The sequence below is a fragment of the Streptomyces sp. NPDC096132 genome, from assembly GCF_044763345.1.
In the GTDB taxonomy this organism is placed as follows: domain Bacteria; phylum Actinomycetota; class Actinomycetes; order Streptomycetales; family Streptomycetaceae; genus Streptomyces.
The window spans coordinates 565,268-676,643 of the sequence record NZ_JBIWGA010000002.1 but is presented as its reverse complement, the minus strand read 5'-3'; the positions used below and the strand labels follow the sequence as shown (position 1 = coordinate 676,643).

Genomic DNA, 111,376 nt, shown 5'->3' with positions numbered 1-111,376 from the left:
TCGCGGCGCGTCAGGCGTTTGATGCGGGCGCCCACCACCAGTGCCGTCACCACGCCCGTCGCCGCGAGGGCCGTGGGGACCATCCAGCCGCGGTCGAAGACATGGCCGAGGGCGTGGTCGAGGGAGAGGCGGCCGGGGCCGGCGATGGCGAGGCCGGTGGCGGCCAGGCCCAGGGTGGCCGCGTACTCGTAGCCGCCCTCCGCGTTGAAGAAGCCGTTCGGGGCGTGGACGGCCGCCGCGCCCGCCATGCCGCCGGCCGCCGCCGCGCCCGCCGCCGGGGTGGCCAGGCCCAGCGCCAGCAGGGCGCCGCCGCCCGCCTCGGCCAGGCCCGCCGCCGTCGCGCTGGCCTTGCCCGGCTGGTAGCCGACGGACTCCATGAACTGGCCGGTCCCTTCCAGACCGTGGCCGCCGAACCAGCCGAAGAGTTTTTGGGTGCCGTGCGCGGCCAGTACACCGCCGGCACCCAGCCGGAGCAGCAGCAGGCCCAGATCACGTCGGTCGAAAGCAGTCACGGTGACTCCCGTAGCAGACAGGCAGACAGCATCGGCAACCCCCTCGTGTTTCCACCGTCGCATCCCTCACACCTCACCGGCCCCTCCTGCGCGCCGTTCGGGTGGCGGGGGCCGCGGGGCGGTGTGACGCTGGCCCGTATGACGATCCAGACCGGAAAACTCACCGACCCGGCCGTCCGGGCGTTCGTCACCGCCGTGAACGCCCATGACCGGGAGGCGTTCCTCAGTGTGCTGACGCCGGACGCGACCATGGCGGACGACGGCTCCGACCGCGACCTCGCCGAGTGGATCGACCGGGAGATCTTCTCCTCCAACGGCCACTTGGACGTCGTGAAGGAGACCGACGAGGGGCACGCCCTCGTCGCCAACTACCGCAATGACGCGTGGGGCGAGATGCGCACCAGGTGGCAGTTCAGCGTCACCGACGACGGGCACATTTCGCGGTTCGAGACCGGTCAGGCATAAGCATAAAAAGCGGAAGAAAGCGGAAAGGGGCCGCTCGCCGTTCGGCGAGCGGCCCCCGTACTGCTCCGGGGTACGGAACGCTCAGTAGCCCTGAGTGCCGTAGTCCGCGTACGGCTGCTGCTGCTGCGCGTACGCACGTGCGTCGGCCTGTTCCGTCAGCGTGATCTGGCCCGCCTTGATGGTGGCCAGGCGCGGGGCGCGGCGGGCGATGGAGGAGTCGTGGGTGACCATGATGAAGGTCAGCCCGTACTCGTGCCACAGGCCCTCCAGCAGGCCCATGATGTCGTCACGGGTGCCCTCGTCGAGGTTGCCGGTGGGCTCGTCGGCGAGCAGGACCTTCGGCTTCTTCACCAGCGCGCGGGCGATCGCGACGCGCTGCTGCTGGCCGCCGGACAGCTCGGAGGGGGCGTGGCCGAGGCGCTCGCCCAGGCCGACCGAGCGCAGGGCCTCCGCCGCCCGCTCGCGGCGCTCGGCCGGCTTCACGCCGAGCGGGACGAGGGCCGTCTCGACGTTCTCCTGCGCGGTCAGCGTCGGGATGAGGTTGAAGGACTGGAAGATGATGCCGATCTTTTCGGCGCGCAGCCGGGTCAGCTTGGCCTCGCTGATGCGGGCGAGGTCGACGCCGTCCAGTTCGACGCTGCCCTCGGTCGGGCGGTCCAGGCCGCCGATCATCTGCAGGAGGGTGGACTTGCCGCCGCCCGTCGGGCCCTGGATGACGAGCTGGTCGCCGTCCTCGATGGTGAGGTCGATGCCGCGCAGCGCCTCGACGGTCTCCTTGCCGCGCGAGTAGCGCTTGGTGACGCCGGTCAGTCTGTACATGGGTGTGCTCCAGCTCCGTAGCCGCGTAGAGAGAAGAAGAGAAGAGGGGTGGGGCGCCGTGTGCCGGGGGGAAGGGTCACGCGGCGCCCCTGCTCAGGGGAGACCTCAGCGGGTTACGACACGCTCCGCAGCGCGTCCGCCGGCCGCATCCGCGAGGCTCGCCAGCCGCCCATCGCGCCGGCGATCAGACCGCCGGCCACCGCCAGGCCCACCGCGAGGGCGATGGTGGTGAGGGAGACGGGGGCGGACAGGGCGATCTCCATCGTGTTGGAGGCCGACTGCTGGCCCGGGCCGCCGCCACCGCCGGGGCCGCCGCCCATGCCGCCACCGCCGCCGGCGTTGCCGAGCTCGGCCGTCAGCTTCGGGCTGATCGCGGTCACCGCGTAGGCGGCCGCCAGGCCCAGGCCGATGCCGAGGGCGCCGCCGAGCAGACCGTTGACCATGGACTCGCCGACCACCTGCCGGGTCACCCGGCGGCTCGGCCAGCCGAGCGCCTTCAGGGTGCCGAACTCACGCACGCGGCGGGACACGGCCGAGGAGGTGAGCAGCGCGGCCACCAGGAACGCGGCGGCGAGGACGGCGATCGACAGCCACTTGCCGACGCTGGTCGCCAGGTTGGAGGCGGTGGACAGGGAGCCGGAGACCGTCTCGGCCAGGTCGGCGGAGGTGGTGACCGTCGTGCCGGAGATGTTCTTCTGGATCGTCGCCTTGACGGTGTCGATCTGCTTGGAGTCGGTCGCCTTGACGTAGATCGTGGTGACCTGGTTCTTGGCGTCCGCGAGGGTCTGCGCCTGCTTCAGCGGCAGGTAGACGTCGGTGGTGGAGTCGCTGCTGTCGGGCGTCGCGATACCGATGATCTTGTACTTGGTACCGGAGATCTTCAGGGTCTTGCCGACCTTGTACGAGTTCTCCTTGGCGTACGACTTGCTGACGACCGCGACCTTCGCGTTGGTCTGCGAGGAGGTGAAGGTCGTACCCGAGGTGATCTTCGAGCCGGCCAGCGGGCCGAGGTCCTGGTTCGTGACGTCCACGCCGGCCACGGAGTAGGAGTTGACGTCGAAGGAGGCGCCGCCGCCCTGGACCTGCGGGGCCGCGGTGGAGTTGCCGCCCTGGCCGCCGCCGGGACCGCCCTGGTTGCTGCTGCTGCCGCTGGAGCTCTGCGCCTTGCCCTGGGTGAAGGAGCCGTCGACCTTGGTCACGTTCAGGGTGAGCGCGCCGACCGCGGCCGCCACACCCTTCTGGTCGGCGACCTTCGTCACCAGCGAGGACTTCAGGGCCTGACCGCCCTGAGTCATCACCCGGTCCGAGCTCTGCTCGGTGTCGTCGTCGTTCGCCTTGGCGTCGAACTCGAATCTCGGCTGGCCGGAGCTGTCGCTGGAGGGCGCCGTGCGCGCCTTGGTGACCGTCATGTCGGTGCCGAGGCCGTACAGCGACTGCAGGACCTTGTCCTGCGCCTGCGTCATACCGGCCGACACCGAGTTGACGGTGATGACCAGCGCGATACCGAGCGCCAGACCCAGTGCGATGACCAGGGCCGCCTTCTTGCGCCGGCCCAGCTCGCGCTTGAGATAGATGCCAAACATCCCGTTCCTCGAAGGTTCTTGGCGCCCGCTGTGGACGCGACCCAAAAACTAGGGAGGAACCTTTGAGCCGGACTGAGTAAAAGATGTGTAAGGACTGAGAATGAGGGCCGATTCCGGCCCGCCGGATCAGAATTCCATCAGACAGCTCATTCCTAAGCTGTGGAGGGGGTTTTCCCAGGTGGACGGGGTTGGCTGACAGCGGATCGCAGTGTTTGGCCGTGCACAGGATCCCCTTGTACGGTCCCGCCGTGCACGCATTCTCCCGACGCTCGTTGCTGTCCTTCACCGCGCTCGCCCCCCTCACCGCGGCCCTCCCCGCCGCAGCCGCGACCGGCACGGTGATCGGCGGCGCCCGGCTCGCCCGCGACGGCGTCCAGGCGACCCTCACCACCGGTCTGCCGAACAAGCTCACCGCCCGCGCCTGGCTGCTCGCCGACCACGACACCGGCGAGGTGCTCGCCTCCTATCGCGCGCACCAGCGCCTCGCGCCCGCCTCCACGCTGAAGATGCTGTTCGCGGACACCCTGCTGGGGAAGCTCGAGCGCACCGAGCGCTACACCGTGACCGACGCGGACCTGGCGGACATCCCCTCCGGTTCCAGCCTCGTCGGCCTCAAGCCCGGGGCCACCTACACCGTCGAGCAACTGTGGCAGGGCGTGTTCCTGCGCTCCGGCAACGACGCCGTGCACGTGCTCGCCCTGATGAACGGCGGCGTCGCGAAGTCCGTCGCCGAGATGCAGGCCAAGGCCGCCGACCTGCAGGCCCTCGACACCCATGTCGTCAGCTGCGACGGCTACGACCACACCGGTCAGCTCTCCTCCGCCTACGACCTCACCCTCTTCGCCCGTCACGGCCTCAAGGACGCCGACTTCCGCGCCTACTGCTCCACCAAGGCCGTCGACTTCCCGGCCGGGGGCCGCAAGACGTTCCGCATAGAGAACACCGACCGGCTGCTGTCGGGGACGTACGGGGTGACACCGTACGAGGGCATGATCGGCGTCAAGAACGGCTACACCAGCCACGCCGGCAACACCTTCACCGGCGCCGCCACCCGCGACGGCCGCACCCTCCTGGTCACCGTCCTCCACCCCAAGAGCGGCAACAACGCCGTCTACGAGGAGACGGCCGCCCTCCTCGACTGGGGCTTCGGCAAGGGAAGTTCGGCGGCGCCGGTGGGCAAGCTGGTCGAGCCCTTGAGCGAGGGAGGGGCGAGTGCGTCTCCGTCGGCCAAGCCCAGAGAGGCGGCTGTGGCGGGTGAGGGTGACGGCTCGGGCGGCTGGGGAGTGACCGCAGGCGCTGGGGGAGCGCTGGCGTTGCTGGCAAGTGGGGCATACGTGCTACGCAAACGCCGTGCAGCTGACCCACCCGAAGGGGCGCGGGGCCCTGTCCATATGCGGCTCCGCCGCGGGGCGCGACCAGCCACAACGGACCCGCAGCCCGCAACGAACGGAACCCCCCACCCCGAACCCGACACACCGCAATAGAACTGCGGCAGCCGCTCCACGACCCCGGTGCGCATCCCGCGGTCCCATGCGAGATCCACCCCCATCCGGTGCCGTGGAGCGGCTGCCCCTCCCCCCTCGGTATGGCTCAAGACACGGAGCACTCGTGCTCCAAATGTGAAGCTCTTGTGTAGGAGAGTTGAGCATAGGTCCGCGACCGGCCGCAATGGGCCGGATGGCCAAATTCCACTTGTGCAAGTTGAGGAGTTGACGACCCGTGGGGCCCGCTCAGCCACGCCCCACGTACGGCATCGCCGTCGCCAGTACCGTCGCGAACTGCACGTTCGCCTCCAGCGGCAGCTCCGCCATGTGCCGCACCGTGCGCGCCACGTCCGCCACGTCCATCACCGGTTCCGGCGCGATCTCACCGTTGGCCTGCAGCGCGCCCGTCCGCATCCGGGCCGTCATGTCGGTCGCCGCGTTGCCGATGTCGATCTGTCCGACGGCGATGCCGTACGCCCGTCCGTCCAGCGACAGCGACTTGGTCAGGCCGGTCAGCGCGTGCTTGGTCGCGGTGTACGGCGCCGACAGCGGCCGGGGTGTGTGCGCGGAGATCGAGCCGTTGTTGATGATCCGTCCGCCCCGCGGGTCCTGCTCCTTCATCTGCCGGAACGCCGCCTGCGCGCACAGGAACGCCCCGTTGAGGTTGGTGTCCACCACGTGCCGCCAGGCGTCGTAGGGGAGTTCCTCGAACGGCACGCCGCCCGGCCCGAACGTCCCCGCGTTGTTGAACAGCAGGTCCAGCCGCCCGAACCGCTCGCGTACGGCGGCGAAGAGAGAGGTCACGTCATCGGGGTGTGAGACGTCGGTCCGCACGGCGAGGCTCGCGCCCTCGGGTGCCAGCGCGGCCGTCCCCTCCAGGGTCTCGGCGCGCCGGCCTGCCAGCACCACGGACCAGCCCGCGCGCAGCAGTTCCACGGCGACGGCCCGCCCGATCCCGGAACCGGCGCCCGTGACGACCGCGACCTTGCCCTGTCCAGCGTTGTCAGCACTCTGCTCGGCGTTCATGAGGCCGCAGCGTACGGCAGGCCGGAATGTGCCGTCCGGCATGCGGAACTCGCCGGTCCGCCATTCGACTGTTGTGTACGTGTCAATCTCGCGATGCTTCCGGGTCGTCCCCGGCCACTCCAATGCCAGGGACACCACCGTCAGGGGAGGACCGGATGACACCCGCACATACCTGATGGTCCTCACCGGTGACGTGCACGTCGGGTACGCCTTCGACATCAAGGACGACTTCGACGACCCGGCGTCCCGCACCCTCGGCACGGAGATCGTGGCCACCTCGATCGCGAGCGGCCGCAACGGCTCCGACAAGCCGTCGAACTGGAACACCTACATGACGGCCAACCCGCACCTGAGGTTCTACAACGGGCGGCGCGGCTACGTCACCGTCTCCCTCGGCCGCGACCTGGCCCGCGCCGACTTCAGGACCGTCCCCTACGTCACCACGCAGGGCGCCCCGGTCGGCACCGCCGCGTCCTTCGTCACGGAGATCGGCGACCAGGGCCTCAAGCCGGCCTAGCTCCTAGTCGACCGGCGGCCAGGCGTCGCCCCAGTCCGCGTCGCGGGCCGCCTTGTACAGGTCGCCGTGCTTCTTCGTCACCGTCGTCCGGCGCAGCCGCTCCTCGGTCTCGCACAGGTCGAGGAGCACCTGCCCCTTGCGGATCTGCGGCCGCCGGACCACCCGGGCGGCGACGGGGGAGACGGGGAAGCGGGCGGCGGCGACGTACGAGAACTTCTCGTCCTCGTACGGCAGGGAGCCGCCCTTGACCTGACGGTGCAGGGAGGAGCGGCTGACCCGCGCCGAGAAGTGGCACCAGTCCTCGCCGGGCACGATCGGGCAGGCGGCACTGTGCGGGCAGGGCGCGGCGACCCGGAAACCGGCGGCGATCAGCCGGTCGCGGGCCTCGATCACGCGGGCGTAGCCGTCGGGGGTGCCCGGCTCGACGATCACCACCGCCTGAGCGGCGGTCGCGGCGGCGTCGACCAGGGCGGCGCGGTCGGGGGCCGCCAGTTCGTTGAGGACGTAGGAGACGGTGACGAGGTCGCACGCCTCCAGGGCCAGGGAGGAGCCGATGCGGGCGCGCTGCCAGCGGGCGTCCCGCAGCGCCGGGTTCGCCGCGGCGACCTCGCGGCCCAGGGCCAGCGCGGGCTCCGCCCAGTCGAGCACGGTCACCGGGCGCGTGCCCTCCCAGGTGGCGCTCACCGCCCAGGTCGCCGCGCCCGTCCCGCCGCCCACGTCCGTGTGGCTGCCCGGCGTCCACTGAGGTACGGCGTCCGCGAACGCCTCCAGCGCCGAGCGCACCGCCTCGAAGGTCGCCGGCATCCGGTACGCGGCGTACGCGGCGACGTCCGCGCGGTCGCGGAGGATGGGCGCGTCGGTCGGGGTGGCACCCCGGTAGTTGGCGATGAGCCGCTCGACGGCCTGCGCGGCCTGCCGGGGCGGCAGACCGTCGAGGAGTTCCCCGAGAGCGGCACGGAGGGTCTCGGCGGCGGATACGGAGACGTTCACCCGCCGATTTTCTCAGGTCCCGGACACCACTCGAACAAAGAGGGTCTCACCGGACGCCCATGGCGAGACGCGTCCCCACCAGCGCCCGCGGCGAACTGTCCGGCACCCTCCGTACCGGATGCACCGTGTTCGCCAGCAGCACCGCGAAGGTGTCCGTCGCCGGGTCCAGGACCAGTGAGGTCCCGGTGAAGCCCGTGTGGCCGGCCGCGCCCTCGCCGGCCAGCTCGCCCATGAACCACGGCTGGTCCACGGCGAACCCCAGCCCCGGCGGGGTCAGCAGCAGCTCCACGAAGTCCGGGCCGAGGACGCGCGCGGGGCCGTAGGAGCCGCCCGCGAGCAGGGTGCGGCAGAAGACGGCCAGGTCACGGCCCGTGGAGAACAGGCCCGCGTGACCGGCCACCCCGCCCAGCGCCCACGCGTTCTCGTCGTGCACCACGCCCCGCAGCATCCCCCGGTCCGCCTTGGCCCACGGCCGCCGCTGGTCCTCGGTGGCCGCCGCGCCCGGGCAGGGCCCGAACCGGGTGGACGTCATCCCCAGCGGCCGGGTGATCCCCTCGTGCACCAGGACGTCGAGGGTGCGCCCGGTGAGGCGCTCCAGGAGCTGCTGGAGCAGCAGCATGTTCAGGTCGGAGTACACGTACGTCCCCGGCTCGCCGATCGGCGTCTCCGCGCGCAGCAGCTCCAGCCGCTCGGTGTCGTCCGCGCAGGCGTACAGCGGAAGCTCGGGGCGCAGCCCGGAGGTGTGGGTGAGGAGCTGGCGGACGGTGACGTCGTGGGCGGCGGCCCCGCGGAAGTCCGGCAGATAGGCGCCGACACGGGCGTTGATGCCCAGCGTGCCCCGCTCGATCTGCTGGACGGCCGCCACCGAGGTGAACAGCTTGGTGAGGGACGCCAGGTCGAAGGGGGTGCCGACGGTCATCGGGACGCGTGCGGCCGGCGGCAGCTCCACACCGGCGTCGGCCCGCGCGTCGTAGGCCTCGTACCGCACCGCCCAGCCCGCCGCCTCCTGTACGGCGATCACCGGGCCGCGTCCCGCGACGACCACCGCCCCCGCGGCCCACGGCCGGTCGCCGACGGTCAGGTCCATGACGTCGAGGACGAGGAGGCGCATCTCCTCGGGGTCGAGCCCCGCCCGCTCCGGGGTGTCGACACGCAGTCTCGGCGCGCTCAGTTCTCGGCTCCCTCCGCCCCCGTGTCCTTCCAGGGACGGCACATTCCCACGAAGCAGGCCAGCGCCACCAGTGCGGCCACCAGTTGGACGACGGCCATCGGGACGGCGGTGTGCTCACCGGCGATCCCGACGAGCGGGGAGGCGACCGCGCCGATGAGGAAGGAGGACGTGCCCAGGAGCGCGGAGGCGGACCCGGCGGAGTGACGGACCCGCATCAGGGCGAGGGTCTGCGCGTTGGGCAGCGTCACACCCATCGCGGACATCAGCACGAACAGCGCCGCCGCCACCGGGGTCAGGCCCACCTCGCCGAACGCTCCGGCCGCCATCAGCAGCAGCGCCGTCGCGGCCAGCGCCACCACCGAAAGACCGACGGCCAGCACCCGGTCCAGCCGGACCCGGCCCACCAGCACCTTGCCGTTGATCTGCCCGACCAGCACCAGCCCGACCGAGTTCGCGCCGAACAGCAGACCGAACGTCTGCGGGGAGGCGCCGTAGATCTCCTGCACCACGAACGGTGAGGCGCTGATGTACGCGAACAGCGCGGCGAAGGCGAAGCCGCCGGTCAGCATGTAGCCGGTGAAGGGCAGGTCGGCCAGCAGCCGGCGCATCGACCGCAGCGCCTCGCCGACCCCGCCCGCGTGCCGCTCGGCGGGCTCCAGCGTCTCCGGTAGCCTCGCCCACACCAGCGTGACCAGCGCCAGCCCCACCACGGTGAGCACCGCGAACACGCCCCGCCAGTCCGTCACCCGCAGGATCTGCGCGCCGATCAGCGGCGCCACCACCGGCGCCACCCCGGAGATCAGCATCAGGGTGGAGAAGAACCGGGCCATCGCCACACCGTCGTACAGATCACGGACCACGGCCCGCGCGATCACGATCCCGGCCGCGCCCGCGAGCCCCTGGGCCAGCCGGAACGCGATCAGCAGCTCCACGGTGGGCGCGAGGGCGCACAGCACCGTCGCCACGACGTACACCGCGAGACCGGCGAGCAGCGGGCGCCGGCGCCCCCACCGGTCGCTCATCGGCCCGACCACCAGCTGCCCCAGCGCCATGCCGGCCAGACAGGCGGTCAGCGTCAGCTGGACGGTCGCGGCGGGCGCGTGCAGCTGGCGGGTGACCTCCGGCAGGGCCGGGAGGTACATGTCCATCGACAACGGGGGAGTGGCGGTCAGACCGCCCAGCACCAGGGTGACCAGCAGACCGGTCCGGCGCCGCGCACGCGGGGGCGCGGCCGCGGCCGCCGTCTCCGACACCTTCGGTATCGCCCCGCCCTCCGGCATACGGCCGCCCCTCCCTCTGCCCTGTCTCCGCCACCTATGCTCTCAGCTCGAACGGACTGCTGGTACGGCCACGAGGGCGGGCGGGGTATGACGACGGACACGGTGCGGTGGGGAATCCTGGCGACCGGCGGGATCGCCGCCGCCTTCACGGCGGACCTGATCGACCTGCCCGACGCGGAGGTCGTCGCGGTCGCCTCGCGCACGGAGACCTCGGCGCGGGCCTTCGCCGAGCGCTTCGGGATCCCCCGGGCCCACGGCGACTGGGGCGCGCTCGCCGAGGACGAGGACATCGATGTCGTCTATGTCGCCACCCCGCACTCCGCGCACCGCACCGCCGCCGGGATGTGTCTGAAGGCAGGCCGGGGCGTGCTGTGCGAGAAGCCGTTCACGCTCAACGTGCGCGAGGCGGAGGAACTCGTCGCGCTGGCCCGGGACAACGGCCGCTTCCTGATGGAAGCCATGTGGATGTACTGCAACCCGGTCATCCGCCGCCTCAAGGCGCTCGTCGACGACGGCGCGATCGGTGACGTCCGCACGGTCCAGGCCGACTTCGGCCTCGAAGGCCCGTTCCCGCCCTCGCACCGGCTGCGCGACCCCGCCCAGGGCGGCGGCGCCCTCCTCGACCTCGGCGTCTACCCGGTCTCCTTCGCCCACCTCCTGCTCGGCGAACCCTCGGGCATCTCCGCCCAGGCCGTCCTCTCCGCCGAGGGCGTCGACCTCCAGACCGCCCTCGCGCTGTCCTGGGACTCCGGCGCGCTGGCCGCCCTGCACTGCTCGGTCACCGGCGGCACCGGCACCACCGCCTCCGTCACCGGCTCGCGCGGCCGCATCGACATCCCGTCCGGCTTCTTCCACCCCGACCGTCTGGTCCTGCACCGCGCCGGCCGCGACCCCGAGGAGTTCACCGCCGACCCGGCCGACGGGCCCCGCACCACGTTCCGGCACGAGGCCCGCGAGGTCATGCGCGCCCTGCGGGCCGGCGAGACCGAGTCCCCGCTGGTCCCGCTCGACGGCACCCTCGCGGTGATGCGCACGCTGGACGCGGTGCGGGACCGGATCGGGGTGCGCTACCCCCACGAGTAGGCCGTACCGTCGACCCATGGTCACCAAGCCCGTCAGACAGATCCCCGACACCAGCCGTCGCAGCGAGAGGTCCCGCCGCGCCATCTACGACGCGGCCCTCGCGCTGGTCGGCGAGGTCGGCTACCCGAAGACGACCATCGAGGGCATCGCCGCACGGGCCGGCGTGGGCAAGCAGACGATCTACCGGTGGTGGGGGTCCAAGGCGGACGTCCTGCTGGAGGCGTTCCTCGACCTCAGCGCACAGGCGGCGCGGGAGGCGGGCCAGGAGCCCTACGCCATCCCGGACACCGGCGACCTCGCCGCCGACATCAAGGCCGTACTGCGGGCCACCGTCGACCAGCTGAAGGACCCCAGGTTCGAGGCACCCTCCCGGGCCCTGGCCGCCGAGGGCGTGGTCAACGAGCAGGTCGGCCGGGAGTTCATGACCCAGCTGATGGAACCGGCCCTTCAGCTGTACGTCGACCGGCTGCGCGCGGCGCAGGAGGCCGGCCAGGTCCGCCCCGAGATCGACCCGCGCATCGCCCTCGAGTTCTTCGTCTCCCCCCTCGCCCAGCGCTGGCTCCAGTACACGGGACCGATCTCGTACGACTACACGGACACCCTCGTCGACTACGCCCTGTACGGACTCGCACCCCGCTGACGGGCTTTGCCCCGATTGGGGGTACGGGACCCCCGATGCGCAGGATGATGGGACCATAAGGCATGCTGTCCGCACCACAGCGAGGCGAGGGGACAGATGAGCGCGGAGTTCGGCGGCCCGAGCGGTCTGCGGGGCAGACTCACCCAGTGGCTGCGCGGAAGCGGCTCGACGGAAGCCGCCGGCGACGGCGGCCGTGAGGCCCTGCTGCTCGCCGCCGCCGGGGCTGGGCTGCCCCTCGCGCCCGCCGCCCACCCGGCCGCCGGCTACGGCTGTTCCTGCGACCGCGTCGGCTGTCCGACCCCGGCCCGCCACCCGATCTCCTTCGCCTGGCAGACCCAGTCCACCACCGACCGCGCCCAGATCGAGCGCTGGGCCCGCCACCAGCCGCAGGCCAACTTCATCACCGCGACCGGCATGACCCACGACGTCCTCGACGTACCGCTGGAGGCCGGCCGCGAGGCACTGGAGCGGCTGCTCGGCGCCGGCATCGAGGTCGGCCCGGTCGCCGAGAGCGACGACGGCCGCCTGCTGTTCTTCACCCTCACCCGCGGCACCCCCGAGGACGAGGACGAGTGGTGGCCCTGCGAACTGGACTGCCACCCCGAGACCATGGACGAACACCCCGGCCTACGCTGGCACTGCCGCGGCTCCTACGTCCTCGTACCCCCGGCCCGCCTGCCCGGCGACGACGGTCATTCCGTGCACTGGGTACGGGGCCCGGAGCACCCGCTACCGGACCCGCTGACCCTGTTGGAGACCCTTACGGACGCCTGCGCAAGGCACGCAGGCCAGGACCAGGCATCGACGGCATGGCCTCTACGCCGGTGACTGCAACTCCCTAAGGGGCGCGGGGAACTGCGCGACCAGCCACATCCGGCCCGCAGACAAACGACTACCTCACTCCCCTTTCGCGCCGGTCAACCCCTCCAACCGGCTCAGCATCGACACCGCCCCCTTCGCCGGATCCACGACGATCTGATTCGCCACGAACTCCATCGTCAGGGTCTGCTTGACCTCCCCGGTGGTCAACGCCCGCACACTCGCGTTGAGCGCCGGCACCGACGCCCCCGCCGCGGCCGTCTGCTTGACGTAGTGGTGCGTGCAGAAGAACACCAGCGCCCCGCCGTCCGCCGTCCGCAGCGCCAGCGGAGCGAACGCGCCGCTCGTCAGTGGCTCGTCGATGTACTGCTGCACCAGCCCCGGCTGCTCGGCGTTCTTCGCACGGGTCGTGCGCAGGTCAGTGGTGTACGCCCCGTCCGCGAACGTGCCCCCGCCGTCCTGCAGATAGCCGGCGTAGTCCTCGCTCAAGTCCTCGGGGGACACGGCCAGTCCGGCGGAGTCCGCCGGTACGGCCTCGGCCCAGCCGTCCTTGTCCTTGGTGAACTCCGGCATCGCCCCCGGCGTGACCAGCGTCAGATACGCCGCCTGCCACGGCTCGGAGAGGTCGCCGCGGGTGAACACCAGCACCCAGCGGGCGTCACCGCCCTTGTTGGCCTTGGCGTCGGCGACGAACCAGCGCGGCCAGCCCGCCTTCTTGGGGATCGTGTACGTCACGTCCGACAGCGCCAGCGGGGTGTGCCGCGGGTTGCCGTCCGGGTTGTTGGCCTTCCCGGCCTTCAACCGCGCCGCGTCGATGGCCCCGAGGGCGCCGGTGGTGTACTCGGCGTCCAGGGAACCGTCGTACGCCTTGTCGGCCTTGTTGTACGCGGTCGTGAACTGCTGCAACGCCTTCGCGGCTTCCGCCCGGGTGGCCGAGGGGAGCACCTCGCGCTCCCCGTGCACCACCACACAACCGCTCGCCGTCAACGACAAAGCGGTCGCGGAGGCCGCTATCAGTGCCCTCCGCTCAAGCCTGCGAAGCCTTCGAGGGCCGTGATCCCTGGTCGTCAGACGCGTCATCAGGTGCCTTCACCTTCCCCTTCCCGGAGGCGAACCCTACCGGGGAGAGGAACAGCGCGAGCGTCGGGACCAGGTACAGCAGCCACACCGTGACCTGGACGACCGTCGGATCGGGCTGGAAGTTGAACACGCCCTTCAGCAGCGTGCCGTACCAGCTGTCCGGCGGGATCGTGCCGCTGATGTCGAAGGCGAGGCTGTTCAGACCCGGGATCCAGTCGGCCTCCTGAAGGTCGTGGAAGCCGTACGCCAGCACGCCCGCGGCCACCACCACGAGCATGCCGCCCGTCCAGGTGAAGAACTTCGCGAGGTTGATTTTCAGCGCCCCGCGGTAGAACAGCCAGCCGAGGAACACCGCCGTCGCCAGGCCCAGGGCCACGCCGATCAGCGGGCGCGGGGTGCCGTCGCCGGCCGCGTGCACCGACGCCCACACGAACAGGGCGGTCTCCAGGCCCTCCCGGCCGACCGCGAGGAACGCGGTGGCGACCAGGGCGCCCGTGCCCAGGCGCAGGGCCGCGTCCAGTTTGCCGTGCAGCTCCGACTTCAGGTGCCGGGCGGTGCGCCGCATCCAGAACACCATCCAGGTCACCAGTCCCACCGCGAGGATGGACAGCGACCCGCCGAGCGCCTCCTGGGCCTGGAACGTCAGCTCCTGGGAGCCGAATTCGAGGACACTGCCGAAGCCCATCGCGATGAGGACGGCGATGGCGATACCGGTCCACACCGGCTTCAGCGCGTCCCGGCGGTCCGTCTTCACCAGGTAGGCGATGAGGATGCAGACGACGAGCGAGGCCTCCAGGCCCTCCCGCAGTCCGATCAGATAGTTGGAGAACACGGCTCAGGCCTCCTCGGAGAACAGCGTCCGGCCCCACCAGTCGTCCTTGTCCCGGACGCCCGGCGGCACGGCGAAGACCGCCGAACCCACGTGCTGGATGTACTCGTTGAGCGCGTCGGTCGCGAGATTGCGCTGGATGCGGATGAATCCGTTGCTCACGTCCCGCATGTAGGCCAGGAAGAACAGGCCCGCCTCCAGCCGCCCCAGACCGTCGGTGCCGTCGGTGAAGGAGTAGCCGCGGCGCAGGATCGTCGCCCCGTGGTTGGAGTCGGGGTGCGCGAGCCGTACGTGCGCGTCGGGCTTCATCGCCTTCAGGAACGGCTCGTCGCGTTCCTTCGCCTTGCCGACCGGCGCGCCCTCGCCCTTGTCCCGCCCGAAGATGTCCTCCTGCTCCTGCAGGGGGGTGCGGTCCCAGGTCTCGATGTGCATGCGGATGCGCCGGGCGACGAGATAGGACCCGCCCACCATCCAGTCGGGCCCGTCCTTCTCGGTCACCCACACGAACTTCTTCAGCCGGTCGGTCTCGGTCCCGGCGATGTTGCGGGTGCCGTCCTTGAAGCCCATCAGGTTGCGCGGGGTCTGCGCCTCCGGGGTGGTGGAGGAGGTCTTGCCGAACCCGAGCTGCGACCAGCGGATGGAGACCTTGCCCATGCCTATCCGGGCCAGGTTGCGGATGGCGTGCACGGCGACCTGCGGGTCGTCGGCACAGGCCTGGACGCACAGATCGCCGTTGGAGCGGTTCGCGTCCAGGGCGTCCCCGGCGAACTTGGGCAGGTCGACGAGCGCGTCGGGACGCCGGTCGGCCAGCCCGAACTTCGCGAAGAGGGACGGGCCGAAGCCGATGGTGAGCGTCAGCCGCGACGGCTTGAGCCCCAGGGCCTCACCGGTGTCGTCCGGCGGGGACTCGGCGAGTCCGCCGTACGCCCCGTCACCGACCGTCTTCCCGGCGGTCATCCGGTGCGCGGCCGCCGTCCACTCCTTGAGCATCCGCACGAACTCGGCGCGGTCGGTGGTGTCCACGTCGAACGCGGCGAAGTGCAGCCGGTCCTGCACGGGGGTGGCGATGCCGGCCTGGTTGACGCCGTGGAAGGCGACGGCGGCGCCCGTCTCGGCGGCCGTCGGCTCGACGTCGTCGCCGGTGCGGGTCATCGCCACCGCGCCGGCGGCCGCGACGGCGCCGAGCGCGAGCCCGGCACCGCCCCAGCCGATCAGCGAACGACGGGTCGGACTGCTGCCCTGGGTCTCGGTCATGATGTGTCGCCCCCTACTTCACCACGGCCGCGGCGAGCTTCGAGAGGGGCTCCGCGAGCGCGTTCACCGCGTCCGAGAGCTCCTTGCGCTGGGCCTCGGTGACCTTGTCGTAGGAGACGAAGTCGTACGAGGTCTTGTCCGCGCGGTACTTGTCCAGCAGCGTGTTCAGCGCCGCGAACCGCTTGTCGAGCTCGGTGGTCAGCGCCGCGTCGTTCGTCTGCGCGACCGGCTTGAGCAGCTCGTACGCCTTCTGCGCGCCCTCGACGTTGGCCTTGAAGTCGGAGAGGTCGGTGTGCGAGTAGCGGTCCTCCTCGCCGGTGACCTTGCCGGTGGCGACCTCGTCGAGCAGTTCCTTGGCGCCGTTGGCCATGGAGGTCGGGGTGATCTCCGCCTTGCCGACCCGCTTCTGCCAGTCCTCCAGGTCGGTGACGAGCTGACCGGCGACGGTCTTCTCCTCGTCACCGATCTTCTTGTCCTGCCAGAGGGCCTTCTCCAGGCGGTGCCAGCCGGTCCACTTCTGACCGTCCTCGAGGCCGTCCTCGCGGGTGTCGGTCAACGGGTCGATGTCACCGAAGGACTCGGCGATCGGCTCGGTGCGCTCCCAGCCGAGGCGCGAGGGCGCGTAGGCCTTCTTGGCGGCTTCGAGGTCGCCCGCCTTGATGGCCTCGGTGAAGGTCTTGACGAGCGGGATGGTGGCGTCGGCCTGCTCCTGGGCGTACTCGCGGTAGTCGGCGACGGCCTTGTCCAGCTTCGGGTTGCGCTTGGCGGCCGTGCCGCCGGTGACCTTGAGGTCCTGGCGGATGCCGGTGCCCTTCATGCCGGGCTTGCAGGCGATCTGGTAGTCGCCGGCCTTCACCTCGGCGGTGACGCGCTGCTTGGTCCCGGGCCCGATGTTCTCCCGCTCGGTCACCACCCGGTCGTCCGGGAACAGCACGTACACCTCGGTGACCTTGGAGCCCTTGTTCTCGATGGCCAGCTCGACGTGCCCGGCGGATATCTCCTTCTTGGAGGTCTCGCACTTGGAGTCGGTGGCGGTCACGTTGATGACCCGGTCGCCGTCCTTGGCGTCGCTCTTCGAGGTGCAGCCCGTGACGGCGGTGACTGCGGTCACGGCGGCTACGGCGGTGAGGACGGACAGTCTGGCGGCTCGCATTCGGGCTCCCAGCGATGGCTGAATATTCACGTGACAGGACTCACGAGGATTGGTGAGCCTCGCCTAACTTATCCAAGGCTTACCTGCGTAATACCCGCCCGTGCCGTGATTCAGCTCTCATAGACGCTGTAAGAGCACGAGCCGATCACGGTGGCTCAAAACGGACCCCAACAGAAGGTCAAAGGTGATTCAAAGATTCCGCTTGGGGGTGACGAGCAGGGCCCCCGTCCGTGGATGCGGAAGCACTTCGACCGCCTGGTCGTAGACGTCACTGAGCAGCCGCTCCCCGAACACCTCACCCGGAGCCCCGTCCGCGGCGACGGCACCGCCGTGGAGAATCGCGACCCGGTGCGCGTAGGCGGCGGCGAGCCCCAGATCGTGCAGCACCACGACCACCGCGTCCCCCTCCCGCGCCCGCTCGCGGCACACCCGCAACACCAGCTCCTGATGCTTCAGATCCAGCGCGGCGGTCGGCTCGTCGAGCAGCAGCAGCGGCGCCCGCTGCGCGAGCACCCGCGCCAGCGCGACCCGGGCCCGCTCGCCCCCGCTCAACGCGGAGAACGGCCGCCCCGCGAACGCGCTCACCTCCGTCGCCTCCATCGCCGCGGCGACCGCGAGGTCGTCCTCGGCCGGCGAGGAGGCGTGCGGCGCCCGCCCCATCCGTACGACGTCCTCCACCAAGAAGGGGAACGACAGCGCCGCCGCCTGCGGCAACACGGCCCGCCGCAACGCCAGTTCGGGCGCCGTCCACTCCACGGCCGACCGCCCGTGAACCCGTACGACCCCTTCGGCGGGCGCCAGATCCGCGGCGAGAGCCGCCAGCAACGTCGACTTCCCGGCCCCGTTGGGCCCCACGAGCGCGAGCACCTCCCCGGCCCGCACGACGACATCCACCCCCCGCAGCACCTCCCGTCCCCCAAGCCGCACCCGAAGCCGGACGGCCTCGGCGAGCACCTCCCCCGGGGCGGGGCGCGCGGGAGGGGCCGGCCGGTGACGAAGAAGTCTCATGCGGGGCTCCTTGAGGAGAGGGGCGCCGACAGGCTGGGCGCCGCCGGGCTGCGCCGCGCGCTGGGCGCCGGTGCGGCGGGAGGGAGGGGGTGGGACGGTGCTGTGGAGGGAGGGGGCTGGGGGCGGCTGGTGGCGAGGGAGCCGGGGTTGGAGCGGTGGGGAGGGTGGGGGCGTCGGGGTCCTGGGGCGGAGCCCCGGACCCCGAGGGGCGCGGGGCTGTGTCGATATGCGGCTCCGCCGCGCGGGCGCGACCGGCTACGGACGGCCCGCGGACGCACCACGACGGCCCCCCGAACGGCGCTCCGCGTCACGCGGAGGCTCATGCCCAGCCGCCCTGGCGGCGCCGGGTCCGGCGGAGCAGCCAGAAGAAGAACGGGCTGCCCAGGAGTGCGGTCAGGACACCCAGTGGCAGCTCCGCAGGCGCGGCGAGGGTCCGCGACGCGAGGTCCGCGGTGAGGAGGACGAGGGCGCCCAGCAAGGCGCTGCCCGGCACCAGGAACCGGTGACCCGGCCCCGCCGCCATCCGCAGCAGATGCGGCACCACGAGCCCGACGAACCCGATGATCCCGGACACGCTCACCGCCGCCGCCGTCAGCAACGCGATCACCAGGATCAGCACCATCCGCAACCGCTCCACCTCCACCCCCAGATGCCGGGCCGGCCGCTCCCCGAGCGCCAGCAGGTCCAGCCGCCGTGAGTGGAAGGGCGCCACGGCCAGCCCGACCACCGCACACGGCAGCACCGCCAGCACCTTCGGCCAGGTCGCCTGCGACAGCGAACCCAGCTGCCAGAAGGTGATCTGCTGGATCGCCGCCGCGTCCGCGAAGAACAGGAACAGCCCGATCAGCGCCCCCGCGAACGCGTTCACGGCGATCCCGGTGAGGATCAGCGTCACCACCTCGGTCCGCCCGCCGGAGCGCGACATGGCGTACACCAGCAGCACGGTCCCGAGCCCGGCGAGGAACGCGAACGCCGACACCGTCCAGGTCCCGAGGACGTTCACCCCGAACGCGATCGCCGCGACCGCCCCCACCGCCGCGCCCGAGGAGATCCCGATGACGCCCGGCTCGGCGAGCGGATTGCCGAACACGCCCTGCATCAGGGCCCCCGCGCACCCCAGCGAGGCCCCGACGAGCAGCGCCAGCACGATCCGCGGGAACCGCACGTTCCACAGCACCGACTCCGCGACCCGGTCCAACTCCCCGCCCCCGAGCCCGATCCGGTGCTGCACGGAGGCCAGTACGTCCCCGACCGGGATCGGATACGCCCCCAGGGCCCCGGCCGACGGCACGACCAGGAGCAGCGCCAGGACCAGCCCCGCGGTGATCAGCCAGGCGGCGCCACGTCTCTTGACAGTCATGGGGGTCATATTAGGTTAGCCTTACCTACATAAGAGGCCCGGCCGGTGCGGTGCTTCAATTTCCGGGTGACTGATTACGACGTGCTCCGCGTCTTCTGCGCGCCGAACGGCGGCTACGGCAACGAACTGGGCGTGGTCCGCGAAGGCTCGGTGCTGCCGGACCGCGAGGACCGCCAGGCCCTCGCGGCGAAACTCGGCTTCAGTGAGACGGTGTTCGTCGACGACCCCGAGCGCGGGGTCATCGACATCTACACGCCCAGCCTGCGCCTGCCGTTCGCGGGCTACCCCTGCGTCGGCGCGGCCTGGTTGCTCGACGTGCCCGAACTGGTCACCCCGGCCGGGGTGGTGGGCGCACGTCTGGACGGGGAGTTCAGCTGGATCGAGGCGCGGGCGGAGTGGGTCCCGCCGCGCACGTTCCGTCAGTACGGCAGCGCCGCCGAGATCGACGACCTGAGCGTGCCGCCGCCCGGCGAGTGGATCTACGCCTGGGCCTGGGAGGACGAGCCGGCCGGCCGGATCCGCGCCCGCGGTTTCCCGGGCCGTGGCGACGGCGTCGAGGAGGACGAGGCGACCGGCGCGGCGGCACTCCTGCTCACCGAGCGGCTCGGCCGCGCCCTGAACATCACCCAGGGCGCAGGCTCCCAGATCCTGACGGCCCCGCAGCCGTACGGGTGGGTGGAGATCGGCGGCCGGGTGTACCTGGAGGGCGCAGAGCGCTGAGCGCCGGACGATACGGCCGACTGCGGGCGTCCATGGTGAATCGGACGTCCGTACGGGTGGTCCCGCGTGTGCGCCCGGAGGCGAACGGTTACCTCTGGGCGTGACCACTCCGCCTCCTTGAGAGGAGCATCATGCGTATCCGATCGGTCCTGGCCGCAACCGTCCTGGGGCTCGCCCTGGCCGCCACCGGCGCGACGAGCGCCGTCGCCGACGACGGGCCCCACTACGGCAAGGAGCACCACGACAAGGGCCATTACGGCAAGGACCACGGCCACAAGGACTACGGCCACAAGGATCACGGCGACAAGGACTACGGCGACAAGGACTACGGCCACAAGGACTACGGCCACAAGGACCACGGTTACAGCGACTACGGCGACAAGGACTACGGCCACAAGGACCACGGCTACAAGGACTACGGCCACAAGGGCTACGGCAAGGACCACTACGGCCACAAGTACTACGGCCACAAGTGCAGCCCGTACTTCGGCAAGGTCAAGAACGGCTACAGCGAGATCTTCTGGGGTGGCGCGCACTGCGGCTGGTGACCGGCGTGACCCACGGCACCGGGCCCCTTCCCATCACGGGGAAGGGGCCCGGCCCGTGCTCGGCGGCCGTCGGCGGGCTCAGGCCGACAGCGGGAACTCCTCGCCCAGCGCCCGGAACACGGCCGTGTTGAGCGCGAAGGCCCGCTTGCACTCGGCGACGATCCGCTGCTTCTCCAGGTCGTCCGCCCGCACCCCGTCCAGCAGTTCGCGGTAGTCCCGCTTGAACGCCGCCGGGTTGCCGATCCCCTCGAAGACGTAGAAGCGGACGCCGTCGCCCTTCTTCTCGAAGCCCCAGGTCCGCTCCGCCCTGTCGCGGATGATCTGGCCGCCGGAGAGGTCGCCGAGGTAGCGCGTGTAGTGGTGGGCGACATACCCGGCGGGCCACCGCTCGGCGCACTCCCGCACCCGGTCCGCGTACGCCCGCGTCGCCGGCAGGGCCGACAGTCCGGCCCGCCAGTCGGCACCCCGCAGATGGGCCAGGTCCCGCTCCAGCGCGGCCAGCCGGAACAGCTCGGGCCGCACGAAGGGCCCGGCCACCGGGTCCGACGCCAGCCGCTCGGTGCCGGTCTCCAGCGCCTCGTACACGAACCACAGCTGTTCGGTGTAGCGCGCGTAGGCGTCGACCCCCAGCCTGCCGCCGAGGAGGTCGCCCATGAACGTCGAGGTCTCGGCCTCCATGTGCTGCTCGTGGGAGGCGGTGCGGATGACGGTCGAGAAGGAGTCCATACGACCTATCCTCTAAGGTAAGGCTTACCTAAGTCAATGCTTTTGCCGACGACCTGTCGGTAAAACCGTACAAGAAAAAGCCCGCTCCCGACGGGGAGCGGGCCTTCGATTCCTACGGCAGGGTGAGGATCTCCGCCCCGGTGTCCGTCACCACCAGCGTGTGCTCGAACTGGGCGGTCCGCCTGCGGTCCTTGGTCACCACGGTCCAGCCGTCGTCCCACATGTCGTAGTCGTGCGTCCCGAGCGTCAGCATCGGCTCGATCGTGAAGGTCATCCCCGGCTGGATCACGGTCGTCGCGTGCGGGCTGTCGTAGTGCGGGATGATCAGTCCCGAGTGGAACGACGAGTTGATCCCGTGCCCGGTGAAGTCCCGGACCACGCCGTACCCGAAGCGCTTCGCGTACGACTCGATCACCCGGCCGATGATGTTGATCTGGCGTCCCGGCCTGACCGCCTTGATCGCGCGGTTCAGCGACTCACGGGTCCGCTCCACCAGCAGCCGGCTCTCCTCGTCGACGTCCCCCACCAGGTACGTCGCGTTGTTGTCGCCGTGCACCCCGCCGATGTACGCCGTCACGTCGAGGTTGACGATGTCGCCGTCGCGCAGCACCGTCGAGTCCGGGATGCCGTGGCAGATGACCTCGTTGACGCTGGTGCACAGGGACTTGGGGAAGCCGCGGTAGCCGAGCGTGGACGGGTAGGCGCCGTGGTCGCACATGTAGTCGTGCGCCACCTTGTCCAGTTCGTCGGTGGTGACCCCCGGCGCGATCAGCTTCGCGGCCTCCGCCATCGCCCGCGCGGCGATCCGCCCGGCGACACGCATCGCCTCGATCGTCTCCGGAGTCTGCACCTCCGGACCCTTGTACGGCGTCGGCGCCGGCTTGCCGACGTACTCGGGGCGACGGATGTTTCCGGGCACGGAACGGGTGGGGGACAGCTCCCCGGGCACGAGCAGCGACTGGCCAGACATGCCAGCGAGTCTAACCAGCGGTCGCGGGGGAACATGTGGGTGGCGAGAGGAGCCGGTCATGCCCCTGTTCAAAAGGCGCGTCACGGGAAAGCCGGGCGAGTGGTACTACTGCCTGGAACACAAGAAGGTCGAGGAAGGGCCGGAGTGCCCGGGCAAGGACCGCTTCGGCCCCTACGCCTCCAGGCAGGAGGCCGAGCACGCGATGGAGAGCGCCCGCGAGCGCAACCTCCAGTGGGAGAACGACCCCAGGTGGCACGACGCCCCCGCGGGCAACCCGTCCGACGACGACTGATCAGGCCGATCGGGTCGATCAGGTGCCGGTCACGGGCGCGGCCGCGCGCTGCTCGCGCAGCCGCGCCGCGTGCTCGTCGGTCCGCACGTCGTAACGCATCAGCCCCGGCAGGCACAGCGCCAGCAGCCCCACGGCACCGACGCACAGCACCCCGCCCGACCAGACGGACGTCCGTACCCCGAGCCAGGCCGCGAACCCACCGGAGCGGACCTGGCCGACCGTCGGCCCCACCGAGTACGACAGCAGCTCGATCCCGGCGAGCCGTCCGCGCAGCTCGTCCGGGATCGTCTGGTTCCACATCGCGCCCCGGAAGATCCCGCTGACCATGTCGCAGCCGCCCGCGAAGGTGAGACACAGCAGCGCAAGCCAGACGTTGCCGACCAGCCCGGCACCCGCGATCGCCACACCCCACAGCGCGGCCGAGACGACGACGGCCCGCCCGTGCCGGTGCACCCGCGCGGTCCAGCCGCTCGTCAGGCTCACCAGCATCGACCCGGCCGGCACCGACGCGTACATCAGCCCCAGCGACCACTCGGCATCCAGCTCGTCGGCGAGGAACGGCAGCACGGCGAGCGGCATGGCGAGGAACATCGCGGCCAGGTCGACGGCGTACGTCCCGAGCAGCTCCTTGCGGCCCCAGGCGTACCGGGCGCCCTCCGCTATCGCCCTCAGGGACGGCTTCGCCGCCTCGTGCGCGGCGGGGGAGGAGGCGATCCGCACGACGAGGGCGAGCGAGACGAAGAAGGTGAGGGCGTCGGCGCCGTACGCCCAGCCGAGCCCCGCGTAGGCGACGACGATCCCGGCCACCGCCGGTCCGGCCACCCCGCCGACGGTCCAGCGCAGCGAGTTGAGCGAGGCGGCGGCCGGCAGGTGCTCGTGGGCGACGATCCGCGGCCACAGCGAGTCCATCGCGGGCCGCTGCACGGAGTACAGGACGGCGGAGAGACCGGCGACGACATAGAGCGGCCATACGGCGGGCTCCGGGAGCAGCGCGTTGACCAGCAGCGCGGCACTGAGCAGCCCCTGCCCGGCCTCCGTCCACACGATCAGCGTCCGCTTGTCGAGCGCGTCCGCGAGGGCCCCTCCGTACAGCCCGAACACCACCAGCGGTACGACCTCCACCGCGCCGATCGCCCCCACCGCCGCGGCCGACCCCGTCAGCTCCTTCAACTGCACCGGCAGCGCGACGAACGTCAGGAAACTCCCGAAGTTGGAGATCAGCCCCGAGAACCAGAGCCGCCGGAAGTCGACGGAGGCCCGCCAGGGGGCGAGGTCGGGGAGCAGTGCGCGCAGGGAGTCGGAAGCCACGAGGGGTCATGGTTGGGGGAGCGGGGGAGGAGGGCAACGGGTTTTTCGGGTGCGAAGGTCACCATGGGGGAGGGGGCGGGGCCGTCAGGGACTCCGCCAGCCTCGAGAGCCGGTCACGGAAACTCCGCCGCGTCCGCGCGGAGCGCCCCGCGTTCTCGCCCGCCGCCGCGCTGACCAGGTGCTGCACGGTGTCCAGGTCCAGCTCCGAGCCGTCCGGCACGGTCAGCGCCTCATGGGCCAGGCCCGTCAGCTCGCCCTCGCCGGGGCCGAGGGCCAGCACGGTGAGCCCGGCCCGCCGCGCGTCGGACACCCGCTCCAACAGCGCCGTGTCCTCGTCCGGCGAGGCCACCAGCAGCGTCTCGCCCCGCCGGGCCGCCTCGATCCGGCCGAGGCCCACCGCGAGGTGCGCGGGGTCGGAAGGGCGCGCGTGATGCCGTACGAGAGTCGGCGCCAGCTCCGGCGTACCGGACCACGCGGCCTCGTCCACCAGATGCGCCGCGAGATGCCAGGGCTCGTACCGCGCCGTCCCCACCAGCAGCAGTCCGCCCCCGTGCGCGACCACCGACCCCCGCAGCACCGCGCCGAACCTCCGCGTGGCCCCCAGCCACTGTGTCCCGGCGAGCACCTCGCGCAGCAGCGCGACCCGTACGGCGTCCATGCGGCCGCATACTGCCCCAGTCGGCCACCGCCGGCGCGGGGTTCGCCCCTCATTCACCCAGCACGGCGAAGGGGCGTCCGGCGCGCCCACGTAAAGTCGGCCCATGACCTCTACCGACAGTGCACACAACGCCCCCGCGAAGGCCCCCGCCAAGGACCCGTGGGACCTTCCCGACGTCTCCGGCCTCGTCGTCGGTGTGCTCGGCGGAACCGGCCCGCAGGGCAAGGGCCTCGCCTACCGCCTCGCCAAGGCCGGCCAGAAGGTGATCATCGGCTCGCGCGCCGCCGACCGCGCGCAGGCCGCCGCCGCGGAGCTCGGCCACGGCGTCGAGGGCGCCGACAACGCCGAGACCGCCCGCCGCAGCGACATCGTGATCGTCGCCGTGCCGTGGGACGGCCACGGCAAGACCCTGGAGTCCCTGCGCGAGGACCTGGCGGGCAAGCTCGTCGTCGACTGCGTCAACCCGCTCGGCTTCGACAAGAAGGGCGCCTACGCGCTCAAGCCCGAGGAGGGCAGCGCCGCCGAGCAGGCCGCCGCCCTGCTGCCGGACTCCCGGGTCACCGCCGCCTTCCACCACCTCTCGGCGGTCCTGCTCCAGGACCCGGAGATCGAGGAGATCGACACCGATGTGATGGTCCTCGGCGAGGAGCGCGCCGACGTGGAGATCGTGCAGGCGCTGGCCGGCCGGATCCCCGGGATGCGCGGCGTCTTCTCGGGGCGCCTGCGCAACGCCCACCAGGTGGAGTCCCTGGTCGCCAACCTGATCTCGGTCAACCGCCGCTACAAGGCGCACGCGGGACTGCGGGTCACGGACGTCTGAGCACATGGGGGACACTGGACGACGCACACCCCGTGTCCCCCGACAGGAGCCCTCCCCTATGCCCCGCCTCGCGATCTACACCCTTATCGTGTGTCTGCTGGCCGTCGCCGCCGCGGTCGTCTCCTTCGCGCAGGGCAGCTTCCTCGGGATCGTCTGGGTGCTGCTGGCGGGCCTGTCGTCCAACATGACCTGGTATTACGTCAAGCGGGACAAGGCCCGCAAGTCCGTCACGGGCTGACCGCGCAGATCTCGTTCGTACCCTGCCAGAAACGGTAGAGGTCCTGGCCGCAGTACGTGTCGAAGTCGCTGATGCCGAGCCCGCGCAGCACCGCGTCGACCGCGTCGAAGAACACGGCGTTGACCGACGGCACCCACAGCAGCGCGAACACGAACAGCAGCCCGAACGGGGCGAACGGCTCCACCTGCCGCTTCACGTTGTACGACAGCCACGGCTCGATCACCCCGTAGCCGTCCAGGCCGGGCACCGGCAGGAAGTTCAGGATCGCCGCCGTGACCTGGAGCAGGGCGAGGAAGGCGAGCGCGTACCGGAAGTCGGCGGGCACGCCGTCCAGGGCGTCGAGCCAGAACGGCGCGGTGCAGACGGCGGCGAACAGGACGTTCGTCAGCGGGCCGGCCGCCGAGACCAGGCTGTGCCGCCAGCGACCCTTGATCCGCCCCCGCTCGATGAAGACGGCACCACCCGGCAGACCGATCCCGCCCATGATCACGAAGATCACCGGCAGCACGATGCTGAGCAGGGCGTGCGTGTACTTGAGCGGGTTGAGGGTGAGGTACCCCTTCTCGCCGACCGTGATGTCGCCGCTGTGCAGGGCGGTGCGCGCGTGCGCGTACTCGTGCAGACACAGCGAGATGATCCACGCCGCCGTCACGAACAGGAACACGGCCACGCCCGGCTGCTCGGCGAACCCGGTCCAGGTCGCCCAGCCGGTGACCGCGGTGACGGCCAGGATCCCGACGAAGACGGGGCTGATCCTCCGGTCGCCGCGGCGAGTGGTGACGCTGGTCATGAGGCTCCCTGAGCTCGTCGGCACGCTTGGAACGGCCCGACCGTACCGGGCGCACCGGGAAAACGTCTCGCGGTGGGCCCCGGGTTCCATGGAAAGGTGGGGACCTGGGGCTGTGGCCTGTGCTCGACGCCGTCCGCGCCATCCCGTCGGAACCCCGTGACCGCCCACCGGCCCGCCAGAGAGAATGAACCCCGTGCGCTACCGCATCCTCGGCACCACCCAGGCACTCCGTCCCGACGGCACCCCCGTCGCCGTCGGCGGGGCGCGGCTGCGTGCCCTGCTGACGGTGCTGGCCCTGCGGGCCGGGCGGAGCGTGCCCGCGGGGCTACTGGTGGAGGAGGTGTGGGCCGGGGACCCGCCCGCCGACGCACCGGGCGCGCTGCAGGCGCTGGTCGGACGGCTGCGCAGGGCCCTCGGCGCGGAGCAGATCGCCTCCGCCGAGGGCGGCTACCGGCTCACCGCCGCCCCCGACGCCGTGGACCTGCACCGCTTCGAACGGCTCACCGCCGACGGCATCCGCGCCCTCGCCGACGGCGACCCCGGCAAGGCGGCCGCCCTCCTCGACGACGCCCTCGCCCTGTGGCAGGACCCGCCCCTCGCCGACCTGCCCGACCGCACCTCGGAGGCGGCCCGCAGGGAGGCCCGCCGACTGGACGCCGTGCGCGCCCGCCACACCGCCGCGCTCGCCCTCGGCCACGCCGAGGAGTCGCTCCCCGAACTCACCGCCCTGTGCGACGCCCACCCCCTGGACGAGCCCCTCCAGTCCCTGCGCCTGCGCGCCCTGCGCGACGCGGGCCGCCCGGCCCAGGCCCTGGCCGCCTACGAGGACGTACGCCACCTCCTCGCCGACCGCCTCGGCTCCGACCCCGGCCCCGACCTCCGCGCCCTGCACGCCGAACTCCTCGCCCCACCGCCACCCCACGGCCCGTCCCCGCACACCGAGCTCCGCAACTCGCCGTCACCCCACGGCCCGTCCCCGCGCGCCGAGCTCGGCACCTCGTCGGCATCCCATGGCCCGTCCCCGCGCGCCGAGCTCGGCACCTCGTCGGCATCCCATGGCCCGTCCCCGCGCGCCGAGCTCGGCAGCCCGTCGGCATCCCACGGCCCGTCCCCGCGCGCCGAGCTCGGCACCTCGCCGTCACCCCATGGCCCGTCCCCGCGCGCCGAGCTCGGCACCTCGTCGGCATCCCACGGCCCGGCCCCGCATGCCGAGCTCGGCACCTCGTCGGCATCCCACGGCCCGTCCCCGCGCGCCGAGCTCGGCACCTCGTCGGCATCCCATGGCCCGGCCCCGCATGCCGAGCTCGGCACCTCGTCGGCATCCCATGGCCCGTCCCCGCGCGCCGAGCTCGGCACCTCGTCGGCATCCCATGGCCCGTCCCCGCGCGCCGAATTCCGCACCCCGTCGACGCCTCACCGCCCGGCCCCGCGCAGCGAGTTCCTCGGCCCGTCGGCCCCGCACCCCGGGCCGACGGCCCCCGCCTCTCCCCACACCTTCACTCCTTCCGCCCCCGGCGCGCCGGACGGCGCCGGTCCCGGCTCGTCCACGGGTGTCCCGCCCCAGCCGCCGGCCGGCCCTGGAGCGCCGGACGGTGTCGGCTCGGCCCCGGTGCCCGACGCCGCCGTAGCGCGGAACGCTCATGTCGTCGCCCCGGCCACCTCGCCCGTGCCCCCCGCCCTCGCCGCCCCGTCCCCTCCCGGCAACCTCCGCGCCCGGCTTACCTCCTTCGTCGGCCGGGAGGCCGAGATAGCCGCCATCCGGGGGGACCTCGCGGACGCGCGGCTCGTCACCCTGCTCGGGCCCGGCGGGGCGGGGAAGACACGGCTGTCGCAGGAGGCCGCCGAGGGCGTACGCGAGGCCGCACGCGACGGGGTGTGGCTGGCCGAGCTCGCGCCCGTCTCCGACCCGGACGCCGTACCGCAGGCCGTGCTGACCGCCGTCGGGGCACGGGAGACCGTGATGTACGGCGCCGGCGCCGAGGAGATGCGGGCGGTCGCCGCCGAGCGGCACGACGACCCCGTGGAGCGGCTGGTCGAGCACTGCGCACGGCGGCGCATGCTCATCGTCCTCGACAACTGCGAGCACGTCGTCGCGGCCGCCGCCCGTCTCGTCGAGGAACTCCTCCGGCGCTGCCCCGGGCTGACCGTTCTCGCCACGAGCCGTGAACCCCTCGGTGTGCCGGGGGAGTTGCTGCGTCCCGTCGAGCCGCTGCCGGAGCCCGTCGCAATGCGGCTGTTCGCCGACCGGGGCGCGGCCGCCCGGCCCGGGTTCCGCGTCGAGGACGATCCCGAGGCCTGCGCCGAGATCTGCCGGCGGCTCGACGGCCTGCCCCTCGCGATCGAGCTCGCCGCCGCCCGGCTGCGCATGCTGGCCCCACGTCAGATCGCCGACCGGCTCGACGACCGGTTCCGGCTGCTGACCTCCGGCAGCCGTACCGTCCTGCCCCGCCAGCAGACCCTGCGCGCGGTCGTGGACTGGTCCTGGGACCTGCTCGACGAGGAGGAGCGCCAGGTCCTGGCCCGGATGTCCGTCTTCGCCCGCGGCTGCGACCTCGCCGCCGTCGAGGCGGTGTGCGGGCCCGCCGTGCGCGACCCGCTCGACCCCCTCGCCTCCCTCGTCGACAAGTCCCTCGTGGTCGCCGCCCCGGCCGGCGACGGCGCGATGCGCTACCGGCTCCTGGAGACCGTCGCCGAGTACGCCGCCGAGCGGCTCGACGAGACCGGCCGGCGGGCGGACGCCGAGCGCGCGCACCTCACGTACTACCGCGAACTCGCCCGCACCACCGAGCCGTTGCTGCGCGGACCGCGTCAGCTCGCCGCCATCGAACGCTTCCAGCTCGAGTACGAGAACCTGCGCATCGCGCTGCGCCGCGCCGTCGCCGCCCGCGACGAGCAGGAAGCCCTCAGCCTCACCCTGTCCCTCGTCTGGTACTGGCAGATGCGCGATCTGCGCATCGAGACCCGCACCTGGACCCGCGCGGTCATGGACCTCGGCCCCGACCCCTTCGCCGACCCCGTCCGCCCCGCCGCCCCCGTCTGGAAACCCCTCACCGACACCCCGCCGCCACTGGCCGGCGAGGCCCTCGCGGAGGCCCGGCGCGGTGTCCACCTCGCCCATCTCACCTGCATGGAAACCGAGCTGGACGCCTGGCAGAACCCGGCCGCGCAGCGCAAACTGCGGGCCATCAGCGAGACCTACACACCCGGCCTGCCGCAGACCTGCCGGGTCCCCGGCCTGTTCTGGTTCTACGCCGTGATGCTCGTCGACGGCACCGACCGCATCCGCACCATCCTCGACGCCAACGTCGCGACCTGCCGCAGCACCCCCGGCTACGAGTACGAGCTCGCCGCCTGTCTGCAACTGCGCGCCAACCTCCTCGCCAACCGCTCCGACTGGGCCGGCGACGCGGGCCAGGACGCCGACGAGGCCCTGGAGACCTTCCGCCGCCTGGGCGACGCCTGGGGCGCGGCCGAGGCACTCTCCGCGCGCGCCGAGGCACATGAACGGCTCGGCGCCTACCTGGAGGCCGCCGCCGACTACGAGGAGGCCATGGGCCAGGCCGAACGGCTCGGCGCCCGCCACCAGATGGCGGTCCTCGGCGCCCGGCTGGGCAGCGCGCTCCTCGAAGCGGGGGAGGAGGAGCGGGGCGAACGGACCCTGCGCGAGGTGATCGCCGGTCCGTGGGGCAGCGTCAACGACGCGATGCCCGCCGCCCGCCTCTTCCTCGCCGGCCACCTGGGCCTCACCGACCGGCGAGCCGAGGCCCAGGAGCAGCTCCGGCTGCTGCGCGAGGAGTTCGCCCTCGCGCACTTCGTCGTCTTCGACGCCTTCATCCTCGGCGCCGAGGCATGGCTGAAGGCGGTCGGCGGCGATCACGATGCCGCCCTGGTCACCATCCGCGAGGCCCTGGAACGCGCCACCGACCGGCTGTCCATGACCGTCGCCCCGCACATGCGTTCCTTCTACCTCTGCATCGCCGCCATCGCCCTGGCCGGTGTGGACGGCGGTGGCCGGGCGTCGGCCGCCGCCCGCTGTCTCGGGACCGCCGACGCCCTGCTGCCCGCGAGCCATGTCGCCGTCCGCCTGGAGCGCGAGTCCCACCGGCTCGCCTCCGAAGCGGCCCGGGCCACCCTCGGCGACGAGGCGTTCGAGGCCGCCTACACCGAGGGCGGCGGCCTCTCCTTCGAGGAGGCCGCCGCCCTGGTGTGACCGGTCATGGCCGGGCTCAGCTCTTGGTACGGAACTTGTGGATGGCGACCGGCGCCATCACCACCGTCAGCCCCACCGACCAGGCCAGCGTCACCCACAGCCCGTGCGCGACCGGGCCGCCGACCATCAGGCCGCGGGCCGCGTCCGCGAGCGAGGACAGCGGGTTGTAGTCGGTGAAGTTCTGCAGCCAGCCCGGCATCGAGCCGGTCGGCGCGAAGATCGACGAGCCGAACTGCAGCGGCATCAGCACCAGGAAGCCCATCGCCTGCACCGACTGCGCGCTCTTCATCACCACACCGAGGGTGAGGAACACCCACATCAGCGCGGAGCCGAACACGGTGGCCAGCCCCACGGCGGCGAACAGCCCGGGCCAGTGGGTGATGTCGAAGCCCACCAGCACGGCCACCACCATGAGGATCGCGCAGGCGACGAGCATGCGCATCAGTTCCACCACGATCTTGGCGAACAGCACCGAGCCCCGCCCGATGGGCAGCGACCGGAAGCGGTCCATGACCCCGGAGTTGAAGTCCGTGTTGAAGCCGGTGCCCACGCCCTGCGCCATGTTCATCCCCATCATGGCCAGCAGCCCGGGAATGACGTACTGGACGTAGGCCTCCTGTCCGCCGCCCAGCGACTGCCCGATGGAGCCGCCGAAGACGTACACGAACAGCAGGGTGAAGATCACCGGGAACAGGACCGCGTCGAACATCGACTCCGGGTCCTGGCGGATCCACAGCAGATTGCGGCGGATCAGCGCCCCGGTGTGCCGGAGGTGGCCGCGCAGCGGGATGCGCGCGTCGGCGCCGGCCTGGGTGGTCGCGGTGGTCGCGGTGGCGGTGGCGGCGCTCATACGGCGACCTCCTCGAGTTCGGCGGCCGGGGCGTCCTGCGGGGCACCGGCACGGTGGCCGGTGAGCGACAGGAACACCTCGTCCAGGCTGGGCAGTTCGGTGGTGAGAGAGGAGAGGGTGACGCCGCGCGCGGTGACCGCGCCGACGACGGCGGTGAGCTGCTCGTCGCTGAGCACCGGCACCAGCAGCGAGCCGCGCTCGGCGTCCACGACGGTGGTGGCGAGGCCGGTGATGCCGAGCCCGTCGATCCAGCCCGCCAGCGGCCGCAGCTGCAGCGGATCGGCGGGCCGCACCCGCAGGGTCCGCCCCCCGACCTTCGCCTTCAGCTCCTCGATGCCGCCGCCCGCGATGACCCGGCCCCGGTCGACGACGGTCAGCTCGGAGGCCAGTTGCTCGGCCTCCTCCATGTACTGGGTGGTCAGCACCACGGTCACGCCGTCCCCGACCATCGTCTTGACCTCGCTCCACACCTCGTTGCGGGTGCGCGGGTCGAGTCCGGTGGTCGGCTCGTCCAGGAACAGCACGGACGGGCGGCCGATCATGGACGCGGCGAGGTCCAGCCGCCGCCGCATACCGCCGGAGTACGTCCCCGCCGGCCGCTTGGCGGCCTCCGTCAGCGAGAACCGCTCCAGCAGTTCGTCGGCGCGGGCCCGGGCGTCCTTGCGGGACAGGTCGAGCAGCCGCCCGATCAGATACAGGTTCTCCCACCCGGGGAGCTTCTCGTCCACGGAGGCGTACTGCCCGGTGAGTCCGATGACCCGGCGCAGTTGCCGGGGCTGCCGCAGGACGTCGTAGCCGGCGACGGTCGCCTGGCCGGCGTCGGGAGCGAGCAGGGTGGACAGGATCCGCACGAGGGTGGTCTTCCCGGCGCCGTTCGGCCCGAGCACCCCCATCACGGTGCCCTCCCGCACCTCCAGGTCCACCCCGTCCAGTGCCTTGGTCTCGCCGTAGTGCTTGACCAGCCCCCGAACGGTCACGGCGCTCCCGGCGCCACTGGGGTTCTTGTCGATTCGCGTCATGCCGGGAACAGTGCCAGGGCCCGCCTACAAACCACCGACATACGACCGACAGCCCGCCTACACGGCTTCCGGCCGGCCACATCGGCACCGGCCGGGTCGGCGCCACCACGCGCGGCAGCCCGCCGACGGGGGAAGATCGGCGGGCTGCACTGTGCGGGATTGGCTCAGTGAACGCTGTGCTCCTCCTGCGGGAACGTCCCGCCGACGACGTCCTCCGCGAACGCCTTCGCCGCGTCGCCCATGACCGCGCGCAGGTCGGCGTACTGCTTGACGAACTTCGGGACCCGCCCGCCGGTCAGACCCAGCATGTCGGTCCACACCAGCACCTGCGCGTCGCACTCCGCGCCGGCGCCGATGCCCACCGTCGGGATGTGCAGCACCCGCGTCACCTCGGCGGCCAGCTCGGCCGGCACCAGCTCCAGGACCACCGCGAAGGCGCCCGCGTCCTGCACGGCCTTGGCGTCCCGCAGCAGCTGCGCGGCCGCCTCCTCGCCCCGCCCCTGCACGCGGTAGCCCATCGCGTTCACGGACTGCGGGGTCAGCCCGATGTGCGCCATGACCGGGATCCCGGACTCCACCAGCAGCTCGATCTGCCGGTGCGAGCGCTCGCCGCCCTCCAGCTTCACGGCTCCGACCCCGGCCTCCTTGACCAGCCGGGTCGCCGAGCGCAGCGCCTGCACCGGGCCCTCCTGGTACGAGCCGAAGGGCAGGTCGCCGACGATCAGGGCACGCTGCGTGCCCCGTACGACCGCCGCCGACAGCATGGTCATCTCGTCGAGGGTGACGGGCACGGTGGTCTCGTACCCCAGATGGCAGTTGCCCGCCGAGTCGCCGACGAGCATCACGGGAATCCCGGCCTCGTCGAACACCGACGCGGTCATCGCGTCGTACGCGGTGAGCATGGGCCACTTCTCGCCGCGCTCCTTGGCGAGCGCGATGTCGCGGACGGTGATACGGCGTGTGCCCTTGCCCCCGTACAGCGCCTTGCTGCCGTCGGTGGGCTTCGTCTGGGCAGCCGAAAGCTGCGTCATTGCAACGGCTCCTTACGTCATCTCGAGGCGCCCTCACGGCGTCCCCGGACCACCCCCATGGTGGCACCTCGTGCCAGGCGGGGCCAGACCGCCCCCTGTGGCCAAAAACTCGGGGGTAAAAGCTGAGTAAGGGAATCACCAACACCATCCGATACGAGACGGTCTCGTATCGAAATAGTTCTACTCTGGACGACATGACTACTCCTGCCGTCCCCACCGCGCCCCGGATACCGGAAGTCGTGCACCGGCGTCGTTGGGTGATCCTCGGCGTGCTGATGCTGAGCCTGCTGATCGTGGTGCTGGACAACTCGATCCTGAACGTCGCGATCAAGACCATCTCCACCCCGGCACCCACCGGGCTCGGCGCCACGCAGAGCGAGCTGGAGTGGGCCATCAACTCCTACACGCTGGTCTTCGCGGGCCTGCTGTTCACCGCCGGACTCCTCGGTGACCGCATCGGCCGCAAGAGGGTCCTGCTCGGTGGTCTCGCCGTGTTCGGCATCGGCTCCGCGCTGGCCGCCGAGTCCGGCTCGCCCGCCCAGCTGATCGCCTTCCGCGCGCTGATGGCCGTCGGCGCCGCGTTCGTGATGCCGGCCACCCTCGCCGTCCTCATGAACGTCTTCGAGCGGGAGGAGCAGCCCAAGGCGATCGGCATCTGGGCCGGCGGCGTGGGCCTCGCCATCGCCATAGGGCCGATCACCGGAGGCCTCCTCCTGGACCACTTCTGGTGGGGCTCGGTCTTCCTCATCAACGTGCCGATCGTGATCCTCGCGTTCGCGCTGATGCTCTGGCTGGTGCCCGACTCCCGCGACCCCAACCCGGGCCGGATCGACCCCGTCGGCGTCGTCCTGTCCGTCGTCGGCCTCGTCCTGCTCGTCTACGGCATCATCAAGGGCGGCGAGCTGGCCGACTTCACCGACGTCACCGTGCTCTCGACGATCGGCGCCGGTCTCGCCGTACTCGCCGCGTTCGTCGTGTTCGAGGCGCGCAGCGACCATCCGTCGATAGACGTCACCTACTTCAAGAACAAGGTGTTCTCGGCCGCGATGGCCGTGGTCACGCTGGTGTTCTTCGCGCTGATGGGCGTGACCTTCTTCTCGGTCTTCTACACCCAGAGCGTGCGCGGCTACTCGCCGCTGGAGTCCGGCGTGCTCCTGCTGCCGCTGGCCGCGGCCCAACTGTTCTTCGCACCGCGCGCCCGGCTGGTCGTGGACCGTATCGGGATCAGGGCCACGACCACGGCGGCCATGCTCGTCCTCGCGGCGACCCTGGGCGCGTTCGCGGCGCTGGACGCGGACACCCCGATCTGGCTCCTGGAGATCGTCTTCTTCTGCATGGGCGCCGGCATGGCGCACGTCATGACCCCGACCAGCGTCGTCATCATGCAGTCCCTGCCCCGGGAGAAGGCCGGCTCCGCCTCCGCGCTCAGCAACACCTTCCGCCAGCTCGGCGGCGCGCTCGGCATCGCCGTCCTCGGCTCGGTGCTGGCGACGGCGTACCGCAACGGCATCGAGGGCAAGCTCGGCGCGGTGCCGGCCGGGCTGCGCGAGACGGCGGGCGAGTCCATCGAGGCCACGCTCGGCGTCGCCGCGAAGCTCGGCGCGAGCGGCAAGGACCTGATCGACCCCGCCAACGACGCGTTCCTGCACGCGATGCACGTCACCGCGTTGTGCGGGGCCGTGGTCGCGCTCGCCGGCGCGGTCGTGGTGGCGCTGTTCCTGCCGGGGAAGCCGAAGGCACCTCAGCAGGGCGCCCCCGAGGAGGAGTTGGTGCGTACGGAGTCGTAGCCCGGCCGTGGCGGGACAGCCCTTGGGTGAGAATTCCCCCAGTACGACGAAAGGAATGATGGACGTGAGCCTCGCCGGCAGTGGCACCGCTCCGGAACAGCCCGTCCGGGGCCGGCCCCGCAGTGAGGCCGTGGAACGGGCCATCATCGAGGGGACGATGAAGCTGCTGGAGGACGGCGTGCCGCTCGCCGAGATCTCCATAGAGCGCATCGCCCGTACCGCCGGAGTCGGCAAGGCCACGATCTACCGGCGGTGGAGCGGCAAGGAGGAACTCTTCGTCGACGTGCTGCGCGCCGCCGAACCCGGGGACCCCGAACGGCTCCCGGGCACGTCCATGCGCGACGACCTCATCGTGCTGCTCGAGTCGCTGCGGCAGCGGGGCCTGGCCAACCGCTCCTCGGCGATCCTGCACAACGTCCACGCCCAGATGAAGAGCAGCCCCCGGATCTGGGCGGCGTACCACAACTCGGTCATAGCGCCCCGGCGCAGGATGGGCATCGAGGTCCTGCGCCGCGGTCAGGAGAACGGCGAACTCCGCGCCGACCTCGATGTGGAGCTGGTGAACGACATCGTCGTGGGTCCCATGCTCGTCCGCGCCGTCCTGCGCCCCGAGGCCGAGCTCCCCGAGGATCTCGCGGAACGTATCGTCGACACGCTGCTCACCGGACTACGCCCCGTCAACTGACTCGCCGGTCAGTGGGATGTTCGCGTTTCGTCACAGACCAGGCATCGCGCCGCAGGTCCGGAACCCCCGGTGCCGCCCCGGTCGTCCTCGTGCGAGTACGGCCGTCGAGGGACGGCAGGATCGAAGCCGATCATCCCCTAGGGTCGTACCCACGGGGGAGACGGTGTGCACGGCAGGCAGTGAGGCGACGGTATGGCGCAGCAGGCGTACATGACGGAGACGGACGACAACGGCGGCTCGGGACCCGAGCGCCGGGGAGACCGGCTCCGGCGCCTGATCGGCCGGCTGGCCGCCGGCTGGCGCGGCGATCCGCGCGTCTGGCGCCGCGGCCTGGTGGTCGCCGCGCTGGCCCTGCTCCTCTCCCTGGTGATGCTGCTGCACTCGCGCATCCCCAACCGCTTCGGCAACCTCGGCAGCCTCACGGAGACGTTCCTGCCGTGGTTCGGGCTCCTCATCCCGCTGTTCCTGGTCCTCGCCCTGGTGCGCAAGTCGGCCAGCGCGCTGATCGCGGTGGTCCTGCCGGCCGTCGTCTGGCTGAACCTCTTCGGCGGACTGCTCGGCGACAAGACCGGCAGCGGCGGCGACCTCACCGTCGCCACGCACAACGTCAACGCCGACAACCCCGACCCGTCCGGCACCGCCCGCGACGTGGCCGCGTCCGGGGCGGACGTGGTGGCGCTGGAGGAACTGACCGCCTCGGCGGTGCCGGTGTACGAGAAGGCGCTGGCGGCCACGTACAAGTACCACTCGGTGCAGGGCACGGTCGGCCTGTGGAGCAAGTACCCGCTGAGCGCGGTGAAGCCCGTCGACATCAAGCTGGGCTGGACGCGCGCGATGCGGGCGACGGTGGCGACCCCGGAGGGCGACGTGGCGTTCTACGTCGCCCATCTCCCCTCCGTGCGGGTCAAGCTGCAGGCCGGCTTCACCGCCCGGCAGCGCGACAAGAGCGCGGACGCGCTGGGCGAGGCGATCGCCGACGAGCCGCTGAGCCGGGTGATCCTGCTCGGCGACCTCAACGGCACCATGAACGACCGCTCGCTGAACGCGGTGACCTCCCAGATGCGTTCCACGCAGGGCGCGGCGGGCAGCGGCTTCGGCTTCAGCTGGCCGGCGTCGTTCCCGATGGCGCGGATCGACCAGATCATGGTGAGGGACGTGGAGCCGGTGACCTCGTGGACGCTCCCGCAGACGGGCAGCGACCATCTGCCGGTGGCGGCACGTGTGAAGCTCACCACAGACGGTGCCTGAGGCGCTGTTGGAATGCGGGCCGGGGCGAGTTTGTTCCGTCGTTGAACATTCGATGGAGTCGACCCCCGACCCGAAAGGCTGCGTCCCCTCATGCCTCTGGCCCTGCTCGCCCTGGCCGTCGGCGCTTTTGGCATCGGCACCACGGAGTTCGTGATGATGGGCCTGCTGCCCGACGTGGCGGCAGACCTCCACATCTCGCTCCCCACCGCCGGACACCTGGTCTCCGCGTACGCCCTCGGCGTCGTCATCGGCGCTCCGCTGCTCGCGGCGCTCACCGCCCGGATGCGGCGCCGGACGCTGCTGATGTCCCTGATGGCCCTGTTCGTGGCGGGCAACACCCTCTCGGCGTTCGCCCCCGGCTACGACTCCCTCCTCGCCGCCCGCTTCCTCAGCGGCCTCCCGCACGGCGCCTTCTTCGGCGTGGGCGCGGTGGTGGCCACCCGCATGGTCGCGCCGGAGCGGAGGGCCCGCTCGGTGTCGCTGATGTTCCTCGGCCTGACCGTCGCCAACATCGCGGGCGTCCCCGTCGCCACGCTCATGGGCCAGCGCCTCGGCTGGCGGGCGACCTTCCTCGGCGTGAGCGCGATCGGCCTGGCGGCGATAGCCTCACTGGCCGCTCTGATCCCCCGCGACACCGCCGGTGCCCCCGCCACCGGCCTGCGCGGCGAACTGGCCGCCCTGAGGTCCCTCCCGGTCTGGCTGGCGCTTGGTACGACCGTGGCGGGCTTCGGAGCCCTCTTCTCGGCGTACAGCTACATCACGCCGATGCTGACGGACGCGGCCGGTTACGCGGACTCCAGCGTGACGCTGTTGCTCGCGCTGTTCGGCGTCGGCGCGACGATAGGCAACCTGCTGGGCGGCCGCCTCACCGACCACGCGATGCGCCGCACCCTGTTCGCGGGCCTGGCATCCCTGGCGGCGGTCCTGGCGCTCTTCCCCCTCCTGATGCGCACCCAGTGGACCGGCGCCCTGGCGGTCGTCCTCCTCGGCATCGCGGCCTTCGTCGCCGGCACCCCGCTCAACCTCATGGTCATGGAGAAGGCCTCCACGGCCCCCTCCCTCGCCTCCTCCGCCAACCAGGCCGCCTTCAACCTCGCCAACGCCGGCGGCGCCTGGATCGGCGGCCTGGCCCTCGCAGCGGGCTTCGGCGTGACCTCCCCGGCCCTGGCCGGCGCCGCCCTGTCGCTCCTGGGCCTCGCGGTGGCGGGAGTGGCGTACGGCGTGGACCGCCACAGGGCTTCGACCGGCATCACCGGCATCACCGGCCACGAGCGGATCGTGGCTACGCACGTACCGGAGCCGACGCAGGCGGCGGTACACCACTGACGTCGGTGCTCTGCGACGGCATGTGTAACGGGGGCGCAGTCATACCGGCAGGCGCCATGAGGGGCCGTCGGGGGTCCCGACCCAGACGCACTGCGTGCCGTCGACGCCCACGGTCATGCCGAAGTCGGACTGCGGAGGCGATCCGGCGTCCTGCCAGGCCGTGAGGGCTTCCTCCACGGCGTTCCAGAGGCGCAGAGGCCCGTGTTGGTGAACCTGCCAGCCGCCGTCGGCCGGCTCCGTCCAGGCCTGTGAGCCGGTGGCCACGTCCACGAGGATCACCCCCTCGGTCGTCGTCATCAGCTCGGCGGAGGGGGCGGCGAGCTGGGCGACGAACTGCCCCGTCCAGTCGTCCAGGACGCCGGGATCCAGCCGGGTGGGACGGGTCTGGCCCTGCCGCTGGAAGTAGGTGGGGCGGGGTGGACGTTCGTGTGGGCGGGCCAGCATGTAGCCGATCCGGTCCCCGGTGAACCGACCCGTGGCGGTGCCGTCGCCGTGGACGGTGAGGCGGATGAGGCCGGAGGCGAGCATCCATCCACTGATGGTCGTGGTGATGGTTCCGCCGGAGCGGACCTGAAGGAGCCAGGCGGGCGGAATGTGCCGGACGGCGCATGTGGCGACGATCGCGTCGTAGTCGGCTGCTTCCCTGTGCCCGTCGAGGCCGTCTCCGGTGACGAGGTTCGGGAAGAACCCGGCGGCGTGGATGCGGTCGGCTGCGACGGCGGCCAGTCGAGCGTCGTACTCGACGGAGTGCACGTGCTGGTCGCCGAGGCGGTGGGACAGGATAGCGGTGGAGTAGCCGGTTCCGGTTCCGATCTCAAGCACTTTCTCGCCCTGGCGGAGGCCTGCGAGTTCGAGCATGCGCACGATCAAGGAAGGCAGCGTGCTGGACGACGTGGGACGGCCGTCGAGGGGACCAGGGGCGTCAGCGGCGCTGACGCCATCGACCTGAGTCACCCAGGTGGTGTCCTGGTAGACGAGGCGCAGCCATGCCTCTTCGCCGGTTCGGTCACGGTGTACGCGCTCCCACCGGGAGCCGGACGGCCGCAACAGGCAGTCGCCGAGGAAGAGTTCACGGGGCACCGCTTCGACTGCGGCCCGCCATGCCGGCTCGGTCACGTCGAGGGTGGCCGCCAGGCTGCGGCGGAGTTCGGCGGGGTCGGCTGTCATGCGGGTTCTCCAGAGTGTTGGAGTTGATCGGCGAGAGCGGCGGTGATCGGTGCGGTGATGTGATCGGGGAACCAGGCCCACTGGCCGTTGGGGTTGCACTCGTACCAGTACCAGCGCCCGTCCGTTCCCGGGCCGAAATCGAATGCGCCGAAGACGAGGCAGAAGGCATCGAGGTAGGCGCGTACGCCTTCCGCGATCGCGGGCGGGGTGGGAATGGGCGTGTAGGTGAGGTCGTCGTAGTGGCGGCGCCAGTCCACCCCGGGCGATCCGTCGATACGGACCGCGAAGAGAAGATCCCCGACTGCGGTCAGGCGGACATCGGCCGCCTTGGCCACCCGCTGCTGGAAGAGGTGAGCGGTGTGGCACAGCCGGTTGTCGATGAGTTCAGGTGGCACGTCGTCGATCCACACCGTGAGTGCGCTGCCGTCCGCGCCGGTGTACTCGGTCTCACGGAGTGGCTTGTAGATCACCGGTTCGTGGTCGGCCGCGAAGGCTCGGGCTTGCCCGGGGTCGTTGGTGATCAGGGTCGGAGGCACGGTGAACCCGCAGCCTTCCGCCGTCGCCAGTTGCGCGGGCTTGTACTCCGCGTTCCGGTTGCGCCAGGGATGATTCACATAGTGGGCGCCGGGCAGACTGGCGAGCACGCCTCCGAGTCCGTACCGGGCCTCCTCCACGGCCCAGCGGGCGGCCTGCTCGGGCAGAGCAGCATCGGCGCCATAGGGGGTGGGCCGTCGCCAGTACACCGAGCGCACGTAGTCGAGCTGGCGGGTGCGGGTCTCGGTGGCGAGAGTGCCACCTGGCCTACTGCCGCCAAAGGCCGCGTTCAGGGTGACAGCCGTGGGGAAGTCCCCAGGGTCCACGCGGACCACCGGCACCGCGCGCCGATTCAGCTCCGTGATCACCTCGTCGGCCGTGGCGTCGTCCAGGCGCGTGACGACGAGGACGGGTGGTCCGTCCCCGGCCATCAGTCGGAGTCTCCCTGCTGATCGCTGCCCTGGTCCGGCGCGCCGTCGAGACTGGTCTTCGTCCTCGTCTCCTTCGACGTCTCGGAGCAGCGAAGAAGGCAGTCAAAGTCGGCCCGGATCGCGAGATCGTCTCCGCGTATCCGTACCGGTCTTCCTGCCCTGCCGCACTGTGGCGATCGCTCATCACGAACGCCAAGCGCGAACTGACATTCGCCGGCTACACCAATTACTTCCTGTGGCTCGAACACGCCCGTTTCGGCAGTGTGTTGCGACGTAAGGCTGGGCAAGGGTGCCGGGTGCGGTTCATGATCGGTGACCCTGACAGTGACCTGACCCGTTCGCGAGAGGAGGACGAAGGGGTTGCCCTCACTCTGTCCACCCGCATCCGGGTGACGATCGCCGAATTGGAGAAGATCAGGAATCAGACCGGCATTGAGGCTCGTCACAGCGCTGGACACGCTCACCTGTCGGTGTTCCGCTTCGACGACGACATGATCGTGACACCGCTTCTGACGCATAGCGTGGGGCACGACGCGCCGACATTGCATCTTCACCGGCACCAGGACGACGGCATGTTCGACCGCTTTGCCTCGCATGTCGAGGAACTGTGGAACCGGGGTACCCCGGTGTGGGAAAGGCAGACTCATGGGCAGGCGTGACTGCGAAGACGACCCGAACGCCCCGGAGGCGAACAGCCTCGTCCCAGCGGCCTCCGCCGTTGTCGTCGACGACTCGGGACACATCCTGCTCCAACGCCGCAGTGACAATGGCATGTGGGCCCTGCCAGGCGGTGCCATGCACATCGGTGAATCCCTCCCTGACTGCGCTGCTCGCGAAACTCTCGAAGAGACTGGCATCGAAGTCGAAGTCATCGGCATCGTCGGCACCTACACCAACCCTCGCCACGTCTTCGCCTACGACGACGGCGAGGTACGGCAGGAGTTTTCCATCTGCTTTCTGGCCCGCCCCGTGGCAGGTGAGTTGACCATCTCGGAGGAATCCACGGATGTCCGCTGGTTCAAGCCCGAAGACGTGGCCGCACTCCCCATGGCCCCGAGCATCCGCAAGCGAGTGAACGACTGGCGGAACGGAACCATGCCTGCCCTGGGCTGACTCACTTCCTTGGCTCGGTAGCTCCGCCCGTCCTCGACATGGCGGACGTCATCGCGCTCGCATCGGTCACCCTCAAATCAGTCGTCGAGGATGTCGATCAGCTCGCTGAGACTGTCGATCTGCCAGTCCGCCGCCGCCATGACCTCTGGATCGTCGGCCCACAAGTACCCCCACGGTCCGCGCCGAAGGTGTGCCACGCGCAGACCCGCCGCCTTCGCCGGGAAGACGTCGTTGGCCGGGTGATCGCCCACGTACAGGGTCCTGTCGGTCGGAGCCTGCGCGACTTCCAGTACCCGTTCGAAGAACGCCGGCCGGGGCTTTGCCACTCCCCACTCCCCGGACGTGACGATCAGGTCCGCCGGAAGGGCCAGGTTGCGCAGCAGCTCGCCGGCACGGGCGGTCTGGTTGCCCGGACTTGCCGCATGCAGATGTAACAATTATAGTTACGACTAGAACCGAGGGGTACGGGAGGTGGAGTCCAACGTGAGTGCCAACAGCAGGCTGACCATCGCGGCGCACGCCCTGACATGGATCGGGTTGTATCAGCGGCGTGGTCACGAGGTCGCCACCTCCGAGCAGATCGCGACGAGCGTCAACACCAACCCCGTGGTGATCCGCCGCCTGCTGGGCGAGCTGCGCAAGGCTGGCCTGGCCGATTCGCGGCGCGGCGCGGGGGCGGGCTGGATGCTCGTGCGGGACCTGGCGGCGATCACCCTGCTCGACGTCTATCGGGCGATCGAAGCGGGGCCGGTCTTCGCCCTGCATCGCGCGACACCGGATCCCGAGTGTGTCGTGGGCCACGGCATCGGGCCGGCAATGACCGCCGTGTACGACGACGTGGAGGCCGCCCTGTGCAGGGAGCTGGCCAAGACCACGCTGGAGGACGTACTGCGGGACGTCTTGAAAGCCGCCTGATCTCGGACCGCACACTTCCCCTGGCCGAGGGGAGTCGCATTCCACGCCCACCGATGTAACCAAAATGGTTACGTCGACGAGCAGATAGAAGACAAGGACAAGGACGATGACAACAGACACTCAGACCTCGCGGACCGTGGCCGAGAAGTTCCTGGAGCGCCTCGGCCGGCAGGACCCCGACGGCATCCAGGAGCTGTTCTCCGAGGAGATCGACTGGCACGTCCCCGGCAGTGACGCGCTGCCCTGGACCGGGCGCCGCACCCGCCGGGAGGAGGTCGCGTCGTACTTCACCACGATGTGGCAGCACTTCGCGCACGGCCAGAGCAAGGTCGTGCTGGAGCGCTTCATCGTCGACGGTGGTGACGTGGTGCTGCTGGCGGTCTTCACACACACCGCCGCACCCACCGGCAAGGAGTTCACCACACCGGTGGCCCTGCACCTGGCGATCGAGGACGGCCGGATCGCTCGCATGCACCTGTACGAGGACACGCTGACTGTGGCCGAGGCGTTCAAACCCAGCTGAGCGGAGGAACTTCAGGGGCCCCTGCGGCCCGGGGCAGCCGGGCATGTGCGCAGAGGGTCAGCCGAGACACGGCCGCAGCTGTCGGCGGCTCTCTCTCCCGGTCGCTTACAGGCCTCCCCGTCGTCAGACCAGGTGGTGCCAAGCCGCGCACTCCTCAACGGGCCGACGCGACTCCTCAAACGAATCAGGCTGAAACGGTGCTCCATGGAAACCACGAGCATCGGCAACACGGAAAGCGGAACGAACCATGAACGAAAACGACCTCCACGCGCAGCGCGAAGCAACAGCCATCCAGTACTTCCGCCTGGTCGATGCCGCAGATCCGGCACTCCTCGAACTCTTCACGGACGACGCGCAGATGTTCTTCCCGAAGTTCGGAACCGCCAAGGGCCTGGCGCAGATCGGGGCCTTCGCCCAAGGCTTCGCCCGGGGCATCGCTGACATCGAGCACGACATCGCCCACTTCAACGTCCTCACGTCCGGCGACTACGTCGTCGTCGAAGGGGCCGTCAGGGGAGAGACGACATCCGGTGTGGAGTTCCCCGACGGATCCTCAACCTTCGGACTCTTCTGCAACGTGTTCGAGTTCCAGGGCGAAAAGATCAAGAGGCTCCACATCTACGAAGACCCCGACTTCGCCGGCAGCCACACCGACGGAGCGTCCTGGGGTCAGTCCGTACGCGACAGCATGTAGCCAGCACGACCTGTTCGTGGCTTCCCCGGTCGGGTACAGGCATCCCAGTCGTCAGACCAGGTGGTGCCAAGCCGCGCACTCCTCGGCGGGCCGACGCGACTCCTCAAACGATCGCCGCCGTGGCGACGTTTCTGGCCTCGGACGCTTCCAGCTTCGTCAACGGCGCCGACTGGTTCGTCGACGGAGGCCAGGCGCAGGTCTGACCCGCCCTTCAACCAGCGCGAGAGCGCACCACAACACACCACGTACCAGGAGGAAAAATGAACGCCACCAGCGATATTCAGAAACGTCGCGAAGAGATTGCTATCAACTACTTCCGCATGGTGGACGCCGGCAACCCTGCGGTTATCGACGTCTTCACGGACGAAGCTCACATGTTCTACCCGAAGTTCGGCATCGCACGTGGGAAGGCGCAGATCGGAGCGTTCGCTCAGGGTCTCGGCCGGGGAATCGCGTCGCTCAAGCACGAGATCGAGGGCTTCACCGTGTTGTCGTCCGGGAACTACGTGATCGTCGAGGGCGTGGAAAGGGGAACAACGACGTCAGGCGTGGACTTCCCTGACGGTGTTTCATCCTTCGGGCTGTTCTGCAATGTGTTCGAGTTCGAGGGCGAACTCATCAAGAGGGTCCACATCTACGTGGACCCGGACTTCGCCAACACGCACGCCGAAGGCGTGGCTTGGGGCAAGTCGGTGCAGGACAGCATCGCCAGCCTGTAGTCGACAGCCTGCACCGCGGTGTCGCCACTGGGACGGGGGCCGCATGGCGACGAGGTCGCAGTGCCTGGAGCGGCACCGCTGAAGAAGCTCAGTGCTCGATCTGGTCGGCGAAACCCGTGCGCCACGTCGGTCGCACAGGACGCCAACCTCGGCTCCGGGACAGCGTGTTGAGCGCCCCCCGCTCCCACCCCTGGCGGCCCGCCGCCCGCTCCGGCGCCGGCACGCCGAGGGAGTGGGCCAGGGCCGGGAGCCAGGTGTGGGCCGGGGCCGGGTCGTCGTCGACGATGTTGACCGGGCCCGGCGGCCAGTCGAGGGCGAGGAGGGCCGCAGCCGCCGCGTCGGCCACGTGGACGAAGGAACTCACCGCGTCGTTCGCCACGGTGCTGCCCAGGAACGCCGCCGAGCGGTCGCCGGTCAGGGCGGTCGCGAGGGCGCCGTCCGGGGCGTACCAGGTACCGGGGCCGTAGAGGAGGCCGTAGCGCAGGACGACCGCCGTGTCGAGTTCGGCCGCCGTCTCTTCCAGGGCCCGCACGGCGGCCACCATACGCGCCCGGGGTCCGGCGGTCGTGGTGTCGAGCGGGTCCCGCTCGTCGGCGGGTGTCTCGCCGGGTCCGTAGGCCCAGGAGATCGACTGCACGACGATCCGCCCGACGCCCGCCGCCTTCGCGGCGTCCACGAGATTGCGGGTGCCCTCGCGGCGGATCCGGCCGTTGGCGGCTCCGTCGGCGGCGGAGAGGTCGATGAGCTGGTGGATCACCGTTTCCGGGCGCGCCGCGACGACTGTTCTCCGTAGCTCCTCCGGGTCGAGCGCGTCCACCTGGACACCCGTCGCCCCGAGGTTCCGGATCCGCTCGACCCCGGCCGTGGTCCGTGCGGTCCCCGTGACCTCGTGCCCCGCTGAGACCAGCGACGGGACCAGCTGTCGGCCTACGGCACCGCTGCGGCCGGCCACCAAAACACGCATCAGTTGTCCTCTGGGACATCGAAGCGCGCGAGATCCCGCAACCAGGCCCCCGCCGAACTGTCCGACGGCGCCCGCCAGTCACCCCGCGGCGACAGCGAACCCCCCGCCGACACCTTCGGCCCGTTGGGCATCGCCGACCGCTTGAACTGCGCGAACGCGAAGAAGCGCCGGCAGAAGACCTCCAGCCACCGCCGGATCTCCGGCAGGTCGTACGCCACCCGCTTGGCCTCCGGGAAACCCGGCGGCCAGGCTCCGCCCTCCGGGTCGTGCCAGGCGTGCCACGCCAGGAAGGCGATCTTCGACGGCCGGAAGCCGTACCGCAGCACGTGGAAGAGCGTGAAGTCGTGCAGCGCGTACGGCCCGATCCTGGACTCGGTGGACTGCATCTCCTCACCCGGCACGAGCTCCGGACTGATCTCGGTGTCGAGGATCGCGGCGAGCGTCTTGCCGGTCTCGTCGTCGAACTGGCCGCTGCTGATGACCCACCGGATCAGATGCTGGATCAGCGTCTTGGGCACGCCCGAGTTGACGTTGTAGTGGCTCATCTGGTCGCCCACGCCGTACGTGGACCAGCCGAGCGCCAGCTCCGACAGATCACCGGTACCGAGCACGATGCCGCCGCGCTGGTTGGCGAGGCGGAAGAGATAATCCGTGCGCAGACCCGCCTGCACGTTCTCGAAGGTGACGTCGTACACCGGCTCGCCGGAGGCGAACGGGTGGCCGATCTCCTTCAGCATCAGCCGTGCCGTCGGCGTGATGTCCAGCTCGGCCGCGGTGACGCCGAGCGAGTTCATCAGCTTGTGGGCGTTGTCCTTGGTGTGGTCGCTGGTGGCGAACCCGGGCAGCGTCCAGGCCAGGATGTCGCTGCGCGGCCGCCCCGCACGGTCCATCGCACGGGCGGCGACGATCAGCGCGTGCGTGGAGTCGAGGCCCCCGGACACCCCGATGACCACCTTCGGCCCGCCGATCGACGCCAGCCGCTGCTGAAGCCCCTCGACCTGGATGTTGTACGCCTCGTAGCAGTCGAGGGCGAGACGCTCGGCATCGGCCGGCACGAACGGGAACCGCTCCAGCCGACGACGCAGCCCCAGGTCGGTGAGCGGCGGGTCGAGTTCGAAGGAGACTCTCCGGAAGTCACCGGTCCGCGCCCGGTGCGTACGGCGGTTGTCGTCGAACGTGCCCATCCGCTGCCGCTCCTGCCGCAGCAGGTCGAGGTCCACGTCGGCCACCGCGTACTCGTCGCCGAGCGGGAAGCGCTCGGTCTCCGCCAGCAGCACGCCGTTCTCGTAGACCATGGCCTGGCCGTCCCAGGACAGGTCGGTGGTCGACTCGCCGAGCCCGGCCGCCGCGTAGACGTACGCCGCGAGGCAGCGGGAGGACGCCGAACGGCACAGCAGCTTGCGGTCCTCGGCCCGCCCGACCGTGATCGGGCTGCCGGACAGATTCACCAGAACGGTCGCCCCGGCCAGCGACGCCTCCGCGCTGGGCGGCACCGGAACCCACATGTCCTCGCAGATCTCCGCGTGCAGCACGAGACCCGGGACGTCGTCCGCCGCGAACAGCAGATCCACGCCGAACGGCACGGCCTCGCCGCCGACCCGGATCGACCCGCCGCGCTCGTCGGAGCCGTCGGCGATCTGCCGACGCTCGTAGAACTCCCGGTAGTTCGGCGGGTACGACTTGGGCACGACACCGAGGACGCGGCCGCGGTGCACGATCACGGCGCAGTTGTAGACGCGGTGGCGGTGGCGCAGCGGGGCGCCGACGACAAGGACCGGCAGCAGCTCGGCCGACCCGGCCACCACCTCCCGGAGCGCCTCCTCGACCTGGTCGAGCAGCGCGTCCTGGAGCAGCAGGTCCTCGATGGAGTAGCCGCACAGCCCCATCTCCGGGAAGACGGCGACGGCGACACCCTCCTCGGCGCATCGGCGCGCGTGGCGCAGGACCGCTTCGGCGTTGGCATGCGGATCCGCGATGACGGTGTGGCCCGTACATGCGGCGACGCGTGCGAAGCCGTGCTGATAGATCGACCAGAAGTTCAACGGAGGCACGCGGCCCAGTGTAATCGTCAGAGCGACGCGATGGGGTGGCGTGGGGTGTCGGATACCCCACGCCACCCCATCGGGAGGGTGCCGCCGTCAGCGGCGCCGGTACGACTCGACGTAGCCGCTCGCGGGCGTGCCCACGCCGGTGACGTCGTCGTAGCCCTTCACCGCGGACAGCGAGCTGTCCTTGCCGAGGCTGCGGACGGAGGTCAGCAGACCCTCCGACGCGTCGTAGCTGTTGGCGAAGTCGACGCGCGCGACCGCGAGGCCGGAGCCCGTCGGATTGTCCGTGACGTCGTGGTAGACCCGGGACCCGTACTTGGAGTAGATCGACGGGTTGGCGAAGCCGATCGCCTTGCCGCCGCGCGCCTCCTGGGCGAGGGCCTGGACGGCCGCGATGACCGGCGCGGCCAGCGAGGTGCCGCCGATGCGGTACTCGCTGTACTGCTGCGACCCGTCCGGGAAGGTCTGCGTCTGGCCGACCTTGAAGCCGGTGTTCGGGTCGGCGATCGCCGAGATGTCCGGGACGACGCGGTTGCCGGTGGCGCTGTTGGCCGTGGCCAGCGCGTTCGGCACGACGCCCTTCTGGTAGTACGGTTCGGCGACCGTCTTGCTGGTGCCGCCGCCCGCACCCGAGGTGAACGCGCCGGGGAAGCCCGTCCAGCTCTTGCCGTCGTCCGACAGCAGCGCCTTCTCGGTGCCCCAGCCGGTCTCCCACAGGTACTTGTCGCCCTTGCCGACCGCCAGCGAGGTACCGCCGACCGCCGTCACCCAGGCCGAGTTGGCGGGGGTGTCGACCTGCTTCGTGCCGGTGTTGGCGACCTCGTCGCCGTTGTCGCCGGAGGAGAAGTAGAAGCCGATGCCCTCGACCGCGCCGAACTGGAAGACCTGGTCGTAGGCGGCCGCGAGGTCCGGCGTCTGGTTGGCCTCGATGTCGCCCCAGGAGTTGGAGACGATGTCGGCCAGGTGGTTGTCGACGATCTTGCCGAGCGAGTCGAGCAGGTCGTCGTCGTAGCAGGACGAGGCGCCCACGTACGTGACGCTCGCGGCCGGCGCGACCGCGTGCACGGCCTCGACGTCGAGGGTCTCCTCGCCGTACCAGCCGGCCGCCCCGCACTCCTCGGTCTTGGTGTAGTTCTTCGGCAGGACCTGGGTCAGCTGGCCGGTCTTCCAGGCCGCGTCCCCGTGGGCCTTGGCGTAGGTGGCCGCGTCGTACGCGATCGTCGGCGAGGCGTACGCGTCGGTGATGGCGATGCGCACCCCCTGGCCCGTGTAGCTCCCCGCACCGTAGGCGGCCCGCAACTGCTTGCCGGTGTACCCCTGGACCGCGTACGGGATCTTCGTGCCGTACGCGTCCGGGAGGGTGCTCGCGATGTTCGAGCCGTAGTACGAGGAGAACGGCCCGGAATTCTTGAACACCGCGTCCGGCGGCGGGAGCTGGTCCTTGGAGCTCGCCTTGTGCGGCGCGTTGTCCAGGCCGGTGACGGTCAGGACGGCGCCGTCCAGGCTCGCGGGCGCGGAGGCCGTCTTCGACGGCGCGCGGTAGGTCCTGGAGCCCTTGGCGTAGTTGTGCAGCTGGGTGCCGAACGCCTTCTCGGCGGCGGCGACGTCACCGCTGACGGAGACGTAGTGCCGCGTCGTGCCGGTGACCTTCAGACCGGCCGCCGTCAGCCACGCCTTGACCGCGGCCACCTGGGCCTTGGTCGCGCCGAAGCGGGCCTGCGCCTGCTGGGCGGAGAGGTACTTGCCGTAGGCCGGGGAGCTCGGGTCGGACACCGCCTTCGCGTACGCGGCGAGACCGGTGGCGTTCCGTCCGGCGAGGTAGACACGGGCGGAGACCTGGGCGCTGTCCGAGGTCGAGCCCTTGTCCGCCTTGGCCGTCGCCCACGCGGGCTTGGTCCCGGCCAGCGTGTCACGGGCCGGACCGTCCGCGGCGTACGCCGCGGGTATGCCGAGCGCCAGCGCGCCGGCGATCATGGGCAGTGTCGCTGCCATGCTCACCCCGGCGCGCAGCGCGGCACGGTTGGATCTCATAGGACCCCCTGTATGTGGTTCGACGCGAGTGGATCACTCGACGTGACGGCCACTCTTGCGACGAACCGTTCATGCAAGGGGAATGCGAACACCAAGAAGCGCCCAAGTGACCGCTTACTGGGGTGATTTGACGGACAAGTCCGCGAAGTCGAGGGAAAACCCTACGGTGACCTACGCTTTCGCTCCGCGCGCCGTCAACATGTCCGCCATCAGCTCGATTTCGGACTGCTGCGCATCGACCATGCCCTGCGCCAGCCGCTTCTCCACCTCGACGGTGCACTTGGCGACACAGCCCTCGGCCATGTGGATGCCGCCCTTGTGGTGATCGGTCATCAGCTGGAGGTAGAACACCTCGGCCTGCTTGCCGTCGAGCGTGCCCAGCTTCCTCAGCTCGGTGTCGGTGGCCATACCGGGCATGAGCGCGCCGTCCTCGCCGTCCGCCATGTCGCCCATCCCCATCCAGGTCATGGGCGCGTCGGACGACACCTTCGGCAGCCCCCACAGGTCGAGCCAGCCCAGCAGCATGCCGCGCTGGTTGGCCTGCGTCTGGGCGATGTCGTAGGCGAGCCGCCGCACGTCCGCGTCCGTGGTCCGGTCGCGGACGATGTACGACATCTCGACGGCCTGCTGATGATGGACGGCCATGTCCCGGGCGAACCCCGCGTCGGCGGAGTCGGCCGCGGGGACCGGGACGGCCCCCGACGAGCCGTCCTCGGCGACCGCGTAGGTGATCGCGCCGGCGGCGACGAGCACCGCCGCCGTCGCCGTCGCGATCCAGCCGGCGTGCTTTCTCACTTCATCGTCCCGCCGGTGCACGAGGCGCCCGGCTCGGGTGTCTGCTCGCCCTGCACGAACTGCTCGAAGAACTTGTCCACGTTCGCGTCGTCGGCACCCGTCACCGTGCGCTGCTTCCCCCACGCACTGAGCATGATCGGGTCGGCCTGCTCGTCGTCCGGGCTCATGAACGTGTACGGCGTCTTCTTCACCTTCGCCGCGAGCGCGTCGACGTCGGCCTTGTCCGCCTTGCTGTTGTACGTCACCCAGACCGCGCCGTGCTCCAGTGAGTGCACGGCGTTCATGTTGTTGACCGGCTCGGTGTAGACGTTGCCGTTGCAGTTCAGCCAGACCGGGTCGTGGTTGCCGCCGACCGGCGGCTCCATCGGGTACTTCACGGTCTTGGCGACATGGGTCCGCCCCAGCGTGCCCTTCCAGGTCTTCACGCCGTCCGAGCCGGTGACCCACTGCCCGGAGGCCTTGGAGTCGGAGGCGGTGCTGGAGGAGCTGTCGTCGCCGGACTGCGACTTCACGACGAACACACCGCCCGCGACGAGCGCGGCGACGGCGACGGCACTGCCGGTGATCACGAGGATCCGGTTGCGCCGCTCGCGAGCCTGCTGGGCCCGCCGCATCTCCTCTATGCGCGCCTTGCGCGCCGCGTTGCCGGTCTGGTTGGCGGAACCCATGAGGCCTGTCCTTCTGGGGGAAAGGGGCGGACGGGAGGGGTGTTGGGTAAAGGCGTTTCGATTTCTGTCCAGCGGGTCCGCTGATCGTAATGGGGCGGGTGGGGAATCTCGTAGGCAGGTCACAGCCAAGAAGCGCGCGTCGCCGCCCCCGTCAATAATTTGAAGCAGAGATGCGTATTATCTACGCTTCTCTCATGCGGCTGCTGCGATCCACCGACCTGGCCCTGCGCGTCCTCATGCGCCTCGCGGTCGCGGGCGAGAACACCCCGACGACACGCGAGGTGGCGGCCTCGATGGAGGTGCCCTACACCCACGCGGCCAAGGTCGTCGCCGAACTCCAGCACCTCGGCCTCCTGGAGGCCCGCCGGGGCAGGGGCGGCGGCCTGGCCCTGACGGAGAAGGGCCGTACGGCGTCGGTGGGCGGACTGGTCCGCACCTTCGAGGGCGACGGCGACGTCGTCGACTGCGAGGGCGCCACCCCCTGCCCCCTGAACTCGGCCTGCCGCCTGCGCGGCGCCCTCCGCCGCGCCCAGGAGGCGTTCTTCGCGTCCCTGGACCCGATCACGATGGAGGACATCGTGGCGCAGCCCACCGGGGCGTTGCTGCTGGGACTGCCGGGACGGGCGTGAAGCACGCGGCGCCCGCCGTCGTCGCACCCGCCGCTGTCGCACCCCGCCACTAGGGTGCCGCGCATGCACTCGCTGATCGCCGCGATACGCGCCAACGACACCGCTTCCGCCCACCTCGCCTGGCCCGGCGACTTCGAGCTGGACCGGGGGGACCCGCCCGAGGAGGTGCGCCTCGCCTCGGGCGCCGCGCTGGAGCCCCTGGCCGGGGACGGGGCCGGGAACACGTACTACTTCTGCGGCGAGGGCGGCGAGGAACGACCGATCCTGTACGCCGATCTGGACGGCCAGGCCACCCTTGTCGCCATCGGGCTGCCCGAACTTCTGCGGCTCCTGCTGGTCGTCCCGTGGTGGCGCGACTGTTCGGAGTTCACGGTCGAGCAGAGCCGGGAGCTCGCCGCCGAGTATCTGGCCGACCTGCCCGACCTCACGGCGGGCCGCGACCGCGCCGCCGCCGCGCTCGGCCTCGACCTCCCCGACGAGGCGACCGTACTGACCCGGCTGCGCGAGGTGGCCCTCGAACGCGGCAAGGACTACGTCCTCGTGTACACCCCGGAGAACGAGCCGTACGAGGCGTACTTCACGGCCGGCGAGTAGCACGCGGGGAGACGGCCGGGAGCCGGCGGGCCGAGGTCGGAGCCTGTGTCCTATCCCCGGCCGGGCGCGCGGCGTGTGGCACGCACTCCCCGAGAGGGGGGACCAGACGCCGCGCGTGAACGCGGGCGATCGCGGCAGGGTTTCCGCTCAGGCCGTCGCCAGCCAGAGGTCCGGGCCGAAGACCTCGTAGTGGATGTCGGCCGCGGCCACGCCCTTCTCGATCAGCTGCCCCCGTACCGCCCGCATGAACGGCAGCGGGCCGCACAGGTACGCGCGTGTGCCCGCGGGGACGGTGACGTCCGTGAGGTCGACCAGGCCGCCGGCCGCTCCCTCGGGCGCCTCCCGCTCGTACCAGAGGTGCACGGAGGCCTCCGGGAGCTTCGCCGCGTACGTCTCGTGGTCGGCGCGCAGGGCGTGGGTCGCGGGGGAGCGGTCGGCGTGGACGACCGTGACCGGCGCCCGGTGGCCCGCCGTCGCCAGGTGCGACAGCATCGCGACCATCGGGGTCACGCCGATGCCGGCCGAGGCCAGCAGCAGGGGCGTGCCCTCGGTGTCGTCGAGGACCAGGTCGCCGTACGCCTCGGACAGCTCCAGGACGTCACCCTCGCGCACACGCGCGTGCAGGTGGTTCGAGACCTCGCCCTCCGGGGCCGTACCCTCGCCGGCGACCCGCTTGACGCTGATCTGGCGTACGGCGGAGTCCGGGGCGCCCGAGAGGCTGTACTGGCGGATCTGGCGGGCGCCGTCGGGGAGCTCGACGCGGACGGAGACGTACTGGCCCGCGCGGAAGTCCCGCACCGGTCCCGAGTCGAGGGGGCTGAGCCGGAGGGTGACGACGTCCTCGGTCTCCGGGACGCGTTCCACGACCTTCCACCGCCGCCACTCACCCGCACCCCCGCGCTCCTCGTACAGCCGCCGCTCGATCGCGATCAGCGCGTTCGCCATCAGCCAGTAGACCTGGGTCCAGGCGGCCGCGACCTCGGCGGTGACCGCCTCGCCCAGGACGGCGGCGATGGCGCCGAACAGGTGCTCGTACACCACCTCGTACTGCTCGGGCGCGATGCCCAGGGAGGCGTGCTTGTGCGCGATGCGGGTGAGCATCGCGTCCGGGCGGGCGTCGGGGTGCTCCACGAGGTGGGTCGCGAAGGCGGCGATGGATCCCGCGAGGGCCTGGCGCTGGGTGCCCGCGGCCTGGTTGCCGCGGTTGAAGAGGTCGCGCAGCAGCTCGGGGTGGGCCGTGAACAGATCGGCGTAGAAGCGTTCGGTGATCTCGCCGATCGCCGCGCCCACGGCGGGGAGCGTGGCGCGGACGGTGGCTGCGGCCGGTTCGGACAGCATCGGGTCTCCTCAAGGCTCGCCGGCTCCCAGGAGCCGGTGCTCGACTGCCCAGCACGCTAGTTAAACTTGCATCTGAGATGCAAATTAACGAGGTGGGGACGAGACGGAGGGGGCCGGGCATTACGGATGTCGGTCCGAGCAGGCAAGATGGGCGGCAGAGCTGTACACCTGCCGGACGTGAGGCGTTCAGGGCGGGGTCGCCGAGGCGATCATGGTCCGCAACGCGCACGAAATGGTGTTGTGGTGGGATGCTCAGGTGCCCGACCGCCTCTCGCGGGATGAGAGACAGGCGGCCTGACCAGCAAGGATGGGGAAGCGGAAGATGGACAAGCAGCAGGAGTTCGTGCTCCGGACACTGGAGGAGCGCGACATCCGGTTCGTACGCCTGTGGTTCACGGACGTGCTGGGCTTCCTCAAGTCCGTCGCCGTGGCCCCGGCCGAGCTCGAGCAGGCGTTCGACGAGGGGATCGGCTTCGACGGCTCCGCGATCGAGGGCTTCGCCCGGGTCTACGAGTCCGACATGATCGCCAAGCCGGACCCGTCCACCTTCCAGGTCCTGCCCTGGCGCGCGGAGGCCCCCGGCACCGCCCGCATGTTCTGCGACATCCTCATGCCGGACGGCTCCCCGTCCTTCGCGGACCCGCGCTACGTCCTCAAGCGCGCCCTCGCCCGCGCCTCCGACCTGGGCTTCACCTTCTACACCCACCCGGAGATCGAGTTCTTCCTGCTGAAGGACAAGCCGACCGACGGCTCCCGCCCCACCCCCGCCGACAACTCCGGCTACTTCGACCACACCCCGCAGAACGTGGGCATGGACTTCCGCCGCCAGGCGATCACCATGCTGGAGTCGATGGGCATCTCGGTCGAGTTCTCCCACCACGAGGGCGCCCCCGGCCAGCAGGAGATCGACCTCCGCTACGCCGACGCGCTGTCCACCGCCGACAACATCATGACCTTCCGCCTGGTCATGAAGCAGGTGGCGCTGGAGCAGGGCGTCCAGGCGACCTTCATGCCGAAGCCGTTCTCCGAGCACCCGGGCAGCGGCATGCACACCCACCTGTCCCTCTTCGAAGGCGACCGGAACGCGTTCTACGAGTCGGGTGCGGAGTACCAGCTGTCCAAGGTCGGCCGCTCCTTCATCGCCGGCCTGCTGAAGCACGCCGCCGAGATCGCCGCCGTCACCAACCAGTGGGTCAACTCCTACAAGCGCATCTGGGGCGGCTCCGAGCGCACGGCGGGCGCCGGCGGCGAGGCCCCCTCCTACATCTGCTGGGGCCACAACAACCGCTCGGCCCTCGTCCGCGTCCCGATGTACAAGCCCGGCAAGACCGGCTCCGCCCGCATCGAGGTCCGCTCCCTCGACTCCGGCGCCAACCCCTACCTGGCGTACGCCATGCTCCTTGCCGCCGGCCTCAAGGGCGTCGAGGAGGGCTACGAGCTTCCGCCGGGCGCCGAGGACGACGTCTGGGCCCTCTCCGACGCTGAGCGCCGCGCCATGGGCATCGAGCCCCTCCCGCAGAACCTCGGCGAGGCCCTCAGCCTCATGGAGCGCAGCGACCTCGTCGCCGAGACGCTCGGCGAGCACGTCTTCGACTTCTTCCTCCGCAACAAGCGGCAGGAGTGGGAGGAGTACCGCTCCGAGGTGACCGCGTTCGAGCTGCGGAAGAACCTGCCGGTGCTGTAGGGCACGGGTTTCTCCGAGACGGGGCACGGCGCAGGGCCGGCGGTTCGAGGACCGTCGGCCCTGTGGCATCTCGGTGCACCCGTGCCCTGCGGGACCGGGGTGATCGCAGTCCGATTGCGGGGGCTCTGGGGCTGAGTAGCCTGGAAATGACCGACGGCTGCCTGATTCTGGAGGTAGGCAATGATTCTCCGACTACTGCGCCGTCGCCGTCGTGTGCTGGACGGGCTCGTCCTCTTCGGTGACGGACGTCTGATCCGGGGCGCCAGCGGCAGTCTCTACGACGGTCAGGGATACATGGGCTGACACCGTTCGCAAGTCGATTCGGGCCTGCCGCGGCGGCGCTGCGGCAGGCCCGGGCCTGGAGGGTGTGCGGTGGCGGAGAAGACCGATTCCCTGGCGGCCCTGACGCGGATCCTGTCACCGCACTGCCGCGTCACCAGGATGTCGAGCGGAGCGCTGATCGCGGACTGGAGGCGGACGCGTTTCCTGGGAATGGCGACGGCAGACCTGCGGAACCTCGCCGACGGGAGCCCCGAGGAGCGCGCGGCGCTCGTCACCGGCCTGATCCGCGCCGGGTGCGCCACGGCACACCCGAAGGAGCATTCGGACACCGAGGTCCGGCTCTGGCTGCGCGGAGTGCACCTGCTGATCCGGGCCGTCGGATTCGGGCGCGCCCTGCGGCTCCTGTCCCTGGCCGCCCCCGACTACGCCCGAAAGGACCCCCCTGCGGCGGAGGACGTCGCCCGGCTGAAACGGGCGGTGCAGTCCCACAGCCGCAGAAGCTGGCTCGTCAACGGCGACTGCAAGTCCGAGGCCGTGACGGCGTTCGTCCTGCTGCGGCGGCGCGGCCTGCAGGCCGTCCTGCACATCGGTCTGCGTGAGCACCCGCTCGCCCTGCATGCCTGGACGTCCTCCGGCGACCTGTGCATACCCGACGCCGATCCGCTCGGGCACGCCTTCACGCCGGTCCTCTCGATCGACGGCGGAGGGCAGTGACGTGGAAGCGCTCGGCCTCGAGTGGGCCGGGGGCGTGCCCAGGCTCTGGGCGGCCGACGACATGGCGCGGCAGGGACTCGTGACGACGGTCTCCGCACCGGCCGGCACCGCGGCCGTCGTCGGCTGGGTCGGCTCGTTCCGCGACCGCGCCGCCGGCGCACGCCGCCTCCTCGACGACTTCGGCCGGCCGGGAGCCGCACCGCGCCCGCCGACCGGCGACTACGCGGCTGTCCTCGTGTGCCGCGACCGCATCCTGCTGATGCGGGACGAGCAGGCACGCATACCGCTGTTCTTCGCGGAGTCCGGCGGCCGGGTCAGCGCGGTGAGCACCTCCGCGCGCCGCCTGGGCGGTGACGGCGAGCTGGAACGCCGCTACTTCTGCCGGTACCTGATCGGGAACCTCGCCCAACCGCACTCGGAACTCACCCCTTTCACCGGGGTGCGGCGCGTCCTCGGCGGCGAGGTGGTGGAGCTCTCGCTCACGGGGGAGATGCGGGGGCGGGCCGTGCGACGCGGCCCTCGGGGGACCGGGAGCGGTACCGGTACAGGGGCCGGCGCCGGCGCCGCGAAGGACCTGCGCCGGACACTGGAGGACGCCGTCGGGCGCCGTATGGGTGAGACGACGGCATGCCATGTCTCCGGCGGCACCGACTCCACCAGCATCGCGTTGCTCGCCGCGCGTCTGCTCGCCGCCGGACAGGGCCGCCCGGGGGACCTCGTCCTGCTCGCAGGGCGCTTCGGCACGGGAGAACTGGCGGGGGAGCGGCCTTACCTCGATGAGGCGATGCGGGAAATACGCCGTCACGTACCCGCGGCGCGAGCGGTGTTCGTCGATGCCGACGACGTGGCCGACTTCGACGACTTCGAGCACCACGCGGGCGATCCGGACGAGCCTCACGCGCACGCCTTCCGCGCCTCGTTCTGGAGCCGGCTGCATGCCGCCGCGGCCGAACGGGGCTGTGACACCCTCATGACCGGCTGCGGAGCCGATCCCGTCGTGGACGCCAACCCGATGCACCTGCACGAGCTGGCCCGCGCCGGACGGCTCCGGCAGATGACGAAGCACGCACGTGCCTGGGCCGCGGGCAGCGAGCGGGGCCTGCGGGACGTCGTCTCCGCCTACGTCGTCCAGCCGGCGCTGCCCCTGGCCGCCGAACGCTTCGCAGCGCTCGTCCACCGTCGCGGAACGGTGCTCGGCGGCCTCGGCACCTTCGCCCGCCCCCCATGGCTGCGCCCCGGATTCGCACGGACCCACGGCTACCGTGAGGCCGGCCTCACGGAGAGCCGCTTCCTCTTCGGACGCGAGCCCGAACAGTCCCTCTACGACGCGGCCAACTACCTCGCCGCTCCCGACCCGTTGTCCTGGTACCAGGCACGGCAGTACGGCTTCTTCCTCTCGCACCCCTTCCTCGACCCGGAGGTCGTCGCCCTGATGCGCCGCCTCCCCGCCGAAGCCACGTTCCGGCCGGGCCGTCCGAAGGCGGTGCTGCGCGAGGCCATGGCGGATCTGCTCCCGCCCGGGATCAGCGGCCGGGCGGTCAAGATCCCCTTCGACGACGTCTACGCCCGGGGCTTACGCAGACATGGCGAGCAGCTCGTCGACCTCTGCCGCTCGGCCCGTCATCCGCTGGTCGCGGAGATGTTCGACGTGGCGACGCTGTGCCGGGCGGTGCGGGAGGCACAGCTCGGCCTGGGGGACGCCTACGCCTGGGACCGTATGAACGGCTCGCTCGCCCTTGTGGTGTGGCTGGAGCGGCTGAGTCGGCGGCCCCGCGCGCGGGACGCGGCGGTTCCGGTCATTGTCGGCCCTTGAGGTCCCGCAGGCTGCGTTCCAGCGGGCCCGTCCCGGCTTCGACGAGGCCGTACCGCTTCACCAACGCGCGGTCTCCCGCACCGGAAAGGATGCGGTCCTCCTCGCCGTCCCGCCTGATGACCTTCTGCAAGCCGGCGCCGCTCTGGCCGAACCGCCAGAAGAGAGTGAGATAGCGAGGATCCATCGTGTGATCGTCGATCGCGTTGTTCTCGTACACCCTGCCGCGGTAGATGATGGAGTCGATGTCTTTCTGTCCCCGCTGTATCCACCAAGGCACCTTGCCGCCGGACCAGGAGTTCCCGAGCGGCTTGAGGCGCTCCAGGACGAGCCGGTCCTGGCGCGCCAGGCTCACGGACGCGTAGAACGCCAACTGGTCGTACGGCGTGTCGACGGGCAGGTGCACGACTGTCCGGGTGTGGAACTCGTCGCCCGCCTCGAGCCAGCTTCCGGCGAACGTCCAGGGGCGCGCCTTCACCAGCTCGCCCGGCTGGTGGATCTCCCAACGGGCGAGCGGCTGCGCCGCCTGGAACTGGGCTTTGCTCCACTTCTCGGCATCGGTACGCCACTGTGTGCGGAGCCGGTCCTCCGGGCTCAGCGGCACCCGTTCCCCCATGGCGTGGAACTCGGCGCCGAGCACGTAGAAGCCCACGTCGCTGTGGTTCTCGAGCCCGATGTCGACGGGCACCGAGAACGACCGACCGTCCTGACTCCGCACGGGGTCGCCTACGGTCATCGTGACCAGGGGCTTGGCTCCGCGCTGGTACGGCTGGAAGATGTTCTGATAGCCCCAGTTGGCCACCGCGATGCTCGTTGTCACGATCACTGCCGCGGCCACCCGCTTGGGGGCGGGCATCACGACCGAGGTCCGCCACACGGCGAAGGTGGCCCACAGGGAGCCCCCTGTCAGCAGGGTCCACAGCACTCGGTAGCCCGTGGAATCGCCCTCCCACGCCGCGAGCAGGACCAACCCATTGGCGACCCATACCACGATGGCGGCGAACAGCGCGACCATTCCCGAGTAGGCGAAGCTGTTCCGGTACCAGTGGTCCACGACCGCGGCGGAGCCCAGCAGCGTGGTGAATGAGACCCCTATGAGGATGGCGCCGCTGATGCGACCTGCGTAGGTCAGGGCCCCTCTGAGGTTCTCGATGCCGAACCAGCCCAGCAGGACCGTCGACACGAGAAAGACCATCAGGATCCCCGTCAGGACCAGCCATGACCCTCGGGGGCTCGTCGGGAGCCGTGGCCACCGCAGGCGCGAGCCGAGCCTGGACCTGAAAGAAGGACGCACCTGATCATCGCCGTCAGGACCCACGGGTGTCTCCTTGACCGTCGCTGGGGCACTGTCGACCATCGTCCGTGGTGATCCACCGGACCACCATCCGGATGCTCCCGACGGCGTACCCGTGCGCGCGGACCCGCGCCTTTACGACCCTGACGACGCCGGTTTCGCCAGGTCGGCCAGCACCCGGTGCAGCGGTTCCTTCGCGCGGCGGCGGTACTCCTGGATCGACCAGCCGTTGCCGTCCGGGTCGGTGAAGTACATGAACGTGGCGCCGTCGTCGGGGGCGTACCGGACCGGCTCGGAGACGTCCAGGCCGCGCTCCACGAGCTCCGCGCGGGCGGCCTCGATGTCGGCCACGCACAGCTGCAGGCCCTGGTAGGAGCCGGGTGCCGGGCGCGGGCCCTTCGCCATCTCCCAGATGCTGTCGCCCAGGGCGACCGAGCAGCCCGAGCCCGGGGGCGTCAGCTGGACGATCCGCATGCCCGGCATGACCTCCTGGTCGATGTCCACGTGGAACCCGACCCTGTCGCGGTAGAAGTCCCGGGCCCGGTCGATGTCGCTGACGGGCAGCGGGATCACTTCGAGCGTGTACTGCATCGGTGGTCCTTCCCATCGCCTGTGGTGCGGTCGTGTCGCGTCGAGCCTGTCAGTCGAACCGCCACCGCGTCTGGCTGAACGGCTCGCCTTTACCGAAGCCGAAAACCGTTCGGGGCGCCACCGCGAAGTACTTGGCCTCCCAGGCCGCGGCCACCGCCGGGCGGCCGGAACTCATCGCCGCTCACCCCGGCGCTTCCCCCATGCCTTCCGGTTAGGCTCGAGTCCGTACGACCTTGATCGGACTGGAGGAGGCCGGGATGACCGGGCCGGGGCGCAGGAGCAGTACCTTCACGCGGCTGCTGCGGCACGGCTTCACGGACCCCTCCGCCGCCGAGCGGCTCCTGGACGGGCCCGAGCTGTCCCCGGTGCGCAGTGACCCCTTCCTGCTGGAGGCGCTGGGGGCGACCGCCGACCCGGATCTCGCGCTGCACGGTCTCGTACGGCTGCTGGAGGCGCAGCCCGGGGCCACCGCGCGTCGGGGGCTGCTCGACACCTTGATAGCGGCCAAGCCGCTGCGGGACCGGCTGCTGGGGGTGCTGGGCGCGTCCGCCGCGCTCGCCGATCATCTGGCCCGGCATCCCCAGGACTGGGAGGCGCTGCTCACGTACGAGCCCCGGGATCTGCATCCCGGGGTGGAGGAGTTCGAGCGGGGGCTCGCGGAGGCGGGCGATCCGGTGTCGCTGCGGGTCGCCTACCGGCGGTGTCTGCTGTCGATCGCGGCGCGGGACGTGTGCGGCACGACCGATGTCGCCCAGACCGCGGCCGAGCTGGCCGACCTGGCCACGGCCACCCTGCGGGCGGCGCTCGGCATCGCGCGCGGTGCCGCTCCCGAGGACGCGGCGCTGTGCCGGCTCGCCGTCATCGCCATGGGGAAGTGCGGCGGGCACGAGCTGAACTACGTGTCCGACGTGGACGTCATCTTCGTGGGGGAGGCCGTCGACGGGGCCGACGAGGGGAAGGCCCTGAGGGCGGCCACCAAGATCGCCTCCCACATGATGCGGGTCTGTTCCGAGTCGACGGTCGAGGGATCCATCTGGCCCGTCGACGCCAATCTGCGGCCCGAGGGGCGCAACGGGCCGCTCGTGCGGACGCTCAGCAGCCATCTCGCCTACTACCAGCGGTGGGCCAAGACCTGGGAGTTCCAGGCGCTGCTCAAGGCCCGGCCGGTGGCCGGTGATCTGGAGCTGGGGGCCGAGTACATCGCCGCCGTCGAGCCGCTCGTGTGGAAGGCCGCCGAGCGGGAGAACTTCGTCGTCGACGTGCAGAAGATGCGGCGGAGAGTCGTCGAGAACATCCCGGCCGCCGAAGTCGAGCGTGAGCTGAAGCTCGGGCCGGGCGGCTTGCGGGACGTCGAGTTCGCGGTGCAGTTGCTGCAGCTGGTGCATGGGCGGTCCGACGCCTCGCTGCGGAGCGGGACCACTCTGGACGCCCTGCAGGCCTTGGCCGCGGGTGGGTACGTGGGGCGCGCCGATGCCGTGCAGCTCGACGACGCGTATCGCTTCCTGCGGTCCATGGAGCATCGGATTCAGCTGTACCGGCTGCGGCGGACCCATCTCGTGCCCGAGGGCGAGGACGATCAGCGCCGGATCGGGCGGTCGCTGGGGCTGCGGGCCGATCCCGTCGGGGAGCTCAACCGGGAGTGGAAGCGGCACGCCGCCGTGGTGCGGCGGCTGCACGAGAAGATCTTCTACCGGCCGCTGCTGGACGCGGTGGCTCAACTCGCCACCGGCGAGGCCCGGTTGAGCCTGGAGGCGGCCCGGGAGCGGCTGGTCGCCCTGGGGTACGCGGACCCCGGCTCCGCGTTGCGGCATCTGGAGGCGCTCGCCTCCGGGGTCACGCGGAAGGCCGCCATCCAGCGGACGTTGCTTCCGGTGTTGCTGGGGTGGTTCGCCGACTCCGCCGATCCCGACGCCGGGTTGCTCAACTTCCGCAAGGTGTCGGACGCGTTGGGGAAGACGCCCTGGTATCTGAGGTTGTTGAGGGACGAGGGGGCTGCCGCCGAGAACCTGGCCCGGGTGTTGTCCGCCGGGCGGCTCGCGCCTGATTTGTTGATGCGGGCGCCGGAGGCTGTCGCGCTGCTGGGCGACGGTGACGGGGACGGGGGTGGGCTCCAGCCGCGTGAGCGGGCGCACCTGGAGCAGGAGATCCTGGCCACCGTGGGGCGTGCGGAGAACGCCGAGCAGGCGGTCACCGCGGCGCGCGGGGTGCGGCGGCGGGAGCTGTTCCGTACGGCCGCGGGGGACATCGTCAGCTCCTACGGGACCGAGACGCGGCCGGCCGAGCCCGATCAGGGGGCGCTGGTGGACCGGGTGGGCGCCGCGGTCTCGGATCTCACGGCCGCCACCCTGGCGGGGACGTTGCGGGCCGTGGTGCGGGAGGGGTGGGGGGACACGCTGCCCACGCGGTTCGCCGTCATCGGGATGGGGCGGTTCGGGGGGCATGAGCTGGGCTACGGGTCGGACGCGGACGTGCTGTTCGTGCACGAGCCGCGGGAGGGGGTCGAGGAACGGGAGGCCAGTGAGGCCGCCAACCGGGTGGTCGCCGAGATGCGGCGGCTGTTGCAGGTCCCCAGTGCGGATCCGCCCCTGTTGGTCGACGCGGATCTGCGGCCCGAGGGGAAGTCGGGGCCGCTGGTGCGGACGTTGAAGTCGTACGAGGCCTACTACCGGCGGTGGTCGCTGGTGTGGGAGTCGCAGGCGCTGCTTCGGGCCGAACCGGTCGCGGGGGACGAGGAGTTGGGGCGGCGGTTCATCGAGCTGGTCGATCCCTTGCGGTATCCGGTGGACGGGCTGGGGGACGAGGCCGTGCGGGAGATCCGGCGGTTGAAGGCGCGGATGGAGTCGGAGCGGTTGCCCCGCGGGGCCGATCCCAAGCTGCACACCAAGCTCGGGCCGGGTGGGTTGTCCGACGTGGAGTGGACCGTGCAGTTGCTGCAGCTGCGGCATGGGTGGGCGGAGCCCGGGCTGCGGACTCCTCGGACGCGGGAGGCGTTGCGTGCGGCGTGTGCGGCCGGGCTTGTCTCGGAGGAGGATGCGGGGATCCTCGACGAGGCGTGGGTGCTGGCCACTCGGGTGCGGAATGCCGTGATGCTGGTGCGGGGGCGGGCGGGGGACACGTTTCCCTCGGCGAGCCGGGAACTGGCCGCTGTGGGGCGGTATCTGGGGTATGGGCCGGGGCGGGTGGGTGAGCTGCTGGACGGGTACCGGCGGACTGCTCGGCGGGCTCGGGGGGTTGTGGAGCAGTTGTTCTACGGGGGGTGACTTGCCTATTGCGTCGGGTGGGTTGTGGGGCGCGGGCCGCGCATGGGGCAGCGCGTGGGTCGCGGGCCGTGGCGGTGCGTCGAGCCCGTCGCGCGTTGGGCGTACTGCTGCCTGTTGCCACAGTTCGAGTGGGCAGAGACGAGCTAAGCGACGGGCTGCGACGCACCGCCACGGCCCGCTTCCGCCGTCTTGCGGCTGCCGGCCGTCGGCCGTGGTGTGTCGTCTCGGTTCGCCTTCGTACGGTTTCGGGTCAGGGCTACGCCCAGGAGGACCACCGTCATGCCGGTCAGGGTGCGGGGGGTCAGGGGCTCGTGCAGGAGGGTGGCGCCCAGGGCCAGGGAGACCACCGGGAGGAGGTAGCCGACGGTGGCTGCTGCGGTGGGGCCCTCGTCCGCTATCAGGCGGTAGTTGAGGTAGAAGGTGAGGCCGGTGCCGAGGATGCCGAGGGCGGTGACGGACAGGAGAGCGGTCAGGTCCGGGTGGAAGGGGACCGCCGTGGGGAGGGCGAGGGTGGTCCAGGCCGTGGCGGTGAGGAGTTGGGCCGCTGACATGGCGAGGGGGGCGTCGTGGGTGGTGAGGTGGCGGGCCATGTAGGCGAAGGCCACGGCGTAGCTGGCCGCCGCAGCCAGGAGGGCCAGAGCGGGCCAGGTGAGCAGGCCTTCGTGGTGCCAGGGGGCGAAGATCAGGAGTGTGCCGGCGAAGCCCAGGAGGAGGCCGGTCAGGCGGACGGGGTGGAGGTTGCGGTCCGTGCCGAGGGTGATGCCCAGGAGGAGGGAGAAGAGGGGGGTCGTGGCGTTGAGGACGCCCGCGATGCCGGAGTCGACCCGCTGCTCGCCCAGTGCGAAGAGTGCGAAGGGGAGGGCGTTGCAGAAGAGGGCGGCCACGAGGAGGTGGCGCCAGGTGGTGAGGTCGCGGGGGAGGCGTTGGCCCGCCCTGCGGGCGAGGAGGAGGAGTACGGCCGTGCCCAGGGCGCAGCGGGTGATCGTGATCTGGGCGGGGGTGAGGCCGTGGGTGAGGGCCAGCTTGATCCAGAGGAAGCCGGAGCCCCAGAAGAGGGCCAGGGCTGCCATGCGGAGGGTCGAGGCGAGGGGCATGCGTTTACGGTCCCCCGGTTGTTTTGTGAGGACAAGTGAAATGTTCTGGAGGATTCATTAAGCTGAGCTGCATGCTTGATGTGCGGCGGATGCAGGTGTTGCGGGCGGTCGTGGGGAGCGGTTCCGTGTCGGGGGCCGCCGGTGTGCTGGGGTACACGCCCTCCGCGATCAGTCAGCAGATCGCCGCCCTGGAGAAGGAGGCGGGGGTCGAACTGCTGGAGCGGGTGGGGCGCGGGGTGCGGCCCACGGCTGCGGGACTGCTGCTCAGCGAGTACGCCGAGGCCATCGGGCGGCAGGTCGCCGAGGCCGAGACCGCGCTCGCGGATCTGGTGGCGGGGCGGATCGGGCGCTTGTCCGTGCGGTACTTCGCCACCGCGGGGGCGGGGCTCGTGGCGCCGGCGGTGGCTCGGCTGCGAGAGCGGCATCCCGGGGTGCGGATCGACCTGCGGCTGGCGCGTGACGTCGAGGACTCCCTGGCCGAGGTGAGGGAGGGGCGGGCCGATCTGGCCCTGGCGGTGAAGGGGGAGGGCGGGGGTGGCGTACGGCTGGTGGAACTCCTCGAGGATCCCTACCTCGCCGTGCTGCCCCGTGGGCATCGGCTCGTCGGGCGGCGGAGCGTGCGGCTGGCTGAGCTGGCGGAGGAGGCGTTCGTGGGGAGCGAGTGGCCGGGGCCCTGTCTCGACGCGCAGATCGATGCCTGTGAGGCTGCCGGATTCCGGCCGCGGTTCGTGGTGGAGAGCGAGGACTACGTCACCGCGCAGGGATTCGTCGCCGCCGGGCTGGGGGTGAGTCTGGTGCCGCGGCTGGGGCTGGGGAGCCGGCATCCGGGGGTCGTCGTGCGGGAGGTGCGGGATCCGGTGCCGTCACGGACCATTCACGCGGTGGTGCGGGAGAGCGCGCCGCCACAGCCTCCACTGGACGCGTTCATCGAGGCGCTGCGGGAGGCGGCGGCGGGGGCGACGGGAACTTCGTAGGAGGCGGGGGCCGGTGGACCGTCACCCGGCTGTGGTCCGCAAGGCGCGTGCGTGGTTCATCAGTCCGTCCAGGCCCACCTCGAACGCCCGGTCCGCCCTGCCCTCGGACACCGCCGCCAGGGCCTCCGCCAGGTGGGGGGTGGGGGTGTCCTCCGCCAGTTCCCACATGGTCTCCGGGGCCGCCAGGTCCAGGGCCGAGCCCAGGACCAGGTTCTCCAGGGCGGTGATCAGCGGCATCACATGGGTGGGGGAGAAGCCCGCCTTCAGGAGCACGGTCACCGCCCGCTCGTACTGCTCCAGGACGCGGGGGGCCCGTACGGGTGAGGTCATCAGGAGCGGGATCGCCCTCGGGTGTGCGGCGAACGCGGCCCGGTAGGAGCGGGCCCAGGACTCCAGGGCCCGGTCCCAGGGGTCCAGGTCGAGGGTTGCCGGGTCGATCGCGGACGCGACCCGTTCCCGCAGGAGTTCGACTATGCCGTCGCGCCCGTCCACGTGGTGGTACACCGAGCCGGTCTGCACGCCGAGCCTTCTGGCGATCTGCGGCACGCTGAACTCGCCCTGCTCATCGATGAGTTGCAGCGCGGTAGTGGTGATGCGCTCACGGTCGAGGAGCGGTGTGCGTGGCCGTCCCATGTGCGGGTTCTCCCCCTGGATGTCCGACGAAGGTCTGCGAGGGGCTTCCCGGAAGCCCAGGAGGAGGCTACATTGCCGAAACCGAAAGCCTTTAGATTTACGGGTCCGGGGCCGCCTCGTCGCCCCGGCAACGCCGGTCATCCCGCACGCCCGGAACCCTCCCGTCCGCCGCGCTCGAAGGGCTTCCCATGTCCGTCACCGCTCCCCAGGAGAGCCCGGAGGAGAGAACGCCGCCCGCCGCGGCGACCCTCCGCTCCGGCTCGCTCGGCACCGCCGACATCGCCTTCTTCGTCGTCTCCGCCGCCGCCCCGCTCACCGTCATGGCAGGCGTCGCCCCGCTCGCGATCCTGCTCGGCGGCATCGGCGCCCCGGCCGGCTACCTCATCGCCGGCATCACCCTCGCCGTCTTCGCCGTCGGCTTCACCACCATGAGCCGGCACGTCAGGAGCGGCGGCGCCTTCTACGCGTACATCACCCGCGGGCTCGGCCGTCCCGTCGGCATCGGCGCCGCGCTGCTCGCCCTCATCGGCTACAACGGCATGGAGATCGGCGTCTACGGCCTGCTCGGCAGCGCCGGCCACGACACCGCGCAGGCCCTCTTCGGCACCGACGTGCCCTGGCTGCCGATCGCCCTCATCGGGCTGGTGGTCATCGGCTACGGCGGCTACCGCTCCATCGACTTCGGCGCCAAGCTGCTGGGCGTGCTGCTCGTCGCCGAGACCGGGATCCTGCTGCTGCTCGCTGGAGGTGTGCTGGTCAAGGGGGGTGCGCACGGGCTGTCGGGGGCGTCCTTCGCTCCGGGCAACGTGCTCGTGTCCGGTACGGCCGTCGTCCTGGCCTTCGCCTTCGCCGCCTTCACCGGGTTCGAGTCGACCGTGATCTACCGGCGCGAGGCCCGCGACCCCGAGCGGACGGTGCCGCGCGCGACGTACGCGGCCATCGGGTTCCTCGGGCTCTTCTACGCCTTCGTCGTCTGGGTCGTCATCCAGGCCTTCGGCGACCGGGACGTGATCGCGGCCGCCGCCAAGGATCCCGGCGGGCTCTTCTTCTCCGCCATCACCACCTACGTCGGCGGCTGGGCGGCCGACCTGATGCACGTCTTCATCGTCACCAGCGTCATCGCCTCGCTCCTCGCCTTCCACAACGCCATCAACCGGTACGTCCTCGCACTCGCCGAGGAAGGGGTGCTGCCGGCCTCCCTCGGCCGTATCCACGCCCGGCACGGTTCCCCGTACGTCGCCGGTATCGCGCAGACCGTCCTCGGCGCGGTCGTCGTGGTCGGGTTCTGGGCGGCCGGTGCCGATCCGTACGGGCAGCTCCTGCTGTGGGTCAACACCCCGGGCATGATCGGACTCTTCGTGCTCCAGCTGCTCGCCGCGATCGCCGTGCCCTGCTACTTCCGTCGGGTGCGGCACCAGGAGGGCGTGCTGCGGACGGTGGTCGCGCCGGTCGTCGCCGCCGTGCTGCTCGCCACGGCGATAGGGCTCGTGATCACTCACATCGACCTGTTCACCGGCGCCTCCGACACCGTGAACACCGTGCTGATCGTCCTGGCGCCCGCCGTCTTCGTCGCGGGCCTCGGCCTCGCGTGGTGGCTGCGCCGCGAGCGGCCCGAGGTGTACGCCGCCTTCGCCGCGGAGCCGGCCGAGACCACCGAGCCGGCCCGGTCCGACCAGTCGGCCGAGCCCGCCGGGTCCGCCGAGCCCGCCGGGTCCGCTCGGCTCGCCGAACAGCCCTAGCAGACAAAGGGAGACACCCGCATGACCGACCTGATCCTCGCCGGTGCCAAGGTCCGCACCCTCGACCCCGCCCGGCCGTACGCCACCGCCGTCGCCGTGCGCGACGGGGTGATCGCCGCGGTCGGCGACGAGGGTGACGTACGGCAGTGGCGTGGGCCCGGTACCGAGGTGGTGGCCCTGGGCGGGGCGCACCTCGTGCCGGGGCTCGTGGACGCGCACAGCCACCCCGTGTGGGGGCTGGACATGGCGACCGGCGTGGATCTGTCGGGGGTGACCGATCTCGCGGGGCTGCGGGCCGCCTTGGCCGGGGCCGAGCGGATCGAGGGCTGGGTGGTCGGGTTCGGGCTCGACCACAACGCCTTCGAGGGGCGGGCCGTCGACCGGGCGCTCGTCGAGGACGTCCTCGACGGCGCCCCGGCCTTCCTACGGCTGTACGACGGCCACTCCGCGCTGGTCAGCGGCGCGGCGCTCGCGGCGGCCGGGGTGACGGGGGCCCGGGAGTTCGCCCAGCGTTCGGAGGTCGTGTGCGACGCCGAGGGGCGGCCCACGGGGCATCTCGTCGAGCACGCGGCGATGGAACTGGTGGCGGAGGTCGTGCCCCGGCCGTCGTACGCCGCCCGGCGGCAGCGGCTCGTCGAGCTGCTCGCCGCGATGGCCGCGACCGGGCTGACCGGGGCGCACGTCATGGACGGCGGGGACGCGGAGCTGGTCGCGTCGGTGGCGCGGGAGACCGTGCTGCCGGTGCGGCTGCGGTTCGCGCCCTGGTGCATGCCGGGGATCGACCGGGACGGCCTCGAGGAACTGGTCGCCCTGCAGGGGCGGGGCGGGCGGCACTGGGTGGTCGACGGGGTCAAGTTCTTCATGGACGGGACCGTCGAGGGCGGTACGGCCTGGCTGGAACACGCGGACTGTCAAGGTCAGGGGACGGAGGCGTTCTGGCCGGATCCCGACGCGTACGCCGCCGCCGTACGGCAGCTGCACACCGCCGGGGTGCGTACGGCCACGCACGCGATCGGGGACGCGGCCGTACGGCATGTCCTCGACGTCGTGGCGGGGCTGGGGGAGGGGGCCCGGGGGCGGCACCGGGTCGAGCACATCGAGACCGCGCCCGACGACCTGCTGCCGAGGTTCGCGGAGCTGGGGGTGGCCGCGTCGATGCAGCCGCCGCACACGGCGTACACCCGGGCCGACGGCACCGACGAGTGGTCGCGGCGGCTGGGCGCGGGGCGGGCGGGGCACGCCTGGCGACTGCGGGATCTGCGGGACGCCGGTGCGACGGTGGCCCTGGGCTCGGACTGGCCCATCGCCCCGTACGACGTCCGGGCCGTCCTGGCGACGGCCCGTGCGCCGCGGGGCGCGGCCTCGGGGCGGGCCGGTCTCACTGGGCTGGAAGCGCTGGAGGGCTGTACGACCCATGCGGCGCGGGCGGCGGGAGAGTCCGCCCTCGCGGGCCGCATCGCCGTCGGCCTGCGCGCCGACCTCACCGCACTCGGCCTGGACCCGGTGACCACTCCGGCGGACGAACTCGCCCAGACCCCGGTCCCCCTGACGGTGACCGGCGGTCACGTGGTGCACCGGGGGTAGGGGCTCTGGGGGCCGCCGGCCCCGGAGCAGGGGGGTCGGCCTTGCGGCGTCTGGGGGCCGGAGCAGGGGGGTCGGCCTTGCGGCGTCTGGGGGCCGGAGCAGGGGGGTCGGCCTTGCGGCTGCCCGGGGCCGGAGCAGGGGGGTCAGCCTTGCGGCTGCCCGGGGCCGGAGCAGGGGGGTCGGCCCTGTGGCCGCCCGGGGCCGGAGCAGGGGGGTCAGCCCAGCGGCCGCCCGGGGCCGGAGCAGAGGGTCAGCCCAGCGGCCGCCCGGTGCCGGAGCAGCGGGGGTGGTGGCTCTGCGGCGTCTGGGGCCGGTGCACCTGGGCCAGCCCTGCGGGCGGCTGGGGCCGGCTCGGCACCGCCGGCCACCGCGGCGGTGGCTGAGCGCCGTTGCGGCGGATCAGACATACCGGAGGTTGTTCATTCCGACCCGCCGACTGGATTTGGCTCCCGCCACGCGGGTTGGGCCTCGCCGCCCTGATGCGGCTCCCGCCACTCGGGTTCGGCCCCGCCGCCCTGATGCGGTCCCCGCCGCCCTGATGCGGCTCCCGCCACTCGGGTTCGGCCTCGCCGCCCGGGTTCGGCCCCGCCGCCCGGACTCGGCTCCCGCCGCCCTGATTCGGCCCCCGCCCCCGCAGGCCTACGCCTTCGTCGGTAGTAGCCTCACGTTCGGGCCCCTCGTCGGTACCAGCCTCGGCAGGCTGTATGGCAGGCTGCCGTACCAGAGGCCGGCCACGGTGAAGCCGAAGGCGAGGCAGAGGATGCCGCCCACCGCGTCCAGCCAGAAGTGGTTGGCCGTGGCGACGATGACCATCAAGGTCGCCGCCGGGTAGAGCAGGCCCAGGATCCGCACCCAGGGGAGTCTGGCCAGCGCGAAGATCGTCAGGCCGCACCACAGGGACCACCCGATGTGCATGGACGGCATCGCGGCGTACTGGTTCGACATGTGCTTCAGATCGCCGGAGGCCATCGAACCCCAGGTCTGGTGGACCATGACCGTGTCGACGAAGGTGCCGCCGGTCATCAGTCGCGGGGGTGCCAGGGGGTAGAAGTAGTAGCCGATCAGGGCCACGGCGGTGGTGGCGAAGAGGACGAGGCGCGTCGCGGCGTAGCGGCCGGGGTGGCTGCGGTAGAGCCAGACCAGGACGCCCAGGGTGATGACGAAGTGCAGCGTCGCGTAGTAGTAGTTCATGCCCACGATCAGCCACGTCACCGAGTTCACGGCGTGGTTGACCCACTCCTCGAACGCGATGCCCAGATGGTGTTCCATCCGCCAGATCCAGTCCGCGTTGCGCAGCGCCTCGGAGCGCTGCTCCGGGACGGCGTTGCGGATCAGTGAGTACGTCCAGTAGCTCACCGCGATGAGGAGGACCTCGAACCAGAGGCGGGGGCGACGCGGGGCGCGCAGCCGATCGAGTCGACGCCGAGGCGTTCCGGCCGTAACCGACTGTGGAACGGCCTGGTCACGGCCTTCCAGTGGCGTCACGGTCGATTCACCCATGGACACAAAGTCTGCCAGAAAAGCCCTCTCGGCCCGATCATCCTCCGGTCGGGTCCGACCCGCATGTCCTACGACGGACAGACCCCATGGTCTCCTACCGGCGCAGTGGAGGAAACCCCTGTTTTCTCCGCCCTACGGACGATTCCGCTCCCCGGGGGCCGAAGCGGTCGAACCGCGCACCACCAGCTCCGGCATGAACACGAACTCGCTGTGGGGTGCGGGCGTGCCGCCGATCTCCTCCAGCAGTGTGCGCACCGCGGCCTGGCCCATCGCCGGGACCGGCTTGCGGATGGTGGTGAGGGGCGGGTCGGTGAACGCGATCAGGGGGGAGTCGTCGAAGCCGACCACGGAGATGTCCTGCGGGACCGCGAGGCCCCGCTGCCGGGCCGCCCTTATCGCGCCGAGCGCCATCATGTCGCTGGCGCAGACGATGGCCGTACAGCCCCGGTCGATCAGTGCCGTGGTCGCGGCCTGCCCGCCCTCCAGGGTGTACAGGGAGTGCTGGACCAGCTCCGCCTCGATCTGCTGCGGACCCAGCGCCAGCTGGTCCTGCATCGCGCGGACGAAACCCTCGATCTTGCGCTGCACGGGCACGAACCGCTTCGGCCCCAGGGCGAGCCCCACGCGGGTGTGGCCGAGCGAGACGAGATGGGTGACCGCGAGGGTCATCGCCGCGCGGTCGTCCGGGGAGATGAAGGGCGCCTGGACCTTCGGGGAGAAGCCGTCGACCAGCACGAAGGGGACGCCCTGCGCGCGCAGCTGCTCGTAGCGCTGCATGTCGGCCGTGGTGTCCGCGTGCAGACCCGAGACGTAGATGATGCCGGCGACCCCGCGGTCCACCAGCATCTCGGTCAGCTCGTCCTCCGTGGAGCCGCCCGGGGTCTGGGTGGCCAGCACCGGGGTGTAGCCCTGGCGGGTCAGCGCCTGGCCGATGACCTGGGCCAGGGCCGGGAATATCGGGTTCTCCAGCTCGGGCGTGATCAGGCCGACGAGGCCGGCGCTGCGCTGGCGCAGACGGACCGGGCGTTCGTAGCCCAGGACGTCCAGCGCGGCGAGCACGGACTGGCGGGTGGTGGCGGCGACGCCAGGCTTGCCGTTGAGGACGCGGCTGACGGTCGCTTCGCTCACCCCCGCCTGCGCAGCGATGTCGGCAAGCCGTGTGGTCACAGATGTGGACTGTACCGGCCAGGTGTCGCCTTGCACACCAATCGGACGCCGCGGGCGACCTACCGGCCTGCCTCGTCCGGGCTGCTGCGTCATCGCGCTCCCTCGTGGTCCTTCATGAAAGTTGATGGCAAGAGCTTGCAGAGTCTTGCACAGACCGCCCCACGGTGCTCGACGGGCGTAAACAAGCGTCTCACGGCGGTCGCTGTCCGGTCACGCCCGGATAACTTCCCGACCCGCTTGCAAATTTTTGCTGCAAGGACTTTCGCGGCGCTTACATCGCTGTTACGTTCGGCCACGCCCGGCGGCGTCCCCCACTCTCGAATGAACTCGAGCGGGAGGGGCCCCATCGCCGCCCACGGCGAAGTCGACAGGGACGGTGGACGGGACCGCCCCCTGTAGCTACACGGGCTTTCACCCTCAAGGAGAACTCATGCGGCGTGGCATAGTGGCCACCGCGCTGGTGGCGTCCCTCGCCCTCGCGGCGACGGCCTGCGGCGGAGACGACAGCGGCAGCGACAAGTCGGACGGCCCGGTGACCATCACCTGGTGGGACACCTCCAACGCCACCAATGAGGCGCCGACGTACCAGGCCTTGGTCAAGGAGTTCGAGGCCGCCAACAAGGACATCAAGGTCAAGTACGTCAACGTGCCCTTCAGCCAGGCACAGAACAAGTTCGACACGGCCGCCGGCGCCTCCGGCGCCCCGGACATCCTGCGCTCCGAGGTCGGCTGGACCCCGGCCTTCGCCAAGAAGGGCTACTTCCTGCCGCTGGACGGCACCGAGGCCCTCGCCGACCAGTCCAAGTTCAAGTCGAACCTGATCGAGCAGGCCAAGTACGAGGGCAAGACGTACGGTGTGCCGTTCGTCACCGACACCCTCGCGCTCGTCTACAACAAGGCGCTCTTCGAGAAGGCCGGCATCACCGAGGCCCCGAAGACCTGGGACGACCTGAAGACCGCCGCCGCCACCATCAAGGCGAAGACCGGCGTCGACGGCTACTGGGGCTCCACCCAGGCCTACTACGCGCAGACCTTCCTCTACGGCGAGGGCACCGACACCGTCGACGCCGACGCCAAGAAGATCACCGTGAACTCGGCGGAGGCCAAGAAGGCGTACGGCACCTGGCTGGGCCTGTTCGACGGCAAGGGTCTGCACAAGGCCGACGTCACCGCCGACGCCTACTCCCACATCCAGGACGCGTTCGTCAACGGCAAGGTCGCCGCGATCATCCAGGGCCCCTGGGAGATCACGAACTTCTACAAGGGCAGCGCCTTCAAGGACAAGGCCAACCTGGGCATCGCCACCGTCCCGGCCGGCTCCACCGGCAAGGCGGGCGCCCCGACCGGCGGCCACAACCTGTCGGTCTACGCCGGCTCGGACAAGGCCCACCAGGCCGCCGCGCTGAAGTTCGTCAACTTCATGACCTCCGCGAAGTCCCAGTCGACCATCGCGCTGAAGAACTCCACCCTGCCGACGCGCGACGACGCCTACACCGACCAGGTCAAGGCCGACCCGGGCATCGCCGGCTACGGCACCGTCCTGGCCGCCGCCCAGCCGCGCCCCGCGCTGCCGGAGTACAGCTCCCTGTGGGGCCCGCTCGACACCGAACTGCCCAAGATCGCGGGCGGCAAGGAGACCCTCGACAAGGGCCTGAGCACCGCCGAGACCGCCATCGCCAAGCTGGTGCCGGACTTCAGCAAGTGAGCCCCGCGTGGCCGCCGGGTCTGCCTTCAACGGGGGACAGACCCGGCGGCCACCGGCCTGTGCGCCGTACACGCCCCTGATCTGCAAGCTTCGAGAAGGTTGTCGAACCATGACAGTCGCCATCGACCGCGCGACCGGCAAGCGCCGCGGTGACCGTGAGCCAGGACCCGGGCTGGGTGAGCGCCTCAAGCGCGGTTACCACAAGCACTGGTACGCCTACGTCATGATCGCCCCGGTGGCGATCGTCCTCGGTGTCCTCGTGCTGTACCCCCTGGTGTACGGCGTCTACCTCACCCTCACCGACGCCAACAGCCTCAACACCGCGCGTACGATCGGCGTCAACCACATCGACGCCACGTACCGGTTCATCGGCCTCGACAACTATGCCGACATCCTCTGGGGCCCCACGGCGTACGACCGCTTCTGGTCGCACTTCATCTGGACGATCGTGTGGACGGTGGCCTGTGTCACCCTGCACTACACGATCGGCCTCGGCCTCGCGCTGCTGCTCAACCAGAAGCTGCGCGGCCGCACGCTCTACCGGCTGGTCCTGGTGCTGCCCTGGGCGGTGCCCACCTTCGTCACCGTCTTCGGCTGGCGTTTCATGCTCGCCGACGGCGGCATCATCAACTCCGCCCTCGACGCCCTGCACCTCCCCTCGCCCGACTGGCTGGAGGACACCTTCTGGCAGCGGTTCGCCGCGATCATGGTCAACACCTGGTGCGGTGTGCCGTTCATGATGATCTCCCTGCTCGGCGGCCTGCAGTCCATCGACGCCTCCCTCTACGAGGCCGCCGAGATGGACGGCGCGAGCGCCTGGCAGCGGTTCCGGTACGTCACCCTCCCCGGCCTGCGCACGGTCAGCTCCACCGTCGTCCTGCTGGGCGTCATCTGGACCTTCAACCAGTTCGCCGTGATCTTCCTGCTGTTCGGCAACACCGCCCCCGACGCGCAGATCCTCGTCACCTGGGCGTACTACCTCGGCTTCGGACAGCAGCCGCGTGACTTCGCCCAGTCCGCCGCCTACGGCATCCTGCTGCTGGCCATCCTGATCGTCTTCACCTCCTTCTACCGCCGCTGGCTGAACCGCAACGAGCAGCAGCTCGCGATCTGAGGCAGGAGTTCTTCATGAGTACGACCACAGCGGAGACCTCCGCCCCGGTGAGCAAGGACAACCCCGTGAAGACACCGCCCCGGGTCCGCCGCCGCGGCGAGAACAGCCTCGCCGGCTCCCTCGCCTCCCACGGCATCCTGACCGTCGCGAGCCTGATCGCGCTCTTCCCGATCGGCTGGCTGGTCTATCTGTCCCTCGGCCCGGACAAGGACGACTACCTCCACCCGGGCGGCATCTGGGACAAGATGACGTTCGACAACTACACGTTCGTCCTCGAACACACCGAGTTCTTCGACTGGCTGAAGAGCTCCCTCATCGTCACGCTCGGCACCACGTTCATCGGCGTGCTGATCGCCGCCACCACCGGCTACGCCGTCTCGCGCATGCGCTTCCCCGGGTACAAGAAGTTCATGTGGGTGCTGCTGGTCACCCAGATGTTCCCGGTCGCCGTGCTGATGGTGCCGATGTACCAGATCCTCTCGGACCTGAAACTCGTCGACAACTACCTCGGGCTCGTCCTCGTGTACTGCACGACGGTCATCCCGTACAGCGCCTGGCTGCTCAAGGGGTACTTCGACACCATCCCCTTCGAGATCGACGAGGCCGGACGTGTGGACGGGCTCACTCCCTTCGGCACCTTCTTCCGGCTCGTCCTCCCGCTCGCCAAGCCGGGCCTCGCGGTGGCCGCCTTCTACAACTTCCTCACGGCGTTCAGCGAGGTCGCCTTCGCCTCGACGTTCATGCTCAGCGACGACAAGTACACGCTCGCCGTCGGTCTGCAGTCCTTCGTCAGCGAGCACGACGCCCAGCGCAACCTCATGGCCGCGACCGCCGTGCTGATCGCGATACCGGCCGCCGCGTTCTTCTACCTCGTACAGAAGAACCTGGTGACCGGACTCACCGCCGGCGGCACCAAGGGCTGAGCGGCACGCTCGTGCACGAGACTCCCGCGCGCCTGACCGCGCGGGTGGCGGCCGCGGGGTCCATCCGACCCCGCCGACCCCGCGGCCGCCTCATTCCCCCGCCGCCGTCTGAATCCTGACCCCAATGACCCCGTTACGTACCAAGGACGCCATGAGCCAGCAGCCCTCCGCAGCCCCGGCCCCCACCCCCACCTCGGCCGTCGCCACCGTCGCCAAGCGCCGTGACTGGTGGCGGGACGCGGTGATCTACCAGGTGTACCCGCGCAGCTTCGCCGACAGCAACGGCGACGGCATGGGCGACCTGGAAGGCGTACGCTCCCGCCTCCCGTACCTGCGCGACCTCGGCGTGGACGCCGTGTGGCTCAGCCCCTTCTACGCCTCCCCGCAGGCCGACGCAGGCTACGACGTCGCCGACTACCGGGCCGTCGACCCCATGTTCGGCAACCTCCTGGACGCCGACGCGCTGATCCGCGACGCCCGCGAACTGGGCCTGCGCATCATCGTCGACCTGGTCCCCAACCACTCCTCCGACCAGCACGAGTGGTTCAAGCGGGCGGTGGCGGAGGGCCCCGGCTCGCCGCTGCGCGACCGCTACCACTTCCGCCCCGGCAAGGGGAAGAACGGCGAACTCCCGCCCAACGACTGGGAGTCCATCTTCGGCGGCCCGGCGTGGACCCGCCTCGACGACGGCGAGTGGTACCTGCACCTCTTCGCCCCCGAGCAGCCGGACTTCAACTGGGAACACCCGGCGGTGGGCGACGAGTTCCGCTCGATCCTGCGCTTCTGGCTGGACATGGGCGTGGACGGCTTCCGCATCGACGTCGCCCACGGCCTGGTGAAGGCGGCCGGCCTCCCCGACCTCGGCGCCCACGACCAGCTGAAACTGCTGGGCAACGATGTCATGCCGTTCTTCGACCAGGACGGCGTGCACGAGATCTACCGGCAGTGGCGCCTGATCCTCGACGAGTACTCCGGAGAAAAGAAGGGGCCCGAAGGGCCTTCCGCAGAAGGGCGGTGGCGGGAGACGGGCGGGCGTATCTTCGTCGCCGAGGCCTGGACCCCGACCGTCGAGCGCACCGCGAACTACGTCCGCCCCGACGAACTCCACCAGGCCTTCAACTTCCAGTACCTGTCGACGGAATGGGACGCGAAGGAACTCCGTACGGTCGTCGACCGGACCCTGGAGGCGATGCGCCCGGTCGGCGCCCCGGCCACCTGGGTCCTGTCCAACCACGACGTGACCCGCCACGCGACCCGCTTCGCCAACCCGCCCGGCCTCGGCACCCAGATCCGCACGGCGGGCGACCGTGAGCTGGGCCTGCGCCGCGCCCGCGCCGCCACCCTCCTCATGCTCGCCCTGCCCGGCTCGGCCTACGTCTACCAAGGCGAGGAACTCGGCCTCCCCGACGTCGTCGACCTCCCCGACGAGGTCCGCCAGGACCCCGCCTACTTCCGCGGCGCCGGCCAGGACGGCTTCCGCGACGGGTGCCGGGTGCCGATCCCGTGGACCCGGGAGGGCTCGTCGTACGGCTTCGGTACGGGCGGCAGCTGGCTGCCCCAGCCGTCGACGTGGGCGGAGCTCAGTGTGGAGGCACAGGACGGCGTCGCCGGCTCGACCCTGGAGCTGTACCGCTCAGCCCTGCGTCTGCGCCGCACCCAGCCCGACCTCGGCGCGGGCGACGCGGTGGAGTGGCTGAAGGCACCCGAGGGCGTCCTGGCCTTCCGCCGGGGCGAGTTCGTGTGCGTCGCGAACACCTCCGGCGAGTCGGTACGCGTCCCGTCGTACGGCCGTGTCCTGCTCGCCAGCGGCGAGGTGGCGGAGACGGACGGCGAGGCGAAGGTACCGGCCGACACCACGGTGTGGTGGACGACGGCCTGACCCTGCACCGCGAGGCCCGCCGCTCCTGGAGGGGAGCGACGGGCCTCGCGCCGTCATGGACGGCGATCAATGTCCTCGTACGGGTGTCGTCGAGGCGCCTGCTGTGCGGGCCTGATCAGTTGATGCGGGTGATGCGGTTGCTGTTGTCGTTGATGACCCGGTGGCTGTTGTCGATGTGTGCGCTGTTGTCGACGTGCGTGCTGGCGTCGGTGTCCGAACTCGTGCCGCAGCGGTTCTGGCCGGCCGACTGCCAGGTGCCGATCGAGCCGCTGCCGCCGTCACCACCGTTGCCGCCCATCGCCTGCTGCTGCTGCTGCGACTGGACGTTCGGCGCACCCGGCCCACCGCCGGAGGTGGATGCGGCGGCGGCGGCCGCGGCGGCGCTGCTGTTGTCGGAGGCGGCAGCCGCAGCGGCGGCGGCAGCGGCGGAGGCACCGTCGCCGCCCACACCGAGCCCGAGGGTCTCGGCGACCTGCCTGACCACCGAGGCGCCTCCGGACGCGTCGACGAGGGAGAGGCTCACAGGGTTGTTGCACTGGATGACACCGGGGACATCCGCCACCGGCGCGGCGGAGGCCGCTCCGGCACCGAGTCCCGCGGTGGCGAGGGCGAGCATGGTGACCGTTGCGGCGCAGCCGATGAACTTCACGGGTCTTCCTTTCCGGGAGGGAAGAGGAGAGAGAAAGGGTGGGGTTCGGGCGCCGCAGGGGCGCCACACCGGGGGAACGCCATCACCTTTGGTGAGGTTTCGCGTCATGTGTCCGGTTCACCCGAGTGCCGCGCCGTGCCACGTCGACGACACCCGACCGCGGTGCTGCGTCGCTGCCCGCCCGGAGTCACCATGGAGTGAGGGAACCTGCTCCTGAGGGAGGCTGTGCACCGTGCCCGAGCTGCCCGACGTCGAAGGATTCCGCGCGGTCCTGGAGTCCTGCGCCCAGGGCAGGGTCGTCCGGCGCGTCGAGGTGCGGGACACGGGTGTGCTGCACGAGGTGAGCGCACGGCGGCTGCGCGAGGCGCTGGAAGGCCGCCGTTTCACCCGGCCGGAACGGCACGGCAAGTGGCTGCTCGCCCGCACCGGCGGCCCCACCCTCCTGCTCCACTTCGGCATGACGGGCCAACTCCTCTGCTGCCATCCCGACGACCCGGTGCAGGCCCATGACCGCGTCCTGTTCACGCTGGCCCGCGACCGCCAGCTGCGCTACCGCGACCAGCGCAAGCTCCGGGGCCTCTGGCTGGCCGAGGACGAGTCCGGGGTCGCGCGGCTGCTCGGCGACCTCGGCCCGGACGCGCTGACGGTGGACCGGGACGACTTCGAGACCGCGCTCAGCGCACGCCGCGCCGGCATCAAGACGGTCCTCACCGACCAGACGGTCCTCGCCGGACTCGGCAACCTCCTGGCCGACGAGATCCTGTGGCGTGCCCGTCTGCGCCCCACCGCCCGCGCGACCGACCTCACCGAGCCCGACCGCCGCCGCGTCTACACCGAGATGCGCCGCACCCTGCGCTCCGCGGTCCCCACCGGCCGGGTCCCCCCGCGAGACTCCTGGCTCACCGGCCACCGCGACGACCCGGACCCCGTCTGCCCCCGCTGCGGCACCCACCTGCGCCGTACGCGCGTGGGAGGCCGCGGCACGGTGTGGTGCCCGCGCTGCCAATAGTCGGCTGACGGGGCGTCAATCCATAACTTCTTGCAGATCTTTCACGCACCCCCCTGCCCTTTCAGGCCACCACACCCTTAACATCACGCCACTGCAAGGTTTCTGAAAGATTTCCGCAAGAGCCTTCAATGGAGAAGGAACCCCCACATGGCACGCACCAGATCCCTTTCGGGCGCCCTGGCCCTGGCCGCCGGCCTGACCTTCCTCGGACCCGCCGCCCACGCCACCCCGCCCGGCAGCAAGGACGTCACCGCCGTCCTCTTCGAGTGGAACTTCGCCTCGGTGGCCAAGGAGTGCACCAACACCCTCGGCCCGGCCGGCTACGGATACGTCCAGGTCTCCCCGCCCGCCGAGCACATACAGGGCTCGCAGTGGTGGACGTCGTACCAGCCGGTGAGCTACAAGATCGCGGGTCGGCTCGGTGACCGGACCGCTTTCCAGAACATGGTCACCACCTGCCACGCGGCCGGTGTGAAGGTCGTCGTCGACACCGTCGTCAACCACATGTCGGCCGGGAGCGGCACGGGCACGGGCGGATCGTCGTACACGAAGTACGACTACCCCGGCCTGTACTCCTCCTACGACTTCGACGACTGCACCTCCTACGTCACCAACTACTCCGACCGCTGGAACGTCCAGCACTGCGAACTCGTCGGCCTGGCCGACCTGGACACCGGGGAGGAGTACGTCCGCAAGGCCATCGCCGGCTACATGAACGACCTGCTCACCCTCGGCGTCGACGGCTTCCGCATCGACGCGGCCAAGCACATCGACACCGCCGACCTCGCCAACATCAAGTCCCGGCTCACGAACACCGGCGTGTACTGGAAGCAGGAGGTCATCTACGGCTCCGGCGAGGCCGTGCAGCCCACCGAGTACACCGGCAACGGGGATGTGCAGGAGTTCCGTTACGCCTACGACCTCAAGCGGGTCTTCAACAACGAGAACCTCGCCTACCTGAAGAACTACGGCGAGGGCTGGGGGTACATGAGCAGCTCGGTGGCCGGCGTGTTCGTCGACAACCACGACACCGAGCGCAACGGCTCCACCCTCAACTACAAGGACGGCGCGAACTACACCCTCGCCAACGTCTTCATGCTCGCGTACCCGTACGGCGCCCCCGACATCAACTCCGGCTACGAGTGGTCCGACACGGACGCGGGCCCGCCCAACGGCGGTACGGTCAACGCCTGCTGGCAGGACGGCTGGAAGTGCCAGCACGCCTGGCCGGAGATCATCCGCATGGTCGCCTTCCGCAACGCCACCCGCGGCGAGTCCGTCACCAACTGGTGGGACAACGGGGGCGACGCGATCGCCTTCGGCCGGGGCGGCAAGGGGTACGTGGCCATCAACCACGAGAGCGGCTCGCTGACCCGGACGTTCCAGACGTCGATGGCGGCAGGCACTTACTGTGATGTTCAGAGCAACACGAAGGTGACGGTGAACTCCAGTGGCCAGTTCACCGCCACCTTGAGCGCCAATACTGCGCTGGCGATCTACTCAGGAAAGTCGAGCTGTTAGTTGGTCGTTCTGCACGTTGCCCGGTCCAGGTGACGAAGCAGCGCCAGGTTCCACAAGGCTCGCGCAGAATGGCCCCACGCGGTGAGGACCTCTTCCTGCCCAGGGGTGGAACAGGCCGACACCGAGGAACACTTCAGTGTCGGCCCGTTCATGGGTGCTGAGTTGCTCGACTACTTCCAGGTGTCGCTCGTGGAGTATCCGGACGAACTGCCCGTCGTGTACGAGCGGTTCGTCCCGGACTCCCAGGTCACGTTCCCCGAGCCGTCCTTCTTGATGAACTTGTACTCGAAGGTGGTGCTCTTCGGGACGATCACCGCCTTGCTCCAGGTCGGGTAGGACGCCGACGACAGCGGGATCGCGTCGCTCGTGTTCCACGAGCCGAGGGAGGCGATCGAGCCGACGACGTAGACGTTGGTGCCCCAGGTCGTCGTCGCGTTGACGTTGAAGGTGACGTCGGTGGCGCTCGCGTTCGCCAGGTTCCAGGAGTTGTTGAGGGCGACGGCCGAAGTCGTCGTGGTCACCGATCTGTTGGCGTTCGACTCCCAGGTCACGTTCCCGGACGCGTCCTTCTTGATGTACTTGTACTCGAACGACGTGTTGATCGGCACGCTCACCTCCCCCGACCAGATCGGGTAGCCGGAGGACGACAGCTGGACGGCCTTCGCGGTGTCCCAGCCGCCCAGGGCGGCGAGGGAGCCGACGACGTGGACGTTGGTGCCTGAGGTGGTCGGCGCGTACGCGTTGAAGGTCGCCGTCACCGTCGACGTGCCGTCGTCCGGGTCCTCGCAGGAGGTGTCGCACGGGGTGAACGCGCCGTCGTAGAAGGCGATCGCGCTCTTCGCCGGGATCGTGAGGGTGGCGTTGCCGCCGGAGACCGTCACCGTCGTCGTGCCGTTGTCGACGACGTTCGCGTAGGTGCCGTCGGCCATGCCGGTGGCGAAGGTGTACGTGGCCGCCGAGGAGCCGTTGTTGAGGGCGAGGTAGCCGCCGGTGCCGCGGGCGAAGCCGATGACGTTGGACGACTTGGTCGACCAGTTGGTGACCGCCGCCGAGCCGACCGCGTTGTGCCACTTCACCATGCCGGTGATCGCGGTGTCGCGCTGCAGGCAGTACCAGCCGGAGGAGCAGTTGGTGTCCGTCACGAAGCCGTTCGAGTTCGGCGGCGCCTGGTCGGAGGAGGACCACTCGAAGCCGGAGTAGACCGTCGGGGTCGACCACTTGTAGGCGAGCTGGAAGACGTTGGCGAGGCGGTAGGTGTCGCCGTCCTTGTAGCTCATGTGGAGGCCGTTGCGCTCGGTGTCGTGGTTGGTCACGAAGGACACCGAGTTCGCCGGGGTCAGGATGCCGGAGGAGGACAGGGACTCCAGGTCGCTCACATTGCCCTGGAACGCCGACTTCAGCTTGCTCGCGTAGGTGAAGTCCAGGACGTCACCCGAGGAGTAGTAGTCGGAGGCGGCCGGGGTCGAACCCGGGTACACCTCCTGGAAGACGTACGGGGCCGAGCCCGCCGTCGTGGTGTTCAGCCTGGCCCGGATCGCGTTGAGGTCGGCGACCGGGATGTGCTTGGCGGCGTCGATGCGGAAGCCGTCGACACCGAGGGCGATCTGCTGGTTGAGGAAGGCCGCGATGCCCGAGCGCACGTTGTCGTCCTCGGTCTCCAGGTCGGGCAGGCCCAGCAGCTCGCAGTTCTGGATCTCGCTGAGGTTGGACCAGTCGTCGATGATCAGGTCGGAGTCGTTGCACTCCGCCGAGGTGTGGTAGTCGCCCGGGTCCCAGTCCGGGGTGTCGTACTTGTTGGTGATCGTCGTGCCGTTGTAGCCGGTGCCGGTCTGCGCGGCGGTGTGGTTGATCACCGCGTCCGTGTAGACCTTGAGACCGGCGTCGTGGCAGGCGGTGACCATCGACGCGAACTGGGCCGCCGTACCGAAGCGGCCGTTGAGGTTGTACGAGTACGGCTGGTAGACGTCCCACCAGTAGTAGCTGGACTGCTTCAGGGACTCGGCCGGCGGGGCGACCCAGACGGCGCCGTAGCCGTTCGGGCCGAGCACATTGGTGCACTCGGACGCCACCGAGTTCCAGTTGTACTCCCACAGGTTGGCGATCACATCGCCGGAGGTCGTGGCGTCCGCGTGGGCGGGGGCGGCGGGCAGGGCGATCGCGCCGGCCAGGGCGAGTACGGCGGCGGCCGCGGCTCCGGCCGTGCGCCGCAGGACACCCGGGGGGCGGGGTCTGGTGGTCATGTGCGGCTCCGTAAAGGGGGGTTCAGGCTTCAACAACCCGTGAGAGTGGGGCAGTTGAGAAGGGCACGTCAAGGCTTCGGTGAAAGTTCTTGCTACGGCTTGCAAGACTCTTGCTGTAAACCTTTCGTTAGCGATACGGTCGCGCGGGCGCCCGGCGACGAAGCCGTCCCGCGGCGCAGGGGTCGGACCCAAGAGAGCCGTCATCGCAAGGAGTTCTCGCCTGTGACACCGAGAAGGCCGGCGCCCTCGGCGCGCCGCACCGCGCACAGCAGACGGATCGCGGCCGTCGCCGTGACCGCGCTGGCGGCCGCCCTCGTGCAGCCGCTCGCCGCCCACGCCGACACCCCGCCCCCGCCCCCGTCCGACGCGAAGCTCGCCGCCGCGCCCGCCCGGCACGACGACACCCGCGAGCAGTTCTACTTCGTCATGCCGGACCGTTTCGCCAATGGGGACACCGCCAACGACCGGGGCGGTCTCACCGGGTCACGCCTCACCACCGGCTACGACCCCACCGACAAGGGCTTCTACCAGGGCGGCGACCTCAAGGGCCTCGCCAAGCGCCTCGACTACATCAAAGGCCTCGGCACCACCGCCATCTGGATGGCCCCGATCTTCAAGAACCGGCCGGTGCAAGGGGTGGGCAGCAGCGCCTCCGCCGGCTACCACGGCTACTGGATCACCGACTTCACCCAGGTCGACCCGCACTTCGGCACCAACAAGGACCTCGAGACCCTCATCGCCAAGGCGCACGCCAAGGGCATGAAGGTCTTCTTCGACGTCATCACCAACCACACCGCCGACGTCGTCGACTACGAGGAGAAGTCCTACGACTACCTCTCCAAGGGCGCCTTCCCCTATCTGACCAAGGACGGCGAGCCCTTCGACGACGCCGACTACGCGGCCGGTGGAAAGAAGTTCCCGGCCGTCGACGCCGACTCCTTCCCGCGCACCCCGACGGTCACCTCCGACGCCAAGGTCCCGTCCTGGCTCAACGACCCGACGATGTACCACAACCGGGGCGACTCCACCTACGCGGGCGAGTCCACGACCTACGGCGACTTCTCCGGCCTGGACGACCTGTGGACCGAGCGTCCCGAGGTCGTCAGCGGGATGGAGAAGATCTATCAGCGCTGGGTCAGGGACTTCGACATCGACGGCTTCCGGATCGACACCGTGAAGCACGTGAACATGGAGTTCTGGACCCAGTGGGCGACGGCCCTCGACGCCTACGCGGGGAAGCAGGGGCGCGACGACTTCTTCATGTTCGGCGAGGTCTACTCCGCCGACACGGACATCACGTCCCCGTACGTCACCCAGGGCCGCCTGGACGCCACCCTCGACTTCCCCTTCCAGGAGGCGGCCCGCCAGTACGCCTCCCAGGGCGGCAGCGCCCAGCGGCTCGCGTCGGTCTTCGCCGACGACTACAAGTACACGACCGACAAGGCCAACGCGTACGAGCAGGTCACCTTCCTCGGCAACCACGACATGGGCCGCATCGGGTACTTCCTGAACCAGGACAACCCGAAGGCGACGGATGCCGAGCTGCTGAAGAAGGACCGGCTCGCCAACGAGCTGATGTTCCTCAGCCGCGGCAACCCGGTCGTCTACTACGGCGACGAGCAGGGCTTCACCGGCTCCGGCGGCGACAAGGACGCCCGCCAGACCCTGTTCGCCTCCAAGGTCGCCGACTACCTCGACGACGACGAGATCGGCACCGACCGTACGCACGCGAGCGACGCGTACGACACGAACGCCCCGCTGTACCGGCGGATCGCCGCCCTCGCCAAGCTCCGCAAGGCCAACCCGGCCCTGACGGACGGGGTCCAGACCGAGCGGTACGCCGCCGACGGTTCCGGCGTCTACGCCTTCTCCCGCACCGGGACCGGCAAGGACACGACCGAGTACGTCGTCGCCTTCAACAACGCGGACACGGCGAAGTCGGCGACCTTCGCGACCGGGTCGGCGGACATGAAGTTCCGCGGCATCTACGGGACTTCCAGCACGGTGACGTCCGCCGCCGACAAGAAGATCACCGTCACGGTCCCGGCCGGGTCGGCGATCGTCCTCAAGGCGGCCGGCCGGCTCGCCAAGCCCGCCACCGGGCCGACGATCACCCTGAAGGCTCCCGACACCGGCGCCACCGGCACGGTCGAGCTCACCGCAGGCGTCGACGGGGGGCAGCTCAACCGGGTCGTCTTCGCCGCGCAGGTCGGCAACGGGAAGTGGCGGACGCTCGGTTCCGCCGACCACGCCCCCTACAAGGTGACCCAGAGCATCGCCGAGGACGTACCGGCCGGAACGGCCCTGCGCTACAAGGCGGTTGTCATCGACTCGGCGGGCCGCACGGCCTCAGCGACCGCCACGAGCACCACCGGCACCCCGCCCGCCGAGGAGATCCCCACCGCCTCCTCCCGTGACTACGCGGTCGTCCACTACCAGCGCGCCGACGGCGACTACGACGACTGGGGCCTGTACGCCTGGGGCGACCTGGCCGACGGCGAGTCGACGAACTGGCCGGACAGCCACCCCTTCACCGGCCGTGACGCGTACGGCGCCTTCGCCTACGTCAAGCTGAAGCCCGGCGCGTCGAACGTGGGCTTCCTCGTCATCGACAAGGACGGGAACAAGGACGTCTCGGCCGACCGGACGATCGACGTCACCAAGACCGGTGAGATCTGGATCGAGCAGGGCAAGGAGACCGTCCTCACGGAAAAGCCCGAGTACCCGGCCCAGGACGAGACCAAGGCGATCCTCCACTACAAGCGCGCCGACGGGGACTACGACGGCTGGGGCCTGCACGTCTGGACCGGTGCCGCGAACCCCACGGACTGGTCGAACCCGCTGAAGCCGGTGCGGACCGACGCCTATGGCGCCGTCTTCGAGGTGCCGCTCAACGCCGGTGCCACCAGCCTCAGTTACATCATCCACCAGGGCGACGACAAGGACCTGCCCGCCGACCAGTCCCTCGACCTCACGGCGAACGGCCATGAGGTGTGGCTGCTGAACGGCCAGGAGAAGTACCTGCTCCCGCAGCCCGCCGGGTCCGCCGCCGCGCTGGACCTCACCACCTCCAAGGCGGTCTGGATCGACCGGAACACGGTCGCCTGGAACGGCTCCGAGGCGGCCGCCTCCACCCAGCTGCTGTACTCCCACGATGGCTCGATCGCCGTCGACAACGGCTCGCTGACCAGCGACGACGAGCGGTGGCTGCGACTGACGAAGACCACCCTCACCGACGCCCAGATGGCGAGGTTCCCGCATCTGAAGGACTACACCGCCTGGTCCGTCGATCCGCGTGACCGCGACCGGGTGCGGGAAGCCCTCCAGGGCCAGATCGTCGCCTCCCAGCGGGCCGTGAACGGGGCGGTGCTCGCCGCGACGGGCGTCCAGACCGCCGGTGTGCTCGACGATCTGTACCCCACGGCGACGAAGGCGCAGTTGGGCCCCACGTTCCACGACGGGCGTCCCACGCTGGCCGTCTGGGCGCCGACCGCGCAGAAAGTGTCGCTGGAGCTCGACGGCTCCCTCACGAAGATGAAGCGTGACACGCGCACCGGAGTCTGGTCCGTCACCGGCCCCAAGTCCTGGAAGAGCAAGGCCTATCGGTACATCGTGAAGGTCTGGGCGCCCAGCGTCCGCAAGGTCGTCACCAACAAGGTCACCGATCCCTACTCGGTCGCCCTCACCACCGACTCCGAGCGCAGCCTGGTCGTCGACCTGGACGACAGGTCCCTCGCCCCGAGCGGCTGGTCCTCGTACACCAAGCCCAAGGCCGTCCCGCTGAAGGACGCCCAGATCCAGGAGCTGCACGTCCGGGACTTCTCCGTCGCGGACGAGACCGTGCCGGCGAAGGACCGGGGCACCTACCTCGCCTTCACCGACAAGGACAGCGACGGCTCGAAGCACCTGCGGCAGCTGGCGAAGTCGGGCACGTCCTACGTGCACCTCCTGCCCGCCTTCGACATCGCCACGATCCCCGAGAAGAGGTCCGACCGGGCGACCCCCGACTGCGACCTCGCCTCCTACGCGGCCGACTCCGACCGGCAGCAGGAGTGCGTGGCGAAGACCGCCGCGAAGGACGCCTACAACTGGGGCTACGACCCGTACCACTACACGGTCCCCGAGGGGTCGTACGCCACGGACCCGGACGGCACCGGCCGTACGGTCCAGTTCCGGAAGATGGTCAAGTCCCTCAACGAGGACGGCCTGAGGGTCGTCATGGACGTCGTCTACAACCACACCGCGGCGAGCGGCCAGGCGGACACCTCCGTCCTCGACCGGATCGTCCCCGGCTACTACCAGCGTCTGCTGGCCGACGGATCGGTCGCCAACAGCACCTGCTGCGCCAACACGGCGACCGAGAACGCCATGATGGGCAAGCTGGTCGTCGACTCGATCGTGACCTGGGCCAAGGAGTACAAGGTCGACGGCTTCCGCTTCGACCTCATGGGCCACCACCCGAAGGCGAACATCCTGGCGGTCAGGAAGGCCCTGGATGCGCTGACCCTCGCCAAGGACGGTGTGGACGGCAAGAAGATCATCCTGTACGGCGAGGGCTGGAACTTCGGCGAGGTCGCCGACGACGCCCGATTCGTGCAGGCCACGCAGAAGAACATGGCCGGCACGGGCGTCGCGACCTTCTCCGACCGGGCGCGGGACGCCGTACGCGGCGGCGGGCCCTTCGACGAGGACCCCGGCGTCCAGGGCTTCGCGTCGGGCCTGTACACCGACCCCAACACGTCCACGGCGAACGGCACCCCGGCCGAGCAGAAGGCCCGCCTGCTGCACTACCAGGACCTGATCAAGGTCGGTCTGTCCGGGAACCTCGCCGCCTACCGGTTCACCGACGCCGACGGCAAGGAGGTCACCGGCGCCCAGGTCGACTACAACGGGCAGCCCGCCGGATACGCGGACGCGCCGGGTGACGCCCTCGCCTACGCCGACGCGCACGACAACGAGTCCCTGTTCGACGCCCTCGCCTACAAGCTGCCGTCCACGACGAGTGCGGCCGACCGGGCCCGGATGCAGGTCCTCGCGATGGCCACGGCGGCCCTCTCGCAGGGCCCGTCGCTCTCCCAGGCCGGCTCCGACCTGCTGCGCTCCAAGTCCCTGGACCGCAACTCCTACGACAGCGGCGACTGGTTCAACGCGATCCACTGGAACTGCGCCGACGGCAACGGCTTCGGCCGCGGGCTGCCCCCGGCCGCCGACAACGCCTCCAAGTGGCCGTACGCCAAGCCTCTGCTGACGACCGTCGGCGTGGGCTGTGCGCAGATCGAGGGTGCCTCGGCCGGGTACCGGGACCTGTTGAAGATCCGTACGACGGAGAAGGCGTTCTCCCTCGGCACGGCGGACCAGGTGCAGTCGAAGCTGTCCTTCCCGCTGTCCGGCGAGGACGAGACACCCGGTGTGATCACGATGGAGCTGGGCGACCTGGTCGTCGTGTTCAACGCGACGCCGGACGAGCAGAAGCAGCGGATCGTTTCTCTCGCCGGGCAGGGCTACCGCCTGCACCCGGTGCAGGCGTCGGGCGCGGACTCTACCGTCAAGACCTCGTCCTACGTGCGGGAATCGGGCACGTTCGCCGTTCCGGGTCGTACTGTCGCGGTATTCTCCCGGGTCTCCTGATACAGGACTAGCTTGGTGGGGCGGTCCCGGCGCGGGGCCGCCCCACCACGTCGTTTCCGAGAGGGCCGGGAGTCAGACGGTGCCCGCCGATCCGCTGCAGATGCAGTCCGTCGTACGGGCCGCGCTGCGCGGGGCACGGCGGCGGGGCGACGCCGAGGTACGGGCGCGGCGGCTGACGCTGCTCACGGAGGCGACCGTCGCCGTGCAGACCGCGCGCTGCCCGGGCGAGCTGGCCGAGGCGGCCGCGCAGGGTGCCGCCCGGCTCGCGGGCGCACCGGCGGTGGTCTTCGTGGTCGGCCCGGACGGTGGACTGCACCGGGGCACCTCCTCCGACCGCGGCACCCTCGGGCTGCCGGACGCGGCCGCGCACGAGTCGGTGGCCCGGCTGGTCTCCCGGCTCGCGACGGGGCACGGCGGACCACGGGGCGTGGTCGCGCCGGCGACGGTGTGGCCGGCCGGGTTCTTCCGGCCGGGGCTCAGGGAGGCCGCCCGGCTGGTGCCGGCCGTGACCCCGGGCCGCCGCACACCCGTCTGTGTGGCGGTCCCGGCCGCCGCCCCCGGCGTCGACGACGGGCTGCTCTCCCGCCTCGCCCAGGTCACCGCGCTGGCCGCCGAGCCGCTGCTGATGTACCAGGTCGAACGGCATGTCGCGCTCACCCTCCAGCACAGCTTCCTGCCCCGCCCCCACCGGCCGCCCCGGCTGTCGGGCGTGGACCTGGTGGTGCGGTACGTGCCCGCGTCCCGGGAGACCGAGATCGGCGGCGACTTCTACGCGGCCGTGTCCACCGGCACCGGGGTGCTCACCGCCGTCGGGGACGTCGTCGGGCACTCGCTGGAGGCCGCCACGGTGATGGTGGAGATCCGGCACGCGCTGCGCGCCTACTGCGTCGAGGACCCCGACCCGGCGGTGCTGGCCGCCCGGCTCGACCGCATGCTCCAGCACTACCACCCCGACGTCACGGCGACCGTGTGCCTGGCCCTGCTGGACCCGGCCGGCGGGCGGCTGCGGGTGGCCAACGCGGGCCATCTTCCGCCGCTGGTCGTCTCCGGCACCGGCCGCGCCGCGTACGTCGACGTGGACGGGCCGCTGCTCGGGCTCGGCCTGGAGCGTCCGGCCCCCGCCGAGCTGGTGCTGGGGCCCGACGACCGGCTGCTGATGGTCACCGACGGTCTGATCGAGACCCGCGGCACGGACCTCGGCGTCAGCCTGGAACGCCTGCGCACCGCCGCCGCGGACGCCCCGCCCGGCCTGGACGCCCTCTGCGACCTGCTGCTCACCCGCTTCGGCCACGACCAGGAGGACGACATCGCCATGCTGGCGCTCCGGCTAGGGTGAGCGCAGGTCGCCCTAGAACAGGAGTGCTCATGCCGAACATCACCGTGGACTACTCGGCCGCCATGTCCCACGCCTTCGACCAGCAGGCCTTCGCACATGCCCTGCACACGTCGGTGGTCGAGATCGCGGCCGCCAAGCCGGAAGCGTGCAAGACCCTGTTCCGCAAGGCCGACCTCACCGCGTACGGCTACGAGGACCCGCTGGAGTACGACCACGCGATCGTCCATGTCACCCTCGGCCTGCTCGCCGGCCGCACCGACGAGACCAAGGCGAAGCTGACCGAGGCCGTCCTGGAGCTGCTGCGCGAGCACGTGGAGGACGAGGGCTTCGTGCTGCACGCCTCCGCCGAGGTCCGCGACCTGGACCCGTCGTACCGCAAGTTCGAACGCGAGTGAGCGTTACGACGCGAGGGCGATCAGCCGGGCCGCCAGGTTTCCGAAGGGCCCGTCGGCCGGTTCGCCGGACAGCATGGGGTGCAGCAGCGTGCGCATCTCGTCGTCGTAGGCCGCGCTGACGGCGGTGAGCGCGGCGAAGTCGTGCACGAGCTGCACCTCCAGCTCCTCGCGCGGGATGCGCCGCCCGTCCAGCCAGATCAGCGCGGTCGACTCGGCGAGCGAGATCCAGGAGCGGACCACCAGCTCCAGCCGGGCGGGCGGGTCGGTGATCCCCAGGTGGGTCAGGATCTGCTCGTAGGCGGCCTGGCGCACGGAGTCGATCAGGGCGTTGGTCGTCGACGAGCCCACGGCCGGGCCGCCGCGCATCAGGGCGGAGAAACCCGGGCCGTGCTCGTCGACGAAGTCGAAGTAGCGGCGCATCACCCGCAGCAGCCGCGAGCCGAGCGGTCCCTCGTGCGGTTCGGCGAAGCGGGAGGCGAGGTCCTCCGAGGCTCGCTTCAGCGCCGCCTCGTACAGGCTGAGTTTGCCGGGGAAGTAGTGGTAGACGAGGGGGCGCGAGATACCGGCGGCGGCCGCTATCTCGTCGATGGAGACCTCGTCGGGCGAGCGCTGGGCGAACAGCTCGAGGGCGACGCCGATCAACTGCTGCCGACGCTCCTCGACTCCCATTCTTCGACGAACCCCGGTAGTCATGAGCACACCTTACCGATCGGATCCGGCCCTTAACGGACCGGATCAACCGAGGGTGTTCACATATCGAGCACCAGCCGGTCACCTCGCGCCCGGGACACACAGATCAGCATCGAGTCCGCGCGCTCCACGTCTGTCAGCAGTTCGTCCCGGTGATCCACCTCGCCCTCCAGCACCCGCTGCCGGCACGTTCCGCAGAACCCCTGCTCGCAGGAGTAGAGCGTGCCGGGGAGTTCGGCGCGCACGGCAGCGAGCAGGGACGAGTCGGCGGGGACGGTCAACACCCGTCCACTGCGCTGGAGTTCGACCTCGAAGGCGTCTGCCCGCACGGCGCCCGCCGCGAACCGCTCGACCCGCACGGACGGCACCCGCTGCGCCACGGCCGCCATCAGCCCCTCGGGCCCGCAGCAGTACACGGCGGCCCCGGCGGGCAGATCCTTCAGCGCCGCGTCGAGGTCCGGCCGCCCCTCCACCACCGTCACCCGGTCCCCGCCGAGCTTCTCGACCTCCGCCAGGAACGGCATCGACGCCCGCGACCGACCGGCGTAAATCAGCCGCCACCCGACGCCCTCGGGAAGTGCCCGCAACATCGGCAGGACGGGGGTGATGCCGATACCGCCGGCGACGAAGACGTACGACGGGGCCCCGACGAGGGGGAAACGGTTCCGCGGCCCACGCGCCTCGACCTGCGTGCCCTCCCGGAGCCGCTCGTGCACCTCACGCGACCCGCCCCGCCCCTCCTCGACGAGCCGCGCGGCCACGGTGTACGCCGACGTGTCGGCCGGGTCCCCGCACAGCGAGTACGGCCGCACCAGCCCCGACGGCAGCACCAGCTCGATGTGCGCCCCCGGCTCCCAGCGCGGCAACTCCCGCCCCTCGAGGCGCAGTCGTACGACCCCGTCGGCGACCGTTTCCCGCGAGGCCACCCGCAGCCGCAGCGCCCGCGACCGGGGCCGCCCGGAGACCGGCTCCTCCAGTGCGGGCAGCGGCCACAGCGGTGAGGTCTGGATCCGGCGCCGCATCGCCCGCCGGGCCAGCCAGGCCGTGCCGACGACGACGGCGACCGACAGCGGCTTCGGCATCACACGGCCCCCCTCTCGGCGACGGCGGCGGCCAGCGCGGCGGGGGAGGAGGCGAGATAGGCGACGGCCTGTTCGGTCGAGCCCTCCTGTGAGGGGTGGTAGCTCCGGCTGAGATAGCGGGGCACCGACCTCAGCAGATCACCGGTGGCGGGCAGCGTGCCCCGCCTGCCGCGGACGTAGAAGGCCCGGAAGCTCGCGCGTCCGCCGGTGAGCGTCGGGTCGTTCTCCATGAAGAAGCGGGCCCCGCGCTGCCACAGGAAGACGAGGGTCGCGAAGGCCGTGGCCCAGGTGCGCACCCGGCGACGGTAGCCGCCGTCGAGATGCATGAACAGGTCGAAGGCGACGGACCGGTGCTCGACCTCCTCCGCGCCGTGCCAGCGCAGCAGGTCCAGCATGGTCGGGTCGGCGCCCCTGCGGTCCAGCTCCTCCGCGTTGAGCACCCAGTCGCCCAGGAAGGCGGTGTAGTGCTCGATGGCCGCGATCAGCGCCACCCGCTCCTTCAGCCACCAGCGCCGGGCCCGCCCCGGCGGCAGGGTGCGGTCGCCCAGCAGCTTCTCGAAGAGCCAGTCGACCTGCGCGGTGTACGGCGTCGGGTCGAGCCCCTGCTCCTTCAGCTGGGGCAGCACCTCGTCATGGGCCTGGGAGTGCATCGCCTCCTGCCCGATGAACCCGATGACGTCCGCGCGCAGCCGCTCGTCCCGGATGTACGGCAGCACCTGCCGGTACACATGCACGAACCAGCGCTCGCCGGCCGGCAGCAGCAGGTGCAGCACGTTGATGGTGTGCGTGGTGAACGGATCCCCCGGCACCCAGTGCAGCGGGGTGTCCTCCCAGGAGAAGGACACCTTGCGGGCCTTGAGCGGCACCCGGTCCTTGTTAGACATGACGTCAATGTACTGATGGGTAGGACCGGGGTGAACCCCTCTGCGCCGATCAGTTGAGCCCGTCGATCGAACGCCCGTCCTGCAGCGTGCCCTTGAGATCCGCCTTCGCTCCCTGCTGCCCCCGTACGGTGAGCAGGTTGCCCGGCGCCGACCCGTTCACCCCGCCGGTGGCCCGCAGGGACCGCGTCCCGCTGTCCCCGGCCGCGAGGAGGTACCAGTGGCCGCCCTCCGACTTCCACAGCACACCGGCCAGCACATGCGGATCGCGCCGCCCGCACCCGGGGACGTCCCCGGCCTTCGCCACGGCCGCCCCGAACAGCCCGCCCGGTGTGCGGAACTGGGCGAGGACCCGGGTCCCGTCGCCCCGCCAGGTCTCGGCCCGGGTGCACACCCATTCCGCCGAGCCGGTCGCGTCGGGCAGCGGCTGGCGCGCGTACGACCACGCGTTGACCGTCCGTACGCCCTGTCCGCGCACATCGGCCAGCGAGCAGGCGTACGGCGCCCAGGTGGTGAGGGCCTCGGCGCCCGTCGCCTCCTTCGGCGCGGTGGGCCGGCCCTCGGTGAGGCGGGCGGGGACCAGTTCACCGAGGTCGGTGAGGAGGTGGGAGCCGGAGGCGTCGGTGAGCTGGAGGACGTTCCAGGAGGTGCAGGTGCCGGTCCGGGTGGCGGGGCTGGCCAGCGGTGAGGTGACCCCGTCGGTGAGGGGCAGCGCCATCAGCCCGGCGCCCGGCTTGGTGAGGTCCCGCTCGGCGGCCTCGGTCACCCAGGGAGCCGTCAGCCAGCGGACGTTGCCGTCGGCCCGGTCCAGCACGATCGCGGCGGCCTCGGCGCCGGTCGCGCCGTCGACCCGCGCGAAGTCGAGGGCCGCCCCGGCCGTGCCGTCCTTCGGCTCGGCGTAGCGGGCGATGCGCAGACCGTCGTAGAGGATCACCACCCGGGCGTTGCCGACCTCGCCCGCGTAGAGGAGCTGGGGCGGGCCGGAGGGGCCGCCGGAGGGGGTGTCGGGGGTCGCCGAGACCCGTACCTTCTCGCCGGGGCGGGCCCAGACGGCGAGGGCGCGGCGCAGCAGCGCGGTGTCGCGGGCGAGTGCGCCGCGGGCGGGCCAGACGGAGAAGTCGGTGCGCGCGGACGTCTTCCAGGCGACGGGGGAGACCCGCAGCAGCCGGCCCGGGTCGAGGGCCGCCTCGGCGGCCGGGTTGCGCGCGTACGCCGGGGCGGCCGCGCCGTCCGGGCCCCAGCCGTCGCCGGGCAGGGCGACCAGGGCGCCGCACACCGCGAGGGCGGCAGCGGCGGCGAGCGCGGCCTTGGTGTGCCGGCGGCGGCGCATCAGATCGGTGGGCCGGGCCTGCAACGAGCAGGGGTCGAACTCGGGGGAGTCGAGGAGGGCGTACCGGGCGGGGACCGCGTCGGCCTCGCGCAGCGCGCCGTCGGCGTCCTCGGCACCGGCCTCGGAGAGCACCTCGCGTACGTCGGCGTCGGGCAGCTTCTCCAGGCCGCGCAGGACGTAGGCGGCGCGGGCCGGTCCGGAGAGGGTGGCCAGCCGCTGGTCCAGGGCGAGTTCGTCGGCGCCGCCGGAACGCGGGAACAGCCTGAGACCCCGCACCTGGGGGAGCAGCGGCGGCAGCTGTGCGCGCTTGGGCCACGCCCGGCGCCCGAGCGGCAGGCCCGCCTCCAGGGCCGTACGCACCACCTGGAGGCGGACGTACCCGTACCCGGGGTCGCCGTCACGGCCGCCGGCCTGGGCCTGGGCCGGGATCACGGGGGCCGAGGCGCGGCCGCGGGGCAGCGCGCGCTGGACGAGCGCGTGCGCGGTCAGGACCCGGCGGCCCCGGCCGAGGCCCGGCGGCAGCACCAGATAGGCGAGCCGGACGAGACGCGGATAGTGCTCGACGAGCGCGGCCTCGGCCTGCTCGACGTCGACGACCCGGTCGGTGACGGAACCGGGTGCGGGGCGCGGGGCGACATCCTGTGACTGCACGTCCAGCAGAACGAGCGGGACGGTGGATGGTCACCGCCGTGTGGGTGAGTGACCCGGTGCTACGGCTCGACGAGCGCCCGCGCGTAGTTCCCCATCGACCGCTGGTAGCGCGGCAGATGGGGCGCCAGGGCGCCGAGGACCAGGGACAGGCCCTCGCGGTCGCGGCCGAGGCTGGACAGGCACAGCGCCAGACAGGCCCGTACGGCGTCGTCCAACTCGTCGGACGGGGCGTCCAGTTCGGGGGTGAGGAGCTCGACGCCCTCCTCGGCCCGGCCTGTGTTGCGCAGGGAACTGGAGAGCTGGATCTTGGCGCGGCGGCCCTTGTAGCCGGTCAGACCCCGTGCGAGCGCCTCCCGGTACAGCGGGACGGCCTTGTCGGAGTGGCCGGTGGAGTCCCAGGCGCAGGCCTGCTCGAACGGGCCGAGCGGGCTGCCCTCGGGCAGTTCGGAGACCAGCGCGTCGATCACGGCCCGGAAGTCGCCGGCCCGCTCCTCGGGATACTCGTCGAGGGCGGCCCAGGCGGCGGTCACACGATTTTCCCAGTCTTGGTTCACCGGCACACTTTCGCACGTCCGTGCCCGGGTTACGCCGGTATTTTGAGCGCACCGCACGCGGGAGCCGTATCCAGGACGAGGCTTTCGCAGGGAGGACAGATGAAGGTGACCCGACCCATGCTCGCGGCGGCGGCCGTCGCGGCGGCGCTGGTGCTGACCGGATGCGGCGGTTCCGAAGGGGACACGAAGGCGGCAGCCGTACCGTCGGCGGCGACCGGCAGCCTGGAGCACCTGGCCGCCGAGGTGAAGTGCACGCCCGACATGCAGACCGACGCCGACGAGATCCGCCAGGCCATCTGCAAGAACGCCGACGGCAAGTTCATCCTGGCGACCTTCGCCACCGACCGCGGCCAGCGCGAGTGGATCAACGGCGCGAAGGACTACGGCGGTCACTACCTCGTCGGTCGCAAGTGGGTGGCCGTGGGCGAGACCAGCACGGTGAACGCGCTGCGCAAGACCCTCGGCGGCGACATCGAGGAAGGCACCGACCACTCGGCGATGACGCACGGCGCCTCCGACAGCGCGACGCACTCCGGTCACTGACCGGCGATCGCCCGGGCAACGCCGAAGGCCGGCGGTGAGGAATCCTCACCGCCGGCCTTTCAGTGTTCTGTCAGAACCTCACTGGCACTTCTTGCCGGTGTTGATGCAGTTGACCATCTTGTTCATCAGGTTCGTGGAGAAGAAGTTGATGAAGTCGTTGTGGTCGGTGATCGGCTTGTGCAGGTTCTCCGGGAAGGTGTCGACCGCGTACGCGTTCTTCACGACACCGTTCTGGATGACCGGCTGAGGCGTGTTGTAGACCAGCCGGACCTGGAGCTGCGGGATCGCCTTGAAGCCGTTGGCGCAGGTGCCGTCCGCCTGGACGAACGACACGTGCGTCCGGTGGTTGGCGCTGTCGATGTTCTGACCGTCCCAGCAGCTCTGGAAGTTGGTCGTACGGACCACCTGGCTGCCCTGCGGGCAGATCGGGTACTGGGTCTCCAGCTGCACCTTGTTCTCGAAGCCGGTGCAGGACCAGTTCACGTTGGCGTTGGCGTTGCCGTTGACGAAGGCCTTCGCGTCACCGGTGATGATGCGCAGGGCCGTCGGCATCGCGACGACGTTGCCCTTCTTGTTGCCGACGAACTTCAGCTGCGCCTGGACGGGCTGAAGGATCTTGCCGACGTTGCCTTCCTTGCCACCGCCGTCGTTGTTCTGGTCGAAGTCCTGCGTGCCGTCCTGGACACGCAGCACCGGCCAGAAGTACGAGGACTTGTCGCCCTGGTTCTGGCAGCTGGTGGTGGCACCCGCCAGTTCCTGGTCGCTCGCGAAGGCGTCGTTGTTCTGGTTGCCGACGTAGTCGTGCAGGTGGTGCGCACCGTTGGTGACACCCGGGGCCACGATCACGTTGTCCGTGTTGTGGTTGTCGTTCCCGTTGGTGCCGCACTTGGTGGTGAAGGTGCCCCGCGAACCGGAGTTGCCGTTGGCGGCGAGACCGTTCTGGCCCACGCCCAGCTGCGCGTTCGCCTGGACCTTCGTGATGTCCACGAAGTCCGCCGCGGTCGGGCCGTTGCCGCCCTGGCCGTTGGCGCCCGCCTGCTGCTGGCCACCGTTCTGCTGGCCACCGTTCTGCTGCTGGCCACCGTTCTGCTGCTGCTGGCCGCCGTTCTGCTGCTGGCCGCCGTTCTGCTGGTTGCCACCCGCCTGGCCGGCGTTGGTCTGCGCCGCCTGCGTGGTGCAGGCCGCGAGCTGGCTCAGCTGGGTGTTGAACTGGCCGCCGACGCGCTGGATGTCGATCCGGATCCGGTCGATCGTGGCAGCCCGCTTCTCCTTGAGGGGGCCGACGATCGCGTTCTGCACGAACCCGGAGTCCTGCGCCTGCGCCTGACGCGTGGAGGCGAGCCGGGCGTAGGCCTCGGTGATCTGCTTGTCGAGGTTCGCCAGCTCGGTGGCGACGCCCTGCTTGGCCTTCTCCGGCACGTTCGTCAGCTTCTGCCCCACGTCCGGGCAGGAGATGGTGGCGACCTGCGCGGCCGCGGTGGCGGCCTTGGTCGAGTTCTGGCCCGAACTGTTCGACTCGTGCGCCGAAGCGTAGAAGTTCGCCCAGATCAGCCCGCCCCCGCCGAGCGCTAGGGCCGCCGATGCTGCCACGGCCTTCGTGGCCATCGACGAACGGCGTTTACGAATGTTGCGTCCCATGGAACTCCTCTGACTTCCTTGGCGGGGTCGCATCGAGGCGCCCGACAGGAGTGAAGCTGCCCCCTCACTTACGCACGCCGCCCCAGAGGTGTTCAGCCCTCTCAGAAATTGATGAGAGGTCCGTACGACAAACCGGCCCCAACGACCCCACACTCCACGGTAGTTGGCGGGCTACCGATCCCGGTCCAGATACGCCAGCACCGCCAGTACCCTGCGGTTGTCGTCGTCCGAGACCTCCAAACCGAGCTTCACGAAAATATTCGCGGTGTGCTTGGCGACGGCCCGCTCGGTGACGACCAGTTTGCCGGCGATCGCCGCGTTCGACCGGCCCTGCGCCATCAGCTCCAGAACCTCCCGTTCGCGGGGGGTGAGCCGGTCCACCGGACCCCGCCCGTCGCCCGAGCGGCGGGCGAGGAGCTGCTGGATCACCTGGGGGTCCATCGCCGTACCGCCCGCCGCGACCCGCCGTACGGCGTCCACGAACTGCTCCGCGTCGAACACCCGGTCCTTCAGCAGATAGCCGACCCCGCCGCTGCCGTCGGCGAGCAACTCGCGCGCGTACAGCTGCTCCACGTGCTGGGAGAGGACCAGCACCGGCAGACCCGGCCTGCGGCGGCGGGCCGCGAGCGCGCACTGCAGGCCCTCGTCCGTGTGCGTGGGCGGAAGCCGGACGTCGACGACGGCGACGTCCGGCTCCAGTTCGGCGAGGGCCCGCTCCAGCTCGGGTCCGCTCTCGACGGCGGCGGCGATCTCGAAGTCGTACGCCTCCAGCAGCCGGACCAGCCCGTCCCGCAGCAGGAACAGGTCTTCGGCTAGGACAACGCGCAAGGAATCTCCATGGTCACCATGGTGGGACCGCCCGCCGGGGAGCTGACGGCCAGGACGCCGTCGAATGTACCCAGTCGCCGCTCCACCCCGGCCAGGCCCGAGCCGGCCCCGATCACCGCACCACCGCGTCCGTTGTCGGTGACGGAGATCCGCAGGTGGCCGTCCGTGTGATGCAGGTCGACCCAGACGCGCTCGGCGCCGGAGTGCTTCACCGCGTTGGTGAGGACCTCGCTGACGGCGAAGTACGCGGCCGACTCGACCGGAGCCTCGGCACGCCCGGGAAGGTCCACGGCCACCTCCGTGGCGACCGGCAGCCGCAGCGCCAACGCCCGTACGGCGTCGCCCAGTCCGCGCTCGGCCAGCACCGGCGGATGGATCCCGCGCACCAGGTCGCGCAGTTCGGAGAGGGCCTCGGCGGACGACTGCCGGGCCTGGGCGAGCAGGTGCTTGGCTTTCTCGGGGTCCTTGTCGACGAGCATCTCGATCGTGCCCAGGTCCATGCCCATCGCCACCAGCCGGGCCTGCGCCCCGTCGTGCAGATCGCGTTCGATGCGCCGCAGTTCGGCCGCAGAGGAGTCCACCGCGTCCCGCCGGGTCTCCGTCAGCACCCTGACGCGCGCGGCGAGTTCGGTCTCGCCGGGAGCCAGCACGGCCCGGGTGAGCCGGAAGTGGAGCCGCAGCGAGCTCACGGTGAACCGGTGGGCGACGATCAGAAGGAGGACCCCCAGCGCGCCGGCGCCGAACGCGGACGTCTGGTCCTCGACGGGCACGAAGCCGTACCAGTACGCGCCGCCCTGCGCGTCCGTCATGACCCGCCACAGCCCCAGCGCCAGCGCGAACCCCTCCAGCGGGTAGAGCACCAGGACGGCGGGGGCCAGCGCGGTCAGGAAGCCGGCCGTCATGTCCACCGGCAGCCACCGCAGGTCCCGCCAGGTCTGCGGGTCACGGAGCATCACGGCGGTGCGGGTCCACGGCCGCGCACCCGCGGGGACCGGCTGGTACGCGGCCGGGATCCGCACCCCGCACCACTCCCGCGCGAGCTCCCGGCGCGTGTTCGCGAGGGCCCGTACCGCGGTGAGGGCCCACGGAGTCGTGACGAGGCCGAGGCCGAGGGGAATCAGCGCCAGGGAGACGAGGGTGAGGACCAGGCTCAGCACTGTCCAGGGCAGGACCGCCACGGCCAGCACGAACCCCCGTACGGCGGTGAGCACCATGCCCCGTGCCCGCGAACCGCCGTCGCTCTTCGTGTTGGTGTTCATGACATCAGTCTGGCCGTCCCGCAGTCGACGGTCACTGGCCGAAAGCCCCGGGTCAGGGGGTGGTGCCAGGTACACCCCCGACGCCGTGCTCGGCCGCCAGCACCTTGGCCTCCACCTCCGGGTCGAGCCCCTTGACCGTCCGGTCCGGGCGCTGTGGTGCCGTCCCGCCGATCGACCGCAGCCAGCTCCAGGTGTCGGCGACGGTCTCCCCGACGGGCCGGCAGGACAGCCCCGTCGCCACCGCCCGCGAGACGTCGGCGGCGTGCAGGGCGTCGTGCATGTCGGTGTCCGGCGGCACCCACACCGGCAGCTGCGTCCACGGCTCGATGCCCGCGTCGAGGACGGCCCGCGGCGCGGTCCAGCGCAGTGCGGCGTCCGACCCGGTGGCCCGGACGCACGCCTCGAGGAACTCGCCCATGGTGGCGTGCCCTTGCGGGCTCATCAGGTTGTACGGCCCGCTCAGCTCCTGCTCGACCGCCCCGAGGATCCACTCGGCGAGGTCGCGGTTGTCGACGTACTGCAGGGGCAGGTCCCGGGGCCCGGGGGCGAGGACCGGGCCGCCGCGCGCCATCCGGCCCAGCCACCAGGGCAGCCGGCCGACGTTCTCGTACGGCCCGAGGATCAGCCCGGCCCGGACGAGAACGGAGTCCTCCGCTCCGAAGGCGTCCACGGCGGCCAGCTCGCCGCCCCGCTTGTCGCGGGCGTAGTCCGTCTGCCCCGCCTCCGGGTCGGCGCCCTCCACCACGGCCGCGTCCTCGGTGTACCCGGCGGGCGGCGCCCAGGTGTACACCGAGCAGCTCGACACGTACACGTACCGGCGGGCGCGGCCCCGCAGCAGCCGCGCCGCCTCGTGCACCGGGCGGGGCGCCGCCGACCAGGTGTCGACGACGGCGTCCCACTCGCCCCCCTGGAGGGCGTCCAGGCCCCCGGGCGCGGTGCGGTCGCCGGTCAGCGCCCGTACACCGGGGGCGGGTGCGTGCCGCCCCCGGTTCAGGGCCGTGACGTCCCAGCCGCGCCCGAGGGCCGCCTCGACGACGGCCCGTCCCACGAACTCCGTACCACCCAGCACCAGAAGTCTCATGCCGGTGACTCTGCCCGGCCGGAGCGCGGGACGGAACCGGCCTCTGCCGACGGCAGAGGGGCGGTTCAGCGGCCGGTCGGCGGGGTGTACTTGTAGCCGACCCGGCGCACCGTCTGGATGGTCTGGCGGTGCTCCGCGCCCAGCTTGCGGCGCAGCCGGGCGACGTGGACGTCGACCGTACGGCCGTCGCCGACGTGGCCGTAGCCCCAGACCGTGGTGACGAGCTGGTCGCGCGTGTGCACCCGGTTCGGGTGCGCCACGAGGTGCGCGAGCAGCTCGAACTCCAGGTAGGTGAGGTCGAGTTCACGACCGTCCACCTCGGCGGTGCGCTGCACGGAGTCGATCCGCACGAGCGGGTTGCCCGAGTCGGTGGGCGCCACCGGGACCGGCTGGAACGGCTGCTGCTGATCCGCCGGGATCAGCACCAGGTAGCCGACCATCGCCGGCCGGCCGGGCAGGGTGGGCAGGCTGTGCTGTGGTGCGGGCAGCCAGGTGGCGCCGGGCGGCAGGAGATCCGCCACGTCGACCACCTCGTCCGGGTCGACGGCCCGCAACCGGTGTCGGGAGGCGTTCTGGACAGGGCTGGTGAGAGCGGCGGTGGAGAGGGAACGAGTGGTCGCCATGAGAGGTCAGCTCTTTCGCGCGAGAAGTTCGTCGGAGGGGACGTACGTCGTCTCGCGTCGGCCGAAGGCCGGGGTGTACGGCTTTAGAGGGCCGGCGCGTTCATCGCGCGGCAACACACCCGGTCGAAGTCGTGGTGCTGACGGGAAGGCCAGAAGGGCTCGAGGTCATGGCGACCTGTCGCGGTGTACTTCTGGAAGCTGGCCATGGCCCCATTGAAGCAGACACGCGCCCGTAACAGGAGCCTCCTCTCACTGCTTGGACGCCTTCCTTGACGTGAAGTTGACGTCAGTCGATCACCCGGGCGGTCGACAGCAGGTCGCGGGCGGCGTTGCGGACCACGTAGTCCGGGTGCAGGGCGTCGCCGTACATGAGGTCCCGGATCAGCCGCTGAGGTGCCTCGGCGCCCTGGCGCAGCGGGTCCACGGCGAAGCGGGGGACGAGGCCCATCTCCCCGAGAGTCATCAGGGCGTGGGGGGTGCCGGGATAGCACCGTTTCCACTCGATCGCCTCCCGGGCCAGGGGCTCCACGGTGTCCTCGGTCCGGCCGACGATGCGCCAGACGGCCAGCGCGGCCGAGGCCCGGACGCCGCGCGGCATGCCGGGCGCCAGGAGCGGCTCGACGAGTGGCAGCAACGGCGCGGCCGCAGGGCCGAGCCGGCCGGCGAGGTTGGTCGCCCAGGACGACATTCCCCCGCTCAGCTCCCGCCGGAGGAGGGACAGCGCCGGTTCGGGGTCCGCGGCGACCGGCCAGAGCGCCACCGCGGCCTCCGCCGTCACCGAGGAGTGCACGTTCTCCAGGAAGCAGACCCGCAGCGCCCGCTCGCCCACCTCGCCCGCGGCCCGCCCCAGGCTCCCCAGCACGGCGACCGCGACCGGGGGGTATCCGGTGCCGTGTCGCGTCAGCAGCCCGGCGAGCTCCTCGACGACGTCCACCGCCACCTCGGGGAACCCCGTCAGCACCTTGACCAGGTCGCAGTGGACGTCCCCGGACCGGCGGGCCACCGCCCGCGCCACGGGCAGCGCCCCCGGCCCGAACTCCTCGGCCACCGCGCGGACGGCACGGACGGTGGCGTACGCCCCCGCCGCCTCCTCCACCAGCCGCACCGCCTCCTCGACCGCCGTCGACACGCGTGCGCGTGCCAGTACGGTGACGGCCGCGGCCCGCGTCTCCGGGGAGTCCGCGGCCAGGTGCGGCAGCACGTGATCGCGCACGTGTGGGTGCAGCTCCGGCGGCAGCGAGCAGGTCAACTGGGCCAGCCGGGACAGCTCCGGGAACTCGCCAGACGCCTCGCCCAGCACCCACGGGAACACGTCCGTCTCGCGGTCCCGCCAGCGCTCCGCGATCGCGAAGGCCAGGGGCACACCCCCGGCGAGTGCCCGCAGCGCCGCCTCGGGGTACGCCAGGAGCCGGTCGGTGAACGGCACGTACGCCGACGGCCACCGGAAGCCCTCCGGCTCCTGAGGCTCGGTGGCGTACGCCCGCGCGCCGGCGTCCACCAGCACGTCCGGCAGGGGCGGTTCGGCAGTGCGCAGCAGGTCCTCGGCGGCGGCGAGCACGACCCGGGGCTCGGGGTCGGTCAGCAGGCCGTGCCGCCAGGCGCCGTCGCCGGTCTCCAGCAGCCCGAGCGCCGTGACGATCCGCGCCCGTACCCCCGGCTCGGTCTCCACGGCCAGCCGGTCGCGCAGGACGGGCGTCAGGGACCCGCCGTCCTCGGGGCCGCACGCGGCGATCAGCAGGGCGATCTCCTCGCGTACGGCCGGGTCGGCGTCGTCCGCGAGGGGCAGCAGGGAGGGCATCGCCGCCACCAGAGCCCGTCGGCACCGTTCCCGTTCGTCGGAGGGCCCGGCCCACCGCGCGAGGTCGCCGAGCAGGTCCAGCAGTTCGGCCCGGTGGCCGGGGCCGGTCAGGGCGAGCCGGGCCAGCTGCGGCGCGGCGGGGGAGGTGCGCGCGTTGTCCCGGTGGCACAGGAGGGAACCGAGCCAGGCCATCGCCGTGTCGCGCACGCGCGCGTCCGTGGACTCCATGGCCCGCAGCACTGCGGGTACGTCCCCCGCCCGACCGTACGCGTGCACCTGCTCCGTCGAGTCGGTCTCACTCCCCATGGGAGCGCACGATATGCGCAAGGGGCGCCCGCCGAAACGGCGGGCGCCCCTTCACGAGAGCCGCGGATTCACGGAAGCCGCGATGCGGATCAGACCTGGCCGGCCTTCTCCAGGGCGGAGCAGCAGGTGTCCACGATCAGGCGGGTCACCAGGTACGGGTCGACGTTGGCGTTCGGACGGCGGTCCTCGATGTAGCCCTTGCCGTCCACCTCGACCTGCCACGGGATGCGGACCGAGGCGCCACGGTTGGAGACACCGTAGGAGTACTCGTTCCACGGGGCGGTCTCGTGCAGACCGGTCAGGCGGTCGTCGATGCCGGCGCCGTAGTTCTTGACGTGGTCGAGCGGCTTGGAGCCCTCACCGAGCGACTCGCACGCGGTGATGATCGCGTCGTAGCCCTCGCGCATCGCCTTGGTGGAGAAGTTGGTGTGCGCGCCGGCGCCGTTCCAGTCGCCCTTGACCGGCTTGGGGTCGAGGGTGGCGGAGACGCCGAAGTCCTCGGCGGTGCGGTACAGCAGCCAGCGGGCGACCCACAGCTGGTCCGCGACCTCGAGCGGGGCGAGCGGGCCGACCTGGAACTCCCACTGGCCGGGCATGACCTCGGCGTTGATGCCGGAGATGCCGAGACCGGCGGCGAGGCAGTTGTCCAGGTGGGCCTCGACGACCTCACGGCCGAAGATCTCGTCGGCGCCGACACCGCAGTAGTAGCCGCCCTGCGGGGCCGGGAAGCCGCCCTTGGGGAAGCCGAGCGGGTAGCCGTCCTGGAAGAAGGTGTACTCCTGCTCGATGCCGAAGATCGGCTCCTGCGCGGCGAACTTGGTGGCGACCTCGGTGAGCGCGGCACGGGTGTTGGACTCGTGCGGCGTCATGTCGATGTTGAGGACCTCGCACAGGACGAGGATGTCGTCGCCGCCGCGGATCGGGTCGGGGCAGGTGAAGACCGGCTTGAGGACGCGGTCCGAGGCGTGGCCCTCGGCCTGGTTCGTGGAGGACCCGTCGAAGCCCCAGATCGGCAGCGCGTCCAGACCGGCGGGCTCACCCGTGATGATCTTGGTCTTGGAGCGGAGCTTGGCGGTCGGCTGGGTGCCGTCGATCCAGATGTACTCAGCCTTGAAGGTCACGGGCCACTTCCTTCGGGGGTGTGTCTGACGCACTTGCGGGTGCTGCGGCGCTGCGGCACTGGGGCGCCGCGGTTGTTTGCCCGGAAGCTTGTCAACAGGCGATTTCCCGATCATTGCTCGAATGTGAACCCCGTGTTACCTGGTGGTTCTGTGGCGCGGTTCACTCTGTGAGGGCATCCGCCGGGCCCGGAGTTGCCGTTCGCGGCAGCAGACGGACGGCGGCCGCGGGTGTCGTATGCGATGGGGTTGAGCGGGTGCGACCGGGGTCAGTGTCCCTCGGTCGCCGCTTTCCGTACGCCGTCCAGGAAACCCCGGATCGCGGCCCGCTCCCGCTCGTCGTACCCCTGGAGCAGCTCCACCACCTGGGCGATGAGCGGGCCGAAGAACGCCTGCCCGAGGGCGACCGCCCTCTCGTCCACCTCGATCACGACCTTGCGGCGGTCGTCGGTGGCGCGCACCCGGCGTACGTGGCCCGCCCGCTCCAGGCGGTCCACCAGGGCCGTCGTCCCCGCCGAGTTCAGCCCGAGCGCGGCGCCGAGCCGTCCCGCCGTCATCTCCTCGGCCGCCCGCCGCGCGTCCATGAGGGCGATCAGGGCCCGTACGTCCGTCGGGTGCATACCGTTCCGGTTCGCGAACCGGGCGCTGTGCAGGCCGAGTTCGACGACCGTCGCGCGCAGCAGATGGACGGTCTCCAGCTCCGGCTCCATACGGTTCGCCTCCTTGCGGTTTTCATCTCGCCCAACAAGTATCTTGCTGAACGAGATAATAGGGGAGGCCTCCATGGGCACGTACGACGACGACACCTTCCAGGCCGCCTACGACAAGGTCCTGGCCAAGTGGCCCGCCGACCGGGAGGCGCTCACCCTCCCCACCCCGTTCGGTACGACGTACGTCAACGCCTGCGGCCCGAGTGACGCGCCCCCGCTGCTGCTCCTGCCCGGAGGCGGAGGAGCGACCTCGGCGTCCTGGTTCGCGCAGGCGGCCGAGCTCGCCCGGGTGCGACGGGTGTACGCCGTCGATCTGATCGGGGCGGCGGGGCGGACCGAGGCGAGCGGGGCGCGGACCGTCGCCGATCTGGGCGACTGGCTGGACGCCCTGCTGGCCGGGCTGGGCGTCGAACGGGCCGACCTCGGCGGGCACTCCCACGGTGCCTGGATCGCCCTGCACTACGCCCTGCGCGCACCCGAGCGGGTACGCCGTCTGTTCCTCCTCGACCCGACCCAGTGCTTCGCCGGGTTCGAGACGGCGTATCTGCTGCGTGCCCTGCCGATGCTGCTGCGGCCCACCCCGCGCCGGGTGCGGGCGTTCCTGGACTGGGAGACCGGGGGAGCGGACCTCGACCCCGACTGGCTGCGGCTCCAGGAGGCCGCCGCGGGCTTCCCGTCGGGGCGGCCGGTGACCGGACCACGTCCCACGCCGGAGGCGCTGCGGGCCCTGCGTGCGCGGGTCCTGCTGATCGTGGCCGCGAACAGCAGGACCCATGACGCGTACACGGTGGCGGCCCGGGCGGGCGAACTGCTGCCGCGCGTGGAGACCGACGTCCTGCCGGACGTCTCCCATCACGCGCTGCCTGTCGCCGCGCCCTCCGGAGTGGGCTGCCGCCTCAGGGAGTTTCTCGTCTGAGCCTCACCCCACCTTCTCGATCACGGCCCGGCGGATCAGGAACTTGCCCGGCTCGCGGACCTCTTCGAAAGCGGCGTTGTTCAGCAGCACACAGCTGCCGGAGACCGAGGTCACCTCGACGGTGATGGACTTGTTGTTGTCGAGGTTGGTGACCTTCAGCTTGGTGCCCGCCGGGAACTGGTTGCTGGACGCGGCCGGGGCGCCCGCCTCGCCGGAGAGCGTGACGGTCGAGCCGTTGCAGACCTGCTGGCCGGAGGCGGCACCGCCGTTGCCGGTGTTGCCGGCGTTTCCGGTGTTCCCCGCGTTCCCCCCGTTCCCGGCCGCGGGGGCGGAGGCGGAGGCGGCCTGCGAAGGCTGGGTCGGCTGCGTCGCCTGGGAGCCCTGAGCCGACTCCCCAACGACGCACCCCGACGCCTTCTGCTGGACCTTGATCTGCTCGATGACCGCCTCACGGTTGGCGATCCGTGCCTCCGACTGGGCGTCCGGAGCGGCCCGTTGGCCGTCGATAAACTTCTGGTTGTTGCCGAGGGCGGTGGCGAGCCCCTGACAGACGGTCGAGTTCGCGGCGGACAGCGTCTGCGCCTTCTGGGGCGACTGGGCGGCGTTCGAGGTGTTCGCCATGACGAAGGCACCACCGCCCGCCACCGCCGCCGCGCTGACGAGCAGCGCGATCTTCTTCTTCGTGCCGAGACTTCTCCTACGCGACATGCGCGCCTCCCGAAGGGGTAGGGGACCGGTACGCCGCTATGTACGAGATGCCGAACGAAGTTACTCAGCGGTTACAGGAGTCAGTTCGAGTGGCGCGCGTCACATGCAGGTGGAAGCGGGTCAGTCCTGCCTCGTCTTCCCCTCCTCGTACGCCACGACCGTGCCGTTGACGTACCGGAGCAACCCCTCGGTCTCGGCGGTGAGTTCGGACTCCCCGGTCTCCTTTCCGTCCCCCCACTGCCCGTTGGCGAACACCACCGAGCGGACGGTCATCACGCGCCGGAAGACCCCGGCCGAACCGGGCGGCACGGTCGGCAGACCGGCCTCCGGGGGCGGGTCGAGCGAGACCACCTGGTACGTCACCGGGTCCATCGAGGCCATCACGAACACTCGCGAGGCGTCCTCGACGCGCGCGAAGCTCAGCACGGTGACCGAGATCTGCGAGCGCCGGTCGGCGTCCGTGAACAGGGCCGCCGTCAACCGGGAGCACTCTCCGCCCTGTTCGATCAGTTGGGCGAGCTCCGCCGACATGCCCTGCGCGCAGTCGGTGGTGGTGGCCAGGTCCACGCGGGTGTACCGGGAGCCGTCCGGGAGGCGGACGCTCGTGGCGGGGAAGGCCTGCTCCGGCCGGATCACCGGCCGGGAGAGCAGGGAGGGGAGGGCGCTGGGGGCGTCGGAGGGGAGGGTGATGTCGACCGAGGGTGCGGCGGCCGTGTCCGGGGTCGCCGTCTTCGAGCCCGCGGTGTCCGGGGCCGCCGTGGACCGCTCGTCGCCGCCACCCGAGATCATCACCGCGCCGGCGGCGATGGCGCCGACGAGAACGACCCCGGCCCCGGCGGCCACCGCCCGCCGTGTCCGCCGCCGACGTATGTGCTCCTGCTGGACCACGAACTGGGCGTACGGGTCGTGCTGGGCGTACGGGTCGTGCTGGGCGTATGGGGTGGGCTGGGCGGGCGGGATTTCTTGATCACCGAAGGTCATGGCGGCGGAGGGTAACAGCGGTGAACGCCCCGACTCCCGCCGCCGGACGAACCGCTGCCCACCCGACTATCGGGACAGAGCATCCCGTACGGCCTCGTCCGTACGCGCCACCACCGCCGTGCCGTCCTCGGCGGTGATGATCGGGCGCTGGATGAGCCGGGGATGCTCGGCGAGGGCGGCGATCCAGCGCTCACGCGACCCGGTGTCCCGCGCCCACTCCTTCAGCCCCAGTTCCTTCGCCACGGCCTCCTGCGTCCGCGTGATGTCCCAGGGCTCCAGCCCGAGCCGCTCGAGCACCTCCCTGATCTCGCCCGCAGTGGGCACGTCCTCCAGGTACCGCCGAACGGTGTAGTCGGCCCCCTCGGCGTCGAGGAGCGAGAGCGCGCTACGACACTTCGAACAGGCCGGATTGATCCAGATCTCCATGCCGCCCACGGTAGTGGCCCCCGTCGGAGCCGCCGCCGGGGGCATGGCTCTGTTCGAATATCCCGTGTCTCGTGCGTGTCTCGTGGAACTGGTGTGACGCGGCGCCAATTTCCTTGCTCACCTGGGAGTTTGGTGGCTTTGCGGGCTCCCTGATTGTCAGTGGCGAGCAGTAGAATGGATGCAGTGTTCGAGAGTTCCGCCGGATGTCCCGGTGGGGGTTCCGACCGCGACAGGAGGATGTTCGTGCCCGCTGCCGCACTGAAGCCGAAGCCGTTGCCGACCCAGTCCACCGCGAAGCGTTCCGTTCAGCTCGACCTGCCCTATGTGCCCGTGGCGAAGCGGCCGTTGCCGGCCGGACGGCCCCGGGAGTGGTACGTGGCGCACAACCGCCGGCTCAAGGCGATGCGTCTCGCCATAGCGCTGCTCGACCTGGGCGTCTACCTGCCGAACCAGGCCCGCAACGAGAAGATCCGCAGCACGGCGGAGCTGATCGGCGTCCACCCGCCGTCGGACACGACGTGCCACATGGTCAGGGCGTTCCTGCGCTACAACCGGTGAGCGGTGACGCCGGGTGCCGTTCTCGGTGACGGTGCCCGGCGTCGGCCGGACTCACCCATCGCCCGTCACCGCGCCAACTCCTTCTCCACCGGCGTCCGGAAGCGAGGCGTCACCCGGGTGCCGCCCAGCCACGCGGCCAGCCGTTCCGCCTCCGCCGCGATCGCCGCCCCTGCCTCCCGGCCGACCCCCTGGTCGGCCAGGATCCGGCAGACGATCTCCCCGTCGGCCCGCTGGGCCCAACCCCCCACCACCCGGCCGTTCCACCACACCGTCGGCCCCACGTTGCCGCTTCCGTCGAACAGGGCGGACCGCAGCTCCGGCGCCAGATACCAGTCCCGGGCCTGCCAGCCCATCGCCGTCGGGTCGAGGCCGGGCAGCAGCGCCGCCCACGGCTCCTCCGGCGCGGCCACGGGACCGACGTCGCCCGCGACGACGTACCCCGTGCCCTCGTCCAACGTCACCGCCCGCGCGTCGATCGCCTTCAGCGCCCGCCGGACGTCGGTGACCTTCCATCCCGTCCACCACTTCAGGTCCGCCTCGGTGGCCGGCCCGCACGCCGTCAGCCAGCGGCGCAGCAGCTCCGCCTGGGCGTGCGCCGGGTCCAGTTCGGGATGGGCGGGGGCGAGGGCCCAGCGGAACTGGCTGGACGTCCAGGAGCCCAGCGGGCGTCCCCGGGCGATCTTTCCCTCCACCCCCAGCAGCCGCAGCAGCCGCGTCGACACGGTGTGGACACCCTCGTAGCTCTTCCCGGCCGCGTACACGAACTGCTCCCGCAGCCGCGGTTCCTCCCGCGCCAGCTCGGTCGCCGTCGCCTGCCCCAGCCGCCCCAGCGCGGCCAGCGCCGACTCCTCGACCTCCTTCAGCCAGGCCGCGTCGGGGGCGCCCGCCTTCGCCATGTCGTTGACCAGCTTGGTCCGCGCGGGGGCGGCGACCGCCAGACCGGTCGACGCGTGCACGACGGCCGTCAGGTCCGTGGGGAACACGAACACCGTGTGCCGCATGCCGTGCATCCTCACGAGCGTCCGGTCGGCGTACAGCGCCCGTTCCGTCTCCGCCACCGTCGCGGCCGAGTCGCTCAGCCGGGCCCCGACCGCCAGGTACACCGTCGCCGGATCCGTGCCGTGCAGCGCGACGAGGGACGCGGCCACCGCCTCGGGCGTCGCGGCCCGCTCCGCCGGGGTCAGCCGGTGCCGCAGGGCCAGCCGGGCGCGCCGCTCCGCCCCGTCGATGTACCGCGTCCCCTCGCCCATCACGCCTCCGCCCGTCGTCACCGGTCCCTGACCGCATCCTCCCCGACACCACTGACATCGGGCCCGCTCCCTCGGATCACCCGTTCGCCGTACCCGGCATGCGCAGCTGCCCCCACTCGTCCTTCACTGCGTACAGGGACCTGGCGGTCGTGCGTACGAGTCGGGAGGCCGACGTGATACGGAGACGACGTAGATGAGCGCCCTCCGCGCCTCGGGCGCTCCCGGCCCCCTCGGGGCCTTTGGCGCTTCCGGAGCCTCCGGGACCTCTGCGGCTCCCGCCGAGCGGGCCCGGCGCGGCAAGGAGGCCCGCAAGCGCGTTCCGCGCTCCGCGCACGCCGGATGGCTGCCGCCGGTCGACCGGAACGATCCCGTCGCCGTCCTCGAACGGCAGGGACGGGACCGGCTGTCCGAACTGCTGCCGGTCCGGTACGGGAGGATGGCCGCCTCGCCGTTCGCCTTCCTGCGCGGTGCCGCCGCCGTGATGGCCGCCGACCTGGCCATGCGGCCGCACACCGGGCTGACCGTACAGCTGTGCGGCGACGCGCATCTGCTCAACTTCGGGCTGTACGCCTCTCCGGAGCGGGCGCTGCTGTTCGATCTGAACGACTTCGACGAGACGTTCCCCGGCCCCTTCGAGTGGGACGTCCAACGGCTCGCCGCCTCCGTCGCCGTGGCCGGCCGCGAGAACGGCCACCCCGAGGCCAGGGTGCGCGAGGCCACCGTGGAGGCCGTCGCCGCCTACCGCACCACCATGGGGCGGCTGGCCCGGCTCGGCGAACTCGCCGTCTGGTACGAACGCATCGACGCCGACCGGCTGCTGCCCCTGCTGCGCTCCGCCCGCCACCGCCGGCGCGCCGAGGCCAGCCTCACCCGGGCCCGCCGCCGCACCAGCCTCCAGGCCCTCGGCAAACTCACGGAACTCGTCGACGGACGCCACCGCATCGTCCACGACCCACCGCTGCTCGAACCCGCCGGGGTCTCCGACTCCGCCGCCCTGCGCAAGATCTTCAGCGACTACCGCTCCACCCTCTCCGAGGAACGCCGGCTGCTCCTCGACCGCTACCGCTTCGTCGACGCCGCCCGCAAGGTCGTCGGCGTCGGCAGCGTCGGCCTGCGCTGCTTCATCGTGCTGCTCGCCGGGCGGGACGCCGACGATCCGCTGTTCCTGCAGATCAAGGAGGCCCGCGAGTCCGTGCTGGAGGCCCATCTGCCGAGCGGGCCGTACACCCACCCGGGCCACCGGGTCGTTGCCGGGCAG

The 111,376-nt window shown here is 71.1% G+C and carries 98 protein-coding genes and 4 pseudogenes (2 of these 102 cut by a window edge); 46 read left to right on the top strand and 56 right to left on the bottom strand.

All coding sequences use genetic code 11. The features are described 5' to 3' along the window. Positions 1–512, bottom strand: the 5' portion of a protein-coding gene (locus ACIRF9_RS07420) for a DoxX family protein (protein ID WP_403817735.1). 58 nt of this gene lie to the left of the window's left edge; 512 of the gene's 570 nt are visible here — the first part of the coding sequence; its start codon is at positions 510–512; its stop codon lies off the left edge, out of view. A gap of 138 nt (positions 513–650) precedes the next feature. On the opposite strand from ACIRF9_RS07420, the gene ACIRF9_RS07415 reads away from it, so the two are divergent. Then, positions 651–977, top strand: coding sequence for a nuclear transport factor 2 family protein (locus ACIRF9_RS07415; RefSeq protein WP_403817732.1), 327 nt, complete (start codon positions 651–653; stop codon positions 975–977). 81 nt (positions 978–1,058) lie between these two features. On the opposite strand, the gene ACIRF9_RS07410 is transcribed toward ACIRF9_RS07415, so the two are convergent. Then, the gene (locus ACIRF9_RS07410) at positions 1,059–1,796 is read right to left on the bottom strand and encodes an ABC transporter ATP-binding protein (protein WP_403817729.1); all 738 of its coding nucleotides are present in this window, start codon (positions 1,794–1,796) and stop codon (positions 1,059–1,061) included. A gap of 113 nt (positions 1,797–1,909) precedes the next feature. Beyond that, positions 1,910–3,379, bottom strand: a complete 1,470-nt coding sequence (locus ACIRF9_RS07405) for an ABC transporter permease (protein ID WP_403817727.1) — start codon at positions 3,377–3,379, stop codon at positions 1,910–1,912. Positions 3,380–3,627: 248 nt separating this feature from the next. Here ACIRF9_RS07405 and ACIRF9_RS07400 point away from each other — a divergent pair, with 248 nt between their 5' ends. After that, a complete protein-coding gene (locus ACIRF9_RS07400; RefSeq protein ID WP_403817724.1) occupies positions 3,628–4,863 on the top strand; it encodes a D-alanyl-D-alanine carboxypeptidase family protein in 1,236 nt (411 codons plus the stop codon). A 246-nt stretch (positions 4,864–5,109) separates the two neighbouring features. Here ACIRF9_RS07400 and ACIRF9_RS07395 read toward each other — a convergent pair whose 3' ends face one another. Further along, entirely contained in the window at positions 5,110–5,889 is a 780-nt protein-coding gene (locus tag ACIRF9_RS07395) for an SDR family oxidoreductase (RefSeq protein ID WP_403817721.1), read from the bottom strand. Between the two features lie 112 nt (positions 5,890–6,001). Here ACIRF9_RS07395 and ACIRF9_RS07390 point away from each other — a divergent pair. Next, positions 6,002–6,406 (top strand): annotated as a pseudogene (locus ACIRF9_RS07390) (alkaline phosphatase D family protein); the annotation flags it as partial. Between the two features lie 3 nt (positions 6,407–6,409). Here the strand turns inward: ACIRF9_RS07390 and ACIRF9_RS07385 are convergent. Genes ACIRF9_RS07385 through ACIRF9_RS07375 form a run of 3 tightly spaced genes read right to left on the bottom strand, consistent with a single transcriptional unit; the run spans position 6,410 to position 9,847 of the window. Beyond that, on the bottom strand, positions 6,410–7,396 hold the full coding sequence (locus tag ACIRF9_RS07385) for a small ribosomal subunit Rsm22 family protein (protein WP_403817718.1): 987 nt from the start codon (positions 7,394–7,396) through the stop codon (positions 6,410–6,412). Positions 7,397–7,442: 46 nt separating this feature from the next. After that, on the bottom strand, positions 7,443–8,609 hold the full coding sequence (locus ACIRF9_RS07380; protein ID WP_403817715.1) for a serine hydrolase domain-containing protein: 1,167 nt from the start codon (positions 8,607–8,609) through the stop codon (positions 7,443–7,445). After that, positions 8,564–9,847, bottom strand: coding sequence for a multidrug effflux MFS transporter (locus tag ACIRF9_RS07375; protein ID WP_403817712.1), 1,284 nt, complete (start codon positions 9,845–9,847; stop codon positions 8,564–8,566). The genes ACIRF9_RS07380 and ACIRF9_RS07375 overlap by 46 nt, the downstream gene beginning before the upstream one ends. An 87-nt stretch (positions 9,848–9,934) precedes the next feature. On the opposite strand from ACIRF9_RS07375, the gene ACIRF9_RS07370 reads away from it, so the two are divergent. The 3 genes from ACIRF9_RS07370 (at position 9,935) to ACIRF9_RS07360 (ending at position 12,398) form a co-directional block, all read left to right on the top strand. Further along, entirely contained in the window at positions 9,935–10,930 is a 996-nt protein-coding gene (locus ACIRF9_RS07370) for a Gfo/Idh/MocA family protein (RefSeq protein WP_403817709.1), read from the top strand. Between the two features lie 16 nt (positions 10,931–10,946). Next, the gene (locus ACIRF9_RS07365) at positions 10,947–11,570 is read left to right on the top strand and encodes a TetR/AcrR family transcriptional regulator (RefSeq protein WP_403817706.1); all 624 of its coding nucleotides are present in this window, start codon (positions 10,947–10,949) and stop codon (positions 11,568–11,570) included. A 96-nt stretch (positions 11,571–11,666) separates the two neighbouring features. Beyond that, positions 11,667–12,398 (top strand): bifunctional DNA primase/polymerase, encoded by a 732-nt coding sequence (locus ACIRF9_RS07360; protein ID WP_403817703.1) that lies wholly within the window; start codon positions 11,667–11,669, stop codon positions 12,396–12,398. Positions 12,399–12,467: 69 nt separating this feature from the next. Here the strand turns inward: ACIRF9_RS07360 and ACIRF9_RS07355 are convergent, their stop codons facing one another. From ACIRF9_RS07355 to ACIRF9_RS07330, 6 genes are all read right to left on the bottom strand, one after another. Further along, the gene (locus ACIRF9_RS07355) at positions 12,468–13,469 is read right to left on the bottom strand and encodes a hypothetical protein (protein WP_403817700.1); all 1,002 of its coding nucleotides are present in this window, start codon (positions 13,467–13,469) and stop codon (positions 12,468–12,470) included. Continuing rightward, on the bottom strand, positions 13,417–14,301 hold the full coding sequence (gene efeU / locus ACIRF9_RS07350; protein ID WP_403817697.1) for an iron uptake transporter permease EfeU: 885 nt from the start codon (positions 14,299–14,301) through the stop codon (positions 13,417–13,419). Before efeU ends, ACIRF9_RS07355 begins: the two co-directional genes overlap by 53 nt. Positions 14,302–14,304: 3 nt before the next feature. Continuing rightward, positions 14,305–15,552: an iron uptake transporter deferrochelatase/peroxidase subunit gene (gene efeB, locus ACIRF9_RS07345; RefSeq protein WP_403817694.1), complete on the bottom strand. Its 1,248-nt coding sequence runs from the start codon at positions 15,550–15,552 to the stop codon at positions 14,305–14,307. 13 nt (positions 15,553–15,565) lie between these two features. Further along, entirely contained in the window at positions 15,566–16,705 is a 1,140-nt protein-coding gene (gene efeO / locus ACIRF9_RS07340) for an iron uptake system protein EfeO (RefSeq protein WP_403817691.1), read from the bottom strand. 189 nt (positions 16,706–16,894) lie between these two features. Further along, positions 16,895–17,713, bottom strand: a complete 819-nt coding sequence (locus ACIRF9_RS07335) for a heme ABC transporter ATP-binding protein (protein ID WP_403817688.1) — start codon at positions 17,711–17,713, stop codon at positions 16,895–16,897. A gap of 319 nt (positions 17,714–18,032) precedes the next feature. After that, a complete protein-coding gene (locus ACIRF9_RS07330) occupies positions 18,033–19,073 on the bottom strand; it encodes a FecCD family ABC transporter permease (protein WP_403817685.1) in 1,041 nt (346 codons plus the stop codon). A 66-nt stretch (positions 19,074–19,139) separates the two neighbouring features. Here ACIRF9_RS07330 and ACIRF9_RS07325 point away from each other — a divergent pair, with 66 nt between their 5' ends. Together ACIRF9_RS07325 and ACIRF9_RS07320 are read left to right on the top strand one after the other, a co-directional pair. Beyond that, positions 19,140–19,793 carry a PhzF family phenazine biosynthesis protein gene (locus ACIRF9_RS07325; protein ID WP_403817682.1) on the top strand — a complete coding sequence of 218 codons (654 nt, stop codon included), beginning with the start codon at positions 19,140–19,142 and terminating at the stop codon, positions 19,791–19,793. 131 nt (positions 19,794–19,924) lie between these two features. After that, positions 19,925–20,341 carry a hypothetical protein gene (locus tag ACIRF9_RS07320; RefSeq protein WP_403817680.1) on the top strand — a complete coding sequence of 139 codons (417 nt, stop codon included), beginning with the start codon at positions 19,925–19,927 and terminating at the stop codon, positions 20,339–20,341. 78 nt (positions 20,342–20,419) lie between these two features. Here ACIRF9_RS07320 and ACIRF9_RS07315 read toward each other — a convergent pair whose 3' ends face one another. Further along, entirely contained in the window at positions 20,420–21,067 is a 648-nt protein-coding gene (locus ACIRF9_RS07315; RefSeq protein WP_403817677.1) for a heme oxygenase (biliverdin-producing), read from the bottom strand. Between the two features lie 112 nt (positions 21,068–21,179). Further along, positions 21,180–22,037 (bottom strand): type I methionyl aminopeptidase, encoded by an 858-nt coding sequence (gene map / locus ACIRF9_RS07310; protein ID WP_403817674.1) that lies wholly within the window; start codon positions 22,035–22,037, stop codon positions 21,180–21,182. 58 nt (positions 22,038–22,095) lie between these two features. Between map and ACIRF9_RS07305 the strand changes: the two genes are divergently transcribed. Further along, entirely contained in the window at positions 22,096–22,329 is a 234-nt protein-coding gene (locus tag ACIRF9_RS07305) for a hypothetical protein (RefSeq protein ID WP_403817671.1), read from the top strand. 18 nt (positions 22,330–22,347) lie between these two features. On the opposite strand, the gene ACIRF9_RS07300 is transcribed toward ACIRF9_RS07305, so the two are convergent. Together ACIRF9_RS07300 and ACIRF9_RS07295 are read right to left on the bottom strand one after the other, a co-directional pair. Next, positions 22,348–23,637 (bottom strand): MFS transporter, encoded by a 1,290-nt coding sequence (locus tag ACIRF9_RS07300; protein ID WP_403817668.1) that lies wholly within the window; start codon positions 23,635–23,637, stop codon positions 22,348–22,350. A gap of 58 nt (positions 23,638–23,695) precedes the next feature. Then, positions 23,696–24,295: a hypothetical protein gene (locus ACIRF9_RS07295; protein ID WP_403817666.1), complete on the bottom strand. Its 600-nt coding sequence runs from the start codon at positions 24,293–24,295 to the stop codon at positions 23,696–23,698. A gap of 103 nt (positions 24,296–24,398) precedes the next feature. Between ACIRF9_RS07295 and npdG the strand changes: the two genes are divergently transcribed. Both npdG and ACIRF9_RS07285 read left to right on the top strand, forming a co-directional pair. Next, positions 24,399–25,115 (top strand): NADPH-dependent F420 reductase, encoded by a 717-nt coding sequence (gene npdG / locus ACIRF9_RS07290; protein WP_403817663.1) that lies wholly within the window; start codon positions 24,399–24,401, stop codon positions 25,113–25,115. A 4-nt stretch (positions 25,116–25,119) separates the two neighbouring features. After that, the gene (locus tag ACIRF9_RS07285) at positions 25,120–25,353 is read left to right on the top strand and encodes a hypothetical protein (RefSeq protein ID WP_403817660.1); all 234 of its coding nucleotides are present in this window, start codon (positions 25,120–25,122) and stop codon (positions 25,351–25,353) included. Here ACIRF9_RS07285 and ACIRF9_RS07280 read toward each other — a convergent pair. Next, complete coding sequence (locus tag ACIRF9_RS07280) at positions 25,343–26,143, bottom strand: site-2 protease family protein (RefSeq protein ID WP_403817657.1); 801 nt, start codon at positions 26,141–26,143, stop codon at positions 25,343–25,345. The two genes, ACIRF9_RS07285 and ACIRF9_RS07280, sit on opposite strands and share 11 nt — an antisense overlap. Positions 26,144–26,327: 184 nt before the next feature. Between ACIRF9_RS07280 and ACIRF9_RS07275 the strand changes: the two genes are divergently transcribed. Next, on the top strand, positions 26,328–30,353 hold the full coding sequence (locus ACIRF9_RS07275) for a BTAD domain-containing putative transcriptional regulator (protein ID WP_403817654.1): 4,026 nt from the start codon (positions 26,328–26,330) through the stop codon (positions 30,351–30,353). A gap of 16 nt (positions 30,354–30,369) precedes the next feature. Here the strand turns inward: ACIRF9_RS07275 and ACIRF9_RS07270 are convergent, their stop codons facing one another. The 3 genes from ACIRF9_RS07270 to panB all read right to left on the bottom strand — a co-directional run bounded on the left by ACIRF9_RS07270 (position 30,370) and on the right by panB (position 33,253). Beyond that, entirely contained in the window at positions 30,370–31,203 is an 834-nt protein-coding gene (locus ACIRF9_RS07270) for an ABC transporter permease (protein WP_403817651.1), read from the bottom strand. Next, on the bottom strand, positions 31,200–32,222 hold the full coding sequence (locus tag ACIRF9_RS07265; protein ID WP_403817648.1) for an ATP-binding cassette domain-containing protein: 1,023 nt from the start codon (positions 32,220–32,222) through the stop codon (positions 31,200–31,202). The genes ACIRF9_RS07270 and ACIRF9_RS07265 overlap by 4 nt, the downstream gene beginning before the upstream one ends. Before the next feature lie 164 nt (positions 32,223–32,386). Next, the gene (panB, locus tag ACIRF9_RS07260) at positions 32,387–33,253 is read right to left on the bottom strand and encodes a 3-methyl-2-oxobutanoate hydroxymethyltransferase (protein ID WP_403817645.1); all 867 of its coding nucleotides are present in this window, start codon (positions 33,251–33,253) and stop codon (positions 32,387–32,389) included. 194 nt (positions 33,254–33,447) lie between these two features. Here panB and ACIRF9_RS07255 point away from each other — a divergent pair, with 194 nt between their 5' ends. The 4 genes from ACIRF9_RS07255 (at position 33,448) to ACIRF9_RS07240 (ending at position 38,299) form a co-directional block, all read left to right on the top strand. Next, positions 33,448–35,040, top strand: a complete 1,593-nt coding sequence (locus tag ACIRF9_RS07255) for an MFS transporter (RefSeq protein WP_403817643.1) — start codon at positions 33,448–33,450, stop codon at positions 35,038–35,040. Between the two features lie 64 nt (positions 35,041–35,104). Continuing rightward, entirely contained in the window at positions 35,105–35,725 is a 621-nt protein-coding gene (locus ACIRF9_RS07250) for a TetR/AcrR family transcriptional regulator (RefSeq protein WP_403817640.1), read from the top strand. A gap of 192 nt (positions 35,726–35,917) precedes the next feature. Further along, on the top strand, positions 35,918–36,973 hold the full coding sequence (locus tag ACIRF9_RS07245; RefSeq protein ID WP_403817637.1) for an endonuclease/exonuclease/phosphatase family protein: 1,056 nt from the start codon (positions 35,918–35,920) through the stop codon (positions 36,971–36,973). Between the two features lie 90 nt (positions 36,974–37,063). Continuing rightward, positions 37,064–38,299 (top strand): MFS transporter, encoded by a 1,236-nt coding sequence (locus tag ACIRF9_RS07240; protein WP_403817634.1) that lies wholly within the window; start codon positions 37,064–37,066, stop codon positions 38,297–38,299. 39 nt (positions 38,300–38,338) lie between these two features. Here the strand turns inward: ACIRF9_RS07240 and tgmC are convergent, their stop codons facing one another. Both tgmC and tgmB read right to left on the bottom strand, forming a co-directional pair. Then, positions 38,339–39,466 carry an ATP-grasp peptide maturase system methyltransferase gene (gene tgmC / locus ACIRF9_RS07235; RefSeq protein ID WP_403817631.1) on the bottom strand — a complete coding sequence of 376 codons (1,128 nt, stop codon included), beginning with the start codon at positions 39,464–39,466 and terminating at the stop codon, positions 38,339–38,341. Continuing rightward, positions 39,463–40,431 carry an ATP-grasp ribosomal peptide maturase gene (gene tgmB / locus ACIRF9_RS07230; protein WP_403817629.1) on the bottom strand — a complete coding sequence of 323 codons (969 nt, stop codon included), beginning with the start codon at positions 40,429–40,431 and terminating at the stop codon, positions 39,463–39,465. Before tgmB ends, tgmC begins: the two co-directional genes overlap by 4 nt. Between tgmB and ACIRF9_RS07225 the strand changes: the two genes are divergently transcribed. After that, positions 40,413–41,090 carry a DUF5919 domain-containing protein gene (locus ACIRF9_RS07225; protein WP_403817627.1) on the top strand — a complete coding sequence of 226 codons (678 nt, stop codon included), beginning with the start codon at positions 40,413–40,415 and terminating at the stop codon, positions 41,088–41,090. The two genes, tgmB and ACIRF9_RS07225, sit on opposite strands and share 19 nt — an antisense overlap. After that, a complete protein-coding gene (locus ACIRF9_RS07220; protein ID WP_403817624.1) occupies positions 41,077–41,544 on the top strand; it encodes an NUDIX hydrolase in 468 nt (155 codons plus the stop codon). The genes ACIRF9_RS07225 and ACIRF9_RS07220 overlap by 14 nt, the downstream gene beginning before the upstream one ends. Positions 41,545–41,621: 77 nt before the next feature. Here ACIRF9_RS07220 and ACIRF9_RS07215 read toward each other — a convergent pair. Continuing rightward, positions 41,622–41,954, bottom strand: a pseudogene (locus tag ACIRF9_RS07215) (HAD family hydrolase); the annotation flags it as partial. Between the two features lie 73 nt (positions 41,955–42,027). Here ACIRF9_RS07215 and ACIRF9_RS07210 point away from each other — a divergent pair. From ACIRF9_RS07210 to ACIRF9_RS07190, 5 genes and pseudogenes are all read left to right on the top strand, one after another. Then, positions 42,028–42,459, top strand: coding sequence for an Rrf2 family transcriptional regulator (locus tag ACIRF9_RS07210; RefSeq protein ID WP_403817622.1), 432 nt, complete (start codon positions 42,028–42,030; stop codon positions 42,457–42,459). Positions 42,460–42,565: 106 nt separating this feature from the next. Further along, positions 42,566–42,982, top strand: coding sequence for a nuclear transport factor 2 family protein (locus ACIRF9_RS07205; protein WP_403817619.1), 417 nt, complete (start codon positions 42,566–42,568; stop codon positions 42,980–42,982). A 247-nt stretch (positions 42,983–43,229) separates the two neighbouring features. After that, complete coding sequence (locus tag ACIRF9_RS07200) at positions 43,230–43,676, top strand: nuclear transport factor 2 family protein (RefSeq protein WP_403817617.1); 447 nt, start codon at positions 43,230–43,232, stop codon at positions 43,674–43,676. Positions 43,677–43,696: 20 nt separating this feature from the next. After that, positions 43,697–43,879: pseudogene (locus ACIRF9_RS07195) on the top strand (SDR family oxidoreductase); the annotation flags it as partial. Positions 43,880–43,936: 57 nt separating this feature from the next. Further along, entirely contained in the window at positions 43,937–44,395 is a 459-nt protein-coding gene (locus ACIRF9_RS07190) for a nuclear transport factor 2 family protein (protein ID WP_403817614.1), read from the top strand. An 88-nt stretch (positions 44,396–44,483) separates the two neighbouring features. On the opposite strand, the gene ACIRF9_RS07185 is transcribed toward ACIRF9_RS07190, so the two are convergent. The 5 genes from ACIRF9_RS07185 to ACIRF9_RS07165 form a co-directional block, all read right to left on the bottom strand. Beyond that, positions 44,484–45,359 (bottom strand): NAD-dependent epimerase/dehydratase family protein, encoded by an 876-nt coding sequence (locus ACIRF9_RS07185; protein ID WP_403817611.1) that lies wholly within the window; start codon positions 45,357–45,359, stop codon positions 44,484–44,486. After that, on the bottom strand, positions 45,359–47,410 hold the full coding sequence (locus ACIRF9_RS07180) for an NAD(+) synthase (protein WP_403817608.1): 2,052 nt from the start codon (positions 47,408–47,410) through the stop codon (positions 45,359–45,361). Before ACIRF9_RS07180 ends, ACIRF9_RS07185 begins: the two co-directional genes overlap by 1 nt. A gap of 87 nt (positions 47,411–47,497) precedes the next feature. Then, positions 47,498–49,438 (bottom strand): protease pro-enzyme activation domain-containing protein, encoded by a 1,941-nt coding sequence (locus ACIRF9_RS07175; protein ID WP_403817605.1) that lies wholly within the window; start codon positions 49,436–49,438, stop codon positions 47,498–47,500. 171 nt (positions 49,439–49,609) lie between these two features. After that, on the bottom strand, positions 49,610–50,233 hold the full coding sequence (locus ACIRF9_RS07170; RefSeq protein WP_403817602.1) for a DUF305 domain-containing protein: 624 nt from the start codon (positions 50,231–50,233) through the stop codon (positions 49,610–49,612). Next, positions 50,230–50,901 carry a DUF3105 domain-containing protein gene (locus ACIRF9_RS07165; protein WP_403817599.1) on the bottom strand — a complete coding sequence of 224 codons (672 nt, stop codon included), beginning with the start codon at positions 50,899–50,901 and terminating at the stop codon, positions 50,230–50,232. Before ACIRF9_RS07165 ends, ACIRF9_RS07170 begins: the two co-directional genes overlap by 4 nt. 194 nt (positions 50,902–51,095) lie before the next feature. Here ACIRF9_RS07165 and ACIRF9_RS07160 point away from each other — a divergent pair, with 194 nt between their 5' ends. Both ACIRF9_RS07160 and ACIRF9_RS07155 read left to right on the top strand, forming a co-directional pair. After that, a complete protein-coding gene (locus ACIRF9_RS07160; protein WP_403817597.1) occupies positions 51,096–51,530 on the top strand; it encodes an RrF2 family transcriptional regulator in 435 nt (144 codons plus the stop codon). 63 nt (positions 51,531–51,593) lie between these two features. After that, positions 51,594–52,124 (top strand): hypothetical protein, encoded by a 531-nt coding sequence (locus ACIRF9_RS07155; protein ID WP_403817594.1) that lies wholly within the window; start codon positions 51,594–51,596, stop codon positions 52,122–52,124. 147 nt (positions 52,125–52,271) lie between these two features. Here ACIRF9_RS07155 and ACIRF9_RS07150 read toward each other — a convergent pair whose 3' ends face one another. Further along, the gene (locus ACIRF9_RS07150) at positions 52,272–53,462 is read right to left on the bottom strand and encodes a globin domain-containing protein (RefSeq protein WP_403817592.1); all 1,191 of its coding nucleotides are present in this window, start codon (positions 53,460–53,462) and stop codon (positions 52,272–52,274) included. 322 nt (positions 53,463–53,784) lie between these two features. On the opposite strand from ACIRF9_RS07150, the gene ACIRF9_RS07145 reads away from it, so the two are divergent. From ACIRF9_RS07145 to ACIRF9_RS07130, 4 genes are all read left to right on the top strand, one after another. Then, positions 53,785–55,146 carry a glutamine synthetase family protein gene (locus ACIRF9_RS07145; RefSeq protein WP_189714340.1) on the top strand — a complete coding sequence of 454 codons (1,362 nt, stop codon included), beginning with the start codon at positions 53,785–53,787 and terminating at the stop codon, positions 55,144–55,146. A gap of 180 nt (positions 55,147–55,326) precedes the next feature. Further along, complete coding sequence (locus ACIRF9_RS07140) at positions 55,327–55,449, top strand: hypothetical protein (RefSeq protein WP_403817589.1); 123 nt, start codon at positions 55,327–55,329, stop codon at positions 55,447–55,449. A 69-nt stretch (positions 55,450–55,518) separates the two neighbouring features. Beyond that, positions 55,519–56,142 carry a lasso peptide biosynthesis B2 protein gene (locus ACIRF9_RS07135; protein ID WP_403817587.1) on the top strand — a complete coding sequence of 208 codons (624 nt, stop codon included), beginning with the start codon at positions 55,519–55,521 and terminating at the stop codon, positions 56,140–56,142. Position 56,143: 1 nt separating this feature from the next. Continuing rightward, positions 56,144–57,955 (top strand): asparagine synthase-related protein, encoded by a 1,812-nt coding sequence (locus tag ACIRF9_RS07130; RefSeq protein WP_403817584.1) that lies wholly within the window; start codon positions 56,144–56,146, stop codon positions 57,953–57,955. Here the strand turns inward: ACIRF9_RS07130 and ACIRF9_RS07125 are convergent. The 3 genes and pseudogenes from ACIRF9_RS07125 to ACIRF9_RS07115 all read right to left on the bottom strand — a co-directional run. Further along, complete coding sequence (locus tag ACIRF9_RS07125; protein ID WP_403817582.1) at positions 57,939–59,147, bottom strand: hypothetical protein; 1,209 nt, start codon at positions 59,145–59,147, stop codon at positions 57,939–57,941. The two genes, ACIRF9_RS07130 and ACIRF9_RS07125, sit on opposite strands and share 17 nt — an antisense overlap. A gap of 234 nt (positions 59,148–59,381) precedes the next feature. Continuing rightward, the gene (locus ACIRF9_RS07120) at positions 59,382–59,837 is read right to left on the bottom strand and encodes a VOC family protein (RefSeq protein ID WP_403817579.1); all 456 of its coding nucleotides are present in this window, start codon (positions 59,835–59,837) and stop codon (positions 59,382–59,384) included. A 49-nt stretch (positions 59,838–59,886) separates the two neighbouring features. Then, positions 59,887–59,991, bottom strand: a pseudogene (locus ACIRF9_RS07115) (pyridoxamine 5'-phosphate oxidase family protein); the annotation flags it as partial. A gap of 103 nt (positions 59,992–60,094) precedes the next feature. On the opposite strand from ACIRF9_RS07115, the gene ACIRF9_RS07110 reads away from it, so the two are divergent. Then, complete coding sequence (locus ACIRF9_RS07110) at positions 60,095–63,097, top strand: bifunctional [glutamine synthetase] adenylyltransferase/[glutamine synthetase]-adenylyl-L-tyrosine phosphorylase (RefSeq protein ID WP_403817577.1); 3,003 nt, start codon at positions 60,095–60,097, stop codon at positions 63,095–63,097. 143 nt (positions 63,098–63,240) lie between these two features. On the opposite strand, the gene ACIRF9_RS07105 is transcribed toward ACIRF9_RS07110, so the two are convergent. Beyond that, the gene (locus ACIRF9_RS07105; RefSeq protein WP_403817574.1) at positions 63,241–64,191 is read right to left on the bottom strand and encodes a DMT family transporter; all 951 of its coding nucleotides are present in this window, start codon (positions 64,189–64,191) and stop codon (positions 63,241–63,243) included. Positions 64,192–64,262: 71 nt separating this feature from the next. On the opposite strand from ACIRF9_RS07105, the gene ACIRF9_RS07100 reads away from it, so the two are divergent. Continuing rightward, positions 64,263–65,165, top strand: coding sequence for a LysR family transcriptional regulator (locus tag ACIRF9_RS07100; RefSeq protein WP_403817571.1), 903 nt, complete (start codon positions 64,263–64,265; stop codon positions 65,163–65,165). A 21-nt stretch (positions 65,166–65,186) separates the two neighbouring features. Here the strand turns inward: ACIRF9_RS07100 and ACIRF9_RS07095 are convergent, their stop codons facing one another. Further along, the gene (locus ACIRF9_RS07095; protein ID WP_403817568.1) at positions 65,187–65,798 is read right to left on the bottom strand and encodes a TetR/AcrR family transcriptional regulator; all 612 of its coding nucleotides are present in this window, start codon (positions 65,796–65,798) and stop codon (positions 65,187–65,189) included. A gap of 188 nt (positions 65,799–65,986) precedes the next feature. On the opposite strand from ACIRF9_RS07095, the gene ACIRF9_RS07090 reads away from it, so the two are divergent. Continuing rightward, positions 65,987–67,537, top strand: a complete 1,551-nt coding sequence (locus ACIRF9_RS07090; RefSeq protein ID WP_403817565.1) for an APC family permease — start codon at positions 65,987–65,989, stop codon at positions 67,535–67,537. A gap of 21 nt (positions 67,538–67,558) precedes the next feature. Next, the gene (locus ACIRF9_RS07085; RefSeq protein ID WP_403817562.1) at positions 67,559–69,121 is read left to right on the top strand and encodes an amidohydrolase; all 1,563 of its coding nucleotides are present in this window, start codon (positions 67,559–67,561) and stop codon (positions 69,119–69,121) included. A gap of 639 nt (positions 69,122–69,760) precedes the next feature. Here the strand turns inward: ACIRF9_RS07085 and ACIRF9_RS07080 are convergent. Both ACIRF9_RS07080 and ACIRF9_RS07075 read right to left on the bottom strand, forming a co-directional pair. After that, positions 69,761–70,621, bottom strand: coding sequence for a phosphatase PAP2 family protein (locus ACIRF9_RS07080; protein ID WP_403817559.1), 861 nt, complete (start codon positions 70,619–70,621; stop codon positions 69,761–69,763). 132 nt (positions 70,622–70,753) lie between these two features. Next, a complete protein-coding gene (locus ACIRF9_RS07075) occupies positions 70,754–71,788 on the bottom strand; it encodes a LacI family DNA-binding transcriptional regulator (RefSeq protein ID WP_403817556.1) in 1,035 nt (344 codons plus the stop codon). Positions 71,789–72,218: 430 nt separating this feature from the next. On the opposite strand from ACIRF9_RS07075, the gene ACIRF9_RS07070 reads away from it, so the two are divergent. From ACIRF9_RS07070 to ACIRF9_RS07055, 4 genes are all read left to right on the top strand, one after another. Then, complete coding sequence (locus ACIRF9_RS07070; RefSeq protein WP_403817553.1) at positions 72,219–73,493, top strand: extracellular solute-binding protein; 1,275 nt, start codon at positions 72,219–72,221, stop codon at positions 73,491–73,493. Positions 73,494–73,602: 109 nt separating this feature from the next. Further along, positions 73,603–74,607 (top strand): carbohydrate ABC transporter permease, encoded by a 1,005-nt coding sequence (locus tag ACIRF9_RS07065; RefSeq protein WP_403817550.1) that lies wholly within the window; start codon positions 73,603–73,605, stop codon positions 74,605–74,607. 14 nt (positions 74,608–74,621) lie between these two features. Continuing rightward, complete coding sequence (locus tag ACIRF9_RS07060; protein ID WP_403817547.1) at positions 74,622–75,530, top strand: sugar ABC transporter permease; 909 nt, start codon at positions 74,622–74,624, stop codon at positions 75,528–75,530. A 151-nt stretch (positions 75,531–75,681) separates the two neighbouring features. After that, entirely contained in the window at positions 75,682–77,409 is a 1,728-nt protein-coding gene (locus ACIRF9_RS07055) for a glycoside hydrolase family 13 protein (RefSeq protein WP_403817967.1), read from the top strand. Between the two features lie 115 nt (positions 77,410–77,524). On the opposite strand, the gene ACIRF9_RS07050 is transcribed toward ACIRF9_RS07055, so the two are convergent. Continuing rightward, positions 77,525–78,058, bottom strand: coding sequence for a hypothetical protein (locus tag ACIRF9_RS07050; protein ID WP_403817544.1), 534 nt, complete (start codon positions 78,056–78,058; stop codon positions 77,525–77,527). 232 nt (positions 78,059–78,290) lie between these two features. Between ACIRF9_RS07050 and ACIRF9_RS07045 the strand changes: the two genes are divergently transcribed. Together ACIRF9_RS07045 and ACIRF9_RS07040 are read left to right on the top strand one after the other, a co-directional pair. Further along, positions 78,291–79,067: an Fpg/Nei family DNA glycosylase gene (locus ACIRF9_RS07045; protein ID WP_403817541.1), complete on the top strand. Its 777-nt coding sequence runs from the start codon at positions 78,291–78,293 to the stop codon at positions 79,065–79,067. A gap of 147 nt (positions 79,068–79,214) precedes the next feature. Next, positions 79,215–80,588 carry an alpha-amylase family protein gene (locus tag ACIRF9_RS07040; protein ID WP_403817539.1) on the top strand — a complete coding sequence of 458 codons (1,374 nt, stop codon included), beginning with the start codon at positions 79,215–79,217 and terminating at the stop codon, positions 80,586–80,588. Positions 80,589–80,758: 170 nt separating this feature from the next. Here ACIRF9_RS07040 and ACIRF9_RS07035 read toward each other — a convergent pair whose 3' ends face one another. Continuing rightward, a complete protein-coding gene (locus ACIRF9_RS07035) occupies positions 80,759–82,828 on the bottom strand; it encodes a carbohydrate-binding module family 20 domain-containing protein (protein WP_403817536.1) in 2,070 nt (689 codons plus the stop codon). Between the two features lie 222 nt (positions 82,829–83,050). On the opposite strand from ACIRF9_RS07035, the gene pulA reads away from it, so the two are divergent. The 3 genes from pulA (at position 83,051) to ACIRF9_RS07020 (ending at position 90,187) form a co-directional block, all read left to right on the top strand. Next, positions 83,051–88,456, top strand: a complete 5,406-nt coding sequence (pulA, locus tag ACIRF9_RS07030) for a pullulanase-type alpha-1,6-glucosidase (protein ID WP_403817533.1) — start codon at positions 83,051–83,053, stop codon at positions 88,454–88,456. 79 nt (positions 88,457–88,535) lie between these two features. Beyond that, on the top strand, positions 88,536–89,792 hold the full coding sequence (locus ACIRF9_RS07025) for a PP2C family protein-serine/threonine phosphatase (RefSeq protein WP_403817530.1): 1,257 nt from the start codon (positions 88,536–88,538) through the stop codon (positions 89,790–89,792). A gap of 29 nt (positions 89,793–89,821) precedes the next feature. Beyond that, a complete protein-coding gene (locus tag ACIRF9_RS07020; RefSeq protein ID WP_403817527.1) occupies positions 89,822–90,187 on the top strand; it encodes a 5-carboxymethyl-2-hydroxymuconate Delta-isomerase in 366 nt (121 codons plus the stop codon). A gap of 3 nt (positions 90,188–90,190) precedes the next feature. Here ACIRF9_RS07020 and ACIRF9_RS07015 read toward each other — a convergent pair whose 3' ends face one another. From ACIRF9_RS07015 to ACIRF9_RS06995, 5 genes are read right to left on the bottom strand one after another with little or no spacing between them, the layout of a single operon-like run. Beyond that, the gene (locus ACIRF9_RS07015; protein WP_403817524.1) at positions 90,191–90,880 is read right to left on the bottom strand and encodes a TetR/AcrR family transcriptional regulator; all 690 of its coding nucleotides are present in this window, start codon (positions 90,878–90,880) and stop codon (positions 90,191–90,193) included. A gap of 56 nt (positions 90,881–90,936) precedes the next feature. Further along, positions 90,937–91,959: a PDR/VanB family oxidoreductase gene (locus tag ACIRF9_RS07010; RefSeq protein WP_403817521.1), complete on the bottom strand. Its 1,023-nt coding sequence runs from the start codon at positions 91,957–91,959 to the stop codon at positions 90,937–90,939. Continuing rightward, the gene (locus ACIRF9_RS07005; RefSeq protein WP_403817519.1) at positions 91,959–92,843 is read right to left on the bottom strand and encodes a metal-dependent hydrolase; all 885 of its coding nucleotides are present in this window, start codon (positions 92,841–92,843) and stop codon (positions 91,959–91,961) included. The genes ACIRF9_RS07010 and ACIRF9_RS07005 overlap by 1 nt, the downstream gene beginning before the upstream one ends. A gap of 49 nt (positions 92,844–92,892) precedes the next feature. After that, a complete protein-coding gene (locus ACIRF9_RS07000) occupies positions 92,893–94,821 on the bottom strand; it encodes a hypothetical protein (RefSeq protein ID WP_403817516.1) in 1,929 nt (642 codons plus the stop codon). Positions 94,822–94,880: 59 nt separating this feature from the next. Beyond that, positions 94,881–95,375 (bottom strand): tetratricopeptide repeat protein, encoded by a 495-nt coding sequence (locus tag ACIRF9_RS06995; RefSeq protein WP_403817513.1) that lies wholly within the window; start codon positions 95,373–95,375, stop codon positions 94,881–94,883. A gap of 99 nt (positions 95,376–95,474) precedes the next feature. Here ACIRF9_RS06995 and ACIRF9_RS06990 point away from each other — a divergent pair, with 99 nt between their 5' ends. Continuing rightward, a complete protein-coding gene (locus ACIRF9_RS06990; RefSeq protein ID WP_403817511.1) occupies positions 95,475–95,918 on the top strand; it encodes a hypothetical protein in 444 nt (147 codons plus the stop codon). Positions 95,919–95,996: 78 nt separating this feature from the next. Here the strand turns inward: ACIRF9_RS06990 and ACIRF9_RS06985 are convergent, their stop codons facing one another. From ACIRF9_RS06985 to ACIRF9_RS06950, 8 genes are all read right to left on the bottom strand, one after another. Then, positions 95,997–97,556 (bottom strand): DUF1996 domain-containing protein, encoded by a 1,560-nt coding sequence (locus ACIRF9_RS06985; protein WP_403817508.1) that lies wholly within the window; start codon positions 97,554–97,556, stop codon positions 95,997–95,999. Between the two features lie 171 nt (positions 97,557–97,727). Further along, a complete protein-coding gene (locus tag ACIRF9_RS06980; protein ID WP_403817505.1) occupies positions 97,728–98,384 on the bottom strand; it encodes a LuxR C-terminal-related transcriptional regulator in 657 nt (218 codons plus the stop codon). Then, positions 98,369–99,643 (bottom strand): sensor histidine kinase, encoded by a 1,275-nt coding sequence (locus ACIRF9_RS06975; protein ID WP_403817503.1) that lies wholly within the window; start codon positions 99,641–99,643, stop codon positions 98,369–98,371. Before ACIRF9_RS06975 ends, ACIRF9_RS06980 begins: the two co-directional genes overlap by 16 nt. A gap of 52 nt (positions 99,644–99,695) precedes the next feature. Next, positions 99,696–100,724, bottom strand: a complete 1,029-nt coding sequence (locus tag ACIRF9_RS06970; protein WP_403817500.1) for an NAD-dependent epimerase/dehydratase family protein — start codon at positions 100,722–100,724, stop codon at positions 99,696–99,698. A 65-nt stretch (positions 100,725–100,789) separates the two neighbouring features. Next, on the bottom strand, positions 100,790–101,347 hold the full coding sequence (locus ACIRF9_RS06965; protein ID WP_403817497.1) for a winged helix-turn-helix domain-containing protein: 558 nt from the start codon (positions 101,345–101,347) through the stop codon (positions 100,790–100,792). A gap of 286 nt (positions 101,348–101,633) precedes the next feature. Further along, on the bottom strand, positions 101,634–103,451 hold the full coding sequence (locus tag ACIRF9_RS06960) for a hypothetical protein (protein WP_403817494.1): 1,818 nt from the start codon (positions 103,449–103,451) through the stop codon (positions 101,634–101,636). Between the two features lie 89 nt (positions 103,452–103,540). Then, the gene (gene glnII, locus ACIRF9_RS06955; protein ID WP_403817491.1) at positions 103,541–104,572 is read right to left on the bottom strand and encodes a glutamine synthetase; all 1,032 of its coding nucleotides are present in this window, start codon (positions 104,570–104,572) and stop codon (positions 103,541–103,543) included. Between the two features lie 266 nt (positions 104,573–104,838). After that, a complete protein-coding gene (locus tag ACIRF9_RS06950) occupies positions 104,839–105,279 on the bottom strand; it encodes a MarR family winged helix-turn-helix transcriptional regulator (protein WP_403817488.1) in 441 nt (146 codons plus the stop codon). 73 nt (positions 105,280–105,352) lie between these two features. On the opposite strand from ACIRF9_RS06950, the gene ACIRF9_RS06945 reads away from it, so the two are divergent. After that, on the top strand, positions 105,353–106,195 hold the full coding sequence (locus ACIRF9_RS06945; RefSeq protein ID WP_403817485.1) for an alpha/beta fold hydrolase: 843 nt from the start codon (positions 105,353–105,355) through the stop codon (positions 106,193–106,195). Positions 106,196–106,198: 3 nt separating this feature from the next. On the opposite strand, the gene ACIRF9_RS06940 is transcribed toward ACIRF9_RS06945, so the two are convergent. The 3 genes from ACIRF9_RS06940 to ACIRF9_RS06930 all read right to left on the bottom strand — a co-directional run bounded on the left by ACIRF9_RS06940 (position 106,199) and on the right by ACIRF9_RS06930 (position 108,310). Further along, a complete protein-coding gene (locus ACIRF9_RS06940; protein WP_403817482.1) occupies positions 106,199–106,903 on the bottom strand; it encodes a hypothetical protein in 705 nt (234 codons plus the stop codon). A 120-nt stretch (positions 106,904–107,023) separates the two neighbouring features. Next, entirely contained in the window at positions 107,024–107,884 is an 861-nt protein-coding gene (locus ACIRF9_RS06935) for a hypothetical protein (protein WP_403817479.1), read from the bottom strand. A 66-nt stretch (positions 107,885–107,950) separates the two neighbouring features. After that, the gene (locus tag ACIRF9_RS06930) at positions 107,951–108,310 is read right to left on the bottom strand and encodes an arsenate reductase family protein (RefSeq protein WP_403817476.1); all 360 of its coding nucleotides are present in this window, start codon (positions 108,308–108,310) and stop codon (positions 107,951–107,953) included. A gap of 243 nt (positions 108,311–108,553) precedes the next feature. Here ACIRF9_RS06930 and ACIRF9_RS06925 point away from each other — a divergent pair, with 243 nt between their 5' ends. Next, entirely contained in the window at positions 108,554–108,868 is a 315-nt protein-coding gene (locus ACIRF9_RS06925; protein ID WP_403817473.1) for a hypothetical protein, read from the top strand. A 65-nt stretch (positions 108,869–108,933) separates the two neighbouring features. On the opposite strand, the gene ACIRF9_RS06920 is transcribed toward ACIRF9_RS06925, so the two are convergent. Beyond that, positions 108,934–110,118 (bottom strand): winged helix DNA-binding domain-containing protein, encoded by a 1,185-nt coding sequence (locus tag ACIRF9_RS06920; protein WP_403817470.1) that lies wholly within the window; start codon positions 110,116–110,118, stop codon positions 108,934–108,936. 193 nt (positions 110,119–110,311) lie between these two features. Between ACIRF9_RS06920 and ACIRF9_RS06915 the strand changes: the two genes are divergently transcribed. After that, positions 110,312–111,376: the 5' portion of a DUF2252 domain-containing protein gene (locus tag ACIRF9_RS06915; RefSeq protein ID WP_403817467.1), read on the top strand. Its footprint extends 348 nt past the window's final position; the window shows 1,065 of its 1,413 coding nt (coding positions 1–1,065); its start codon is at positions 110,312–110,314; its stop codon lies off the right edge, out of view.

What these genes read in the sequence shown, in the direction of transcription:
- ACIRF9_RS07415 (WP_403817732.1), top strand. Translation starts at nt 651, where the DNA reads ATGACGATCCAGACCGGAAAACTCACCGACCCGGCCGTCCGGGCGTTC.
- ACIRF9_RS07410 (WP_403817729.1), bottom strand. Translation starts at nt 1,796, where the DNA reads ATGTACAGACTGACCGGCGTCACCAAGCGCTACTCGCGCGGCAAGGAG.
- ACIRF9_RS07405 (WP_403817727.1), bottom strand. Translation starts at nt 3,379, where the DNA reads ATGTTTGGCATCTATCTCAAGCGCGAGCTGGGCCGGCGCAAGAAGGCG.
- ACIRF9_RS07395 (WP_403817721.1), bottom strand. Translation starts at nt 5,889, where the DNA reads ATGAACGCCGAGCAGAGTGCTGACAACGCTGGACAGGGCAAGGTCGCG.
- ACIRF9_RS07375 (WP_403817712.1), bottom strand. Translation starts at nt 9,847, where the DNA reads ATGCCGGAGGGCGGGGCGATACCGAAGGTGTCGGAGACGGCGGCCGCG.
- ACIRF9_RS07370 (WP_403817709.1), top strand. Translation starts at nt 9,935, where the DNA reads ATGACGACGGACACGGTGCGGTGGGGAATCCTGGCGACCGGCGGGATC.
- ACIRF9_RS07365 (WP_403817706.1), top strand. Translation starts at nt 10,947, where the DNA reads ATGGTCACCAAGCCCGTCAGACAGATCCCCGACACCAGCCGTCGCAGC.
- ACIRF9_RS07360 (WP_403817703.1), top strand. Translation starts at nt 11,667, where the DNA reads ATGAGCGCGGAGTTCGGCGGCCCGAGCGGTCTGCGGGGCAGACTCACC.
- ACIRF9_RS07355 (WP_403817700.1), bottom strand. Translation starts at nt 13,469, where the DNA reads ATGACGCGTCTGACGACCAGGGATCACGGCCCTCGAAGGCTTCGCAGG.
- efeB (WP_403817694.1), bottom strand. Translation starts at nt 15,552, where the DNA reads ATGACCGAGACCCAGGGCAGCAGTCCGACCCGTCGTTCGCTGATCGGC.
- efeO (WP_403817691.1), bottom strand. Translation starts at nt 16,705, where the DNA reads ATGCGAGCCGCCAGACTGTCCGTCCTCACCGCCGTAGCCGCCGTGACC.
- ACIRF9_RS07335 (WP_403817688.1), bottom strand. Translation starts at nt 17,713, where the DNA reads ATGAGACTTCTTCGTCACCGGCCGGCCCCTCCCGCGCGCCCCGCCCCG.
- ACIRF9_RS07330 (WP_403817685.1), bottom strand. Translation starts at nt 19,073, where the DNA reads ATGACTGTCAAGAGACGTGGCGCCGCCTGGCTGATCACCGCGGGGCTG.
- ACIRF9_RS07320 (WP_403817680.1), top strand. Translation starts at nt 19,925, where the DNA reads ATGCGTATCCGATCGGTCCTGGCCGCAACCGTCCTGGGGCTCGCCCTG.
- ACIRF9_RS07315 (WP_403817677.1), bottom strand. Translation starts at nt 21,067, where the DNA reads ATGGACTCCTTCTCGACCGTCATCCGCACCGCCTCCCACGAGCAGCAC.
- map (WP_403817674.1), bottom strand. Translation starts at nt 22,037, where the DNA reads ATGTCTGGCCAGTCGCTGCTCGTGCCCGGGGAGCTGTCCCCCACCCGT.
- ACIRF9_RS07305 (WP_403817671.1), top strand. Translation starts at nt 22,096, where the DNA reads ATGCCCCTGTTCAAAAGGCGCGTCACGGGAAAGCCGGGCGAGTGGTAC.
- ACIRF9_RS07295 (WP_403817666.1), bottom strand. Translation starts at nt 24,295, where the DNA reads ATGGACGCCGTACGGGTCGCGCTGCTGCGCGAGGTGCTCGCCGGGACA.
- npdG (WP_403817663.1), top strand. Translation starts at nt 24,399, where the DNA reads ATGACCTCTACCGACAGTGCACACAACGCCCCCGCGAAGGCCCCCGCC.
- ACIRF9_RS07285 (WP_403817660.1), top strand. Translation starts at nt 25,120, where the DNA reads ATGGGGGACACTGGACGACGCACACCCCGTGTCCCCCGACAGGAGCCC.
- ACIRF9_RS07280 (WP_403817657.1), bottom strand. Translation starts at nt 26,143, where the DNA reads ATGACCAGCGTCACCACTCGCCGCGGCGACCGGAGGATCAGCCCCGTC.
- ACIRF9_RS07275 (WP_403817654.1), top strand. Translation starts at nt 26,328, where the DNA reads ATGAACCCCGTGCGCTACCGCATCCTCGGCACCACCCAGGCACTCCGT.
- ACIRF9_RS07270 (WP_403817651.1), bottom strand. Translation starts at nt 31,203, where the DNA reads ATGAGCGCCGCCACCGCCACCGCGACCACCGCGACCACCCAGGCCGGC.
- ACIRF9_RS07265 (WP_403817648.1), bottom strand. Translation starts at nt 32,222, where the DNA reads ATGACGCGAATCGACAAGAACCCCAGTGGCGCCGGGAGCGCCGTGACC.
- panB (WP_403817645.1), bottom strand. Translation starts at nt 33,253, where the DNA reads ATGACGCAGCTTTCGGCTGCCCAGACGAAGCCCACCGACGGCAGCAAG.
- ACIRF9_RS07255 (WP_403817643.1), top strand. Translation starts at nt 33,448, where the DNA reads ATGACTACTCCTGCCGTCCCCACCGCGCCCCGGATACCGGAAGTCGTG.
- ACIRF9_RS07245 (WP_403817637.1), top strand. Translation starts at nt 35,918, where the DNA reads ATGGCGCAGCAGGCGTACATGACGGAGACGGACGACAACGGCGGCTCG.
- ACIRF9_RS07240 (WP_403817634.1), top strand. Translation starts at nt 37,064, where the DNA reads ATGCCTCTGGCCCTGCTCGCCCTGGCCGTCGGCGCTTTTGGCATCGGC.
- tgmC (WP_403817631.1), bottom strand. Translation starts at nt 39,466, where the DNA reads ATGACAGCCGACCCCGCCGAACTCCGCCGCAGCCTGGCGGCCACCCTC.
- tgmB (WP_403817629.1), bottom strand. Translation starts at nt 40,431, where the DNA reads ATGGCCGGGGACGGACCACCCGTCCTCGTCGTCACGCGCCTGGACGAC.
- ACIRF9_RS07220 (WP_403817624.1), top strand. Translation starts at nt 41,077, where the DNA reads ATGGGCAGGCGTGACTGCGAAGACGACCCGAACGCCCCGGAGGCGAAC.
- ACIRF9_RS07205 (WP_403817619.1), top strand. Translation starts at nt 42,566, where the DNA reads ATGACAACAGACACTCAGACCTCGCGGACCGTGGCCGAGAAGTTCCTG.
- ACIRF9_RS07200 (WP_403817617.1), top strand. Translation starts at nt 43,230, where the DNA reads ATGAACGAAAACGACCTCCACGCGCAGCGCGAAGCAACAGCCATCCAG.
- ACIRF9_RS07190 (WP_403817614.1), top strand. Translation starts at nt 43,937, where the DNA reads ATGAACGCCACCAGCGATATTCAGAAACGTCGCGAAGAGATTGCTATC.
- ACIRF9_RS07185 (WP_403817611.1), bottom strand. Translation starts at nt 45,359, where the DNA reads ATGCGTGTTTTGGTGGCCGGCCGCAGCGGTGCCGTAGGCCGACAGCTG.
- ACIRF9_RS07175 (WP_403817605.1), bottom strand. Translation starts at nt 49,438, where the DNA reads ATGAGATCCAACCGTGCCGCGCTGCGCGCCGGGGTGAGCATGGCAGCG.
- ACIRF9_RS07165 (WP_403817599.1), bottom strand. Translation starts at nt 50,901, where the DNA reads ATGGGTTCCGCCAACCAGACCGGCAACGCGGCGCGCAAGGCGCGCATA.
- ACIRF9_RS07160 (WP_403817597.1), top strand. Translation starts at nt 51,096, where the DNA reads ATGCGGCTGCTGCGATCCACCGACCTGGCCCTGCGCGTCCTCATGCGC.
- ACIRF9_RS07155 (WP_403817594.1), top strand. Translation starts at nt 51,594, where the DNA reads ATGCACTCGCTGATCGCCGCGATACGCGCCAACGACACCGCTTCCGCC.
- ACIRF9_RS07150 (WP_403817592.1), bottom strand. Translation starts at nt 53,462, where the DNA reads ATGCTGTCCGAACCGGCCGCAGCCACCGTCCGCGCCACGCTCCCCGCC.
- ACIRF9_RS07145 (WP_189714340.1), top strand. Translation starts at nt 53,785, where the DNA reads ATGGACAAGCAGCAGGAGTTCGTGCTCCGGACACTGGAGGAGCGCGAC.
- ACIRF9_RS07140 (WP_403817589.1), top strand. Translation starts at nt 55,327, where the DNA reads ATGATTCTCCGACTACTGCGCCGTCGCCGTCGTGTGCTGGACGGGCTC.
- ACIRF9_RS07125 (WP_403817582.1), bottom strand. Translation starts at nt 59,147, where the DNA reads ATGGTCTTTCTCGTGTCGACGGTCCTGCTGGGCTGGTTCGGCATCGAG.
- ACIRF9_RS07120 (WP_403817579.1), bottom strand. Translation starts at nt 59,837, where the DNA reads ATGCAGTACACGCTCGAAGTGATCCCGCTGCCCGTCAGCGACATCGAC.
- ACIRF9_RS07110 (WP_403817577.1), top strand. Translation starts at nt 60,095, where the DNA reads ATGACCGGGCCGGGGCGCAGGAGCAGTACCTTCACGCGGCTGCTGCGG.
- ACIRF9_RS07105 (WP_403817574.1), bottom strand. Translation starts at nt 64,191, where the DNA reads ATGCCCCTCGCCTCGACCCTCCGCATGGCAGCCCTGGCCCTCTTCTGG.
- ACIRF9_RS07100 (WP_403817571.1), top strand. Translation starts at nt 64,263, where the DNA reads ATGCTTGATGTGCGGCGGATGCAGGTGTTGCGGGCGGTCGTGGGGAGC.
- ACIRF9_RS07095 (WP_403817568.1), bottom strand. Translation starts at nt 65,798, where the DNA reads ATGGGACGGCCACGCACACCGCTCCTCGACCGTGAGCGCATCACCACT.
- ACIRF9_RS07090 (WP_403817565.1), top strand. Translation starts at nt 65,987, where the DNA reads ATGTCCGTCACCGCTCCCCAGGAGAGCCCGGAGGAGAGAACGCCGCCC.
- ACIRF9_RS07085 (WP_403817562.1), top strand. Translation starts at nt 67,559, where the DNA reads ATGACCGACCTGATCCTCGCCGGTGCCAAGGTCCGCACCCTCGACCCC.
- ACIRF9_RS07080 (WP_403817559.1), bottom strand. Translation starts at nt 70,621, where the DNA reads ATGGGTGAATCGACCGTGACGCCACTGGAAGGCCGTGACCAGGCCGTT.
- ACIRF9_RS07070 (WP_403817553.1), top strand. Translation starts at nt 72,219, where the DNA reads ATGCGGCGTGGCATAGTGGCCACCGCGCTGGTGGCGTCCCTCGCCCTC.
- ACIRF9_RS07065 (WP_403817550.1), top strand. Translation starts at nt 73,603, where the DNA reads ATGACAGTCGCCATCGACCGCGCGACCGGCAAGCGCCGCGGTGACCGT.
- ACIRF9_RS07060 (WP_403817547.1), top strand. Translation starts at nt 74,622, where the DNA reads ATGAGTACGACCACAGCGGAGACCTCCGCCCCGGTGAGCAAGGACAAC.
- ACIRF9_RS07055 (WP_403817967.1), top strand. Translation starts at nt 75,682, where the DNA reads ATGAGCCAGCAGCCCTCCGCAGCCCCGGCCCCCACCCCCACCTCGGCC.
- ACIRF9_RS07040 (WP_403817539.1), top strand. Translation starts at nt 79,215, where the DNA reads ATGGCACGCACCAGATCCCTTTCGGGCGCCCTGGCCCTGGCCGCCGGC.
- ACIRF9_RS07035 (WP_403817536.1), bottom strand. Translation starts at nt 82,828, where the DNA reads ATGACCACCAGACCCCGCCCCCCGGGTGTCCTGCGGCGCACGGCCGGA.
- ACIRF9_RS07020 (WP_403817527.1), top strand. Translation starts at nt 89,822, where the DNA reads ATGCCGAACATCACCGTGGACTACTCGGCCGCCATGTCCCACGCCTTC.
- ACIRF9_RS07015 (WP_403817524.1), bottom strand. Translation starts at nt 90,880, where the DNA reads ATGACTACCGGGGTTCGTCGAAGAATGGGAGTCGAGGAGCGTCGGCAG.
- ACIRF9_RS07010 (WP_403817521.1), bottom strand. Translation starts at nt 91,959, where the DNA reads ATGCCGAAGCCGCTGTCGGTCGCCGTCGTCGTCGGCACGGCCTGGCTG.
- ACIRF9_RS07005 (WP_403817519.1), bottom strand. Translation starts at nt 92,843, where the DNA reads ATGTCTAACAAGGACCGGGTGCCGCTCAAGGCCCGCAAGGTGTCCTTC.
- ACIRF9_RS06990 (WP_403817511.1), top strand. Translation starts at nt 95,475, where the DNA reads ATGAAGGTGACCCGACCCATGCTCGCGGCGGCGGCCGTCGCGGCGGCG.
- ACIRF9_RS06985 (WP_403817508.1), bottom strand. Translation starts at nt 97,556, where the DNA reads ATGGGACGCAACATTCGTAAACGCCGTTCGTCGATGGCCACGAAGGCC.
- ACIRF9_RS06975 (WP_403817503.1), bottom strand. Translation starts at nt 99,643, where the DNA reads ATGAACACCAACACGAAGAGCGACGGCGGTTCGCGGGCACGGGGCATG.
- ACIRF9_RS06970 (WP_403817500.1), bottom strand. Translation starts at nt 100,724, where the DNA reads ATGAGACTTCTGGTGCTGGGTGGTACGGAGTTCGTGGGACGGGCCGTC.
- ACIRF9_RS06965 (WP_403817497.1), bottom strand. Translation starts at nt 101,347, where the DNA reads ATGGCGACCACTCGTTCCCTCTCCACCGCCGCTCTCACCAGCCCTGTC.
- ACIRF9_RS06960 (WP_403817494.1), bottom strand. Translation starts at nt 103,451, where the DNA reads ATGGGGAGTGAGACCGACTCGACGGAGCAGGTGCACGCGTACGGTCGG.
- ACIRF9_RS06950 (WP_403817488.1), bottom strand. Translation starts at nt 105,279, where the DNA reads ATGGAGCCGGAGCTGGAGACCGTCCATCTGCTGCGCGCGACGGTCGTC.
- ACIRF9_RS06945 (WP_403817485.1), top strand. Translation starts at nt 105,353, where the DNA reads ATGGGCACGTACGACGACGACACCTTCCAGGCCGCCTACGACAAGGTC.
- ACIRF9_RS06940 (WP_403817482.1), bottom strand. Translation starts at nt 106,903, where the DNA reads ATGTCGCGTAGGAGAAGTCTCGGCACGAAGAAGAAGATCGCGCTGCTC.
- ACIRF9_RS06935 (WP_403817479.1), bottom strand. Translation starts at nt 107,884, where the DNA reads ATGACCTTCGGTGATCAAGAAATCCCGCCCGCCCAGCCCACCCCATAC.
- ACIRF9_RS06930 (WP_403817476.1), bottom strand. Translation starts at nt 108,310, where the DNA reads ATGGAGATCTGGATCAATCCGGCCTGTTCGAAGTGTCGTAGCGCGCTC.
- ACIRF9_RS06920 (WP_403817470.1), bottom strand. Translation starts at nt 110,118, where the DNA reads ATGGGCGAGGGGACGCGGTACATCGACGGGGCGGAGCGGCGCGCCCGG.